Origin of the sequence: Psychrobacter luti, from assembly GCF_014192115.1 — a bacterium.
Classification (GTDB): Bacteria; Pseudomonadota; Gammaproteobacteria; order Pseudomonadales; family Moraxellaceae; genus Psychrobacter; species Psychrobacter luti.
Genome location: NZ_JACHXL010000005.1, coordinates 1 through 115,343 on the forward strand (window position 1 = coordinate 1; position 115,343 = coordinate 115,343).

General features: G+C 42.9%; 96 protein-coding genes, 3 tRNA genes and 4 pseudogenes. 48 read left to right on the plus strand and 55 right to left on the minus strand.

Going from position 1 to position 115,343, the window contains the following annotated elements:
- The 5 genes from FHS24_RS12645 to mutY all read left to right on the plus strand — a co-directional run.
- Positions 1 to 63 (plus strand): IS3 family transposase (locus FHS24_RS12645; protein WP_221185040.1); only part of this gene is annotated, 63 nt, incomplete at its 5' end.
- Between the two features lie 166 nt (positions 64 to 229).
- Positions 230 to 3,367 carry a DUF2339 domain-containing protein gene (locus tag FHS24_RS09800; protein WP_227671789.1) on the plus strand — a complete coding sequence of 1,046 codons (3,138 nt, stop codon included), beginning with the start codon at positions 230 to 232 and terminating at the stop codon, positions 3,365 to 3,367.
- A 160-nt stretch (positions 3,368 to 3,527) separates the two neighbouring features.
- Positions 3,528 to 4,484, plus strand: a complete 957-nt coding sequence (ylqF, locus tag FHS24_RS09805) for a ribosome biogenesis GTPase YlqF (RefSeq protein WP_183620976.1) — start codon at positions 3,528 to 3,530, stop codon at positions 4,482 to 4,484.
- Between the two features lie 24 nt (positions 4,485 to 4,508).
- Positions 4,509 to 5,450: a GIY-YIG nuclease family protein gene (locus FHS24_RS09810; RefSeq protein ID WP_183620977.1), complete on the plus strand. Its 942-nt coding sequence runs from the start codon at positions 4,509 to 4,511 to the stop codon at positions 5,448 to 5,450.
- A 66-nt stretch (positions 5,451 to 5,516) separates the two neighbouring features.
- Positions 5,517 to 6,752: an A/G-specific adenine glycosylase gene (mutY, locus tag FHS24_RS09815; RefSeq protein ID WP_183620978.1), complete on the plus strand. Its 1,236-nt coding sequence runs from the start codon at positions 5,517 to 5,519 to the stop codon at positions 6,750 to 6,752.
- A gap of 103 nt (positions 6,753 to 6,855) precedes the next feature.
- Here mutY and FHS24_RS09820 read toward each other — a convergent pair whose 3' ends face one another.
- Positions 6,856 to 7,758 carry an acyl-CoA thioesterase gene (locus tag FHS24_RS09820; RefSeq protein WP_183620979.1) on the minus strand — a complete coding sequence of 301 codons (903 nt, stop codon included), beginning with the start codon at positions 7,756 to 7,758 and terminating at the stop codon, positions 6,856 to 6,858.
- Positions 7,759 to 8,122: 364 nt separating this feature from the next.
- Complete coding sequence (gene rapA, locus FHS24_RS09825) at positions 8,123 to 11,011, minus strand: RNA polymerase-associated protein RapA (protein WP_183620980.1); 2,889 nt, start codon at positions 11,009 to 11,011, stop codon at positions 8,123 to 8,125.
- Between the two features lie 713 nt (positions 11,012 to 11,724).
- Here rapA and FHS24_RS09830 point away from each other — a divergent pair.
- The 3 genes from FHS24_RS09830 to FHS24_RS09840 all read left to right on the plus strand — a co-directional run bounded on the left by FHS24_RS09830 (position 11,725) and on the right by FHS24_RS09840 (position 16,229).
- A complete protein-coding gene (locus FHS24_RS09830) occupies positions 11,725 to 14,037 on the plus strand; it encodes a sensor histidine kinase (RefSeq protein WP_183620981.1) in 2,313 nt (770 codons plus the stop codon).
- Between the two features lie 72 nt (positions 14,038 to 14,109).
- A complete protein-coding gene (locus FHS24_RS09835; RefSeq protein WP_183620982.1) occupies positions 14,110 to 15,066 on the plus strand; it encodes a response regulator in 957 nt (318 codons plus the stop codon).
- Positions 15,067 to 15,290: 224 nt separating this feature from the next.
- On the plus strand, positions 15,291 to 16,229 hold the full coding sequence (locus FHS24_RS09840) for a D-2-hydroxyacid dehydrogenase (RefSeq protein ID WP_183620983.1): 939 nt from the start codon (positions 15,291 to 15,293) through the stop codon (positions 16,227 to 16,229).
- A gap of 20 nt (positions 16,230 to 16,249) precedes the next feature.
- Here FHS24_RS09840 and FHS24_RS09845 read toward each other — a convergent pair whose 3' ends face one another.
- Entirely contained in the window at positions 16,250 to 17,806 is a 1,557-nt protein-coding gene (locus FHS24_RS09845; protein ID WP_406947790.1) for a flavin-containing monooxygenase, read from the minus strand.
- A 153-nt stretch (positions 17,807 to 17,959) separates the two neighbouring features.
- Entirely contained in the window at positions 17,960 to 18,673 is a 714-nt protein-coding gene (locus tag FHS24_RS09850; RefSeq protein ID WP_183620985.1) for an RluA family pseudouridine synthase, read from the minus strand.
- Between the two features lie 424 nt (positions 18,674 to 19,097).
- Between FHS24_RS09850 and trxA the strand changes: the two genes are divergently transcribed.
- The 3 genes from trxA to FHS24_RS09865 all read left to right on the plus strand — a co-directional run bounded on the left by trxA (position 19,098) and on the right by FHS24_RS09865 (position 21,849).
- On the plus strand, positions 19,098 to 19,424 hold the full coding sequence (gene trxA / locus FHS24_RS09855; protein ID WP_183620986.1) for a thioredoxin: 327 nt from the start codon (positions 19,098 to 19,100) through the stop codon (positions 19,422 to 19,424).
- Between the two features lie 527 nt (positions 19,425 to 19,951).
- Positions 19,952 to 21,220: a transcription termination factor Rho gene (gene rho / locus FHS24_RS09860; protein WP_149490840.1), complete on the plus strand. Its 1,269-nt coding sequence runs from the start codon at positions 19,952 to 19,954 to the stop codon at positions 21,218 to 21,220.
- Between the two features lie 383 nt (positions 21,221 to 21,603).
- Positions 21,604 to 21,849 (plus strand): hypothetical protein, encoded by a 246-nt coding sequence (locus tag FHS24_RS09865; RefSeq protein WP_183620987.1) that lies wholly within the window; start codon positions 21,604 to 21,606, stop codon positions 21,847 to 21,849.
- Between the two features lie 88 nt (positions 21,850 to 21,937).
- Here FHS24_RS09865 and ypfJ read toward each other — a convergent pair whose 3' ends face one another.
- A complete protein-coding gene (gene ypfJ / locus FHS24_RS09870) occupies positions 21,938 to 22,831 on the minus strand; it encodes a KPN_02809 family neutral zinc metallopeptidase (protein WP_183620988.1) in 894 nt (297 codons plus the stop codon).
- A 559-nt stretch (positions 22,832 to 23,390) separates the two neighbouring features.
- Here ypfJ and FHS24_RS09875 point away from each other — a divergent pair.
- Positions 23,391 to 23,747, plus strand: a complete 357-nt coding sequence (locus FHS24_RS09875) for a hypothetical protein (RefSeq protein WP_183620989.1) — start codon at positions 23,391 to 23,393, stop codon at positions 23,745 to 23,747.
- Between the two features lie 251 nt (positions 23,748 to 23,998).
- Here FHS24_RS09875 and FHS24_RS09880 read toward each other — a convergent pair whose 3' ends face one another.
- The 5 genes from FHS24_RS09880 to rpmI form a co-directional block, all read right to left on the minus strand.
- A complete protein-coding gene (locus tag FHS24_RS09880) occupies positions 23,999 to 24,298 on the minus strand; it encodes an integration host factor subunit alpha (RefSeq protein WP_079692789.1) in 300 nt (99 codons plus the stop codon).
- Positions 24,299 to 24,547: 249 nt separating this feature from the next.
- Positions 24,548 to 26,953 (minus strand): phenylalanine--tRNA ligase subunit beta, encoded by a 2,406-nt coding sequence (gene pheT / locus FHS24_RS09885; protein ID WP_183620990.1) that lies wholly within the window; start codon positions 26,951 to 26,953, stop codon positions 24,548 to 24,550.
- Between the two features lie 80 nt (positions 26,954 to 27,033).
- Complete coding sequence (pheS, locus tag FHS24_RS09890) at positions 27,034 to 28,089, minus strand: phenylalanine--tRNA ligase subunit alpha (RefSeq protein ID WP_183620991.1); 1,056 nt, start codon at positions 28,087 to 28,089, stop codon at positions 27,034 to 27,036.
- A gap of 356 nt (positions 28,090 to 28,445) precedes the next feature.
- Positions 28,446 to 28,802 (minus strand): 50S ribosomal protein L20, encoded by a 357-nt coding sequence (rplT, locus tag FHS24_RS09895; protein ID WP_011281252.1) that lies wholly within the window; start codon positions 28,800 to 28,802, stop codon positions 28,446 to 28,448.
- 158 nt (positions 28,803 to 28,960) lie between these two features.
- A complete protein-coding gene (gene rpmI / locus FHS24_RS09900; RefSeq protein WP_011281253.1) occupies positions 28,961 to 29,158 on the minus strand; it encodes a 50S ribosomal protein L35 in 198 nt (65 codons plus the stop codon).
- A gap of 527 nt (positions 29,159 to 29,685) precedes the next feature.
- On the opposite strand from rpmI, the gene hisIE reads away from it, so the two are divergent.
- From hisIE to FHS24_RS09930, 6 genes are all read left to right on the plus strand, one after another.
- Entirely contained in the window at positions 29,686 to 30,534 is an 849-nt protein-coding gene (gene hisIE / locus FHS24_RS09905; RefSeq protein WP_183621096.1) for a bifunctional phosphoribosyl-AMP cyclohydrolase/phosphoribosyl-ATP diphosphatase HisIE, read from the plus strand.
- A gap of 189 nt (positions 30,535 to 30,723) precedes the next feature.
- Complete coding sequence (gene tatA, locus FHS24_RS09910; protein WP_183620992.1) at positions 30,724 to 30,966, plus strand: Sec-independent protein translocase subunit TatA; 243 nt, start codon at positions 30,724 to 30,726, stop codon at positions 30,964 to 30,966.
- Between the two features lie 35 nt (positions 30,967 to 31,001).
- Positions 31,002 to 31,709 (plus strand): Sec-independent protein translocase protein TatB, encoded by a 708-nt coding sequence (gene tatB, locus FHS24_RS09915; protein WP_183620993.1) that lies wholly within the window; start codon positions 31,002 to 31,004, stop codon positions 31,707 to 31,709.
- The gene (gene tatC, locus FHS24_RS09920) at positions 31,709 to 32,575 is read left to right on the plus strand and encodes a twin-arginine translocase subunit TatC (protein WP_183620994.1); all 867 of its coding nucleotides are present in this window, start codon (positions 31,709 to 31,711) and stop codon (positions 32,573 to 32,575) included. Before tatB ends, tatC begins: the two co-directional genes overlap by 1 nt.
- A gap of 296 nt (positions 32,576 to 32,871) precedes the next feature.
- Positions 32,872 to 34,371, plus strand: coding sequence for a UvrD-helicase domain-containing protein (locus FHS24_RS09925; protein ID WP_183620995.1), 1,500 nt, complete (start codon positions 32,872 to 32,874; stop codon positions 34,369 to 34,371).
- A gap of 66 nt (positions 34,372 to 34,437) precedes the next feature.
- A complete protein-coding gene (locus FHS24_RS09930) occupies positions 34,438 to 35,484 on the plus strand; it encodes a tRNA dihydrouridine synthase (protein ID WP_183620996.1) in 1,047 nt (348 codons plus the stop codon).
- Between the two features lie 89 nt (positions 35,485 to 35,573).
- Here FHS24_RS09930 and FHS24_RS09935 read toward each other — a convergent pair whose 3' ends face one another.
- Positions 35,574 to 35,999, minus strand: a complete 426-nt coding sequence (locus tag FHS24_RS09935) for an MAPEG family protein (RefSeq protein WP_183620997.1) — start codon at positions 35,997 to 35,999, stop codon at positions 35,574 to 35,576.
- Positions 36,000 to 36,013: 14 nt separating this feature from the next.
- Positions 36,014 to 36,427, minus strand: a complete 414-nt coding sequence (locus tag FHS24_RS09940; RefSeq protein WP_183620998.1) for an OsmC family protein — start codon at positions 36,425 to 36,427, stop codon at positions 36,014 to 36,016.
- A 531-nt stretch (positions 36,428 to 36,958) separates the two neighbouring features.
- On the opposite strand from FHS24_RS09940, the gene FHS24_RS09945 reads away from it, so the two are divergent.
- Positions 36,959 to 37,480, plus strand: a complete 522-nt coding sequence (locus tag FHS24_RS09945) for an RNA pyrophosphohydrolase (RefSeq protein WP_068403735.1) — start codon at positions 36,959 to 36,961, stop codon at positions 37,478 to 37,480.
- Positions 37,481 to 37,565: 85 nt separating this feature from the next.
- Here FHS24_RS09945 and FHS24_RS09950 read toward each other — a convergent pair whose 3' ends face one another.
- The 3 genes from FHS24_RS09950 to FHS24_RS09960 form a co-directional block, all read right to left on the minus strand.
- Entirely contained in the window at positions 37,566 to 38,660 is a 1,095-nt protein-coding gene (locus FHS24_RS09950; RefSeq protein WP_183620999.1) for an NAD(P)-dependent alcohol dehydrogenase, read from the minus strand.
- A gap of 214 nt (positions 38,661 to 38,874) precedes the next feature.
- Positions 38,875 to 39,687 carry an NRDE family protein gene (locus FHS24_RS09955; protein WP_183621000.1) on the minus strand — a complete coding sequence of 271 codons (813 nt, stop codon included), beginning with the start codon at positions 39,685 to 39,687 and terminating at the stop codon, positions 38,875 to 38,877.
- Between the two features lie 186 nt (positions 39,688 to 39,873).
- On the minus strand, positions 39,874 to 41,478 hold the full coding sequence (locus tag FHS24_RS09960) for a DUF4139 domain-containing protein (protein ID WP_183621001.1): 1,605 nt from the start codon (positions 41,476 to 41,478) through the stop codon (positions 39,874 to 39,876).
- 212 nt (positions 41,479 to 41,690) lie between these two features.
- On the opposite strand from FHS24_RS09960, the gene lgt reads away from it, so the two are divergent.
- The 3 genes from lgt to FHS24_RS09975 all read left to right on the plus strand — a co-directional run bounded on the left by lgt (position 41,691) and on the right by FHS24_RS09975 (position 44,147).
- Positions 41,691 to 42,575, plus strand: coding sequence for a prolipoprotein diacylglyceryl transferase (lgt, locus tag FHS24_RS09965; protein WP_183621002.1), 885 nt, complete (start codon positions 41,691 to 41,693; stop codon positions 42,573 to 42,575).
- An 86-nt stretch (positions 42,576 to 42,661) separates the two neighbouring features.
- Positions 42,662 to 43,534 carry a thymidylate synthase gene (locus FHS24_RS09970; protein ID WP_183621003.1) on the plus strand — a complete coding sequence of 291 codons (873 nt, stop codon included), beginning with the start codon at positions 42,662 to 42,664 and terminating at the stop codon, positions 43,532 to 43,534.
- 43 nt (positions 43,535 to 43,577) lie between these two features.
- The gene (locus tag FHS24_RS09975) at positions 43,578 to 44,147 is read left to right on the plus strand and encodes a dihydrofolate reductase (protein WP_183621004.1); all 570 of its coding nucleotides are present in this window, start codon (positions 43,578 to 43,580) and stop codon (positions 44,145 to 44,147) included.
- Positions 44,148 to 44,634: 487 nt separating this feature from the next.
- On the opposite strand, the gene uvrC is transcribed toward FHS24_RS09975, so the two are convergent.
- Both uvrC and FHS24_RS09985 read right to left on the minus strand, forming a co-directional pair.
- A complete protein-coding gene (uvrC, locus tag FHS24_RS09980; protein ID WP_183621005.1) occupies positions 44,635 to 46,479 on the minus strand; it encodes an excinuclease ABC subunit UvrC in 1,845 nt (614 codons plus the stop codon).
- 148 nt (positions 46,480 to 46,627) lie between these two features.
- Positions 46,628 to 48,148 carry a DUF3360 family protein gene (locus FHS24_RS09985; RefSeq protein WP_183621006.1) on the minus strand — a complete coding sequence of 507 codons (1,521 nt, stop codon included), beginning with the start codon at positions 48,146 to 48,148 and terminating at the stop codon, positions 46,628 to 46,630.
- A 509-nt stretch (positions 48,149 to 48,657) separates the two neighbouring features.
- On the opposite strand from FHS24_RS09985, the pseudogene FHS24_RS09990 reads away from it, so the two are divergent.
- Positions 48,658 to 49,080 (plus strand): annotated as a pseudogene (locus tag FHS24_RS09990) (DUF4442 domain-containing protein); the annotation flags it as partial.
- Here the strand turns inward: FHS24_RS09990 and FHS24_RS12650 are convergent.
- From FHS24_RS12650 to rpsP, 5 genes and pseudogenes are all read right to left on the minus strand, one after another.
- Positions 49,057 to 49,128: pseudogene (locus FHS24_RS12650) on the minus strand (hypothetical protein); the annotation flags it as partial. The pseudogenes FHS24_RS09990 and FHS24_RS12650 overlap by 24 nt on opposite strands.
- 232 nt (positions 49,129 to 49,360) lie before the next feature.
- The gene (rplS, locus tag FHS24_RS09995; RefSeq protein WP_183621008.1) at positions 49,361 to 49,789 is read right to left on the minus strand and encodes a 50S ribosomal protein L19; all 429 of its coding nucleotides are present in this window, start codon (positions 49,787 to 49,789) and stop codon (positions 49,361 to 49,363) included.
- 205 nt (positions 49,790 to 49,994) lie between these two features.
- The gene (gene trmD / locus FHS24_RS10000) at positions 49,995 to 50,759 is read right to left on the minus strand and encodes a tRNA (guanosine(37)-N1)-methyltransferase TrmD (RefSeq protein WP_183621009.1); all 765 of its coding nucleotides are present in this window, start codon (positions 50,757 to 50,759) and stop codon (positions 49,995 to 49,997) included.
- A 119-nt stretch (positions 50,760 to 50,878) separates the two neighbouring features.
- Positions 50,879 to 51,412 (minus strand): ribosome maturation factor RimM, encoded by a 534-nt coding sequence (gene rimM / locus FHS24_RS10005; RefSeq protein ID WP_183621010.1) that lies wholly within the window; start codon positions 51,410 to 51,412, stop codon positions 50,879 to 50,881.
- Between the two features lie 199 nt (positions 51,413 to 51,611).
- Positions 51,612 to 51,881, minus strand: coding sequence for a 30S ribosomal protein S16 (gene rpsP, locus FHS24_RS10010; protein ID WP_010197931.1), 270 nt, complete (start codon positions 51,879 to 51,881; stop codon positions 51,612 to 51,614).
- A gap of 430 nt (positions 51,882 to 52,311) precedes the next feature.
- On the opposite strand from rpsP, the gene FHS24_RS10015 reads away from it, so the two are divergent.
- Entirely contained in the window at positions 52,312 to 53,784 is a 1,473-nt protein-coding gene (locus FHS24_RS10015; protein WP_183621011.1) for an ATP-binding protein, read from the plus strand.
- Between the two features lie 97 nt (positions 53,785 to 53,881).
- Here the strand turns inward: FHS24_RS10015 and FHS24_RS10020 are convergent, their stop codons facing one another.
- From FHS24_RS10020 to FHS24_RS10080, 13 genes are all read right to left on the minus strand, one after another.
- A complete protein-coding gene (locus tag FHS24_RS10020) occupies positions 53,882 to 54,061 on the minus strand; it encodes a hypothetical protein (protein WP_183621012.1) in 180 nt (59 codons plus the stop codon).
- A gap of 181 nt (positions 54,062 to 54,242) precedes the next feature.
- Entirely contained in the window at positions 54,243 to 55,928 is a 1,686-nt protein-coding gene (locus FHS24_RS10025; RefSeq protein WP_183621013.1) for an ATP-binding protein, read from the minus strand.
- Between the two features lie 226 nt (positions 55,929 to 56,154).
- Positions 56,155 to 56,871: a response regulator gene (locus FHS24_RS10030; protein WP_021812806.1), complete on the minus strand. Its 717-nt coding sequence runs from the start codon at positions 56,869 to 56,871 to the stop codon at positions 56,155 to 56,157.
- Between the two features lie 678 nt (positions 56,872 to 57,549).
- A complete protein-coding gene (locus FHS24_RS10035) occupies positions 57,550 to 57,966 on the minus strand; it encodes a F0F1 ATP synthase subunit epsilon (protein ID WP_149493092.1) in 417 nt (138 codons plus the stop codon).
- Positions 57,967 to 58,081: 115 nt separating this feature from the next.
- A complete protein-coding gene (atpD, locus tag FHS24_RS10040; protein ID WP_183621014.1) occupies positions 58,082 to 59,515 on the minus strand; it encodes a F0F1 ATP synthase subunit beta in 1,434 nt (477 codons plus the stop codon).
- A 38-nt stretch (positions 59,516 to 59,553) separates the two neighbouring features.
- Positions 59,554 to 60,435 (minus strand): F0F1 ATP synthase subunit gamma, encoded by an 882-nt coding sequence (gene atpG / locus FHS24_RS10045; protein ID WP_183621015.1) that lies wholly within the window; start codon positions 60,433 to 60,435, stop codon positions 59,554 to 59,556.
- Between the two features lie 260 nt (positions 60,436 to 60,695).
- Positions 60,696 to 62,240, minus strand: coding sequence for a F0F1 ATP synthase subunit alpha (gene atpA / locus FHS24_RS10050; protein WP_149490809.1), 1,545 nt, complete (start codon positions 62,238 to 62,240; stop codon positions 60,696 to 60,698).
- A 91-nt stretch (positions 62,241 to 62,331) separates the two neighbouring features.
- Positions 62,332 to 62,955, minus strand: a complete 624-nt coding sequence (locus tag FHS24_RS10055; protein ID WP_183621016.1) for a F0F1 ATP synthase subunit delta — start codon at positions 62,953 to 62,955, stop codon at positions 62,332 to 62,334.
- Between the two features lie 13 nt (positions 62,956 to 62,968).
- Positions 62,969 to 63,439 carry a F0F1 ATP synthase subunit B gene (locus FHS24_RS10060; protein WP_149490807.1) on the minus strand — a complete coding sequence of 157 codons (471 nt, stop codon included), beginning with the start codon at positions 63,437 to 63,439 and terminating at the stop codon, positions 62,969 to 62,971.
- Between the two features lie 117 nt (positions 63,440 to 63,556).
- Complete coding sequence (gene atpE / locus FHS24_RS10065) at positions 63,557 to 63,805, minus strand: F0F1 ATP synthase subunit C (RefSeq protein ID WP_010197960.1); 249 nt, start codon at positions 63,803 to 63,805, stop codon at positions 63,557 to 63,559.
- Positions 63,806 to 63,838: 33 nt separating this feature from the next.
- A complete protein-coding gene (atpB, locus tag FHS24_RS10070; RefSeq protein WP_183621017.1) occupies positions 63,839 to 64,705 on the minus strand; it encodes a F0F1 ATP synthase subunit A in 867 nt (288 codons plus the stop codon).
- A 732-nt stretch (positions 64,706 to 65,437) separates the two neighbouring features.
- Entirely contained in the window at positions 65,438 to 65,836 is a 399-nt protein-coding gene (locus FHS24_RS10075) for an ATP synthase subunit I (protein ID WP_183621018.1), read from the minus strand.
- Positions 65,837 to 66,211: 375 nt separating this feature from the next.
- Complete coding sequence (locus FHS24_RS10080) at positions 66,212 to 67,060, minus strand: metal ABC transporter solute-binding protein, Zn/Mn family (RefSeq protein ID WP_406947791.1); 849 nt, start codon at positions 67,058 to 67,060, stop codon at positions 66,212 to 66,214.
- 276 nt (positions 67,061 to 67,336) lie between these two features.
- Here FHS24_RS10080 and FHS24_RS10085 point away from each other — a divergent pair, with 276 nt between their 5' ends.
- The 6 genes from FHS24_RS10085 (at position 67,337) to gluQRS (ending at position 72,869) form a co-directional block, all read left to right on the plus strand.
- Entirely contained in the window at positions 67,337 to 67,897 is a 561-nt protein-coding gene (locus FHS24_RS10085; RefSeq protein ID WP_183621020.1) for a transcriptional repressor, read from the plus strand.
- A 171-nt stretch (positions 67,898 to 68,068) separates the two neighbouring features.
- A complete protein-coding gene (locus tag FHS24_RS10090; RefSeq protein WP_183621097.1) occupies positions 68,069 to 68,806 on the plus strand; it encodes a metal ABC transporter ATP-binding protein in 738 nt (245 codons plus the stop codon).
- Between the two features lie 69 nt (positions 68,807 to 68,875).
- Positions 68,876 to 69,721 (plus strand): metal ABC transporter permease, encoded by an 846-nt coding sequence (locus FHS24_RS10095; RefSeq protein WP_183621021.1) that lies wholly within the window; start codon positions 68,876 to 68,878, stop codon positions 69,719 to 69,721.
- Between the two features lie 233 nt (positions 69,722 to 69,954).
- Complete coding sequence (locus FHS24_RS10100) at positions 69,955 to 70,803, plus strand: metallophosphoesterase (protein WP_227671791.1); 849 nt, start codon at positions 69,955 to 69,957, stop codon at positions 70,801 to 70,803.
- A gap of 409 nt (positions 70,804 to 71,212) precedes the next feature.
- The gene (dksA, locus tag FHS24_RS10105) at positions 71,213 to 71,650 is read left to right on the plus strand and encodes an RNA polymerase-binding protein DksA (RefSeq protein WP_149490800.1); all 438 of its coding nucleotides are present in this window, start codon (positions 71,213 to 71,215) and stop codon (positions 71,648 to 71,650) included.
- A 259-nt stretch (positions 71,651 to 71,909) separates the two neighbouring features.
- On the plus strand, positions 71,910 to 72,869 hold the full coding sequence (gluQRS, locus tag FHS24_RS10110) for a tRNA glutamyl-Q(34) synthetase GluQRS (RefSeq protein WP_183621022.1): 960 nt from the start codon (positions 71,910 to 71,912) through the stop codon (positions 72,867 to 72,869).
- A 100-nt stretch (positions 72,870 to 72,969) separates the two neighbouring features.
- On the opposite strand, the gene FHS24_RS10115 is transcribed toward gluQRS, so the two are convergent.
- Entirely contained in the window at positions 72,970 to 74,166 is a 1,197-nt protein-coding gene (locus FHS24_RS10115) for an FtsW/RodA/SpoVE family cell cycle protein (protein ID WP_227671792.1), read from the minus strand.
- A gap of 389 nt (positions 74,167 to 74,555) precedes the next feature.
- Positions 74,556 to 75,971: a UDP-N-acetylmuramoyl-L-alanine--D-glutamate ligase gene (gene murD / locus FHS24_RS10120; RefSeq protein ID WP_183621023.1), complete on the minus strand. Its 1,416-nt coding sequence runs from the start codon at positions 75,969 to 75,971 to the stop codon at positions 74,556 to 74,558.
- Positions 75,972 to 76,701: 730 nt separating this feature from the next.
- Between murD and FHS24_RS10125 the strand changes: the two genes are divergently transcribed.
- The 4 genes from FHS24_RS10125 (at position 76,702) to FHS24_RS10140 (ending at position 81,333) form a co-directional block, all read left to right on the plus strand.
- Positions 76,702 to 78,201, plus strand: a complete 1,500-nt coding sequence (locus FHS24_RS10125) for a SulP family inorganic anion transporter (protein ID WP_183621024.1) — start codon at positions 76,702 to 76,704, stop codon at positions 78,199 to 78,201.
- Positions 78,202 to 78,349: 148 nt separating this feature from the next.
- Positions 78,350 to 79,204 (plus strand): universal stress protein, encoded by an 855-nt coding sequence (locus FHS24_RS10130; RefSeq protein WP_183621025.1) that lies wholly within the window; start codon positions 78,350 to 78,352, stop codon positions 79,202 to 79,204.
- 444 nt (positions 79,205 to 79,648) lie between these two features.
- On the plus strand, positions 79,649 to 79,987 hold the full coding sequence (locus FHS24_RS10135) for a P-II family nitrogen regulator (protein ID WP_011514651.1): 339 nt from the start codon (positions 79,649 to 79,651) through the stop codon (positions 79,985 to 79,987).
- 83 nt (positions 79,988 to 80,070) lie between these two features.
- Positions 80,071 to 81,333, plus strand: coding sequence for an ammonium transporter (locus FHS24_RS10140; RefSeq protein ID WP_183621026.1), 1,263 nt, complete (start codon positions 80,071 to 80,073; stop codon positions 81,331 to 81,333).
- Between the two features lie 218 nt (positions 81,334 to 81,551).
- On the opposite strand, the gene FHS24_RS10145 is transcribed toward FHS24_RS10140, so the two are convergent.
- The 3 genes from FHS24_RS10145 to FHS24_RS10155 all read right to left on the minus strand — a co-directional run bounded on the left by FHS24_RS10145 (position 81,552) and on the right by FHS24_RS10155 (position 83,392).
- Entirely contained in the window at positions 81,552 to 81,935 is a 384-nt protein-coding gene (locus tag FHS24_RS10145; protein ID WP_183621027.1) for a DUF2147 domain-containing protein, read from the minus strand.
- A 273-nt stretch (positions 81,936 to 82,208) separates the two neighbouring features.
- Positions 82,209 to 82,472: a hypothetical protein gene (locus FHS24_RS10150; protein WP_183621028.1), complete on the minus strand. Its 264-nt coding sequence runs from the start codon at positions 82,470 to 82,472 to the stop codon at positions 82,209 to 82,211.
- Positions 82,473 to 82,546: 74 nt separating this feature from the next.
- Entirely contained in the window at positions 82,547 to 83,392 is an 846-nt protein-coding gene (locus tag FHS24_RS10155; protein ID WP_227671793.1) for a DNA/RNA non-specific endonuclease, read from the minus strand.
- Positions 83,393 to 83,586: 194 nt separating this feature from the next.
- Here FHS24_RS10155 and FHS24_RS10160 point away from each other — a divergent pair.
- Positions 83,587 to 83,677 (plus strand) — tRNA-Ser (locus tag FHS24_RS10160).
- A gap of 233 nt (positions 83,678 to 83,910) precedes the next feature.
- Here the strand turns inward: FHS24_RS10160 and FHS24_RS10165 are convergent.
- From FHS24_RS10165 to FHS24_RS10180, 4 genes and pseudogenes are all read right to left on the minus strand, one after another.
- Positions 83,911 to 84,150: pseudogene (locus tag FHS24_RS10165) on the minus strand (hypothetical protein); the annotation flags it as partial.
- Positions 84,151 to 84,344: 194 nt separating this feature from the next.
- Positions 84,345 to 85,037, minus strand: a complete 693-nt coding sequence (locus FHS24_RS10170) for a hypothetical protein (protein ID WP_183621030.1) — start codon at positions 85,035 to 85,037, stop codon at positions 84,345 to 84,347.
- A gap of 12 nt (positions 85,038 to 85,049) precedes the next feature.
- The gene (locus FHS24_RS10175; RefSeq protein ID WP_227671794.1) at positions 85,050 to 87,071 is read right to left on the minus strand and encodes a hypothetical protein; all 2,022 of its coding nucleotides are present in this window, start codon (positions 87,069 to 87,071) and stop codon (positions 85,050 to 85,052) included.
- 29 nt (positions 87,072 to 87,100) lie between these two features.
- The gene (locus FHS24_RS10180) at positions 87,101 to 88,606 is read right to left on the minus strand and encodes a hypothetical protein (RefSeq protein WP_183621032.1); all 1,506 of its coding nucleotides are present in this window, start codon (positions 88,604 to 88,606) and stop codon (positions 87,101 to 87,103) included.
- 725 nt (positions 88,607 to 89,331) lie between these two features.
- Here FHS24_RS10180 and FHS24_RS10185 point away from each other — a divergent pair.
- Positions 89,332 to 89,832 (plus strand): hypothetical protein, encoded by a 501-nt coding sequence (locus FHS24_RS10185; RefSeq protein ID WP_183621033.1) that lies wholly within the window; start codon positions 89,332 to 89,334, stop codon positions 89,830 to 89,832.
- Between the two features lie 36 nt (positions 89,833 to 89,868).
- Here the strand turns inward: FHS24_RS10185 and FHS24_RS10190 are convergent.
- Positions 89,869 to 90,603: pseudogene (locus FHS24_RS10190) on the minus strand (M48 family metallopeptidase).
- Positions 90,604 to 90,751: 148 nt separating this feature from the next.
- On the opposite strand from FHS24_RS10190, the gene FHS24_RS10195 reads away from it, so the two are divergent.
- The 6 genes from FHS24_RS10195 (at position 90,752) to FHS24_RS10220 (ending at position 97,549) form a co-directional block, all read left to right on the plus strand.
- Positions 90,752 to 91,438: a hypothetical protein gene (locus tag FHS24_RS10195; RefSeq protein ID WP_183621034.1), complete on the plus strand. Its 687-nt coding sequence runs from the start codon at positions 90,752 to 90,754 to the stop codon at positions 91,436 to 91,438.
- Positions 91,439 to 91,616: 178 nt separating this feature from the next.
- Complete coding sequence (locus tag FHS24_RS10200) at positions 91,617 to 92,024, plus strand: hypothetical protein (RefSeq protein WP_183621035.1); 408 nt, start codon at positions 91,617 to 91,619, stop codon at positions 92,022 to 92,024.
- 731 nt (positions 92,025 to 92,755) lie between these two features.
- On the plus strand, positions 92,756 to 93,292 hold the full coding sequence (locus FHS24_RS10205) for a Csu type fimbrial protein (protein ID WP_183621036.1): 537 nt from the start codon (positions 92,756 to 92,758) through the stop codon (positions 93,290 to 93,292).
- Between the two features lie 6 nt (positions 93,293 to 93,298).
- Positions 93,299 to 94,060 carry a fimbrial biogenesis chaperone gene (locus FHS24_RS10210; protein WP_183621037.1) on the plus strand — a complete coding sequence of 254 codons (762 nt, stop codon included), beginning with the start codon at positions 93,299 to 93,301 and terminating at the stop codon, positions 94,058 to 94,060.
- A 76-nt stretch (positions 94,061 to 94,136) separates the two neighbouring features.
- On the plus strand, positions 94,137 to 96,500 hold the full coding sequence (locus FHS24_RS10215) for a fimbria/pilus outer membrane usher protein (RefSeq protein WP_227671795.1): 2,364 nt from the start codon (positions 94,137 to 94,139) through the stop codon (positions 96,498 to 96,500).
- A complete protein-coding gene (locus FHS24_RS10220; protein WP_183621039.1) occupies positions 96,500 to 97,549 on the plus strand; it encodes a Csu type fimbrial protein in 1,050 nt (349 codons plus the stop codon). The genes FHS24_RS10215 and FHS24_RS10220 overlap by 1 nt, the downstream gene beginning before the upstream one ends.
- Positions 97,550 to 97,762: 213 nt before the next feature.
- Here FHS24_RS10220 and FHS24_RS10225 read toward each other — a convergent pair whose 3' ends face one another.
- The 3 genes from FHS24_RS10225 to arsC all read right to left on the minus strand — a co-directional run bounded on the left by FHS24_RS10225 (position 97,763) and on the right by arsC (position 100,331).
- Positions 97,763 to 99,073, minus strand: a complete 1,311-nt coding sequence (locus FHS24_RS10225; RefSeq protein ID WP_183621040.1) for an arsenic transporter — start codon at positions 99,071 to 99,073, stop codon at positions 97,763 to 97,765.
- A gap of 90 nt (positions 99,074 to 99,163) precedes the next feature.
- Positions 99,164 to 99,937, minus strand: a complete 774-nt coding sequence (gene arsH / locus FHS24_RS10230; protein WP_183621041.1) for an arsenical resistance protein ArsH — start codon at positions 99,935 to 99,937, stop codon at positions 99,164 to 99,166.
- Complete coding sequence (gene arsC, locus FHS24_RS10235; RefSeq protein WP_183621042.1) at positions 99,924 to 100,331, minus strand: arsenate reductase (glutaredoxin); 408 nt, start codon at positions 100,329 to 100,331, stop codon at positions 99,924 to 99,926. Before arsC ends, arsH begins: the two co-directional genes overlap by 14 nt.
- A 162-nt stretch (positions 100,332 to 100,493) precedes the next feature.
- Here arsC and FHS24_RS10240 point away from each other — a divergent pair, with 162 nt between their 5' ends.
- Positions 100,494 to 101,288: a YdcF family protein gene (locus FHS24_RS10240; RefSeq protein WP_183621043.1), complete on the plus strand. Its 795-nt coding sequence runs from the start codon at positions 100,494 to 100,496 to the stop codon at positions 101,286 to 101,288.
- Positions 101,289 to 101,378: 90 nt separating this feature from the next.
- A complete protein-coding gene (gene cls / locus FHS24_RS10245; RefSeq protein WP_183621044.1) occupies positions 101,379 to 102,830 on the plus strand; it encodes a cardiolipin synthase in 1,452 nt (483 codons plus the stop codon).
- A gap of 93 nt (positions 102,831 to 102,923) precedes the next feature.
- Here cls and FHS24_RS10250 read toward each other — a convergent pair whose 3' ends face one another.
- The 7 genes from FHS24_RS10250 to rsmH all read right to left on the minus strand — a co-directional run bounded on the left by FHS24_RS10250 (position 102,924) and on the right by rsmH (position 112,404).
- Positions 102,924 to 103,877, minus strand: a complete 954-nt coding sequence (locus tag FHS24_RS10250) for a putative RNA methyltransferase (protein WP_183621045.1) — start codon at positions 103,875 to 103,877, stop codon at positions 102,924 to 102,926.
- A 167-nt stretch (positions 103,878 to 104,044) separates the two neighbouring features.
- Entirely contained in the window at positions 104,045 to 105,163 is a 1,119-nt protein-coding gene (gene mraY, locus FHS24_RS10255; RefSeq protein ID WP_183621046.1) for a phospho-N-acetylmuramoyl-pentapeptide-transferase, read from the minus strand.
- Positions 105,164 to 105,166: 3 nt separating this feature from the next.
- Positions 105,167 to 106,639, minus strand: coding sequence for a UDP-N-acetylmuramoyl-tripeptide--D-alanyl-D-alanine ligase (locus tag FHS24_RS10260; protein ID WP_183621047.1), 1,473 nt, complete (start codon positions 106,637 to 106,639; stop codon positions 105,167 to 105,169).
- A 110-nt stretch (positions 106,640 to 106,749) separates the two neighbouring features.
- A complete protein-coding gene (locus tag FHS24_RS10265) occupies positions 106,750 to 108,465 on the minus strand; it encodes a UDP-N-acetylmuramoyl-L-alanyl-D-glutamate--2,6-diaminopimelate ligase (RefSeq protein WP_183621048.1) in 1,716 nt (571 codons plus the stop codon).
- A 54-nt stretch (positions 108,466 to 108,519) separates the two neighbouring features.
- Positions 108,520 to 110,628, minus strand: a complete 2,109-nt coding sequence (locus FHS24_RS10270) for a peptidoglycan D,D-transpeptidase FtsI family protein (RefSeq protein WP_183621049.1) — start codon at positions 110,626 to 110,628, stop codon at positions 108,520 to 108,522.
- Positions 110,625 to 111,188 carry a cell division protein FtsL gene (gene ftsL / locus FHS24_RS10275; RefSeq protein WP_183621050.1) on the minus strand — a complete coding sequence of 188 codons (564 nt, stop codon included), beginning with the start codon at positions 111,186 to 111,188 and terminating at the stop codon, positions 110,625 to 110,627. Before ftsL ends, FHS24_RS10270 begins: the two co-directional genes overlap by 4 nt.
- Before the next feature lie 226 nt (positions 111,189 to 111,414).
- Positions 111,415 to 112,404, minus strand: a complete 990-nt coding sequence (gene rsmH / locus FHS24_RS10280; RefSeq protein WP_183621100.1) for a 16S rRNA (cytosine(1402)-N(4))-methyltransferase RsmH — start codon at positions 112,402 to 112,404, stop codon at positions 111,415 to 111,417.
- Positions 112,405 to 112,880: 476 nt separating this feature from the next.
- On the opposite strand from rsmH, the gene gltX reads away from it, so the two are divergent.
- The 4 genes from gltX to FHS24_RS10300 all read left to right on the plus strand — a co-directional run bounded on the left by gltX (position 112,881) and on the right by FHS24_RS10300 (position 115,342).
- Positions 112,881 to 114,410 carry a glutamate--tRNA ligase gene (gene gltX / locus FHS24_RS10285; RefSeq protein ID WP_183621051.1) on the plus strand — a complete coding sequence of 510 codons (1,530 nt, stop codon included), beginning with the start codon at positions 112,881 to 112,883 and terminating at the stop codon, positions 114,408 to 114,410.
- A 153-nt stretch (positions 114,411 to 114,563) separates the two neighbouring features.
- A complete protein-coding gene (locus FHS24_RS10290) occupies positions 114,564 to 114,923 on the plus strand; it encodes a hypothetical protein (protein ID WP_183621052.1) in 360 nt (119 codons plus the stop codon).
- Between the two features lie 112 nt (positions 114,924 to 115,035).
- Positions 115,036 to 115,111, plus strand: a tRNA-Ala gene (locus tag FHS24_RS10295).
- Between the two features lie 155 nt (positions 115,112 to 115,266).
- Positions 115,267 to 115,342, plus strand: a tRNA-Glu gene (locus tag FHS24_RS10300).
- The last annotated feature ends 1 nt before the right edge of the window (position 115,343 follow it).

Consider the following 115,343-nt stretch of genomic DNA (forward strand, 5'->3'; position numbering starts at 1 on the left):
CGTATTCAACTTAAATTAAAAGGACTGAGTCCTGTGCAATACAGAACTCAGTCCTTGTTATAAACTAAACCGTCCAACATTTGGGGGTCAGTTCACTTATCTATTAAGCTGCCCTTTTTATTTTCGTTATCGATTTTATGTTAATGACATATCTTGTACTTATGATTAAATCGCGTCATTATCACTTCATTATCAAGTGGATTGAGTGACGAGGATGCTATATCTATTAATGAGCCCGTTAGGTTGGCTGGCTTTTATTGTTTTATTAATCGTGGTTGTGGTGCTATATACCAAGATTAATCGGCAAATTGAGCAGCTGCGTCACGATATGACGGAGCTACAAACTGAGCTTGAGCTCCATAAAGATAGCGTGAATACACCACAACCCTTGCACTCTGCGTATATAATTCCTACTCAAGAGAGCCGGTCTGAATCAGTAAATTCATTAACACAATCAGTAGAAGAACTGGCTACCTCCGCTGTTGATATTTCTGAAACTACTTTTATCCCTAATGTCGAATCTACAAAAAATCAGCATTTCGAAACGACACCTCCAGAGCTGCCGATATTATCAAAGTCACTACAATCGCCCTCACCGCCACAATCTAAAGTTCCACAAAATACCACCGCAACCATAGAGCCGGACGAACGCTCCTTGCCTATCGTCACCTCCGTTATTCACTCTATGAAAAATTGGTTTTTTGGTGGCAACTTAGTGGTGCGCGTTGGGGTGCTAGTATTACTTGTAGGTGTGGTGTTATTGCTACGTCTCTTAAGCGACTATATCGAAATTCCAATCACCGTCAAGCTTATGAGCATCGGCATCATTGGCTTAGGGCTCGCAGCGCTAGGATTAAAATTAGCAAAAAACCGTTTTGCTTATGGCATCACTCTGCAAGGCGCAGGCTTAGCGATTGCTTACTTAACGACCTTTTTCGCCTATAGCGTCTATCAAGTGCTGGCAAGTATGCCGAGCTTTATTGGACTTGGCATCTTGTCAGCCATCACCATCGGCTTAGCCGTACGCCAAAACGCTTTACCATTGGCATTGTTGGCGCTTTCTGGCGGATTTTTTGCGCCAATATTGACCAACAGCGATATCGGTAATTTAGTGACATTATTTAGCTATTATCTATTATTGAACGTAACGATTGCCGTCATTGCGCATTACCGTACTTGGAAAATGCTCAATCTGCTCGGCGTAATGGTTACTTTTGGACTGGCATACTATTGGGGGGCGACTGAAAACTTAAGCGCTGTTATTGAGGCGCAGCGCTGGTCACTGGTATTGTTGATCTCGCTGCATGTACTGCTATATCTCTTTGTCGTTATTCGCTACGCACAACAAATTATCGCTTATAACATTCTCAATGAAGCAGATTTCGCCCATACAGATATTGCAGATACTTTTAATAGTGCAAACAACGTCAACCACATGGATAAGATTCATCTAGGAAATGATAGCTATGTATTTCCCATTGATACCGGTTTACTGTTTTCAGTACCAATATTAGCCTTTGGTTTATTTGCAGCTCTTTTAGACCCTATTCCTAACGCTTTAACCATTACCAGTGCTGTTTTAGCAGTGATGTATTTGGGTATCGGCTGGGTATTTGTACAGCGTAGTCAGTGTTATGCATTAATTACTGAAGGCATGCTCGCATTAGGGTTTGGCTTTTTAGCCTTGGTTATTCCGCTCGCACTTGATGCAGAATGGATTGCCTTTGGCTGGTCGGTACAAGGGCTGGCGTTAGTGTGGTTTGGACGGCGCTCACTACGTGCATGGTCAGTACTATTTGGGTTGTTATTACAGCTACTTAGTATCGCGATGCTGATGATAAACGTGGTTTTTACTATCAAAGATTATCCAACGCTAGCATTGACGATTTCGGCTCTCAGCTATCTAGCGACGATGTTTATTTTACGCGCCAGCAACTCGCCCACTATATTAAATGGTAGCGTGGATGACGACTTAAATAGTCATTTGAAGTATTCTCAAGAGCAAGTTACCACGCTAGATTCGATAGCTTCATACGCCAGTGCATTAGGTATCAGCATCCAAGCCGCGCATCAATGGCTGACTTCAATCAATAGCCAAGGCAAAGTATTTAGCATCGTTTGGCGCAGTCCAATTTTGATACGCTTTTTAACCTTTACTGCAATAGGCTGGTTGCTGTATGTATTGGTCATCGATTTTGACCAATGGTTTGTAAGCTGGCAATTAGCAACAACAGCACTACTAGGGTTGGCGCTGTTAACCAGCCTTGTCATTTATCAGGCAATTACGCACTATCATTCGTGGCGCGAGATTAGGCAGTTTAGCCATGGGTTATTGCTGCTATTTTATGCCATGGTCGTACTACAGCTGCCGCAAAAATATGAATTTGATTATCAATGGACAACCTTTCATTGGCCGATATTTATCACGCTATTCATAGGCTGGTTGGCGGTTGGGCAATTGTGGTTAAGAACATGGCATAAAGAAGCGGAATTAAAAAGTTTTGATAGCGCGAGCTGGCTTGGGGCGGGAATTATCCTGTTGGCAGAAGCCATGCATTATGGCTTGCCCGATTCAAAAGGCGTCATGACTATTTTAGTTCCGATTGCCTTTATGCTAATAGGATTATATGTAACTTATCGACATATCCAACTTCAAAACTTTAAAGACGATAATACAGAACCAAAAACTCCTTCGTCAGCGCTTACGCCTTATTGGTTTGATTTGCATCAGGCACTGTTGGACAGTGCCAAAATCTTTGTACCTATGACTTTAGGCTGGGCTATTTTTACCAACTTTACTTACGATGGCGTGATTTGGGGACTGCCCTATTTTCCCTTATTTAACTTATATGATGTGACGTTATGGTTGGTGGTGTTTTACGGCTTGGGCGTTTATTTGCTCCGTCAGCCACATGGGATGCAATCGAGAAACCTATTAAACGCGATTCCTAAAAACGATATGCTATTAATTGTCTTAGCGCTGATTGGCCTTTGGATAGGCTCTAGTATGCTGGTCAGGACGCTGCATGCTTTTATCGGCACGCCGTTATGGATTGGGGGTTTATACGACGTTACAGGAGGCGCTTGGAATAGCGAGCAAGTACAGACGGGACTGACCATTTTATGGACGCTTATTGCTTTGGTGGCCACTATTATTGCTAGCCGCTATGGGCAGCGTACGCTATGGTTTATGGGTATTGGCTTATTGGGTATTGTGGTTTTAAAATTGGTCTTGGTTGATTTATCGCAAACCGAGGCAATTTGGCGAGTAATTTCTTTCCTTGGCGCGGGTAGCTTAATCTTAGTCATTGGTTATTTAGCACCATTACCGCCAGCACGCGAGGATTTAGCAGACGAGTCTGAATGATAGTCTGCTCTGAGCATTAAATGAAATGTTAACGTGAGCACTTTTAGCATCATTACTTTTTAGCGTCATTACTTTGCTTATGTAGTAAACTGGACGCCATTAAAAAGTAAATGACGATCGTCTTACTTTTAGCATTTTTTATAAAAGGTTATAAAAGCAGATGGATAAGAGAGCAAGTATTCAGTGGTTCCCTGGGCATATGAACAAAGCCCGTAACGAAATCAAAGAAATTATGCCGCAGATGGACGTCGTCATTGAAGTGATTGACGCGCGTATTCCTTATAGTAGCGAAAATCCCATGGTCGCGGCATTACGCGGCGAAAAACCGGTCATCAAAATTTTAAATAAAGCTGACCTCGCCGATCCTGAATTGACCAAAGCGTGGATGGAATATCTTGAGCAACAAGATGGTGTTAAAGCCATCGCTTGCGACGATAATAAAGCCGACGATGTAAAGCGTATCATTGCGCTATGTAAAAAAATGGTACCCAATAAAGTCGGTACAGGTCGTCAAATCAAAGCTATGATTATGGGTATTCCAAACGTCGGTAAATCGACCTTAATTAATACCCTAGCTGGACGCGCGGTTGCTAGAACAGGCGATGAGCCAGCTGTGACCAAGTCGCAGCAGCTAATTAAGCTTGACGATGACATCATGCTCTATGACACGCCCGGCATGCTATGGCCAAAAGTTGAAAACGAAAACTCTGGATATCGTCTAGCAGCGACTGGCGGTATTCGGGATACGGCTTTTGACTTCGCTGACGTGGCCAGTTATACCGCTGAGTATCTCATGCAAGCCTATCCTGAGCTGCTAAAAACCCGCTATAAAATTGATGAGCTACCCAAGACTGATTGGGAGTTTTTTGAAGTGGCGGGACGTAATCGCGGCTGTGTGCGCGCGGGCAATAAAGTCGATACTTACCGGATGTCTGAGATTCTCGTGAATGAATTACGTAGCGCTAAAATTGGGCGCATTACGTTAGAAACGCCAGCAATGACTGAAGCTGAAGAGCTCGTCGTCGCCGAACAACGCATCGCTGCTGAAGAGAAAAGAATCGCTAAAGAAGAAGAAAAGCGTTTGCGTCGTTTGAAAACGCGGAAGAATCGTAAATAAATCTCATAAAAAATACGGACTACTATGAATCCATTAATACCATCAGCTAAAACCATTCAAATATATCTGCCAAAAGGCAATCCTCGCGGGCTTCGTTTGGCTGAGATGACTACGCGTACAGTAAGACTGATTGAAATCCCGCGCATTCATATTGATGATTTTTTTGCCATGCCAGAAGCCAATCAAGTTGGTTTATACTTTTTGATTGGTGACACCGACAGTATTGACAAGCCGCTGCTATATATTGGACAAACTGGTGACTTAAAAAGAAGACTGAACCAGCACCATGAAAAGGATTTCTGGACGCGCGCTTTCGTCATGCTCTCGACCAACAACTCTATGACCCAAACGCACGCTCTATATATGGAACATAAAGCTATTGCCACTGCTATTGAAGTTGGACGTTATGAGATAAAGAATGGCAATACTGGCAATCGTCCTCATACACCCGACCCATTAAAAGCCGACTGTGAGGAGCTGTTTTATACGCTTGATGTTTTATTATCAACCTTAGGACAGCCTATTTTTGAGTCACTTAGTATCAACAACAAAAGTGCTAATAGTAATGAGATCTCACCTATTATAGATACAAAAAACACTATCTGTATTGGGACAAATCTTACTCAAATATCTTCCACTCAATTGGAGCCCACACTTTTTTATTGTAAAACCCACGGTACCTCTGCTAAAGGTTATTATGATGATGATGGTTTTGTAGTGTTATCAGGTTCACTAATAAATAAGAGAACAACTGCATCAGCAAGCAGTTGGGCAATCAATAAAAGAAAGGAAATGTTGTCAGCAAATGAATTAATTGAATATGACAGCGAACTCTATGAGCTAATAGAAAATTTATTGTGCAAAACACCAAGTGGTGGATCTGACTTTGTTCTTGGCTCTTCAAGTAATGGTTGGAAAATATGGAAAAATCAAGCGGGTCAAACTTTAGATAGTATCTATCGCTAACGCCTTTAATCCCAATACATAATCCTCATATAACATTCATACTTTTGAATTGCTCGCCCATTGCCTATGACAGCTATTAGTTTTATCCATACCGATACCAACCTCGACTCCTTCGCCCCCCGCCTCCTTGACTGGTTCGCTGAAAACGGTCGCCACGATTTACCTTGGCAACAGCATCAAACTGACACACCCAATCCCTATATTGTTTGGCTATCCGAAGTCATGCTACAGCAAACGCAAGTGACCACTGTGTTACCCTACTTTGCCCGTTTTATGGAATCCTTTCCGACTGTGCAAGATTTAGCCGCAGCAGAATGGGATATGGTGGCAGAGCATTGGGCGGGGCTTGGCTATTATGCGCGGGCGCGTAATTTACATAAAGGCGCGAAACAATTGGTTGCAGTAATCGATGAGACGGGCGACTTCCCGCAGACACTAGCAGGTTGGGAAGCCATCTCTGGCGTTGGCCCATCGACTGCTGGGGCGATTATGGCGATGGGGCTACATCGTTATGGTGTCATCTGTGACGGTAATGTCAAACGTGTCCTCACCCGCTGGGCGGCAATCGATGGTGATATTACTAAGTCAGCCACGACTAAAGAGCTGTGGGCATTAGCGGAGCGTTTAACTCCTAGGGAAAATTCAGGACTATTTGCACAAGCAATGATGGATATGGGCGCGACTTTATGCACCCGTAGCAAACCTGCTTGCCTATTATGTCCGCTTCAAGATGATTGTATTGCCCATGCGCAGGGTCGCGAAACCAATTATCCAGTCAAAGCAAAAAAGCAGCCCAAACCAAGCAAGTTTAGCAATGCCTTATTGATTAAAGATGTAGATAGCAATACCTTATGGCTACAACGTCCTGATAATGGTATTTGGGGCGGACTATGGAGTTTGCCATTAGAATTTATAAAGAAAATTGAGGGTAAAGGTAGTAGTAAGACGAGTGCTGAAGAATCACAAAATAAAGATGATACGAAATTAGAAGTGGCTAGTAATGAAAAAGTATACGAAACAGAATTTACTACGGCCGAGCAGATTATCAATGAGTGGTTAGATAAGAATAATTTAGCAGCAGCACCCATTAATAAAACCCTAATTGATGACGCGCCTATTAAACATTCATTAACCCATTTTCATTGGTATTTAACCCCGCAATCGGTAACTTTAAATAATGAGCAAGCTGCTGAAATATCTGAAGCCTTACAAGCAGCACAGATTAATATTAATTGGCTAAATGCTGATGATGCGCAGGCAACTCTTGGATTGCCACGAGCGATGGTTAAGATTTTAGAATAATAGGTTATTGCAACCAAATAAAACTCCTAAAAAAAGCGACTCAAAATATATTCTGAGTCGCTTTTTTTATTATCGAAGCTTTTTTATTATAGAACTGAAAAGCTTAAGACTTCGGTACCCGCAACCGCATCAAACCTTCTTGCTGTACCGTCGCTACCAATCGACCATCTTGCCAAAACTGACCGTGGTTTAGGCCTTTGGCGTTAGAAGTGGTATCGCTCCACATGTCATATAGCAGCCAATTATTTAAGTCAAACTCACGATGAAAATGCATCGAATGGTCGATACTGGCCGCTTGCAAGCCACTGGTCATAAAGCTAACACCGTGTGACATCAGCCCCGTACCTACCAAGTAGAAATCAGACGAAAACGCCAATAATGCTTGCTGAATGGCCACTGGCTGCTTGCCAAGCTCACGAATACGCAGCCAGTTTGCTTGCTTGGGCTTCATCGGTTCTGGATGAATCGGATCACGTGGTTTGATCGGCTTAATCTCGACATGACGATGACGCATAAAGCGCGCTTTCAGGGCGTCTGGGACTTTACCAACATACTCTTCTTTTAAATCTTGCTCGGCAAGCAAATCCTCTGGCGGCGGATAAACGGGCATATCTTCTTGATATTCTAACCCCTCTTCCATCGGTGAGAACGAGGCAATCATCGAAAATATCACTTGCTCGACAGGCGCTTTACCGCGCACTTCTTTATACTGAATCGCTGTTACTTCACGCGCAGACAAACTTCGACCATCACGTAAACGGCGCACTTTATAAATAACCGGCTGATTGATATCACCACCGCGCAAAAAATACCCGTGCAGTGAATGACAGGGTTTGTCTTTATCTAGTGTATGCGAAGCGGCCATAATCGCTTGGGCGAGCACTTGCCCACCAAAAATACGACTACCAACATAATCGTGGCTTTTACCTTCAAAAATATCAGGGCTGACTTCAATAAGCGCGACGGTAGCCAACAGCTCATCTATCAGTTGCGGATAATCAGACATGACGGTACGTTTCCTTATTTTTATCAATAACGCTTAATGCTAAAGCCTATCAACACGATATAGGTTAAGCCAATACAGCATTTTAATTTAAAATAATATGAAATGGCTTGCAGGAACCTACAAGATAACGCTTAGGATAAGCAATAAACAACCAATAAAAAGATTGTTAATAACTCATTATAAGGCGAAAAGCCAATCATCTTAATGAATATTAACAGCTTTGACTAAGCGGTCGCCGCTGAACGCTAAGCATCAAATAACTATTTATAAAATAACTATGTATCAAATAACTACCTAGGATAGTCATGATAAACAAAAGAACGAGATATTTGCTTATACCTCGTTCTATTTAGATTTCTTAAAACTATGGTTTCACCGCCACCAGCACACGGATAGAGTCTGGTACTAAAGACAGATTACCCAATGCTTGCTCACCTTGGGCTTTTAATTGCTCTAAGCGCTCAATCTCTTCTGGGCGGACGTTAGGATTAATCGTTTGCAGATGCTTTAGGCGTTTGATTTCACGTGACCACTGCTGGCTAAAGCGGGCGCTCGCCTGTTCGCCAATCTCTGCTAGCTGCTGACGGGCAATGTCTTCGGCTTCATAATAACGCTGCTCAATCACATCGCCCCGAACTTTAATCACTTGGCGGGCGCGGTTTTTGTCCAAACGCTCGATATGTGGCATAATCATATCAGCGCTGATACGTGCGGATAAATCGCTGCCCTGCTCACTGATAAAGACACGAATGTTTTGTGTGGTCAACGTCGCTGGCAAATTGAGCAATCTTGGCGCAATGGCTTCGACGCGGAAATTCACCTCTAACATCACCATACCTTGTGGCATAGCAGCACTTTTGAGCATCGCAACGGTGGTATTACCAAAGGTGCTGGTACTTGCCAGCTCATAAATTGCGCGCATCAATGGATGCTCATGGGTGATAAATTCGATATCTTCACGCTGCAGCGCTTGTTCACGTTCAAAGGTCAAAGTCATACCATCTTCATCACCAAGTGGCAGACCGTCGATATAATCGCTAATCTCGGTGCTATCAATTGGTGCAATCACCCACGAACCATCGCGCTGGATATTGTGGTCAATATTAGCGGAAGCAAAAAAGCGCTCGATAAATTGCGGCAATAGATTATGCCCATCGAATTCACGCATGGCATCAGCGATACGCCCTGCAACGCGTGGACGGCACGAGTTGTACTCTAAAAGACGATCGCGACCGGCTTGCAACTGCGCCTCAAGATCCAAACGCGTTTGTAGCGCCGCATCAATGATATCTTGCAATGTCGTACGATTAGCGTCGTTATCCGCACCTTCAAGCATCGGCTTTAATTCTTGGATATACTGCTCTTGCACGCTTTGCGCGGTCGGTGAAATCTGATTAAACATATTTAGCGCGTCGTTATACCACTGATACAAACGCTCTTGCGCCGTACCTTGTACATAAGGCACGTGCAGCATGATTTGCTGGGTTTGACCGATACGGTCTAGGCGGCCGATACGCTGCTCTAAAGTATCTGGATTGGCCGGTAAATCCCACAATATCAGCTGACTTGCAAACTGAAAATTACGACCTTCCGAGCCAATCTCTGAGCACAATAATATCTGCGCGCCTTCACTATCAGCGAAGAACGCCGCTGCTTGGTCACGTTCAAGCAGGGTCATCTGTTCAGTAAAGATGGCGGTCTTAATACCAGCATGTAGACGTAATACCGCCTCTAAACTTTCAACTGTCGCACCACTACGGGCAATCAGCAGCACTTTTTTATGCTTGAGCTCACCCTTTAGGATATCAATTAGCCAAGGCACACGCGGGTCATCTTCTAGCCAGCTACCATCAGGTTGGTTTTCTTCGCCCCATAGCTGCTCACGCAATTTACCATTGGTTTGATAGCTATCGACCCATGCTTCAGGTAGCGGTAATGGATACGGCTGACTGCTACGTCCATGAAAACCTTTGACACTCTCACGGGTATTACGGAATAAAATACGCCCCGTACCATGACGGTCAAGGAGTTCGTTGAGCGCATAGGTTCTTAATTTTTCATCTTCATTAATGTTTGCTAATTCATCGATACTGATAGTAAGTAAGCTACTTAAAGCCGCAATTTGACCGTCGCTTAATGGCTTATCTTCAATCAAGACGCTTGCAACCGCTGCGGTTTCGGCAAAGGCTTCTTGACCATCGATAAATTCATCCAAGTCATCAAAGCGGTCCGGGTCTAATAAACGCAGGCGGGCAAAGTGACTTTGCGCACCAAGCTGTTCAGGCGTGGCGGTTAATAGCATCACGCCCGGCGTTTCTTCGGCAAAGTCAGCGATTAAGTCATATTTATCATTGCCGCCTTGCGCCTCATCCCAATGCAGATGATGCGCTTCATCGACGACCAATAAATCAAAACCTGCTTCCATCGCTTGGTCATATAAGTCAGGATGGTCGAGCAATAAATCCATACCAGCAATAATACATTGCTCAGTAGCAAAGACGTTTTGTTCAGGGTCGTGTTCTTTAATAGCTGCCGTACGTACCAAATCAAACAAGGCAAAATTCAAATTAAAACGGCGGCGCAGCTCAATCATCCACTGATATTGCAGACTGTCTGGCACAAGGATTAATACGCGCTCAGCTTTACCTGTTAATAGCTGCTGATGAATAATCAGACCCGCTTCAATGGTTTTACCCAAACCGACTTCGTCAGCAAGCAACACGCGTGGTGCGATACGTTTGCCAACTTCATGAGCGATATAAAGCTGATGCTCAATAATATCGACGCGCGCGCCCATCAAGCCTTTAAGTGGATGACCCGCAAGCGCCGACTGCATACGTAGGATATCTTGGCGCAGCTCGTACCAATCACCGCGCTCAATACGACCAGCAAGCAGACGTTCAAGCGGCTTAGCAAGCGTGATATTGGCCGCCAAACGGGTTTCCATAATGCCGCGCTCGTGCTCATCGACACTGTATTTGAGCACGCCCATCACTTCTTCGACCGCGGTTACGGTATAGGTTTTACCGGCTTGGTCAGAAATGCTATCGCCTTCTTTGAACACCACGCGTGATAACGGCGCAGAGTTTTTTGCATAAACGCGGGTCTCTTCACTTTGTGGAAATAGGATATGCACACAGCGGTCATCGACATCGATGACCACCCCCAAGCCAAGCTCAGACTCCGTATCAGATAAATAACGTTGACCAACGGCGAATTCGGTGCTGTGCAATGAAGCGATAGAGATAGTCATAAGGCGATGTCTTTTGTACTCAGATGATAAGAAAATAGATAGTTAATGAGGCAAGCTATGTTTACTGGCCAAGCTAGCATTACTGGCTTAATAGCTCGAACTCATTAATAAGCTGCTGGTCATTGGAGATATCAGCAACGCCCAACTTAAAAGCTAGGTCGATTGATAAAACAGACCATTATATAACGTTAGCGACTAGATGAGTGCGCTAAGTTGACTTTTCAAGAGCAGATTTTGCCAAGATTGTCCTAACGCTAAGCATAAGTTGGTCTTATAAAACAATAAGATAACGACTCACAAGTAAACAAAAAATATTGCCATCATATAATTGTTGCTGTATTGTTAAAAAATGCAATAAGTTATTTCTTTATTCGCTTAATTCTACTAAATACCTCTGACTAAATATCTACAGTATTTATTTAGCTGAGCAATATTGAAATGACTGTCTGCTTTTTCTAAGTTTACCGAGTACCTATTATCTGTATCTAATCATTAATTGTATCTAATCCCCACTTTTATAGATTCATAGTCGTTATAGATGCTGTCTAAACGCTATAGAGATAGTAGTGCTGATTATAGTCCATTTAGTTATCGCTTATAAAACCACACATAATTATATTTTATAAGATTAACGATAATTTTGAGGGTCACGCCCCATTAATCCCTTTAATAATATTCTTTGTGCTTCTTATCATCCAAGGACAAATCCCATCATGAGTGCCTCCAAAAAAGTTGGCTTTTTTAATCAAGTCAGTACCCAAGTTACCACCATTTTGTTCATTGCGTTTGCGGTCGTACTTGCAGTCGTTGTTTATGTCGTTGAGAAAGAAGGTCATGATAAAATTCGCCTTGAGTCAGCAAAACTAGTCGCTGAGCGTGGTAATACTGCCGTTAATAGTATTTCAGCCGATATCAATCGCGTCATGCGTAGTGCCTTACTATTACAACAAAGCGCGCAAACGCTGCCACCACAAGAAGCGATTTTACAAGTCAGTACCGCCAATGCCTTTGATAAGCGTGATTATAACTTATTAGGTAGTGGCGGCATTTGGCCTGAAAAAGGCGCACTTGGTGCCAATACTGCAACCCATCCGTTTTTGATGGTGCGTCAAAATGGCGATTATCAAGCGGTACTCAGCGACCCAAACCCTACCAGTCCTTATTATCAAGAAGATTGGTTTAGCGTTTTAAAATTGCTAAAACCTGAAAGCTGTATCTGGAACCATGTCCGCGCCAGCCAAACCAAAGGCGAGCTGGCAATGAGCTGCGGTGTTGCAATCGAGCGTGACAATCAGTTCTGGGGTGCCAGTACCGTTAACTTTACCCTAAACCAGCTACAAGAAAACATCGTGAAGTTAAGCGAAAGCTCGGGCTCAGGTTATATTCTATTGCTGGATAACAGTGATAAAGTTATCGCCTCGTCTAACCCTGAACGCTTAAGCTATATTGATGAAAAAACCGGTACGCCGCTTGATATCAAACAAGTTATCAACTCTGACCCTGCTTGGAATCCGGTATTAAACTTCTTGGAAGCTCAGCGTAACGAGACTATCGAGCGCGTTGCTGCTAGCGTATCGCCGCAAGTTCAGCAGGTATTGAACACGATTGATAAAGCAGAAACAGGTGATTCTAAAGGTTATTATTTGGTCAACTACGCCGCTTACCTAAATAATAGTGAAAACAAGCAAAATGCCATGGATAGTCGCTTATTGCAGAGCTTTGAGCTGACTAAAGACAACTTCTATAACGGCAGTCAAGCGTACGTGTTTGAGATTCCTGAAACCTATTGGAAACTTATCGTTGTCCAGCCTGATGCTGAAATTAACGCCATCGCCGATAATCTCAGTGAAAACTTGATTAACTGGATTGCCTTGGCACTATTAATCACAGCTGGTGTGATTTACTTTATGCTGACTTTCTTAGCCTTTAAACCGCTAAAAGAAACCACTGACAAAATCTCGCAAGCGGAAAACCTGATTAACGATAAGCAATACAATAAGCTGAGCGACGTTAAATTTGCTGAAGGGCGTAACGAGATTGGACTGGTAAACGGCTCTATTAATGATCTGCTCGACCGAATCCAATCTAACGAAGGTAAGCTTGCCAATATCAATCAGCAGCTAGAAATTAAAGTCGAAGAACGTACCGCTGAGCTGCAAGATACGCTAAAAGAGCTGAAAAACTCACAGCTGCAATTGATTCGTTCAGAAAAAATGGCGACTTTGGGTCAAATGGTTGCGGGTGTTGCTCATGAAGTAAATACGCCCTTATCTTATGTGCAAAATAATCTTGAAATTATCGGACAGTTGACTGAACAATACGAAGAGCTAATTGAACTGGTACAAGGATTAAAAGGCGTTAAAACTAACGCGGCTTCTGATGGCAAAATTGATAAGTTATTGGCAAATATTGTCCGTGCTTCGGATGAAATCCAAGAAGATGATTTGTCAGCTGAGTTAAAAGAGCTGATTAAAGACTCGCTATTTGGCGTCGAGCAAATCACCGAGATGGTGCTTAATCTTCGTAACTTTGCTCGTCTTGATGAGTCAAAAGTGAAAACAATCGATGTGCGCGAATGTATCGAAGCGTCATTGAAAATCGCTGGTAACTCTATCAGACATCAAGAAATTATTACTGATTTTGCTCCGACGCCTGAGATTAAATGCTCACCGTCACAGATTAATCAGGTCTTGGTGAACTTACTCAATAACGCCTCGCAAGCCATGGGAGAAAAACCGGATGGCAAAATCGAAGTGCGTACCCGTGCCGATGACAGCAATGTCTATATCGATGTTATTGACAACGGTAAAGGCATGAGCGCAGAAGTGCTTGGTCAAATATTCGAGCCGTTCTTTACTACTAAAGGCGCAGGCGAAGGTACGGGTCTTGGTATGGCCATCAGTCAGCAGATTATGGAGCAGCATAATGGCGACATTAAAGCCGTCTCGACCGAAGGCGTTGGCACTACTTTTACCTTAACGCTACCGATTGATAATGATTTAACAGAACAAAGCCTAGCAGCGTAATCGCTGGGTTCTGTTGTTATTTTAATGATTCTATAAAGCTATATCACTATTATTCATCATAAGGATACCATCATGAATGAATTGGAAATGGAAACCCCTAGCACCGAGTTAGGGTCTGAAGCGAAACCGAAGTTGGCATTTATCGACGATGAACAGCGTATTTTACGTTCGATGAAACTGTTGTTTCGTAAAACGCATGACGTCTTTATCACCACTGACCCGACTGAATATATTGACTATATCAAAAACAACCACGTACACGTCGCGGTCAGTGACCAGCGTATGCCTGAGCGCGTAGGTGTCGATATCTTGCGTGAAGTCAAAGAAGTATCGCCATCTACTATGCGTATATTATTGACTGGTTATGCTGATTTGAACGCGATTATTGGCTCTATCAACGATGGGGAGATTTATCGTTATTTGACCAAGCCTTGCAAATCTGAAGAGCTACTTGCGGTCGTCGGACGCGCTACTGAAATTGCTTTGACCTATAACCCAGATGAAGACGCTGAGCAGTTCGACAGCTCGGGCAACAAGCAGACGCTATTGGTCATCGATGAAACCAACGATCTGATTGAGCAAATACGTAAGCAATTTTCTAACAGTTATAGAGTCCTGCATGCTAAAGGTTTAGAAGAGGCTTATGATTATTTGGCGAATGAAGATATCGGCGTTTGTATTACCGACATCAATGTCAGCGGCGAAAACATCGCGCCGATTATCTTTACCTTAAAACAAGATGCGCCGCACTTGGTGGTCTTGGTACAGACTGAGTTCCAAGATGCGGGTTTGCTAATTGATTTGATTAATAAAGGTCAGGTCTATCGCTGCTTACCAAAACCAATGCGCGCCAGCCTGCTTGAAATTAGCGTCAACCGTGCATTCCAGCATCATACAAAACTAAAAGCCAGCCCTGAACTGGTCAAACGTTATGAAGTTGAGCATGACCCTGAAAACGACGTACGTATTGATTTAAGCAGTCGCGTACGTAGTCTGATTGGTAAACTGCGTAAGCGTTTTTCTTTATAAGCATAAAAACAACATAAGTACAAAAACTATTGTCACAAAAAATAAAGCCTCTATTTCAACATTGAAGTAGAGGCTTTTTGCTGTAGGCTTTTTGACGTGCTTTTAACGGAGTTTTTGACACGCTTTTTGACTAAACCCTGCAACGTGCTACATTAAGCCAATAACTATGTAAGCCTATTTAAAATGTAATCTATTTTAAAATAACAATGAGATAAGGAATCATCATGCAAGCGGTTTTTTTAGACAAAGGTACTTTCTCTGACAATGTCGACTTGCCAGCACCCGCCGGCGTTACTGACTACATTACCTACAATGATACACCTCGGGAGCTGATTATTGAGCGCTGTCAAAATGCCGACATTATTTTTACCAATAAAGTCCAAATCAGCTCTGACATCATCGCCAATTTGCCCAAGCTTAAGCTTATCCAACTGACCGCAACAGGCATGAATAACGTCGATCAAGACGCCTGTGCTAAGCACAATATAACGCTATATAACGTCGCTGGTTACGCGGTCAAAAGCGTGCCCGAGCATACCTTTATGCTGATGCTAACTGCAATGCGCGCTGGCATTCATTATCATGAAAAAGTCGCTGATGGTACGTGGGAAAACAATGGTAATTTTTGCTTGCTCGATATACCGCTGATAGATTTGGAAGATAAAACGCTAGGTATCATTGGTGTTGGCACTATTGGTAAACGTGTCACCGACATCGCTCGCGCTTTTGGTATGAAGGTGTTATGGGCAGAGCATCAAGGGCGTACGCCGCGTAATGACGACTATGCAACGTTTGAAGACGTACTGGCGCAGTCTGATGTACTGAGTTTGCATTGTCCATTAAACGAGCAAACCCAGCATCTTATTAATGCAGATACCTTAGCAAAAATGGCTAAAAAGCCGCTGATTGTTAATGTCGCCCGTGGCGGTATCGTTGATAGCCAAGCGCTGACCGATGCCATTCATAACGAGCAAGTTATCGGTTATGCCACTGATGTATTTGAGCAAGAGCCGATTGTCAAAGATGACCCTTTATTAACCATTGCTAACCATCCGCGTGTGATATTTAGTCCGCATAACGCCTGGGGCAGTAAAAGTGCACAAGAAACCTTGTGGCAAATGCTAAGCAAGCAAGTGACAGACTTCATCCATGACCGTCAATAAAGGATTGTCGCTAACGAGAGTTAGCGACTAAAACGTAACCAATCATCTTTTATTTTACGGTATTTGAGCATCACACGGTCACTTAGATAATTATTAGTGACCCGCCAAGGATAAATATCGCCTTGTTTTGGTAGCTCGTGTTGCGCGCGCTGGACATAGCCTGCCGTTAGCGCACCCATAACCGTATCTGGCTGCTTATGCGCTTCGCTATGCACAGTTTTTGCTTGCGGTACTGCCACTTGATAATGATGCTTATGCATATGGTTGAGAAGCCGCAACACATACTGACAAGCCAAGTCGATTTTTAGCGTCCACGAAGCATTGGTATAACCGAACAGCGCCGCCAAATTAGGCACACCTTCGACCAGTACCGCTTTGTAAGTCATGCGACTACCAATGTCGACCGACTGACCATCGACATAAACCTTTGCCCCGCCCAGCATTTGTATCTTGAGTCCCGTTGCAGTAACGATAAGATCAGCATCAAGGTGTCTACCAGAATCAAACATGATGCCAGTCTTGGTAAAGTGGCTAATTTGATCGGTCATTACGGCAGCTCTGTTGCCACGTAACGCCATAAATAAATCACTGTCTGGCACGGCACAAAGCCGTTCATCCCAAGGATTATAAGCGGGCATAAAATGCGCGATATCAACACCGCTGCCTTTTAATTCCGTTTTAACGCCACGTTTTAATAATGCTTTCATCACTTTGGGCGCAAACACAGCTGCTCGATAAGTTCCTTGTTGCATCAACACATTGCGCGTGCGCAGCAGTTTATAAGCTTGCGTTTTTGACAATGGTGAAAACTTACCTGCCAGCCAATCAAGCGCATAATCATCGCCTGGCACACTTGCAACATAGGTCGGCGACCGTTGCAGCATAGTAACGTGCTGAGCGCACTGCTCGCTCTCTTCATCCACCATAGCGGGCAGTAACGTCATCGCTGTCGCACCGCTACCAATTATGACTACTTTTTTATCGTCATAATTCACATTTTGCCAATGCTGTGGATGGACGATTTCACCTTGAAAATCTGCTTCTTTATCAAAATAAGGGCGATAACCTTGCTCATAATCATAGTAGCCAGTCGCACCCACGACAAATTTCGCTGTTAAACTAAATACTTCGCCATTTATATGGTTTTTTACCGTTGCCGTCCATTGCTGACTATGGCTTGACCAAGACAGCTGCTGCACCTCATGCTGATAGCGAATATGTTCAGTGATACCAAACTCGCGCGCCGTATCAGCAATATAGTTTTTAATATCACCGCCTTTCGCCAATACTCGATGGTCCAACCACGGACGAAAACTATAACCAAAGGTCAAGGCATCGGAGTCAGAACGTACACCAGGATAAGTAAATAAATCCCACGTACCACCCAAATCTGCGCGTTTTTCTAATACTACAAATCGCTGAATGGTTTTTTGCTGCTTCCTTTTTGCTAGATTTTTTAAGCGACTTGGACTTCTATGCCTAAACAGACCTTTATGCTTTTGCTGCTGCAATCGACTGGCCATGCCGATACCGGCAATCCCAGCGCCGATGATAAGTACCTCACAATCGACGGGCATATTTGAGGATGCTAGCGATGATTTAGATCTAAAGCGCTTTTTAAGTGCCTGTTTGCCGGCAGTCATATCAAGCATAATACAATCCTTGTTTTTGCATGATAAGTTTCAATCTGAATAATTTATTTAAAAGAAATCTATTTAAAAGAGACCTATTTAAAAAGGGCTTGGACTTTCCCAGTCCATCCAAGCACCAAGTGTGGGATGCTTCAGGCGTAACTGCTGGGCATGTAAATTGAGCCTTGGGGCAATGGTTAATGCAGCGCCTTCTGCATAAATTGGGTCGCCAATCATTACATGACCGACGTGTACCATATGCACACGCAGCTGATGACTACGACCGGTCACAGGCTTTAGCAGCACGCGCGTGACGGTTTGACCGTTGCACTCTTCATGCGCCAGCACTTCATAGAGTGTTAATGCGTGCTTAGACCAATTAGGATCGACGATATGACGCGGTTTGGTTGCAGGTTCATAACGTACTGGCACCGATATCTCGCCTTTAGCACCGACGCTTTGCCATTGACCAAAGACACGCGCTTGATAGCTTTTTTGCGGCAGCCTATCAATAAACTGCTTACTGATATGGGTTTGCGCGGCGGCATTTTTGGCAAAAATCAGCAGCCCTGAGGTATCCATATCTAAGCGATGAATCAACTTAACTGCTGGGTTGGCACGCTCAAGTCGTGCCAATAAACTCACCTTTAGCGCTTTACCATCGACACTCAACAATCCGGCGGGCTTATCGACGACCCAAATATCCTCATCTTGATAGATGGTAACGTCTTGCGCAAAGCTCTGAAAAAACTCCAGTGGATACGCATTTTCTTGAGCATTCAGAGTATCTATCTTTTCATCAGTGAAAGGCATAAAATTTAGCTACTTATAGTAATGGGTTATATATATTGATAGGGTTTTGATATTCATAAACGGGCTATATAAACAAAATGCCGATACTAATTAGTTTTCAGAAAAATGGGTGGTGAGTGACCGGTTAAAAACAATAATAAATCAGCATTGGAAAAGACGACTAAGTTTGCGTTAAAAACAACCATAGAGATGACAAGTGACAGTTAAAACATAACCTGTGTCGTTATGTTTCGATTTATTGTGCTAATAGTAATTGTTAAACAATTTAACCGGCCTACGCCTGTCAACTTTGAGCAAACATGTTAATATAATGGCAGAATTTCACCCCTTCTTAACCATTCTTTAGCCAATCATCTGTTTAATATGACCCTCATATTTATATAGATGGTTGGTAATAGAAATAATAAAACAAGAGAGAAAGATTATGTCAGACCTTATTGTTAACACCACCGATGCAAACTTTGACCAAGATGTTCTACAATCAGATGTGCCAGTTCTAGTAGACTTTTGGGCAACTTGGTGTGGTCCTTGTAAAGCCATTGCGCCTATTTTAGAAGATTTAGCGACTGAGTACCAAGGTAAAGTTAAAATCGTTAAAGTCGACGTTGATAATAACCCACAAGCGGCTAGCCGTTTTGGTATTCGCAACATTCCTACCCTGTTTGTTTTTAAAGATGGCGAAAAAGTCGATTCAGTGATGGGTCTACAACCAAAAGCAGCATTGGCAGCAGTACTAGATAAGCATCTATAATCGTTTTTAGTAGTTGTTTACTAAAAGATTTTTATATAGAAATCTACACCGAAAGAGCTGTTGTCTACACCGGATAATAGCTTTTTTGTTGCTTTTCTGAGCAAAAAACGAGATTATGCGAATTTTTTGGCAAAAATTATTGACAATGCCAGCTTGAAGCCCGTATAGTCTGCTGACAAGAGAAAACTAACCATTTTCCTAAGTGTCTTGTCGCTATTCTCCTCGTGTTTATCAACAGAAACACAATCGTCATTATAAAACATCACTACTGAACGCAATGACTAAACACAATTACTGATATTGAGTTTTTGACGCAGACTCTTATGTAGACTTCTTTATCTTTACCTCTTATAACCGTGCCCGTATTTCTGGCAACACGTCCATAAGCTGGCACGTAAAATCCAACCTACATAAACCCTGATGCTGTGCATATACCCTCTATCGTCCTACACACGTTGTTTTAATCAATGTCTTGATTTGTGCTGATAATGGCATCTCTCATCTGATCAACTGCTAATGACCTATCTATGAATCTTACTGAATTAAAGAAAAAAACAATCGCTGAGCTATTGGCCATCGCCAAGGAAATGGGTCTTGATAATATGGCGCGTAGCCGTAAACAAGACATTATCTTTGCGATTTTAAAAACCCATGCCCGTAACGGTGAAGCCATCTATGGTGACGGCGTGCTTGAGGTTCTTCCTGATGGCTTTGGCTTTTTGCGCTCATCTGAAGGCTCTTATTTAGCAGGTCCTGACGATATTTATGTCAGCCCAAGTCAAATCCGTCGTTTTAGCCTCAAAACAGGTGACAGTATCGCTGGCACCATTCGTCCGCCAAAAGACTCTGAGCGTTATTTTGCGCTGTTAAAAGTCGGTGAGATTAACTTTGATACGCCAGATCGCTCGCGTCATAAGCTGATTTTTGAGAACTTAACGCCATTATTCCCAACCGAACAATTAAAGTTAGAGCTTGGTAATGGCACGACCGAAGATTTGACCGGTCGTATCATTGACCTGATTGCACCGATTGGTAAAGGTCAGCGCTCGATTATCGTTGCACCGCCAAAAGCCGGTAAAACCATGCTGCTACAGACCATCGCGCAGTCGATTACCCGTAATAACCCTGAGTGTTATTTAATCGTACTCTTGATTGATGAGCGTCCAGAAGAAGTGACCGAAATGGTACGTACAGTACGCGGCGAAGTGGTTGCCTCTACTTTTGATGAGCCGCCACAACGTCACGTCCAAGTGGCTGAAATGGTCATCGAAAAAGCCAAGCGTTTGGTTGAGCATAAACAAGACGTGGTCATTTTACTTGACTCTATTACCCGTCTTGCCCGCGCCTATAACACCGTGATTCCATCATCAGGTAAAGTATTGACAGGTGGTCTAGACGCCAATGCCCTTGAGCGTCCAAAACGCTTCTTTGGTGCGGCGCGTAACGTCGAAGAAGGCGGCAGCTTGACCATTATTGCTAGTGCGCTTATTGATACCGGTAGTAAAATGGACAGCGTTATCTTTGAAGAATTCAAAGGAACCGGTAACCAAGAGATTACTCTTGAGCGTGATTTGGCCGAAAAACGCGTCTTCCCAGCGATTAATATCAAAAAATCAGGCACACGTCGCGAAGAGCGTCTGCTTGATGAAGACAAACTGCGTAAGGTTTGGATTTTACGTAAGTTGCTACAGCCGATGGATGGCGTACAAGCGACTGAGTTCTTGCTAGACCGTCTAAAAGAAGCGAAAACCAACGACGAGTTCTTTGAGCAAATGAAACGTAAATCACAAAACTAATTGATAGTAAGTTATTTATTAACTTGATTAGATAGTTAGTGAATATAACAAACATAAAGACTGCCTTAGGGTGGTCTTTTTTGTTTTTATATGTTCATTTAAAGACCTTATCATTATAGTTTCGAAAACTACCAACTATTTTAGAAATTGCCAGGATAAGCCTTAAAAGTAGTTAGCGGACTTTTACTATTAATACAATGACTGTAAGCAAAAGCCCTACCGACGATATAGTAAAGCAACATACTTTACAGAATATTTGCAAAGATTAGCCTTTTTACTACGACTAGAAAGAGATAAACAGGCTATCATGCAAAGTAGTACAGACATATTTAGATACATCCTGTATATTGGATTTCAAACTTGACGACTTAATAGGTGACACTATGAAATTTGCTAAAACTTTTGCACTAACGGCTATCGCTAGCTCAGCTCTTATGATGGGTGGTTGTGCTAATAACGGCTATGGCTACAACACTGGTTTGAGTAACACTGCTAAAGGTGCTGCTGCTGGTGCTGCTGCTGGTGCACTTATCAGAAGTGGTGGCGATAGTAAAGACATCGCTCGTGGTGCAATTGGTGGTGCTGCAGTTGGTGGTGCTGGTGCTTATATTCTAAATCAGACTAGATAATTTTATATAGCTTTCCTTTAGATAGCTATATAAAAGCCTGCAATTTATTGCAGGCTTTTTTGTGCTTAGATGTTTTTATAACTAAAAGCTAACTTGATAAAGCACCGCTAAACGTATCGCAAGATTGGATATTGCCACTCTCTAAACCACGGGTAAACCATTGAACGCGCTGTTGGCTGGTACCATGAGTAAAATTATCAGGTACAACTGCCCCACCACTGGCCCGTGCCAAGCGATCATCACCGATTTGACCAGCAGCATTGATAGCTTCATCGATATCACCCGCTTCTAAGAACTGCACACGCTCTTGATTACGCTGTGCCCAAACGCCAGCAAAACAATCTGCCTGTAGCTCTTGTAATACCGACAACTTATTGGCCTGTGCGCGCGTGACTTGACGACTTGCTTCATTTACTTGTTGCGTAATACCGAGCAAGGTCTGTACGTGATGACCAACCTCATGAGATATCACATACGCTTGGGCAAAATCTCCAGCCTTACCTTGGTTTTCGCTATCACCTGAGCCTTGCTCATCGCCAGTAATACCTAAGTTTTGGCGCATTTCTACAAAAAACGACGTATCTAAATAAACCGTTTGATCACCTGGGCAATAAAAAGGTCCGGTAGCTGCACTAGCGCTGCCACATGCTGAGCTGACTTGTCCATTAAATAAAATCAGTGACGGCTCTTTATAGGTACTGCCTGCCTCATTAAATATCTGATGCCAAACTTCCTCAGTATCTGCCAAGACTACTTTAACAAACCGTGTATCACGATCATCGCTGGTCGCAGGCTCGGTAGAGGTATTACTACCACCACCTGCAACCACTTGACCAGTTTGTAGCGCGGTCATAGGATTGACCCCAAATACTAGCCATAAAATACCGGCGATGATAATACCGCCGATACCGCCACCGAGCATCTTGCCGCCACCACTGCTTGTGCGCACATTAGAGCTGCCACGTCTGCCTTGCCATTTCATAACCTTCCTCCTCAAACATAATATTTACATGACTATTTGTATTATAAGACTTCAACGTATTAAGATATCAATCCTTTGATTCTATGTTTTGTAAAGCTGTCTTATATAGTAGTGCTATCAATAACAACCCCATGAATAAAGCCATCAAGTATAGCTTTTAACTTCTGTATAAGATTAGCTATTTATTAGGGTGTGCCCTAGGGTATTGACTCCCAGTTTGTGCAACCTTTATTGAATTTAATAAAAATAAGTCACACGATTTCAACAGATAACAAACATCAAAATAGCTCCTAACCTCTTAAAATGGCTCCGTTTTATCGATTATACGTATATAAATATGGGTTGTTGTATTAATAGTTATAATAAATGTCAAATGTAAAATTAATTTTACATTTTTTATTGTTACTTAATTGTACAAGCTCTTTCCATGCGGAAAGAAATCATATAGAATGCGTGGAAGCTGAGTAGCTGCGATTAATACTAGTTGAATTCTGAGACATCTCGGACATTCAACCTTTTTTGCTGCTACTGATCATTTCATTTTCCCGGAGAAAACCTTATGAACTTAAAATTACTTGCTCTAGCTGGTATCATGACTGCAACTATGGGCTTAACTGCTTGTGATAGCAATAAAGAAAACGCTGCTGAAGATTTATCTGACGCGCAAGAAGAAGTAACTGACGCGCAAGAAGAGCTAAACGAAGCTGCTGCTGAAGGCGAAGTTGTTCCTGCTGACGCTGTTGAAGCTGTTGACGCTGCTGAAGCTGACATCGCTGATGCACAAGCTGCTACTGCTACTGACGAAATCGATGCTGAAGTACCTGTAGACGGTACTACTACTAGCGTTGACGTAGCTAGCGAAACTCCTGCAGTAGACGCAGCTGACGAAGTTGTAGTTGAGCAACCAGCTCAGTAATTTTTATTTTTCATAATAAAAATACTGTAGTAAAAAAAAGAGAGCTTACGCTCTCTTTTTTTATGTCTGTTATTTAGGATTTTATCAGCTTTTAAAAATCTAAGTAGAAAATGCGCTAGGCTATGCTGCTAAAATAACCAGATAGCATTGACTATCCTATCTTTTAAATCATTTGCTTTATAAATCTAAAAAGCCAATAGAATGACTTTCATCATCGCTATTGGCTCAACAGAGTAACTTATTACCAAGTCTTACTCATCAAATAAACGTTCATCAACCTGCTGACGAAATTTTTGACCAGTTTTAAAGGTAACCACACGGCGCGCAGACACCGCAACAGGCTCGCCTGTCTTTGGGTTACGACCGGGACGGCTGTTTTTATCTTTCAGCTCGAAGTTGCCAAAGCCTGAAAGCTTGACCTCTTTGCCATCAATCAAACTCTCTGACAATTCATCGAAAAAGTTCTCCACCAAACAGCGGCCTTCTTGGCGTGTCAGGTTAAGATGACTCATCAAATGCTCAATCATGTCAGATTTGGTTAAGGTGCTCACAGTACGACTCCTATGCTATGTCGTGATGTCGAATATCATGGTTTAGCGGTATGAGGATTAATGTTAGCTATTATAAAGGTTTTTTGCCGTCATTTTAATAAAGTCTGCAATAAAATCCTTTATTAATAACCACTTAACTTAATTTATGCCTAAAAATTTCTATCAGGTAATCTTTTTTATCAATAGCAAAGCGCCATAGCCTCGCTTATGAGGAGGCTATGGAAGATTTTATATTTTTAGGATTAGATATTAGCTGTCACGCAACTGAGCAGCGTGCTTTTCGGTTAGGGCTTGCACTACCTTATCGGTCGCTATTTTTACTGCTTCATCAGATAGTGTCTGTGTTCTGTCTTGCCATATCAGCGCAAAAGCCAATGAGCGTTGACCAGTTGGCACTTTATCACCTTGATACACATCAAATAGCCACATATCAGTCAATAGTTCACCAGCTGCCGTGCGTATCGTCGTCTCTAACGTCTGTAAGCTGATATCGCTATCGACTAAGATGGCAATATCACGGCGTACCTGCGGGAATTTGCTTGGAGTGGTGATGGCATGCTGTTCACGTACAAGGGTTAATAATGGTGCCAGTGATAACTGAGCCACCCATGTAGCTGGCAGATCTAACTGCTTGGCTGTATTAGGATGCAATTGACCCAACCAACCGACATACTGATCATCGATATAGAGCTTAGCACTTTGACCCGGATGTAAGAAAGCTAGCTCACTACGCTCATAGCGGATACGCGCACTATCTACTTGCGCAGGTAATAACTGCTCAATATCATGCTTAAGATCATAAAAGTCTAAGGCACGGTTTTGATACGCTTGCTCATCCCAAACATCGCCGACTGCTACTAACGCAATACTTGGCGTTTGTACCAACTCGCTAATACTTTGACCGACAAAGCTAAGACCAGTCTCAAAGAAACGGACACGTGGCTGCTGACGATTTAAGTTATATTGTACACAAGGCAATAAGCTTGACAGCAAAGTACGGCGCATCACCGCTAAGTCACTAGAGATAGGATTTGCCAGTGCCAACACTTCTCCGAGCGCTTTATCATCGAGCAAGGCTTCTAACTTTGCATCACTAAAGCTAAAGCTAATCGCTTCCATATAGCCATTATCGACTAGCGCTAGCTTCATCTCATGCGTCAAATCCGCCGTATCGTCATAATCCATGCTGACTTGCAAATGCGGCAAGACGCTTGGAATATTGTCATAGCCATAAATACGCGCAATCTCTTCGATGAGGTCTTCTTTGATACTCATATCAAAGCGATATGATGGTGGCGTGCAAATCAGGCTATCCGCTTGCTGCTCTACTTCAAACCCTAATTGGGTCAAAATACGCACCATCACTGCTGGCGCAATCTCAATACCGATAACATCACGGACTTTAGTAATTGGCAAGGTAATAGGCGAACGAGCTGGTAGCTGCTCGCTACTTTCAACTTTTACGATTTGTCCCGCTTGGCTACCTGTGACGCTGGTAATCAAATCAACAGCACGCGCTAATGCTAGCTCTGGCAATTCAAAATCGACTCCACGCTCAAAACGTTGTGAGGCATCAGTATGCAGACCAAAACGGCGCGCGCGCGCAGCAATAGCTAATTGGCTAAAGAAGGCGCTCTCTAAAACGATATTGGTCGTGCTATCAGTCACACTACTACGTTGACCGCCCATGATACCAGCAAGTGCAAGCGCGCCTTTATCATCAGCAATGACCAATTCATCACCGGTTAAGGTAATGGTTTGCTCATTGAGTAAGGTAATGGTTTCTTCAGGCTGTGCCAAACGTACAACGATATCACCAACAATGGTATCAGCATCAAACGCATGTAATGGTTGACCCAATTCCATCAAGACGTAGTTAGTCACATCAACCAAAAAGTTGTGCGAACGTAGTCCTGACTGCACTAGTGCATCTTGCATCCATTTTGGTGTATCGATGCTACGATCAATATTGCTAATTGACTGTAAGAGATAGCGTGGGCACGCCTCGACTGCACTAACGGTGACAGCAGGGGTTGCGCCATTATCTGTCACCGCTACATCAGTAGGAATCTCTGGCTGCTGCATCGGCAAGTCGTTAATAACTGAAATCTCACGCGCAATACCGCGTACGCTAAAACAGTCTCCGCGATTTGGAGTGATAGATATATCTAAGATTTGATTGTCTAAGCCTAAGTATTCACGGATATCCATGCCAATCGGCGCATCAGCTGGTAGCTCAAGCAGACCATCGATATCGTCAACCAAATCAATCTCTGACGCACCGCAAAGCATACCGTTAGAGTCGACACCGCGTAGATTGCCGTTTTTAATTTTAAAACCTTTACCGTCATCAGAAGGTAAAACGGCACCGACGGTCGCAACCGGCGCTTTCATACCAACAGTCACATTGGGCGCACCGCAAACAATTTGTAGCGGCTCAACTGCACCAATATTGACCTGCGTAACGTGCAGTTTATCTGCATCTGGATGCTGCTCGACGCTTATAACTTCACCGACGACCACACCACTAAAGGTACGGGCAACCGCAAAGCGATCATCAATCTCTAGCCCTGCCATAGTGAGTTGTTCAGCCAATTGCTCACTGGTATTGTTGGGGTTTACCCATTGACGTAGCCACTGTTCGCTAATTTTCATAAGTATCTCGGATCAGAATTTTATAATAAATATTTTAGAATAAAGGGTGACGTATTACCTGTCATATTAACAATGAAAATCTAGCCAAACTGTTTTAAGAAGCGTACGTCGTTTTGGAAAAACAGGCGCAAATCATCGATACCATAGTACAGCATCGCAAAACGCTCAATACCCATACCAAAAGCAAAGCCCGTATATCTTTCGGCATCGATACCGCAGTTGGTCAGCACTTGTGGATGTACCATACCGCAGCCCATAACCTCAAGCCATTTACCATTGTCATCTAAGATGTCGACTTCGGCAGAAGGCTCGGTGAATGGGAAAAATGACGGACGGAAACGAACAGTCAATTCTTTGGCAAAGAACGCTTCTAAAAACTCACTAATCAAGCCTTTTAGCTCAGCAAAGGTGCTCGACTCAGTAACCATAAGCCCTTCTAACTGATGGAACATTGGTGAGTGGGTTTGGTCAGAATCGTTGCGATACACGCGACCGGGGCAAATAATACGAATCGGTGGTTCGTTCTTTTCCATAGTGCGAATTTGCACTGGGCTGGTATGCGTACGTAATAGATAGTGCGCATCAAAATAGAATGTATCGTGCATCGCACGCGCAGGATGGTGTGAAGGAATATTAAGCGCTTCAAAATTATAATAGTCGCTCTCAACTTCTGGGCCAGTTGCGACATTAAAACCCGCTTGTATGAAATATTGCTGCATACGCTGGGTAATCATAGTCACTGGATGCAGATGACCTTTTTGACCACCACGAGCTGGTAAAGTGATATCAATACTCTCACTTGCAAGCTTAGCATTTAATGCCGCTACTTCTAGCTGTTGCTGCTGCGCCGTTAACGTGTCTTGAATACGGCTGCGCACTTGATGTAACCAGCCGCCGTAGGTTTTTTTATCGTCGCTGCTCAGTTTGCCCATCTGCTTTGACCAGCCAGTTAAGGGACTCTTTTTACCCGTCAGCTGCACACGCAAATCTTGTAGTAAACGTACATCATTGACTTGTAGGATTAAGGCTTCAGCAGCATTGGCAAACTCGGTTAACTTGACTTCATTAAGCTCGCTTAGCTCTGTGGACAAGGTCGGTAGCGCCGACAAATCGGTGGTAGCAGCAGAGGTAGTCATAAGACGCATTCTTCCTGATTTAAACGGACTATTAATTATAGTGATTTGTAATTGTAGGGATTTGACCAAATATTGCAAACCATTTACCTATTCATTTTAATGTAAGGGCACGTTATATGAATGGCTTGAATATTTAGACAATGAGAAGCGCAACTTTAGAAAAAATGCTGCATCTTAACAGTAATAAAACTGGCAATAAAATAATTTAATATAAAAAAAGCCACCGACCAGCGGTAGCTTTTATTAATATCGTACTATTAATCAATATTATCCCTATCCATATAGATAACCACTTAGAAAAAAATTACTTATAAATAAGCACTTAACAAGCAGCATACCTACAGAATGGCTAATATTTATGCTAGTTCCGCTTTTGCTTTTTCAACCAATGCTGTGAAAGTCGCTGCATCATGCATAGCAATGTCAGCAAGTACGCGACGATCGATTGCAATGTTAGCTTTTTTCATGCCATTGATAAAGCGGCTATAGCTTAAGCCGTTTAAGCGTGCACCAGCATTGATACGTGCAATCCAAAGACGACGGAAAGTACGTTTTTTGTTGCGACGGTCACGATAAGCATATTGACCAGCTTTGGTCACTGCTTGTACCGCTACGCGGTAAACACGTGAACGGGCACCGTAGTAGCCTTTTGCGCGTTTTAGGATTTTTTTGTGACGACGATTCGCCTGTACACCACGTTTTACACGGGCCATAAATTACTCCAAGATTTCTTTAATTACTGTTAAACGAGTCACGATGTCATTAAATAGTTGAATAACAGACATCGTTATCAGATTGCAAAGTCAGGTATTTTTAATTCAGTAGCTATTAATTAAACAGCGCTTAATTAAAGATAAATGACGATAGCCTATTAGATGTATGGGCACATACGACGAACTGCTGCTTCGTCAGACTTGTCCACCATCTTCAGACCGCGCAACTGGCGAATACGCTTAGCTGATTTCTTGGTCAAGATATGGCTTTTGAATGCTTGCTTACGCTTAAAGCCGTTAGCTGTTTTTTTGAAGCGTTTAGCTGCACCGCTTCTGGTTTTCATCTTAACTTTCATGATGATTTGCCTCTTTGTCTTTGATAGAACCTGGTCGTCAAATAGTCAATAACGAAATAGTAGCTGTAAAAACAGGCACTAAACCTCTATTTGCCTCGAGGTGGGAGGCGCTATTTTAACAGATCGTGCGCAGTTTTGCCAAGGAAAGTTTTGGCCTCCTTTATCGTATGTTGTTCTTTCTAATCACAAATACTATGGCGCTTATTTTAAACAGCTAAACCTTGGTAATTCGCCATTTAAAACACAAGCTTTAAAATGAAAACTAAGCTATATAGACTTAATAAAACTAAGGTTAGCTGAGTCTAATTTACAATTATTATTTTATCAAAATTCCGCTCAAATATAATTGTGCTTTATTTACTGCTTTAACATATTGAATGTCAGCCTAAGCTGTGTTTAAGTAGAGAGTGGACACTGATAAAGTGCTTTCATAAACGATAGATAGACTAAATGGCGCTTAATGAGCTTCCTTTTATTAAAACCTACTTTTTATTAATATTTACTTTCTACTTATAAGACGATAGATGATGACTTTACCTGCTTGGCTAGCTGCCGTAAATTTTAATGCTGATGGTTTGATTCCTGCAATTGCACAAGATTATGTTTCAGGACGTATTTTGATGATGGCGTGGATGAACGCTGAATCCCTACAATTAACCGCGCAAACGCAGACGGCGGTATATTTTTCGCGTTCACGTGGCAAGTTATGGCATAAGGGCGAATCCTCAGGACATACCCAGCGCGTGCATGATATTCGTCTAGATTGCGACGCTGATGTGATTGTCCTTAGCGTCACTCAAGCCGGTGGTATTGCTTGTCATACTGGCCGCGAGTCTTGTTTTTATCAGCGTTTGGATTTGTCAGGGCAAACACCTGAATGGCAAACGGTCGATAAAGTATTAAAAGATCCTGCAGAGATTTATCATACAAATGCTGGTGCAAAAGCCACGCCTGAAATTATTGAAGCACCGTCTCAAAATATAGACCATTCACACACCCATCAAAATAACAGCCTTGCGACCACTCATTCTATTTTGCAGCAGCTTGATAATGTATTGGCAGAGCGTAAGCATGCAGATGCTGATAGCTCGTATGTGGCAAGCTTATACGCTAAAGGTCTCAACAAAATATTAGAAAAAGTTGGCGAAGAAAGTACAGAGAGCATTATCGCTGCTAAAGACTTTGCCAATTGCAATGAAAGCACTGATAAAACCCAATATGACGAAGCGCGTCGTGAACTGATTTATGAAGTCGCTGATGTGTGGTTTCATACCTTAGTAGGTTTGGCTTGGTTCGATATCGAATCAGATGCGGTATTAAATGAGCTAGGTCGACGCTTTGGTCTCTCAGGTATTGATGAAAAAGCCGCGCGATAACTTTTTATAAGATGAGCCATTACCCTGTTTGATTATTGTTGCTTTCACCTTTTTGTCATAACAGCAGGTTATAATAGTGTGACGTGTTACTTCGCATAAGCTGTCGATAGTTTTTGTGTACGACAGCAATATTCTATACACTCAACATATTCCTATAAAGACTGAAAACAAAGACATAAGGATAGCATTATGGGCAGTTTTTCCATTACGCATTGGCTGATTTTATTGGTGGTGGTGGTTGTCGTATTTGGCACCTCCAAACTAAGAAATGCCGGTAAAGATTTGGGCGGTGCGGTCAAAGGTTTTAAAGAAGCCGTCAAAGACGAAAATACTGAACATGCCAAAAAGCAGGTGGTGCTCGACCATGATGGCACTGCACACCCTGAAGAGCGCCCAACAACCACTAAGGTTGATGACAAGCATAATGTATAGTATTTAGACAGTGACAACTGTGACATTGGAACATTATGTTTGATATCGGGTTTTCTGAATTATTGCTTTTCGGCGTTATTGCCTTAATCGTCTTGGGGCCAGAAAAACTGCCCCAAGCGGCGCGTACCGCTGGGCAATGGTATGCCAAAATTCGCCGTGCGGTTTCTACCTTGCAATCTGAAATCGAAGCGGAACTTGACTTGGCTGAAACACGCCAACTGATGCAAAAAGAGCTGGCCAAAATTCGCCAAACTGAAGCAGAAATGCGTCGTGAGATGGCAGAGATGCGCGGCAGTATGCAAGAGTTTGAATCCTCGCAAAACCAGCATCTAAAAGCAGCGCATCAGCCTACAACCAATAAAGTGGATAACATAAACAATAAGAACGATGGTGAAAAAGGCGATAATTCGTCCGCGGCGCCAAAAGAGTTTGATTATGCCTATGACAGTGATGGGTCAGATAAAAAGTTAATAGAGTCTGAACTTTCAGATAGTCAAGGTAATGATGATAGCGACACTCAACACATCACTACACAAACAACTCAAAGCAACATTCAAAATATCAGCACCAAACCATGGGAAAATATGTGGTTCCGTCTGGGCGCTTATGATAAAGCAAGGCGTCTGCCGCAAGCGCCCTATTTACCCAATTATAAAGCCGATATTTTATTAAACAGCCCTGCCATCCATTTGGACAGCCCTTTACCCAAACAGGCTTCTGTTAATAAGCAGGAGAATAATTAGTGGGCTTATTTAAACGTAAAAAAAGCCGCCAAGAAAAAGTAGTGGATACAGAGAGCAAGTCTGCACCAGAGATGCTTGATAATGAGGATTCTGGTGATATCCTAAGTTCACTTGGCGATATGCCGATTACCGAGCATTTGATTGAGCTACGTCGGCATCTGATTAAAATATGCGTCGCGGTATTAGTGATATTTTTAGCCTTGGTCGGATTTTCACGCGAGCTTTATGATTTTTTATCCGACCCATTAGTCGCCCAGTTGCCCGCCAACTCAACAATGATTGCGACCGATATTACGTCTAACTTTATGGCACCGATACGCTTGACTATATTTGTCGCAGCCTTTTTTGCCATGCCGTATATCTTGTATCAAATCTGGTCGTTTGTCGCTCCCGGTTTATACAAAAAAGAGAAAAAAATCGCCATTCCTGTATTAATGTCCTCTATATTTCTATTTTATGCGGGCGTGGCTTTTTCTTATTTCATTGTACTTAAAGGCGTTCTAAAGTTCTTTATCATGTTTGCGCCGCAGAACGTCTTACCAATGACAGATATCGACAGTTATTTAAGTTTTGCCCTCAAGCTCTTTATGGTATTTGGACTGACATTTGAGATTCCGGTGGTTACTTTACTATTGATATTGGCGGGTGTCGTCTCCATTCAGGGCTTAGAAGATAAACGCCGTTATATTATCGTCGGCTGCTTTGCCGTTGCGGCGGTCGTTACACCGCCAGATGGGGTGTCGATGTTGATGCTCGCGATTCCGATGTGGCTTCTATTTGAGCTAGGGTTGTTCTTAGCAAAAATCTTAATCAAAGAAGAGCGCAGCCTTGATTTGGCAAACGATATAGGATTAGAGAAAGAATAACTCTACTTATCAGACACTTATTGTAAAAACAGCCAATGTGCTAATCTGTTAATCTGTTAATCTGTTAATCTGTTAATCTGTTAATCTGTTAATCTGTTAATCTGTTAATCTGTTAATCTGTTAATATAACCTGCTTATTTCTACCTTTATTCTCTATTAGAATTTTTATTTTGTCCTGTGCGCTTGCAAGTATTTTGTAATTAGCGCCATTGTGACCAGTCAGCCATTGTCTATGCAGTGGCTTTTTTTACCCCCGTGATTTTTGTCCCCACTCTAGTTTTTTAGGTAGCTTTACTATGTCCGCATCTATGCCAGCTTATATGAGCGATCCCACCGATGAGCAGCTGAACGCGCTAAATATGGCGATGGATCATAAGTCATTTAAAGTGGTCGCTTATGCAGGTGCAGGGAAAACGACGACGCTCAAATTAATCGGTGAGCGTCTACGTGGTCGCGGCTTATATTTAGCCTTTAATAAAGCAATTGCCAACGATGCGCGGCAGAAATTCCCCGGTCACGTCGATTGCCGGACATTTCACTCACTCGCTTATCGTCACGTACCGCGTGATATCACCGCCAAATTATCGTTACCAAGATTTTCACCCAAACGTCTGGGTGACGATTTGGGCTTGCAACCCGTACAAGTCCGTCGACAAATGGATGGGATTAATAAATATATTACCCTCACGCCAGCCCGCTTGTCGCGGTTGGTCAGTGATGCAGTGAGCAATTTTTGTAGTACGCACGCCAGTTATCCTGCGCCACGGCATATTGAATTTCCAAGTTGGCTTGATGATTCTGATGCCGAGCAGTTGCGTGAAATGCTTTACCCTGCCGTTGAGCAGCGCTGGTTACAGTCAATTGATGCGCGCCATCCTGCTGGTATCGGGCATGATATTTATCTTAAATTATGGGCATTATCGAAGCCAAGTATTCCCGCAGATTTTATCTTATTTGATGAAGCGCAAGATGCCGATCCCTTGATGATGGGTATTCTGACCCAGCAACCACGGCAAGTTATTTATGTGGGTGACGCCCATCAGCAGATTTATGAATGGCGCGGGGCGGTCAATGCGATGAAAAAACTGCCATTGCCGCAAACCTTGTTGACCCAGTCATTTCGTTTTGGCGAACCGATTGCTGAGATTGCCAATACCTTGCTCAAAGCATTACAAGAAGATGTACCGTTAAAAGGCAATCCTAATAAGCAGTCTTCTACTGATAAGGGCATGGTTCATAGTAAAAAAGACGCCATTCTTTGCCGTACCAATGCTGCTGCTATGTCGCAATTGCTAACGGGCTTAAAACTCGGTCATAGAGTTGCTCTGCAAGCGGATACCGATCGTATGCTTAAATTCTGTCAGGCAGCCGAAAACTTAAAAAATGGCAAATCGGCGTATGGTGTGCCCGAACTGGCGTATTTTTATAATTGGGGTGATGTACAAGAATATTCTGAAACCAATGAAGGCAGTGACCTTAAAACCTTGGTTAAATTGGTCGACGATCATGGGACTAATGTGCTCAGCCAAGCTGTGAATAGTTTATCTAGTATTGAAAACGCTGATTACGTTATCTCGACCGCACATAAAGCCAAAGGGCTTGAATGGGGTAAAGTACAGCTCGATGATGACTTTTATTATGATGTGACGACCAATGCGGTCAAAATCAGCCCAGAAGAGCTGCGTCTACTCTACGTCGCTTGTACGCGCGCGCAAAGCAATTTGGACATTCATAATATTAAGGATTTGATATCAGGATTACAAACAGGTAAAAAGGTGGTTTTTGGTAATTCTTAGTTTTCTTTTTCATCTCACACTTCATAGTCTTTGCCGACCTCAATTTATAATAATGACTTACCAATCATGAATAACGCTTCATCTTTATCTCAAGCTCTACAAGAGCGCCAAAACACCATCCAGCGATTGTTTGCCAATCCCGTTCGCTTGCTTGCACCTATGGAAGGTTTGACCGATCCATTAATGCGGCAAATCCTAACCCAAATTGCAACAGATTTAGGCCGCCCTTATGATTGGTCGGTCAGTGAGTTTATTCGCGTGACTCAGCATGTATTGCCAGCACACGTTTTTTATAAATACGTGCCAGAACTACATCATGATGCCAAAACCGCATCCGGCACACCGATTCATATTCAGCTTCTTGGTAGCGAAGCGCAATTAATGGCAGAAAACGCAGCCTACGCTTGTGAGCTTGGTGCGCCGGCGATTGATATCAACTTTGGTTGTCCGGCAAAAACGGTCAACAGCCATCGTGGTGGTTCAGTATTATTAGATGAGCCTGAAGTGATGTATGAGATTATCAGCGCCGTACGCCAAGCGGTTCCTGCTCATATTCCCATATCAGCGAAGATTCGCTTGGGTTATACCGATACCAGTCGCATGGATGATATCAAAGCTGCAATTGCTGCGAGTGGCGCCGATTGGCTAACCATTCACGCACGTACCAAGACTCAAGGCTATAAGCCGCCAGCTTATTGGGATAAAATTCAGAATTTTAATACCTTAGACATTCCAGTGATTGCCAATGGCGAGATTTGGAATAGTGAGCAGGCGCAAAACTGTATTGTGCAATCAGGTACGACGCATCTGATGCTAGGACGTGGTGCAGTTACCCGACCTGATTTAGTTGCCCAGCTTAATACTGACAGTAGTCAAAACCAAAAGAACCTAGAAAATACGGCGACATTATTGTGGCAGGATTTAATCATACATCAGATTAAATTTTTAGAGGGTGCGGCGAAAAGCGATGTGGTTTTAGTCGGTCGTTATAAGCAGTGGCTAGCGATGCTGACCAAAGGCTATAACGAGGCGAAAATAGTATGGGACGATATCAAACGAGAAAAAAATAAAGCAGTGATTATTAAGGCGCTACAAGCAAGCGTTGCCTCATAAATCACTACCTTATTGATGACATACTCTATTGCTAAAAGAGCGCATTTTAAAATAGTGCGTTCTACAATAGCGCTCTTAGGCTAATCGGCTTACATACTGACCCGAATCGCTAAATAAAATAACATCAATGAGCAAGCCATCGATAGCGTCCAAAGAATAGAGCGAAAGGTAGCTAAATTGGTGATATAGGCCACGCAAAACCCAATACGAATCAGCACATAAAGCCAAGCGATGGTATTAATAATTAATTGCGGTACAAAAAACAGCATCGCAACCAACACTGCCGCCAAAAATATGGGCAAGGTCTCATAGCTGTTTTGCTGGGCGGCATTAGCCCGCGCGGCAGCTCCTGTTGTCCCTTGTAAAAAATCACGCGGATGGGCATTGTCAGCTAAATTAAAGCCGCCAATTGCTTTTGCCGTTAGCGCCATCGCCAGTGGCAGCAAACTTGCCACCACCATTGCCCAAATACCTGACGCTGCGCTATCGGGAATCAACCCAAAGAATAGACTCATTAGTATAATCTTCCCTATCCTGCTATGACTTCAAAATCGTGAGTCACATTGACGCCGCCCTGTACTAGCATGCGACTTGCTGAGCAGTATTTTTCTGCAGACAGTTTGATTGCCTTTTCCACTTGGCTTTCTTTGACATCTTGTCCTGTCACCACGAAATGCATATGAATGTCAGTATAAACGGCTGGCACGGTTTCGGCGCGCTGCGCGGTCAGCTCACAGCGTACGTCTGTCAATTCTTGGCGCGACTTTTGTAAAATTGCTACCACATCATAGCTTGCACAGCCACCAAGCCCTAATAAAATCAGCTCCATGGGGCTGGCGCCTTTTTCTTTATCGGCATCGATTTGGACGTTATGTCCTGATGGTGACACACCCATAAAGGCTTTATTTTCTTGCCACGTAACGCTTGCTTTTGACTCTGACATCTTAAATATTCCTTGTTTTAATTGGTACGATTTTGAATGCGCATGCTTCTTTATTCACATGGTTTTTAATTTGAATAGTAACGGTTTCTTGTTTTTTGAAGAACTATGTCTTTTGGAAAAATAATGTCTTTTGCTAGTGTAGCATAAGCGAAAACGAGATTTATAAAGCCATCTCCTTGTTTGAGTTTTATAAACCGCTATAACGTCTATCTTTTAAAAATACCATTTACACTGAATCTGATTGTTAAGTATTTATCACGATAATATTATTCAAACTTATTACCCTTATAAAATCCATCATAAGAAAACTTACAAAAGTTTGCTTATAAATTACTGATTTTAAAGTATTAATCTTGTGAAACATTTTATAGCAAAATACTGTTACACATTTGGGTTGTTTCTTGGTTTAATAACGGTAATGAATCTTATTTTGCCATGGTATCGATAACAGTCACCCTATAATAATTATGATTGCTGTCACTGTACCTTGTTGAAATAAGCTATTTTTAAACAATTTAAAAGGGTTTAGTCATGATAGATGCAGACGGCTTTCGCGCCAATGTCGGCATCATCTTGGCAAATACACAAGGGCAAGTTCTGTGGGCAAAACGTATTGGTCACAACGCTTGGCAGTTCCCTCAAGGCGGCATCGACCGCGGGGAGACGCCGATGGATGCGATGTATCGCGAGCTCTGGGAGGAGGTCGGCTTACATCCGCGTCATGTGGATCTACTGGCGGTCACGCAAGATTGGTTGCGCTACCGCCTGCCGAAACGCTATGTGCGTCATGGGCAGTATCCTTTGTGTATTGGGCAAAAACAAAAATGGTTTTTGCTGCGCTTAGATGAGCCGAATACTCAACATATCCGCTTTGATGAGGGTAAACCAGAATTTGACCATTGGCAATGGGTCAGCTACTGGTATCCACTCGGACAAGTGATTCATTTTAAACGTGGGGTATATCGTCGCGCCTTGCAAGAATTGGTGCGCGAACTACCGCTTAAACAAGAACTGATTATTCCAGAACAAAACAACCATTTGTTGGTGGAGTAAATAGTTAGACTTATTGTTTTAGTAGTAAATACGAAAAAGCCTGTATCGAGTGATACAGGCTTTTTCGTATTTATAATTGCTAAAATTATGGTTTGATAGCAACTTTTAAGACCCCATCACGCTGATGCATAAATAAATCATATGCTTCTACAATATCGTCTAGCGCATAAGTATGAGTCACCATCTCTGATAGATCTACACGACCTGACTCAATGACATTCAGCAAACGACGCATGCGTTCCTTACCACCTGGACAAAGTGCCGTACGAATCGTATGATCGCCAAGGCCAGCAGCGAAATTCGCTATTGGAATGACTAAATCCTCAGAATAAACGCCGAGGCTTGAAAAAGTTCCACCCGGTTTTAATATCTTTATGCATTGATTAAAGGTAGCTTGCAAACCTAACGCCTCGATACTGCTATCGACGCCACGCCCACCAGTGATTTTCATGATTTCATCGACCACATCAACTTCTGTAAAATTAAGTGTAATGTCCGCTCCTAATTTCTTCGCCATCTCTAGACGCTGATTGTTACCATCAACAGCGATAATTAGTGACGCACCTTTGAGCCTTGCCCCAGCAGTAGCACATAAGCCAATAGGCCCCTGTGCAAAGATAGCGACGACATCACCGATCTGAATATTAGCGTTTTCTGCCCCCTTGAAGCCTGTTGACATAATGTCAGGACACATCAGCACTTGCTCATCCGTCAGTCCATCTGGCACTGGACATAGATTGGCCTGTGCATCAGGCACTAGCACATACTCTGCTTGCGTACCATCAATATGATTACCAAAGCGCCAACCGCCAGTAGCCTTATAACCATGACAAGAGCATTTGCCATCGGCATCAAGATAGCCTCCATCTTGTGAGGGGAAGCCATCTTGGCTAGCATAAGAGGTAAAGGTTGGACAAATCGCGCCAGCGATGACTCGTTGACCTTCTTTATAGCCCATTACGGCACTACCTAACTTTTCAATAATACCTACTGGTTCATGCCCAATCGTCAACCCTTTTGCAACAGGATACTCACCTTTAAAAATATGAATATCGGTACCGCAAATCGTGGTGGTGGTAATTTTTAATAAAGCATCGTTCGGGCCGACATCAGGAATTTTCTTTTCAACAATTTCAATTTTACCTGGCTCAACGAATATTAATGATTTCATCATAGTCATATCGTACTCCTTGTTAAACTGACCTCTGATTAGAGGATAGTAGGCATTATTAATGGCGCTTAAATGACCTATATATCCAGTGTATGCCATCAGAGTCACTATTAACAGATAAATCCCTATCTATATTAGGGATTTATAGTTGCCTCTGTAATGAGTCTTAAATAATGAATAGAACAGCTTAGCCATAAGTCAGAGTAAAATGACAATAGATAAATTACTGATATTCTCGACTCTGTAGTTGAGCACGGAAGATAGGTTCGGCATGGATAGGACTTGGAGATTGATTTAAAGTCAGAATACTTTGCGTGCGAGTCCCATAAGTTGGTACATTTTTTTCTGTATCACCAAAAGCAATAGGCTTGATATAAACAGAAGATAGCGTCTGCTCAATCTCAACAGCCATACCAGTATCGGGTAGTTTATCTGCTGGCGCTGGAGTGTTGTCTGACAACACATTAAAAGCAGCATCTCGCCAGTACTCAAGCGAGTTATCTTCTGCAATTAGCGGCAGTACTTCTTGACGTAGCCGACTCCTCAAGCGTTCGGTCTTAAACCAGCTATCTTCTGGCTGACCGTTAGAGAGTACATGCAAGCCTGCATATAATGGTGTTGGGGCATGACCACGATTATTGACGATTAATGCTTGCTTGGCATCGCCGATAATAAGATTAAAGCCAGCATAGCCTTGCAAATCGATTTGTCGAGCGAAAGCCATCGGTGATAAATCACTGCTCAGAAACTCAGCTACTAACTCGCCACGAGAGCGCTCATCATTACTTGCTTGCACCCCATCACGAAAATTCAATACGGCTGCCCAACGTCCGTTTTGCTCATAAAAATCGCCATATGGCTCTTGATGAATGCCGAGCCACGTGCCGCCACTTTGCTTATCACGCCCTGCATAAATAGGCTTATCCGCCCACTGGTGTAGCGGCGCTGTCGGACGCTGCAAAAACTCATCACGGTTAGATAATAAAACCAAAGGCAGTTCATCAAATAACTGCCAAGCAATGGCGACAATACACATAGTTTTCCTTTTATATGATTGGTATTCTTTTCAATACAAAATAGAGTCGTTCAAAATAGCATTCTACTAGGATAAATTTTACTCGCTTGCTGTGCGCTTCGCACTCTAAAGGCTTCACAAAATCTATCCTAGCAGCACTGCATTATTCGTTTTAAGTTAAATGGATTGCATAGTTTTGCTTTAACATTAATTGGTGCTTAACTTTTTATCCGCAGGGTAGCTAATTTGATACGTCGATTGCACGACTTTTGATTGCTTACTTGGCAAATCAAACTCCCAAGCGACCATGCCTTTATTGTCATTCCAGTCTTTTTGGCTAATAGCCGGCGTGTGCGCCGCAGTAACCTTAATGCTGTCATCACTGCTAACTGGCTCAGCGCTCAACACTTGCAAGCGCACGCTACGATTGTGCTGATTGGTAAATTGATAAGCCTGAGTGATGGTTTTGGTTTGTTGACGGTTAAATACGCCTTTATCGCCCTGTTTATTCTCATCGGTCAATTGCTTCACCAGCAAACTTGGGTCAATACCAAAACCTATGCCCTGCTCTTTCAGGTTTTGATAATTATAGCGCGACTGTCCAACATAGTTATCATCACGATACAGTTGCAATGAGCCATCCGCCCAAGCTGGTGTCAAAAATGGCGCAGACGCATACCAATAAGCAGCGGTCTCGGCACTTGGCGTGCTACGTAGCCAAAGCTTACTGGTGCCAGATTGCTCATCAATGACCGTGCGTACGCGCCTGCCATCACTTGGAATACTCACACGCTGCGGCAGTCTATATTCGGTGATGCCATTTTTATTTTGACTGCTGACGCTAAAGCTCGGTAGCGGTGGCATATCATCTGCACCGCCGCCATAATTGTCTCTTTCAGACACGACCACTGGCGCCGCTTCCATCATTGGTTGTGCATAACGGCTTAACTTAGCCTGCTCTTCCTCATATAACGATAAGCGCTCCACTCTTGGCAGCTGACTGGTCGTCGTTTGATTGGGATTAACGGTACTTAAGATAACCGGCACATTGTTCCAATTTTCGCCTGTTTGTTGGGCGATGACAGCAGAGGCGGTAATATTAAGCTGTTTATTATCGGTATTTAAGCGAGCTTGATAGGTTGGCTCCCAACTAGCACCGCGCACCTGATAGTGCAGTTTAACGGTACTTGGCGTACGACTGGCGGTACGTACACTGACTTGGGTCACACTATTCTGTTTTGAGGTAGTACTGCCCGCCAGAAGCTGATTCAGCGCATCTTTCGCTTGCGCCTCTCGCTGCTGTAGCTCGACAATTCTTTTATTAATACTGGCCGCTTGCGTCTCTAAATCGCGTGCATTATTGGCAAGGGTGGCAGTCGTATTGATTTGCGTGACCTTGGTTAAATTTTGCAAATAAGCTTTGGTTAAACGTGCCGCTTCTAATTCAGCGCTGATATCGGTGAGATTTTTTTTTTGGCTCTGTACTTTGGCGTCACCTTGATATTGGACATATTGACATTGTGCCGCTTGTTCAGCGCTTAAGGTTTCGATACTGACTTCGCCAACATTGACATTGCCCAATGCTTGAACGCTGATACTATCTGGTTCGATGGTTGGCGATAAGCAAGAAAAAACCAGTGTCTGCTCGCCGCTACCGCTAATTGGCAAAGTACGCGTTACACTGGCTAAGCCTTGGTAAATAGTGATGTTCTCAATATTGCTCATCGCCGCTTGGGCATTTATAGGAACCCACAGCGTTAAGCCTGAAGCTACTACACCTAGCACGGATAATGTCGATAAATATGGCTGCATAAGGGTTCCTTAGGAAGTGAAGCGCTTTTTTTCATCTTATCGGTTTTTGCAAGGCTTTGCTATTTATTCAACAATGCAACCATCAATTCATTTATCGAGTTATCTGTACATACACTCAACCATTTATTTGTCGATAAACTTATCATAGTATTCCCAAGGGATGAATTTTGCTATTATGAGCTACATTCCATTATCAATAATATGATGCTCTTATGATGATTCACCCTCAGTATGATCCCGTAGCGCTATCTTTGGGACCAGTAGAAGTGCACTGGTATGGCTTAATGTATCTGTTGGCCTTTGCCGCCGCTTATGGCCTTGCTTGGTATCGCAGCACCAAACGCGACAATTGGACCACCGATATGGTCTCTGATTTGGTCTTTTATGGGGCGCTTGGTGTCATTTTAGGCGGTCGCATTGGTTATGTACTGTTTTATCAGTTCGGCGAGCTTTTGCAAAACCCTGCGTATCTGTTGCGAGTTTGGGAAGGCGGTATGTCTTTTCACGGTGGCTTTATCGGCGTCATGCTGGGCATGTGGTTCTTTGCGCGTAAATATAAAAAGACCACTTTTCAAGTGTTCGATTTTATCGTGCCTTGCGTGCCGACTGGCTTATTATTTGGTCGTATCGGTAACTATATCAATGGTGAGCTATGGGGACGTGTCTCAGACGGTGGCTACAACTGGCTGACTTATTTCCCGCAAGCCGCTGCCTTTGATATGGAGCAATTACAGACCAATCCTGAGCTACAAGAGTTAATGCTTGAGGTAAATGGACAGTATTTATTGCCGCGTCACCCCTCACAGCTATACGAAGCCTTTGCCGAAGGTCTGCTGCTATTTATCTTTTTATGGTGGTATTCATCAAAACCGCGCCCACGTATGGCAGCATCTGCGGTGTTCTTATTAGGCTACGGTATCAGCCGCTTTATCATCGAGTTCTTCCGTCAGCCAGATGCCGACCAAGGATTCATCTTGTTAGGCTGGATGACCAAAGGGCAACTCTTAAGCGCACCGATGATTATCGCCGGCTTAATCATGCTGATCTATGCTTATAAGCGCGGTATTTATGATTGGGGTAAGCAGTCAGCTTATTAATACTTACTTAGCATTAATGTCTTTATTAACAGCTATATAAAGAATTATATTAAAGATACGTTCTAACAGCGTAAAAGAGCAATTTTATGAGCAGTTATTATCACAACAGTAAAAATGAGCAAGCCTATTTAGATTTGTTACAACACGTCCTTACTCATGGCAGCGAAAAAGGCGATCGTACTGGCACCGGTACACTGAGCCACTTTGGTGCGCAGCTACGTTTTGACTTGGCAGATGGGTTTCCCCTATTAACCACTAAAAAAGTCCATTTTAAATCTATCGTCTATGAACTATTTTGGTTTTTAAGTGGTAGCACCCACGTTGATTATTTACAAGAAAATGGTGTGCGCATCTGGAACGAGTGGTCGACTGCTGAGCAAACGGCGCGCTTTAACCGTCCTGCTGGTGATTTAGGGCCAGTTTATGGTCATCAATGGCGCAATTATGGTGCTACTAAAGATGAAAACGGTATCTACAATAACGATGGTATCGATCAAATTACCCAAGTCATTGAGCAAATAAAGAATAATCCCAATTCACGACGCTTAATCGTTTCTGGTTGGAATCCTGGTGAAGCGGAACAAGTTGCCTTGCCTCCTTGTCATACTTTATTTCAATTTTTCGTTGCAGATAATAAGCTGTCATGCCAGCTCTATCAACGCTCAGCGGATTTATTCCTAGGCGTGCCTTTTAATATTGCCAGCTACGCTTTGCTTACTCATATGGTGGCGCAAGTATGTGGATTAGAGGTTGGTGAATTTATCTGGACAGGCGGTGATTGTCATATTTACCAAAACCATCGCGAGCAAGTTGAGCTGCAATTGACGCGTGAGCTTTATACGCTGCCAACCTTGACCCTTAACCCTGATGTAACAGATATTTTTGCCTTTAACTATAACGATATCAGCGTCGATGGTTATGAGTCGCATCCTGCCATTAAGGCCAAGGTTGCAGTCTAAATTTTATCGCTTGAATATTAAAAGACAATAAAAAGGATACCTTATGAGTTATGCCAATACCGAAGTTGCCCAGATTGCGGCTATCAGTAGCAATCGCTGTATCGGCAAAGGAAACGAGCTACCGTGGTATATCTCAGCTGACTTGCAGCATTTTAAAAGCATGACGACCAAGCAAAATGATAGCGCGATACAAGGTATCGTCATCATGGGTCGTAAGACTTTTGAGTCGATGGGTAGCAAACCACTGCCAAAACGTATCAGCTTTATCATCACCAGCCAATTAGACTATGCTGAGCAAAGTGGCTTAGTTGATAGTGTAAAAGCTTATGTGATGCATAATTTAGACGATGCGCTGACGCAAGCGGCTAGCCTTGCCCATGGTGCTCATCTTGACACCATTTGGGTCATCGGTGGCGAGCGCGTGTTTAAAGAAGCGATGATGTATACCGACCGTGTCGAGCTGACGCATGTCGATACTGACATTATGGATGGCGATGCGTTTTATCCAGAGCTGCCAAATGAGTTTGTAGTCGCGGAAGAATCCCAGCAGATGCACGATGAAAAAAGTGGCTTAGATTTTAAGTTTGTGACTTATAGAAGAAAAGAAGACTAATGTCATTTGATATGACATTTCATGAACTATCAATAAAGAGGAGAAAGCAAATATGGAAAATTAAAAAAGCCCAGCAAAATTAATTGCTGAGCTTAAAAACTTTTACATTAGACAGCTATGGAGACTAACTCCAGTGTTAGCTTACTAATAAAGTTTATTCACCTTGGACGGTTTATATATTTTATAGTAAATGCCATTAATAGCAAATGCTAATATTTGTCTACGTCTCCATAGTTGTGAAATTAAAATCATAATTATGGAGGTCATAATGACCATTCAATGCGGTTATCCTAAAGCTGTGCATGTTCGTTGGTATTTGTGCTATCGATTTAATCGTTGGGAGCGCGTTTGCGAGCACTGTCGCAGCTACCCAAACCAACAGTTAACTTTTGATTTCTAATGATTAGAAAGTCTTAACTGTTCAATATTATTAATTTTAGAATGACAACAGTCTTAGGGCTGTTGTCATTTTTTTATGAAAATCCACTTATTCATGCAGCACTTTATAAACGGTTTTCGCTAATATCGGACCAATCCCCTGCACGCCAGCCAGTTCTTGCTGTGACGCCCCAAGCAATTGCTGCATGCCACCAAAGTGATTGAGCAAGTCACGACGACGCTTTTCACCCAGCCCTGGAATCACTTCTAGCACTGATGACGAACGGCGCTTATCACGCTTCTTACGGTGCGCGGTGATTGCAAAACGATGTGCCTCATCGCGAATATGCATTAATAAATGCAGCGCCTTACTATCCATAGGCAAATCAAGCGGCTCATGGTCAAGGAAATGCAATACTTCAAGTCCTGCTTTGCGCCCCTCGCCTTTGGCTACGCCGATAAGCAAGGTATCGCCTAAAATGCCCAATTCTACTAGCACCTCTTTTGCCATACTGAGCTGACCTTTACCACCATCAATCAGCAATAAATCAGGCAATGGCTGCTTTTTATAACGCCGTGTCAGCACTTGCTTCATCGCCGCATAGTCATCACCACCGACAATATCATGAATCGCATATTGGCGATAATCACGGCGACGCGAACCACCTTGGTCAAACACCACACAGCTACCAATGGTCGCCTCACCCATGGTATGCGAGATATCAAAACACTCGATACGGTCGATGGTTCGATCAGTAACCTCTGCTAGCACCTCTTTAAGCGCGCCAAAGCGGGCATGCAATTCTAAATAGTCACCAAGTTTGGTTTTTAGTGCATTATTGGTATTAAGTTTTGCCAAATCTAACCACTCAGCGCGGTGCTCACGGACATTGGTTTTAATGACGACTTTGCTACCAAAATGCGTGGCCAGCGCTTCACTCACCGCTATCTGATCGGGTAGCTCATGACTGAGTATAATCTCTGCTGGCAAGTCATCGGTCACCTGAAAATAAAATGAGGTAATAAAGGCGGACAAGTTATCAGCAAGCGGCTCACTGCTATCAACATCAGGGAAATAATTCTTACCGCCGAGCACGCGCCCGCCACGCACCGTCAATACATTGACACAGGTCATGCCTGCTTGGCTGGCAATAGCTATTACATCTGCCTCACCTTGTACGGTATAAACGGCTTGCTTTGCTTGTACTTCACGCAGCATAGACAGCTGATCACGATAAAAGACCGCCTTTTCAAAATCTAACACTTCAGCCGCGCCTTCCATTTTTTCAATCAGCGTACTATGGATATCGCTAGAATCGCCTTTTAGGAAACGAATGGTATTATTGACGTCCTCGCTATATTCTTCTGGCGACACCAAACCAACACAGGGCGCACGGCAACGCTTAATCTGATACTCAAGGCATGGGCGCTTACGCTGTTTAAAAAAGGTATTGGTACATTGGCGCATTTGAAACATTTTTTGCATGAGCACCAGCGTCTCTTTTGCCGCATGCGCAGAAGGGAAAGGACCAAAAAACCGTCCTTTTTGGTGATTGCCCTTACCGCGCCCATAAGCCAATCTTGGATAAGGCTTATCTGCTGAGATAAACACATAAAGGTAGGATTTATCATCACGCAGTAGCACGTTATAAGGCGGACGATGTTCTTTAATCAGATTTTGCTCGAGTAGCAGCGCTTCAGTTTCACTACGGGTAATAATGGTTTCGATGTTATGAATCCGCGCGACTAACGCTCGCGTCTTTGGATGGTCAATGGTTTTCGCAAAGTAACTATTGACGCGACTTTTAAGCGATTTGGCTTTACCGACATAAAGAATATCGCCATTTTTACCCAGCATTTTATACACCCCTGGCAAATTTGGCAGGCGCTGAATCAAATGCTTAAGACGGGCTTTTTTATCGTCGACGGGAATCGATGCTGAGACATTAACCATAGAATTTACTGCTCTCAAGATACTGATATATAGCTATTTATGGGGCGATAGTAAGCGTTTTACAAGAACCTTTATCAGCTTAGCAACAACCATAAAAGAAGCCAGCACCAAGGCTGACTTTTTGCAGAAAAACAACCCTACAGTGCGACTAGTGACGGAAATTTGGTAATAGCGCTGGGATACCTGGCAACATACCAACGATTGCCATAACCCCTGTTAATATCACAAAAGTGACCACAGGAATAATCCAACGGCTCATTTTGGTCAGATTGGCACTACGCTCTTTCGAGCCAATTAAGCCTAAATTATCCAGTACTAAGGTGATTGACCAACCAAAGGCTGGATTGACCAAGGCAGACGCAAAGACAACAATAGCAGCAGACTGAGTGGTTTTACCCTCGCGTGTCATCTCCATCCCTGCTTCAAGTAACGGTATAAAAACACCGACAATCAGCGCCACACACATCACCGGCTCCCAAATGGCCAAATCCATTGGATAACCCCAAATACCCGCAATAAGACAGAACACGCCCGTTAATACTGCACCGGCTGGAATAGGACGCTTGGCGATTGCCGCGGGTACAATATACGTACCCCATGATGACGCAAAGTTTGCACCGCCCAGTAAAGAGCCTGCCACCTGACGAATAGAAGCGCTGGTCATCGTATCATCGATATCCATGAGCACGCGCTCAGTACGTTTTGGATAACTGATTTTTTGAAACACTTGATGACCTAAGAAGTCTGGCGACCACATGGCAACGGCCAACACCGCAAAAGGCAACACGACAACGAAGCTTTCAATCGTTGGCAATCCGAGCATCCAACCGGTATCTTCACCCCACCAATACATAGGATTCATATTTGGTAAGCCAGGTGCTGTTTCAAAGGCAAAGGGCGCACCCATGGCAAAGGCAACGCCGCCACCTAATAGACAACTTAGCGGCACGGCAAGCCAGCGCTTTTGAAAGTTCTCTAACACGGCGTACAATATAATCGTCAGTAGAATGACCACAAAGGCAATATGCGCCATGCCGATGCCTTCAGCCCAAGCAAACAAGTTTTTGACTTGCGAGATGGTACCAATAAAGCCCAGATACAGCAGCAAACCACCGCACACGCCTTTACTGGTCAAGTTTGCCAGCAGACTGCCCCCTTTACTGATGGCCAGTAACAAGCCAAAAGCACCGATAAGCAGACCAAAAGCCATTGGGTGACCACCAGCGGCAACGACGATAGGAATCAGCGGAATTAGTGGACCATGCGTACCAGCAAGGTTGGCAGTCGGTAGCAAAAATCCTGAGAACAAAATGACAAAGAACGCGACGATTAATAGCTCATAACGGACGTTTTCTAGGACGAAGGCATCGCTCAAACCCAGTGGCCCTGCAAACGTTGCCGCGATAGCGCCCACCATCACTACTTTACCGATTGTCGCTGCCATCGCCGGAATCGTATCTTCATACTCAAAACGATAATCACGGAACGGCAGATTAGGCCGCCAGCGTTTCGGCTGCATGATTTGCAGTTCATGATTGAGATAGGCGTTACGGTTTTTAAAACTAGAATTGGGCTTATGTAAGTCTACATAGCTGTCTTGCAAATCATTATCAGAAGTGATTGGCTGCTGTGGATTGCCATCTAAAGGGGGAAGCTGCGTGTTACTCATCACATTTCCTTGTGTCGACCGACGTTTTAGCGACTGCTTATTCACTTACTATTCTTGCGATAAACGTTAAGCCACTAGAGAAAAATGCAGTCATTGTATGTCATGAGGCTTTGGAACGCGAACCTATAACAATTCGAATATACTATATATATACCTGTTATTAATAACGTAAAGTTTTCTTTTAAAATAAGTCCAAACTTATTAAGTACTTAGTTGCTAAAAAATAGCAGATTGGAGTCATTAATTACTATTCTTCTCATAAGCCATAATGCATTATCGTTATATGGGTGATAGATAATCGCATATGGACAAAAACGAAGTGCTAAGATTTAAATGAAGTTACGCTTTAGCTCTAGCACCTTTATGAGTTTTTCACTATGATAAATACCTTTTTACCCATAACGATTGAATAATAACAGTCTAAAAATCAAGAAGTACCCTAGGATAAGTTTATGAGTTTACTGCCTAAAAATCTTGAAACCCTGAAACGTAATGCCAAAAAAAATATCATGCCATTACTTACCCCTTATTTGCTTAAATTGCGTATCAATACTTATGCGCCTTACATCGGTGCCGGTATTAAGATTGAGCATATCAACCTAGACCAAGGCTTATGCATTGTCAGTATGGGGCTAAATAGCTTAAATAAGAATATCGTCGGTACTCAGTTTGGTGGCAGTCTATATTCGATGGTCGATCCATTTTATATGCTGATGCTGATGCACCAATTAGGTAGCAGTTATGTGGTTTGGGATAAAAGCTCACACATTGAGTTTATCTCCCCTGGTGATAGCAAAGTCACCGCGCGCATGAAAATCCCTAGCGCTGAGATTATTACTATTCAAGAATTGGCAAAAGAGGGTGAGCCTGTATTTCGTGAATATAAGGTCGATATCGTCGATGAGCAACAAAAAGTTATTGCGACTGTGACTAAGATCCTTTACATTCGACTGCGTAAATACAGTAAATCTAAAGACCAATCCAACCGTATAGATAACCTCGAGAGCTAACGTTAAGCTTACGGCTTTTAATTAAAACAAAGCCCCACATACAAAAACCCCAATCTGGCATACGCACAGATTGGGGTTTTGTCTTTTTTGGTACTACCCGCTTATTTATATGATAAACCTATGAATAAGGGTTTGTATCTACTATTGCTTTACCCTAGTCGACTGTACATCATACAGCTAACTAAAGGTGGCAAACTTTTGCTTAAATGCCAGGTGCAGTTTCAACTGCATCAGGAACGCGAGCGTCAGTTTTTACCTTAACAACTTTAGGTGCACGCGGAGCAAGCTTCTCGCGGATACGTGCTGATTTACCAGAGCGCTCACGTAAGTAGTATAGTTTCGCACGGCGAACAGCGCCACGGCGTTTCACTTCAATGCTATCGATGATTGGTGAATGCAATTGGAATGCACGCTCAACGCCAACACCGCTTGAGATTTTACGTACGGTAAACGCTGAGTTTAAACCGCGGTTACGCTTAGCAATTACAACGCCTTCAAAAGCCTGTAAACGCTCACGCTCACCTTCACGTACTTTTACTTGAACCACAACGGTATCGCCGGGTGCAAAGCTTGGGCGCTCAATCAATTGAGCATTTTCGATGACCTGAACCAATGGATGCTTGTTGCTCATGAGAGTTATCTCCTCACATTAGATAATAGAGGCTTGACGCATATCACCTGTTTGTAATAATTAATCATACCTATTATTAATATCTTAGATTAATAACAGCTACAACGTAAATGGGTTATGACAAACGGCCATTATGCTATGACTCGTTTTATTACTGCTCAAAATTTTATTTCTTAACTGTTTATGTTTTTAACCGCTATTAACGCTATTTTTTATCTGCTTTAGCCAATGCTTTGAGCCACTTTGCTTGCTCTACCGTTGGGGTAAACGCTTGCCATAAATCTGGACGCCGCGTTTGCGTACGTTCAACTTGTTGGCTAAAGCGCCACTTAGCGATATTAGCATGATGACCTGAAAGTAATACTTCAGGGACCGCCATACCAGCAAACTCATGCGGCTTAGTATAATGTGGACAATCAAGCAAGCCATCGACGAACGAGTCTTGCTCAGCTGACTTATCATCACCCATAATATCAGGCAGACGACGTATCACACTATCCATCAGTACCATGGCTGGTAGCTCACCACCCGTTAAGACGTAATCACCGAGTGATATCTCAATGTCGACATACTGCGACAGTAAGCGCTCATCAATACCTTCGTAACGACCACATAATAAAATCATGCCGTCATACTCAGTCATACTGACCACACTACTTTCGCTGAGCGTCTTGCCTTGTGGTGACATATATATCACCGGACAATGCTCACTATCGACACGGCAGCCATGTTGACTGGCTCGCAGGCGGGCATCCTCAATCGCTTGGGATAATGGCTCAGCCATCATCACCATGCCAGGACCGCCACCATACGGGCGCTCATCAATACGGCGATAATTATCAGTGGTATAATCGCGCGGGTTGATGCATTCAATCGTGACTTGCTCCTGAGTGACTGCCCGTCCCGTGATTCCAAACTCACGAATCGTGGCAAACATTTCAGGGAAAATACTAATCACGGCAAAATACATCGAATGTCTACTTGCACAATGGATAACAGTGGCTAAATAAATCGGTGTGACTATCAACAACCTTTAACGATAAAGCCGAAACTTATATCACCAAAGCTTGTGTTAATAATTGCTTATTATTAATAATCACTTGGCCATGCCACAAGCACGGTTTTCTCAGTCATATTGACTTCAATCACTGTTTGCTTATGCCAAGGTATCAGGCGCTCTTCTTTATCCAAACTGTCTGAATTTGCCGTTACACGCATGATGTCATGGGCACCAGTTTCAAACATTTCAGTAATATTGCCTAAATACTCATCTTGCTCGTTCATCACGCGCAAGCTGACCAAATCCGACCAATAATATTCGTCTTCCGCTGTTTCTGGCAAAACGTTTTGTTCGACCCAAAGGGTTACCCCATTCATGGTCTCAGCAAGGTTACGGTCAGGTATTTGCTCAAATTGAGCGACAATACCTGTCCCTTGCTCACGCCAAGCCTTTACGGTCAAAGGCTTCATACCAGTAGCAGTTTTCATCCACCAAGGCTGCATGTCAAATATTGCCGTACGATCATCCGTATCACTAAATACCCACAGCCAGCCTTTAATGCCATAAGGCTTTTTTAGCTGACCGATTTTCATAAGTGCACTAGCGTTTGGAACAGATGACATAACGGCTAACCTAACGATGATTAAAACAGCAATGCTGAATACAGTTCAATCAAAAGCGATAAACGCAATCAAAAGCGATAAACGCAATCAAAAGTAATAAACAGTTAATGGCGCACCCTGGTCAGACCAGTTACGCTATGTTTTATAAAGTCGACTAATAAACGTAAACATCACGCTATTAGTACTTAGTAACCAAAACTTAAGCAGTTGCTTCAGTTTGAGCTACAGACTTGTTATAAGCTTTTGCTAATGAAGCAACGCGATCTGAAGGTTGTGCACCTTTAGCGATCCACGCATTGTACGCTTCCATGTTTAGGCGTACTGCTTCTTCAGACTCTTTAGCGAGTGGGTTAAAAAAGCCGATGTTTTCAATGTAGCGACCGTCACGCGCGCGGCGTTGATCAGCAACAACTACTTGATAAAATGGGCGTTTCTTGGCACCGCCCCGTGCTAAACGAATAACAACCATGTGAATTCTCTCTTTCGCAGGTATACCAAAAAGGGCATAATTATATCACAGTCTTGTTTTATTGAAAACATAAACTGTGCTTATTTAATTATTTATTAACAATAGCTTAAATAGCAATGCATGTAAAACATAATTTATATTTCGTGGTTAATTTGTTGGGCTTAACCCTGTTAAATTGGCTACTCATTCTATCGGTAAAGCCCACAATCGCATTATTTGATTATGCTATCCTACAAGCAAACCTATAACCAAACCCTACGGTCAAACCGCACAACAAAAGAGCGGCTTAATAAAGCTTTAAATCGTAGGCTTGTCATACCGAATGAAGTTATATTTTTTATATGTAAAAACTCAATAAAAAACGCTATGTTTATAGATAGTTTTAGAAAAACTACTTTTATAAATGTCTTGCTCAACCTTTTGGATTCTTATGACCACACCAAAATCGCAACCACGACGTAAAGGTCGGCTTGCCCGCTCCTACTCTAACACTTGGCTGACCACCTTAATGGTGGCTTTTATTGTCATTATCAGTGTAGGGGTATCGATTTTGTTTTTTTGGCGTAGCCTGTATTTACCCGAGCTTAAAAACCATGCGCGTTATCTGACCAGCGAATTACGCTTAATGAACAGCGTCAATCAAGACTGGAAACATAACCCTGCCGTGCGGCAATGGATTTATCAGCACTCGCATGTGGTTGTGGTCAATAATCCTAGCGACTTTCCGACCATAGAAGATAAAGCCTTTGTTGGTGTGTTTACTGATGTGCTACAACGCGAAATTGGCGCGCAATTAGGGCGTCCAGTAGAAGTGTATTTTAAGTTTAAACCGACGCCGCAGCTGTGGGTGCAAGACAGCCGCGATACCAGCTTTTGGATCCGCGAACCGGTGGTATATTATTCGCAATATAGCCCTGCGCTATTATGGTTATTCTTAGTAGGCCTACCTATTTTGACCTTGCTAACCATTATTTTGTTAGCACGCCAATTAAATCGTCCGCTACGGTATTTGCAGCGGGCAGCCACCAACTATATTCGCTTGGGTCATGCTACTACGTTACCGACCCATAATGGACCGACTGAAATACGCCAAGTTAATATGGCCTTTAACCGCTTATTTACCACTCTGAATCAAGCACAAAAAGAGCGTACGATTATGCTGGCAGGTATCTCGCATGATTTACGTACACCGCTAACCCGTATGCGTTTGACCGCTGAGATGCTGCCTGATGATTTTTTTCGTGAAGGATTGATTTATGATGTTGAGGATATGGATGCTATCTTAGAGCAGTTTATCTCCTTTATGAAAGACGGTTCCGATGAGCCGGTACGCCTGACCAATTTAGATACCATCTTTAATGAAATCATGGTGCAATTTGCGCCACTAGAATTTATTTACCAGTCTGAATGTCACAAAGTGGTTCCTATCCGGCCGATGTCTATTAAGCGTCTGGTTATCAATCTGGTTAATAACGCCAAGCGTTACGGCAAAGCACCGATTTATTTATCAGCGACCATAGTACCGACCTTTATAGAGAAGGCTGAGATAGAAGACAGTGAAATGGTGACTGAAAACGAGGTCAATAAAGAAGCAAAAGAGCAATTAGTGATATGTGTGCGTGACTGTGGTGATGGGGTCGCAGAAGACCAGTTAGAGCGTGTCATGCAGCCGTTTGAGCGCGGCGAATCAGCGCGTACCACTCAAGGTAGTGGGCTTGGTCTGGCGATTGTCGACCGTATTGCGCGCTTGCATCATGGGACGGTCGAGGCGATTAATCATCCAGATGGCGGGCTACAAGTTTGTGTACGTATCCCACTCATCTCGAAAGTGGCAGGTGAGCCGCCATTAGATGTTGAAAACGACAAATCATCTATCCCTGATGATAATGTAAATAATTTGTAGATAAATGATCTGTAGTTAAACAATAATCACATCACGGCCAATATTTGGTTAATAGCTATTCATTGTGAATTATTAGTTATTAGCCAAACGAGCAATACTACTCTCTAGTACCAATGATAGGCGGAATATACTCCGCACTATTGGTAAAAGCTAAAGGCTGAGTTATTTCATTCTGCGCAGCCTTTAGCGTCTCTGTGCTGGTTGGCTGTTGCAGGAATAAATAATAACCGAGCGCTGCTGCGTTCAACACGACCAAACCACCAAATAAATACGGCATCCTTTGCCCTCCTCTATTTTTAATCTGCTTTAAAAGCTGTCATAAACCATCAGTTGTTAATTAACCATTAATCAATACTATTTTAGCCAATGATTTATCAGCTTCTACCATCATAATGACAATAACAAACTTAAGCATTATTTAGCGCCGAATAGCGCCATTGTAATTCAAACAATCCTAATTAAGCATCAAAATCACGTTCGCTTTTTTCTTGGGTAAGCTCATCAGCAGCAAGCACTTGGGTCAGCGGTTTGATAGGCCAGGTCATGACAAATCGAGCGCCGCCAAGCTCACGGCTCTCGCCGACTTTCATATTGCCATTAAACCAAAAGGCGATACGCGACACAATAGACAGGCCTAGACCATAGCCACCTGACGCTCGCGTACGGCTGTCGTCCAAGCGTGAAAACGGAATAAAGACTTTTTCACGATCTTCTTCTGCAATACCGTGACCGTCATCTTCTACACTGACAAAAGCATTGCCTTTTTTGACCCCAGCACTAATGATAATAGTCGTCTCTGCATAACGTAGCGCGTTACCGGCTAGATTCTGAATCACCCGATGTAAATAACGTCTATCGGCAACCGCCGTTACTTTAGCATTGGGTAGGTTGGTCACTATCTTAATAGGCTTACCTAAAGCATTGGTCTCACGCTCTATTTGCTCGAGCAATTCTCGCAAGTTGACCGGCTCCAAATCTAGTTTCGGTGAGCCCTCTTCAAGCTTAGCATAAGTTAAAATTTCATCAATCAAACCGTTAAGCGCTTCGATATCCTCATCAATAAAATCACGCTGCATAAAGCGCGAGTCTTCATCGTCGGTATCTGCCAGCATATCAACCGCAAAACGAATACGAGCAACAGGGGTACGCAGTTCATGCGATACCGCTCGCGTCAGCTCACGCTGTGACTCAATCAAACGCTTGATATGTGCCGTCATCGCATTAAAGGTAGCGGATAAGCGTGCAATTTCATCTTGGCCGATAACCTGTACTTTGATATCAAGATTGCCTTTACTGACTTCATTAACACCGACTTGAATCAATTGCAATTTGCGCTCGAGCGGAAAGATAAGCGCATATACGCCCAAGCTGATTAAAAACATACTGATCAAAATCATACTAATAATGAGATTCAGCGGGAACCAGTTAAATAACGGGACCGGACCAATTAAGATAGCCATATCATTGATTTCAGAAGGTACAACGACTTTGATTGCTGAGTTACTTTTACTGGTATTGGTATCTTGTAATAAGATGACCACCTCATCGCGGCGCAAGCGTGCCATCTGATCAGGATCTAAATTGAGCGTAGTAACCGCTTTAAATTCTAATGGAAAAGCAAACTTCTCCTCTAACTCAGCCAAACGCGACCGCTTATCGGATAAGGTAGCATGGTATGATAAATCATCGAGCAAAAACACAGCGATGGCACGTACTTGCTGTTCGGTGACCTGCGATATGCGCGCTGTTAAGACACTCTTATTATCCGGTAAGCGGTAATAAACATCGGCATAAACAGGTTGGCTAACATAGCGAACCACAGTATTACCTTTCTCAAAGCGCCGCAGCTCACTGGCATTGAAATCCACCTCATTAATCGGCACAATACTGAATTCTGTGCCAAATAAGCTACTAGCATCAGACAACCAATATTCACGCTGAGAGTCACTCTCTTGATGCGCAATCCCTTCACTGACAATATGAAAGGCACCCGTCGCCATGTTTTCACGATAAGACTGGACACGTTCCTTATTAATGGTATCCATCAATAATTGGGCGAACAATGCCACGCACAAGCAGACTATCAATAGTCCGGCATATATACGAACAAAAATACTGTGTTTAAGAGAAGAAACTAATGACATACGGGCCGTGACCAACCTAATTGAAAAAATTATTAATAGATAATAAATGATTATGGCATTTCTTACCTGATACTAGATATCTAGCATCGATAATTATCGCTCAATTAAACCACATAACACAGCATTTAAGTTTAAAAATTAAAATTTAAGCCATAAAAAACCAGCATGATGCTGGTTTTTTATCAGAAGGTAATATAGACCAAATACTTGTATCAAAGATAACGTATTAATTGCCTTCTTTAACGAACAAATACCCTTTACTACGTACGGTTTTGATACGTTTAGGATTTTCTGGATCATCGCCAATTTTTGGACGGATACGTGAGATACGTACGTCAATTGAGCGATCTTGACCGTCATACTCGATACCGCGTAGACGTTCAAAAATATCTTCACGTGACAAGATACGACCAGCATTAGAAGCCAATAACCATAATAGGTCATATTCTGCACTGGTGAAATCAACCAGTTCATCACCTAGATTTACTGAACGACCACCGTTATCGATGACCAATTCACCAAACTCTAAACGCTGTGGCACATCTTCTGATGGCGCGTTTTCTGAGCGACGTAATAACGCACGAATACGCGCGAGCAATACACGTGGCTGTGCAGGTTTGGCGACGTAGTCATCAGCACCCATCTCAAGACCCAATACCTGATCCATATCTTCTGTGCGTGCGGTCAGCATCAAAATTGGGTTCTGATAATGTGGACGTACTTCACGGCATACGGTCAAGCCATCACTACCAGGAAGCATGACATCAAGCACGACCAAATCTGGTTGTTCGTTGACAATACGACGAATGGCGCGATTACCATCCGTTTCAATTGCCACTTCTAAACCGTTTTTGACCAAATAATCTTGGGTCAACATGGCCAGACGCTCGTCATCCTCAACAATCAAGATTCGGGGGGTGTTGTCTTCTTCATTCGTTGTCATTGTTATATCCTCTAATACATCTAATTTAAAAGCAGTAAAAGTAAGAGCGGTAAATTAATAGCACCGTAACTTAATCGATCCGTAACCTGTTGCAATCGATGCCGTTATAGCGGTTACAAACTTGGTAGCACAGTATACTATTAAACACACAGCTTCCTATACTATAGCTTATAGTTGTTAACAAAACCTATAAACTACACCTATTAAAACTTTAGTTTGCGTCCAAAAATTATACCCTTTATCCTGATAAAAAGGCATCAGGCATTATTTATATGAAATAAGCGTTTGCTACTAATCATTAAGACATCTTGCCTTATCGAGCTTCTTAATCATATTTATACAACTAGGACATTCCAATTATAAGAATGTATTGAACAAGAATCTGTGTAAGCTACTTTTATCGTGACCAACTTTTTGTCTAATCCCTAATATAACCATATATTGTCATTGTCGCTAGTGACTTCTCATTCATTTATTAAAAATTGGTTGGTTATTGAGAACTCTTTAGTGATATAGCGATCTTCTATGTATAGCCAGTTTAACTAAAATTGATATATACATAGGCAGCAATGTCAGCTATCAGAAAAACAGGCATAAAAAAACAGCCCATGATGGACTGTTTTTTTATTATTGTAGAAAATTAAAGAAAAACTCTAACCTTTGCTACAAAGTATAAGACTAAGCGCGGTTTTTGTATTTACGGATAGTCTGTAGCTGGGCAACTGATTCCGCCAATGAAGCCAATGCTGCATTGGTTTGTACCGTATCAGACTGGTTAACCAGCATCTGCTCAGCTTTTTTACGTGCTTCAACGATTTTACTTTCGTCAAGATTATGCGCACGCATGGCGGTATCAGCAAGTACGGTGACCATTTTTGGCTGTACTTCTAACACGCCACCTGAGACGTAAATTACTTCTTCTTCACCGTTTGGTGTTTGTACGCGCATTGCACCTGGCTTTAGCAAAGTAATAAGCGGAGTGTGACCTGGCAATATACCAATCTCGCCTTCGGTACCACTAGCTATTAACATGCTAATTTCGCCTGAATACAACTCTTCACGAGCACTTACGACGCGACATTGTAACGTTGCCATACTTAATTCCTTACCATCAAAGCGCGATCAAAAAACAGTAAAAACTGCGATGCGTTACTGAAGAGTAGATATAAGGTTTATGTTATACCTACTCGTTAGCGAATACTAATACAACTTACGCTGCAGAAGACTTCATTTTTTCAGCTTTAGCTACTACTTCGTCGATGCCGCCAGCCATATAGAAAGCTTGCTCTGGTAGGCTATCATATTCACCAGCGATGATTGCTTTAAAGCTTGCAATAGTATCGCGTAGTGGAACATATTTACCAGGTGCACCAGTGAAGACTTCAGCAACGTGGAATGGCTGTGATAAGAAGCGCTGAATCTTACGAGCACGATAAACGACTAGTTTATCTTCTTCTGATAACTCATCCATACCCAAAATCGCGATGATATCTTTAAGCTCTTTATAGCGTTGTAGAACTTCCTGAACACCACGAGCAACGTTGTAATGCTCTTCACCGATAACCAATGGATCAAGCTGACGTGACGTTGAATCTAGTGGATCAACCGCAGGATAGATACCTTGTGACGCGATATCACGGCTTAGTACCACTGTCGCATCCAAGTGAGCAAACGTCGTTGCTGGTGATGGATCCGTTAAGTCATCCGCAGGTACATATACGGCTTGTACAGAAGTAATAGAGCCTGATTGCGTAGAAGTAATACGCTCTTGTAGCATACCCATCTCTTCAGCTAGTGTTGGCTGATAACCAACCGCTGATGGCATACGACCTAGTAGTGCTGATACTTCAGTACCGGCTAGTGTATAACGATAGATATTATCAACGAATAGCAATACGTCACGACCTTTGCCAGTGGCAGGATCTTTAGTATCACGGAAGTATTCAGCCATGGTCAAACCAGACAGTGCAACACGTAGACGGTTACCTGGTGGCTCATTCATCTGACCGTATACCATCGCAACTTTAGATTTGCTAAAGTCTTCAGTATTTACAACGCCAGCTTCTTGCATTTCGTGATAGAAGTCATTACCTTCACGAGTACGTTCACCGACGCCCGCAAATACTGACAGACCTTCGTGTTTCAGGGCGATGTTGTTGATCAATTCCATCATGTTGACGGTTTTACCAACACCAGCACCACCAAACAAACCAACTTTACCACCTTTTGCAAACGGGCAAAGTAGATCGATAACTTTAATACCAGTCTCTAGTAGTTCAGTACTATTTGACTGATCCGCGTAGCTTGGCGCTTCACGGTGAATAGACCAACGCTCATCTGCAGCTACAGGACCTTCTTCATCGATAGGACGACCAAGAACATCCATGATACGACCTAGCGTACCCATACCTACTGGTACAGAAATTGGGCCGCCGGTATTAGTAACTGGTAGGTTACGCTTTAGACCTTCGGTTGAACCCATTGCAATAGTACGTACGATACCATCACCTAGCTGTTGCTGTACTTCTAGGGTGGTTTCAGTGCCGTCTACTTGCAAGGCATCATAAATCTGAGGAACTTCGCTACGGTCAAACTCAACGTCAAGAACCGCGCCAATAATCTGTACAATACGACCGCTACTCATTGCGTTCTCCTTGAACTTCTATATATAGGTGTAGTCAATTATGAAACAGCAGCAGCACCGCCAACGATTTCCGAGATTTCTCGGGTAATCGCCGCTTGACGCAGCTTGTTATAAACCAACTGTAAATCGTTAATTAGGTCACCAGCATTATCTGTCGCCGCTTTCATCGCAACCATACGTGAAGACTGTTCAGAGGCAATGTTTTCCATCACCGCTTGATAGACAATCGACTCAATATAGCGACCAAGCAATTCATCAATCAATGTTTTGATGTCAGGCTCGTAGATATAATCCCAGCTAAGTTCTGTCTGAATGCCGCTTTCTTCTTCGCCAAATGAATCTTCTGGTAAAGGTACCAGCTGATTGACTGTTGGCTTTTGCGTCATCGCATTGACAAACTTATTATAAACCACGTAAATGCGATCTATTTTACCGTTAGTATAATCGTCAAGCATCGCTTGGACCGGCGCGTTTATCTGCTCAAAAGTTGGTTTATCACCATAATCAGTCACAGCTGAGGTGACTTTACCACCAAAGTTTTTGAAGAAGCTGACGCCTTTAGCGCCAATCACTGCAAACTCGGCTTGTACAGACTGGTCTTGATATTGCTGAATACTTTTAGATAGAGCTTTGAATAGGTTAATATTCAAACCACCCGCCAAACCGCGGTCAGATGTGATGACAATATAGCCAACTCTATCAACTGAACGGGTTACCATGTACGGATGTTTGTAATCTGATGAGGCATGCACCAAATGCGAAATAACCCGGCGCATACTATCAGCATACGGGCGACCCACTTCCATGCGCTCTTGGGCACGGCGCATTTTACTGGCAGCTACCATTTGCATAGCACGAGTAATTTTCTGGGTACTTTTAATACTGGTGACTTTGGCACGTATCTCTTTTAAGCTTGCCATAATGATTCCAATATAAGAGGGTTAAAAAGCATGGGCGTATGCAACAATCATTTAATATAAAACACTGAACTTACAGAATAATGTCTTTACATTTTGTGGCATGACGCAATCTTAGACCATTGCTGGTTAAAACAGTGGCGCTCCTATCTTAAAAGAGGGCTTCTTAAAAGAGAGTCTCTTAAAAGAAATCTTATCAGATAATGCGCCACCGTATACGCTCTAAACTAAAGTGCTAACCAACTAAGGCTTAACCCGTTAAATTAATAACTGTGATTTTGTTTAAAGGTCTCTAAAGATGACTTTAAACGACCTGCGATATCGTCATTGTAATTCGCAGTGTCATCAATCTCACGCATCAATTCACTCTGCTCATCATGCATATAGCGTAAGTAAGCTTCTTCAAAAGAACCGATTTTTTCAACAGGAACGTCCGCTAAGAACCCTTCGTTTGACGCATAAATAACCGCGGCTTGCTCAGAGATAGACATTGGCTGATATTGTTTCTGTTTCATCAATTCAGTCACGCGCTCACCATGATCAAGCTGTTCACGCGTTGCATCATCAAGGTCTGATGCGAACTGAGCAAATGCAGCCAATTCACGATATTGCGCTAGAGCGGTACGGATACCACCAGACAGTTTCTTAATAATCTTAGTCTGAGCAGCACCACCAACACGTGATACCGAGATACCAGCGTTCACTGCTGGACGGATACCTGAGTTGAATAGGCTAGATTCTAAGAAGATCTGACCATCAGTGATTGAAATCACGTTGGTTGGTACGAATGCAGATACGTCACCAGCTTGGGTTTCAATGATAGGTAGTGCGGTTAAAGAACCAGTTTTACCGACCACTTCACCATTGGTGAATTTTTCTACGTACGCTGCGTTTACGCGTGATGCACGCTCAAGTAAACGTGAGTGTAAATAGAATACGTCACCAGGATACGCTTCACGACCTGGTGGACGACGTAATAGTAGTGAGATTTGACGATAAGCAACGGCTTGTTTTGATAAGTCATCAAAAACAATCAGTGCATCTTCGCCGCGGTCACGGAAGTATTCGCCCATCGTACAACCTGAATACGGTGCGATATACTGGAGTGCTGCTGGCTCTGACGCTGAAGCTACGACTACAGTCGTATATTCAAGGGCACCAGTTTGCTCAAGCTTACGTACCACGTTGGCAATGGTAGAACGTTTCTGACCGATTGCTACGTATACACACTTAATACCAGATGATTTCTGAGCAATAATCGCATCGATAGCCATCGCGGTTTTACCCGTCTGACGGTCACCAATGATAAGCTCACGCTGACCACGACCGATTGGAATCATGGTATCAACGGCTTTATAACCAGTCATTACTGGTTGATCTACTGATTGACGGTCGATAACGCCTGGAGCGATTTTTTCGACTTTATCAGTCATCTTGGCATCGATAGGACCTTTGCCATCAATAGGGTTACCTAAAGCATCAACAACACGGCCTAGCAACTCAGGACCTACGGGTACTTCCAAAATGCGACCAGTACAATAGGCTTTTTGACCTTCTTGTAGTTTTAGGAAGTCGCCTAATACTACCGCACCAACAGAATCACGCTCTAAGTTAAGCGCCATTCCGTAGATTTCACCTTCAAACTCAATCATTTCGCCGTACATGGCATCTTCAAGACCATGAATCTGCACGATACCGTCAGATACTTTGACAATCGTGCCTTCATTCTTTGCAGTTGCACCCGCATCAAGGTCTTGAATACGCTGCTTAATCAGATTACTGATTTCCGCTGGATTCAATTGTTGCATTGCCTTGTTTCCTTTAATTTATGATAACCCGCCACTGACGTAAATGCTCTTATATCACGCAAGCTTTATTAAGCTGCACTGATGATTGGCATTAGGCCGTTAGCTGTGTTTTTAACTGTTGTAACTTGCCACGCATCGAATCATCGATAATTTTATCACCGACTTTAATCGTAGCGCCCGCCAAAAGACTAGGATCAACCGACTCATGAATCACCACGCTCGCATTTAGCGAAGCAGCAAGACGCGTTTGCAGCGTATCACGCTGGGCATCGGTTAATGGATAAGCAGAGGTCACATAAGCGTCAAGCTGCTTTAAGCTTATTGCCTTGTGACGGCGATAATGCTCATAAACTTCAGGAAGCAGCGCCAGACGCTCTTGTTCTGATAACTGTTTAACGAAGTTACTAAGTGCTACTGATACTTTTGGATAGCTGGCGTTGCTGTCATGACGAGCCCCTTGGGTCTCGACTAATAACTGCTTAAAAGCAGAATCATTCGCGCTAGCTACTTCTGTATCATAAAGATCGACCAAAGCAGCTGACTTATGCTCAGCAGAAACAGCTGGATTGTCTAGCCAAGTACTGAACGACTTGTCATTGACAACGGTGCCGGCAATAAATAAGAAGTTTTCCCACTCATTTACTACCCCGTTTTCATTGGCATAGTCAAACGCGGCTTTAGCGTACGGTCGTGCTAAGGTTGATAAGTCAGCCATGATATCCTCACAATTACAGCTTCGCCGCCAGTTGGTCTAACATACTGGCATGTTTTTGCACATCGACTTTGTCTTGCAAAATCTTTTCGGCACCAAGTACAGCCAGTTCAGCAACTTGGGCACGCAATGATTCGCGTGCTTGATTGATTTCTTGGTCGATAGAGGCTTGCGCTTGTTGACGAATGCGCTCGCCTTCCGCTTGGGCTTGCGATTTTGCATCTTCAACAAGCTGATTGGCGCTCTTGTTCGCTTGCTCAATTAGAGCAGCAGCTTTGGTCTTTGCAAGATTAAGCTCCTGCTGTACATCTTGCTCCGCGGTCGCTAAATCTGCTTTTGCTTTTTCTGCGGCGTTTAAGCCTTCAGCAATCTTACGCTGACGTTCATTAATGGCACCGATAAGTGGTGGCCACACGAATTTCATGCAAAAAATCACAAATATTGCAAAAGCAATGGCTTGACCGATGAGGGTAGAATTGATATTCACGTGATCACCTCTTTGTTAATGAAAAATCAGTTTCATTGATCATATTTGATAGCCAAACTTTGGCTATATTTAATATACAAACTTTGACCACCAAACATTTACAACTGAGCTTTCTGATTAACCTGCTAGAGGGTTAGCGAACAACAATAGCATAGCAATACCAACACCGATCATCGGAATAGCATCAAGAAGACCTGCTACGATGAACATACGAGTTTGCAACTGTGAACCAAGTTCTGGCTGACGTGCAACACCTTCTAGGAATTTACCACCTAGAATAGCAAAACCAATACCTGTACCTAGTGCACCTAAACCGATAAGTAGTGCTACTGCGATAACTGTGTAACCACCTAATACTGGATCCATGGATGTATCCTCATTTACCTATTGAATGTCTAATTAATGTTCAGTTGATGATGCAAGTGACATATAAACTATCGTCAGCATCATAAATACGAACGCTTGAAGTGTAATAATTAAGATGTGGAAAATAGCCCACGGTACTGATAACGCCCATTGAATCCAAAACGGCATTAGGGCGATCAGTATGAAAATCAACTCACCAGCATACATGTTACCGAATAGTCGTAAACCTAAAGAGATAGGCTTGGCTATTAAAGTAACAAACTCTAAGATAAAGTTGATGGGTATTAAAATAATTTGTACGATAGGATTTTTGGCACTAAACGGATGCAGTGTCAGCTCGCCAACAAAGCCGCCCAAACCTTTTTCTTTGATGCTATAGAACAGAATCAATATAAAGACAGAAAAAGACATGCCAAGCGTGATATTAGGATCCGTGGTTGGAACGATCTTAAAGAACACATGATGTGGATCATGTCCCATCATTGCGCCGATTTGGCCAGCAAGCATAGGGATAAAGTCGACGGGTAGTAAATCCATCAAGTTCATTAAGAATATCCAAACAAAGATAGTCAACGCCAAAGGCGCAATCAGCTTTGAGGTACCACTATACGAATCACGAACGTTGTTATCCACGAACTCAACGATCATTTCAACCGCGGCTTGGAGTTTACCCGGCACGCCTGAAGTGACTTTTCTAGCGACCATCCAGAAGATGGCGCAGAAAACAATGCCTAAACCAATTGACCAAAGCATAGAATCAAGGTGGATTGCTTTAAAGCCCATTGCACTAGCTTCTTCAGCAGTATAGGCAACTTTCCAACCTTCGCCCGGCAGATAGCCGTACGTCCAGTTCGTTAAGTGGTGAGAGATATAGTCTGTTGTTGTTTGCTCGCCTGCCATAATGTCAGCTTCTTATTAATCAACGATTTAATCAACTACCAAAAATATGGTTGTCATCTGATGAGGTTTAGCATGTCTATCTGCCTTGCGATAAAACAGGTAAATGAATCACGCTAACACGCTCATGTAACCAATAACATCCAACCCATAACTGTCTATTTAATCTGTTATTACTCATTAACCAAACTGAATAATCAATGTACGACTACTGCTCAATTTGATAGCGCACGATAAATTTTAGCTATCAAAAAAGGGCTTATGATGATTCAGTAATAGCCCTTGCATGTATACGCAAAAATGTCATATGTGTGTTTGCTTATATCGTTTTATCACGATAAACGCTCAATACAGCGCTTGTCAGCAAGATATTTAGCTGCCTATATTAATGCAGCGTGGTATTCGTGTAAAGTCAATTATGACTTTTTTATTTCCTGTATGAATACGTTAATCGCTGTTAACGTTAGCTTACATAGCTTTGCGTCTATAATACAATATGGATAATTTAATTATATCTGATAACCCTGTTTAGATAAGGGGTTAACAATCGCAATTATTTGACGCTTTACGCTGATATAAGCGCTACATTCATACTTTTATTGTAAAAACAGTTCTGAGTCATTTTATAATGTATCAATGACGTTATAACAGTAATCGTAGAGAAGTTGGACCGCAGGATGACAAACTAACGTTGTTTATAATATTGACCATTAAAATTATAGTGGTCAATAAATACTAGCGTATATGCCACAACATCCAACTGTGACTAATTTGCATTACCATAAAACCGATAAACACCGCAGGCGCGGATAAGGGTTGTACGGTAATAAAAATTAGTGCGAAACCAAACACAGTCAATAGCCATTTGACCATCTGACCCCGATAAAGCTGGCTAACAATATGTTGGCGCGCGCGATAACCGGTATACCAAAAGAAAAAAAAAGCAAATACCGCTTGCGTGGCAAAACTCAGCAAGGCACCAATAGCGGTACTTTTTGCGACAGTCAGTGCACTGTGCAGCCACATCGAATCTACTATCCAAGCAACAATAATTAGGATAAACAATATCCATGCCTGGCGTTTGATATAGATGCCGATTTTATCTTTCTGTGTGCGTTTGGCAGGCTTGGTCATCGATATTTCTATAGCTCTATAACGTGGGCATAATGTAGCACAGTTGCGACAAAGTTATCCGTGAATGGCTCACTCTACAGACGTTATCTTTTAACCAAATTAAAACGCCACTTATTATAGGGAGCAAGGCGATTTTAAGCAAGTAAAATATGCTTTTTATCAAGTATTTACTCATCTGGTAATAAAGAATGCTTGATAGCGTGAATAAAGTCTCGCTAATACGTTAATAACAAGGCGTTTATATCGGCGCATTTGCTGATGATTCAGCAAATGCGCCTGATGCCATTTCCAATTGATTGTTTAAGAGACGTTTTTAATCGCTTTTTCAAATAGCCTTATAAAGCCTTAGCTTGCAAACCATTTATAGAAAAGTATTTATGCGATACATTGGCGAATTTGCTGCGCCATCGTTTGCCAACCACTGATGAAATCTTTACTATTGCTCATATCTTCCGCTTGTACCGTACTTTTAACCGGTTGGAGCTTGGCGAGCAAGCCTTTGGCAGGATTGCTTGGACTGACCAAACACATTTGCTTGGCTGGGCGCTGCTCATTCAACCAACGTAGTTGACTGGCTTTTGGTGCCAAATGATGATCGGTACTTAAGCTGCCAATCAGCTGTAGCTTGGCGCTGTCTTCCATATATTGATAAGCATCGTGATACGCCCAATACGGCAAAGGTTTTTGCGCGTGGTTTTTATTGGCTGCGACCACTGCACTATTCATGCGTTGGGCAAATTTTTGTGCATTGGCATGATAGAGCGCTTTATATTGCGGATTGGCATGACTATGAATAACGGCAAGCGCACGAGTAATGGCTTTCGCGTTTTCAGGATCGAGCCAGATATGCGGGTCAAGCGTGCCAGCAATGGCTTTACCCTCAATATCACGTAGCGGATGGCGTTTAAACGCATCAAACTTAAATAAAGCAATTGAGTTGGGCGCGCTATTTAGAGTGCTGGCCAAGTTGTTCTCTAAGGATTCACCAAACCAGACCACAAACTTACTGTCCTGAATCGCTTTGATATCGCCAGGGCTGATACTACCATGATGCCCAACCTCCCCTGCTTGCAATAATTGCTTGGCAGATGGCGCACCTTCTGTAACCGCTTGGCTTAATAAAAACAGTGGATAATTACTCACACTGACCGTTGCTGCTTGCGCGCTCATCATTAACGACCCAAATATAATGACACCTGTCGCTAATAATCGCTGTAAGCTCATCGGTAAACGTATAAATTTTTTAAAAAATGAAATCATAATGGCTGCTTTTGAGGGTCAATGAATAATAATAGTACGAATAATCGTTTTGAGACGTTATTTTGATTAAAATAGAGGTATGTACCGATACGTTCAAACCCGATATCCGCCTTTACATATTATTATGTTATACTATAACAATATAAAAAACCATCATAAATTGTGCCTTATATAAAAGTGCCTTATACATATAAAGGTGTTAAATATAAAAGCACTGGGTTATTTTTAGGAGCTTGCTTCATGTCTAGTCATTCATCCGTTTGCGATCATGTACACGATGTGCAAGATTTTACGCCGTCCGATGTGAATGAGCGCCTTATGGCCGCAAAAGAGCAATGTCGCTCAAACGGTTCACGCTTTACGCCGTTGCGCCAACAAATCTACCAACTGGTATTAGAAGCCAATAAACCTGTTGGTGCTTATGATTTAATCACGCAGTTGCAACAAATGCGCCTGACCGAGCCTGAAGCCAAAAACCCTGCTTCAAATAATGAGACAACCAATCAAACAAATAGTCAGACGCCAAAAAATATCGCACCGCCGACTGTTTATCGTAGTTTGGAATTTTTATTGAGCGAGGGTTTGATTCATCAGCTAACCTCTATCAATGCTTATGTACCTTGCTGTCATCCACGCGCACAGCATACGGCAGCATTTTTAATCTGTGCGCAGTGCCAGCGTGTGCAAGAATGCAGCAGTTTACCCGTGCAAGAAATCATGAGCTTTGCGCAACAAGACGTCGGCTTTATAGTAGAGCGCAGTGTCATTGAACTCAGTGGTCGTTGCCAAGCGTGTCAATAAAATAGTTAATTGGCAATGTTTTAGGTTTACGCTTTGACTCTTAGCGATGCTTTTATATTTAGCTAAGATAGTTTCATTACTCATTTCTCATTAACGTAGCAGTACTGCCCTATGAGCCTATTTACTTCACCAACCAAGCCATCCTCTGCCATTAATGTGAGTGATAAGACGATGAACAATGCCGCCAAGCTGCTAAGCTTAAGCGATATCAGCTATCATATCGGGCAACAACGTATCCTCTCGCATATCGATATCAATATCGCTGTCAATGAAACGGTTAGCCTCATCGGTCCTAATGGCGCGGGCAAATCAACGCTGGTTAAGCTGGTTTTGGGTTTGATCGAGCCCACGAATGGACAGATAACGCCGCATCAAAAGTTACAGCTGGGTTATGTACCGCAGCGCTTTACGGTACCGCCCATTTTGCCATTACGTGTTTGCGATTTATTGGCACAAGCAGATAAAAATCGCTTAACCGCTGAGCAGCGTCAATTTATATTTGAAAACTTATCTTTGACACATCTGCTATCGCGGCAAATGCTGCACCTATCAGGTGGAGAAACCCAGCGAGTATTATTGGCACGCGCTCTATTAGATAAACCTAATTTATTGATTTTAGATGAGCCAATGCAAGGGCTTGACCCCGATACGGAAGTTTGGCTGTATCAATTTATTGATGAGCTACCAGAATTTTTACGCTGCGCTATGCTTGTGGTCTCGCATGATTTGCATTGGGTGATGAAAGGCAGCCGACGGGTGATTTGTCTTAATAAGCATATTTGCTGTGAGGGACAGCCAAGCGAGCTTGCCATTAGTTCAGAATTTCAAAAGCTCTTTGGGCATCATTACGAGCAGCCGTATGTCCATCAGCCGCATGCTTGCGAGCATCATGCCCCAAGCGAGATATAATCAACAACCAAGCTTATTCAAGCAACAACCGCCTTGTTCATTTTTCTAAAAACGTTACGGATATCTATTATGACCGCTTGGTTAGCCATCATTGCCCCTGCCTGGATTGCTGGCAGCATTTTAGCCTTACTTTCTGCGCCTTTAGGTTGCTTGGTATTATGGCGGCGCATGGCATTTTTTGCCGATGCATTGGCGCATGGCACTTTGCTAGGGGTAGCGTTAGCAGTATTGTGGCAATTACCCATGGGCATGGGTATTGGCATTGTCAGTGTAATGGTGGTGCTAGGACTGGTGTTAATTGATGATGAGCGCCTGCCCGTCGATGCGGTGTTGTCCGTGGTTGCGGTATCGCTATTGTGCTTAGGCTTATTGACGTTAACCCAGCTTACCGATCAGCAAGCCAATGTTTTGGGCTTCCTATTTGGCAATTTGCTTGAGCTCGATTGGGCTGATTTACCCTTAATTGCAACTAGTGTTTTGGTTGGATTGGGTTTACTTATTTATATATGGCCGGCGCAAATAAAACTGGCTACTCATGAGGCACTAGCACGGATTCAGGGTATCAATCCGACTCGTCAACGTTTGTTTTTTATGGGTGTATTGGCAGGGTTTTGTGCCATTGCCTTGCAAGCGGTTGGTAGCTTATTAATCAGTGGTTTATTGGTATTGCCCGCGCTGACCGCCCGTCTCTGGTCAGCCTCGCCAAAACAAATGGTCATTATCGCCTTAATTACCGCCCAGCTTGGCGTCACGCTCGGCGTTTGGGGCAGTATCTGGTTTGATATCCAGACCGGACTTGCTATTGTTTTAGTGCTCGCTATTTTATTCTTTATTGCGCTGATTATCTCAAAGCTAATAGGTGCCAAATCAGGCACAAAATCTCTGATGGCAAAATTTTGGTCGCCACGCCCCTAGTCACCACGCCCCTAAACATCCAAATAATTGGCAGCGCTTATGGCGGTCACAGCAACTATCATCACCATCATAAGACAGCCACTTACTTCTCCTTTATCGAACTTTATTTCATCAATATTGCTAGAGCTTTACTCGTTATAATGTTATAAACTTTCTCTAATATTATCAAGAATATAGTTAACGACTTTTATAATAAAATAAATGCTTTATACAGTGTTTTGATTGATAAGGGAATGAATCCAATGCTTAGCTATCCTGCCAGTGCCATCAGCACGCCAGACGGACAGGTAAATATTTTGCAAATTACTGATTTGCACTTATCATCTCATGTACCTGCGGCAGTCGACAAAACCAGTAGTGAAGTGGCGATTTGCCAGTACAGCTTTGAGGCGGTTATCAAACAAGCGTTAAGCGAAGATCGGCGCTGTGATTTAATCCTTGTAACAGGCGATTTGGTCAATAAAGTACAGTCAGAGATTTACGACCATATTTTTGAGGTGTTGCAGGCAACGGGGATTCCTTTTGCTTGTATTGCGGGTAACCATGATGTCACCGATGAAAATGACAGTGAATTGCCATTTTTTCAGCGTGAACTGATCGCCAGACCGGCGGACAGGCGCCTACTAAGCCGACATATGATTGAAACGGACCATTGGCAGCTGCTGTTATTAGACTCATCAATCACTGGCAAGGTAGCAGGAGAAGTAACGGCAACCGACATTGATTGGCTATGCGAGCAGCTAGAGACTTGTAAAAAGCCTGCGCTCATCGCCTTACATCATCACGTGATACCGGTCGATTCTGACTGGATTGATCAGCATATGGTAAAAAATGCCGATACTTTTTGGCAACGGATGGCAGCTTTTGAGCAGCTGCAAGTTATTATCAGCGGGCATACTCATCAAGAGCAAGTCCGTCAGCGGCAAGGAGTCACGGTGTATAGCACGCCGTCTACTTGCTATCAGTTTCAGCCTTTTGAAGACGATTTTGCTTATGATAAAAACGCCCTACCCGGATATCGCTGGTTGCAATTAGCCAACAATGGAGAGGTTGCAAGCTGGGTCGAAAGACTAGATACTTGACAACCAGTTTTATTGGCAAAAATTTGGCTAGAATAATATCGCCAGAGCCTGTATCTTATACTGTTAGCCAATGTAAGAAAAATAAGTGCGGTCTAAGTTTTTTTTAGACGAAATTATAATAGCTAGGATGGCTAAATTGACCACAAGCTAAGTTTTCACAGTCAGTAATTTGTCCAATTATTTAACAGTCAGCATTTAAATAAATAAATTCATGACAATATACCTGACCATTGATAGGTCGCTAGCGTCCTATCGCGATAACCATATTATTAGATCAGCTGTGTTACTTGTGTTACTAAGTGGTAAAACGTTTTATAAAGGGACAATTTATAGCGTTTGATAAACTTATAACGTCTTGTCTTTTGATATGTCGTTTTATTGAATTAATTTGAAAAAGTAGGATACCCATATGAGCACCCTGACCACGAATCCGAGTGATGTAAAGTTCACCCCTTATGTACCTGCCAAAGACGAAGAGTATATGTCTGATGAGCAATTGGCGCATTTTAAGGCTATTTTATTAGATTGGAAGCACCAACTGATTGGCGAAGCAGATCGTACCAAGACTTATATTCAAGATGAGTCCAGCGCCATGCCAGATATCAATGACCGCGCTACTCAAGAAGAAGAGTTTGCCCTGACCTTGCGTACGCGTGACCGTGAACGCAAGCTGATTCGCAAAATTGATAAATCTATCGCCGAAATTGAAAACGATGATTACGGTTTTTGTGAAACTTGCGGTGTAGAGATCGGTCTGCGTCGCCTTGAAGCCCGTCCAACCGCGACCCAGTGCATTGACTGCAAAACTTTATCTGAGATTAAAGAGCGTCAAAACCAAGGTGCTTAAATCCAGATAATTAAAGACAGACAATCTTAACGTCAAGATAAACACGAGCGACCATTTATTGGTCGCTCGTTGCGTTTTATCTTCTTGTTTTTTATTTTCCTGCGTTTTATATTCTTGCCATTCATAGATAAACTTGATGCTTATTGACACGCCACCAACAAAATAGGCATATTTGATAAATATCTTTTTGACGATATATTTATTATTCTATGCTTTTATTCTACTGATACTCCCTACTTTGAAAACCATCCATACTCATATGCCAACTTCAATTCCAGCCGCATCGTCATCACAGCCTATCGGGCGCTTTGCCCCGTCACCCACTGGTGAGCTGCATCTTGGTTCATTAACCACAGCTCTTGCCAGCTTTTGTCACATCAAATCCATTAGTGGTAAGTGGCTCTTACGTATCGAAGATACTGATACTGAACGCTGCGACAGCCAGTTTACTGAGCAGATTTTAATCGATTTAGAGGTGCTCGGGCTACACTGGGATGGCGATGTCATCTACCAATCTGAGCGCATTGATATTTATAATGATTACTTATCTTCAAATCTCTATCCGCTGACCTACGGCTGTCAGTGCTCACGCAAAAGTCTTGAGCGTTACTGGGAGCTAAAGGCAATAGGAGAAAGCATTGACCCGCAGCAGGCAAACCAAAAACTTTTGAATAGACAACGCTATCCGCGCTGCTGTTTAGATGCAGGGTTTAATAAAGAGCAAAATAAGCTACGTATACAGCTGCCAAACTATCGCATCGGCTTTAAAGATGGCATTCAAGGCGTGCAATGGGATAACCCACAGAAAACCTTGGGCGATATGGTGGTGCGTCGTCAAGATGGTATGATTAACTATATCTTGGCCGCCAGTCTCGATGATGGCCTACAAGGCGTCACGCATATTATGCGCGGTTTAGATATTCTACCGATGACCGCAGCACAAATCAGCATCATGCATGCCGCACGCTTGCCGGCTATCGATCATTGGTATCATTTGCCATTGATATGCAGTCCTGATGGTCAAAAGCTATCCAAACAAAACCTTGCCCAGCCGATTGATACCCGCAATCCAAGCAAGCTCCTTAATCATGCTTTACAGTTATTGCAGCAGCCTGCCGTCGATAGAGACACCCCAACAAATATGCTTAAGCAAGCGATTGCACAATGGGATAACTCACCGCTACAAAATATGCAGTCTTTAAATATGCCTAGCATCTAATAAAATAGGTCTAACTACCAATAGAAAAAACGCCGCTATTAGCGACGATTTTTTATATTTAATGATTAAAGTATATTGAACAACCCAATCATTAAATGACTCAATAATAACGACACTGGCTCTTTTCGATCTCAGGGCTTTCTTTATAAATCTTTAGCAGCACCGCCACCATCACCAAGCTAATCAACATCGATGAGCCGCCATAACTAAAGAATGGCATGGTCAAACCTTTGGTCGGAATCGCGCCCATATTCATTGCCGCATTAATAATAGTCTGCGCAATAAACACCACTGCGATACCAAAAGCGGTATAGCTCATGCGCATTTGGCGACGTTTAAGTGCATTATAACTGATGCGCATGGCACTACCGATAATCAGCGCCTCAAGTATCAAGATCATCGTGACGCCAACAAAGCCCAACTCTTCACCGGTAATCGCTAATAAGAAATCCGTATGCGCCTCTGGTAAATGCGACAGTTTTTGTACACTTTCACCATAACCAACACCGGTAAACTGCCCACGACCAAAGGCGATTAAGCTGCGTGCTAACTGATAATCGGTATCTTGCACATCGTCAAAGGGATCCAAAAACGACATCACTCGTACGAGGCGATATTGTACGGTCGCAACCATTAATACCGCACCACCAACGGCGACGGCACCGAGCGCGATAAACTGCTTATAAGGCGCGCCAGCAATATAAAATATCGCAAACACAGTACCGATAATAACCACAAACGAGCCAAAATCTGGCTGCGCTAGTAATAAAAAGGTGATTAGCCCAACCACTATCGCAATGCGCAAAAAGCCATCCCAGCCGTTACGTACCTCAAATGAGCGCCGTACTACAAAGTCTGAGACAAATATAATCATCACAAGCTTGGCAAGCTCTGCGACCTGAAAGTTAAAGCCGCCGAGACTTAGCCAACGCTTTGAGCCGTTAATAGGCGTACTAAACAAGGTGGCAAATAACAAGAGCCCGGTAATTGCCAACAGCATAAACTGGGTTTCAGTTCTGTAGAGCCTTTTTAGCGATACCAGTTTATAAGAAAAACCAGCGATAAACAGACCAATACCCATGTAGAGGAGCTGATTATAGAAAAAATTCAGCTCGCTCATGCCGCGACTGAGCGCAAAAGGAATAGAAGCAGAAGCCACCATCAATAAGCTAAGCACCAACATACAGCCGACGCTCGATAATAAAATTGCGCGCGCTGATGGCATAGACAGGATACCATCTGAGCCGGTGGCTTGTAGCGATTGAGATTTCGAACGAAAAAGAGAAGAAAGCGCCATAATTTTATATACACTAGCAAACGAAAAAACACGGCGTTTATAAAACGCCACCGTTTAAAAAATATGAAATAGATTCTATTTAAAAAGATAATAACAGACAGCTAGTCAGTGACAAACCACGCTTTTTGGCAGTCTACCTTGTCAATATTAAGTACTGACATGGTAACGTGCCTCGGTTGCTGCTTGGATCGTTAATTGATTCGCCGCTTGGTTTTCGCAAGCCTCACTGCTTATATTTGACAGTAGCAGCAATTTATAAGCAAAACAATCATTTATAGAAAAACGCCTGCCATTTTTACAACGATAAACGAAACAGTATAAAAGCTGATGGTCTTGCTATCTAGCGACAAACTATTTGCTTATACAATATCTTAAAAAACACGCTCTTATTAAACATTGTCTAACTGCTTAACAAGCTGACTAAAATGCTCGCCACGGGCAGCAAAGCCACTAAACTGATCAAAGCTGGCGCAAGCAGGTGATAAGAGCACCGCTTGTACTTGGGATAGGCTGCTTTCTGTGACTTGTTTAATCATCGCAAAAGCGCCTTCTAACGTCTGGCATTGATGTAATGAAACGTCATCATCACGGATGCCTGCTGCTCGTAAATGCTGCTCAATCTGTTGGCTGTCTTCGCCAATAAACAGCACTTGGCTGACGTACTGATTGATAAACGGCGTCAATTCTCCAAATTGCTGACCTTTACCTTGACCACCTAATATTAATAAGAGCTTACCGTCTTTAGGTGCATATACCGCTCCCAAGCCCTCAACAGCTGCCATGGTTGAGCCAATATTGGTACCTTTAGAATCATTAAAATAATCAATCCCATCGACCGTAGCGACATATTCGCAGCGATGTTCAAGTCCTGTAAATGCTTGCAAAGTGTTAAGCATGCTATCAAGCGGTAAACCGGCAAGCTCGCCAAGTGCCAAAGCTGCTTGCGCATTGAGTAAATTATGACGACCTTTAATGCGCAGTTTATCCGCCGATAGCAAACGCTCTGTCCCGCGAGCTAAATATGTCTGCCCTTCTGAGTCGGTAATAAGACCATATTGACCTTTATCAGGGGCGTGAATGCCCGTGCTCAAACGTGGCAAATTATCCGCCACCAGCGGGCGTGTCAAGGCATCTTCACGGTTGATAACAACCGATTTGGCACCTTGAAAAATACGATGTTTGGCTTGATGATAACCAAGCATATCGCCATGACGGTCTAAGTGGTCAGGCGACATATTCAGTACCGTTGCCACCTGCGCGCCTAAATTGGTCACGGTCTCTAACTGGAAACTTGATAGTTCGATAACTGCCAACTCCATCTCGCTATTAGACAGCAAAGTCAATGCTGGCACGCCAATATTGCCGCCCACTCCAACATTCACCCCTGCATCCGCCGCCATTTTTCCAACCAATGTCGTTACGGTACTTTTAGCGTTAGAGCCAGTAATGGCAATAATCGGTACACGGCACGCTTCACAAAATAATTGAATGTCGCTGACGACCGGAATATTCGCATCTTTTGCCGCGGCAACTGCTGCTGTTTTTAATGAGATACCTGGGCTAATAATAATTCGAGCCGCTTGTTGCAATAACTCTGCATCTATCGCCCCGAATTGGCGGATCTCAACAGCAGCAGGTAATTGGTCTGCTAAAGTAGGGCTCACCTGATTATCAGTCACAGCGACTTGGTAGCCTTGCGCGGTCAAATAATGCGCCACAGACAGTCCCGACTGCCCCAAACCGACCACGACTTGTAAACCACTGCCTTTATGAAGTAAGGCTTCTTTTGCGGTGCTGGCGGTCATATCTATTCCTTCTATCTATTGGACGAACAAAATTGTGTCAAACAGCTCTATATATAGCCTGAGTAAGATACTTTAAATGAAAAACATCATAAAGGTATCACTCGGATTTCGGTACTGGTTTTTTGAGGCTTTGTGTTATTATGCGCCTGTTTTTATATTGAGTCGCTAATGCTATAATAGCTGCCTTAATAGTAACTGCTATCGCAAATGGCTATTTTGACCAAGTATATAATCTAGCATTTTAGTTTAGCATGTTGTCACACGTATCGGGATATTGTCATCTTCCTTCAGCAGCGATTCGTCTGGTGATAATGGTATGACAGACAATTACTGCCCTAGATTATGGCATTTTGTCTGACAGATTTATTATCTTCTTCTACCGCAATAGACCATCGCGGACACTTATTCATCATTTTAAAGACTGTCATCATATTGATTATGGGTGATGGCATTTGCGATACCGTTATAAAGGTCGATAGCTAAGTAGTTAGCTAATATTCAAGCAGGCAATTACTCAAGCAAATAATCGTGCAACAGCCATATGACTGCATGAGTACCTGTTTAAAGAACGATTATCAGCATCTATCACAATGACTTGTTTTTTATAACGTAATTATGGTCGATATCATCCTCGACATAGTTAATCACGATGCAATCCTTTTATCGCTAAGCGTTATTGCTAAATGATGAACGATTGCTTTTTTTGCCTCTAACCCTATGCAGTTTACTTATGACATCTTTTTTTGGCAGTTTACGTGAAGAGTGGTTTTCCAATATTCGCGGTGATACGTTATCAGGTTTGGTCGTCGCACTGGCCTTGATTCCAGAAGCGATTGCCTTTTCTATTATCGCCGGTGTTGACCCAAAAGTCGGTCTGTATGCGTCGTTTTGTATCGCCGTGGTGATCAGTTTTGTTGGTGGTCGTCCGGGTATGATTTCAGCGGCAACCGGTGCGATGGCGCTAGTCATGGTTGATTTGGTCGCCGAGCACGGTCTGCAATATTTGCTGGCGGCAACCTTATTGTGTGGCGTTATCCAAATAATCATGGGTATCTTTAAGCTTGGTAACTTAATGCGCTTTGTGTCACGCTCGGTGGTCATTGGTTTTGTCAATGCGCTGGCGATTTTGATCTTTGCTGCTCAGTTGCCCGAGCTTAACCCAATGACTGAGCGCGTCGGCATGACGGTTTATATCATGACCGCAGCGGGTTTAGCCATTATCTACTTGTTTCCGCTGATTCCTAAAATCGGGCGCGTGATTCCATCGCCGCTGATTTGCATCGTTGGTTTGACCGCGGTCGCCATGTATATGAATCTTGATATTCGTAATGTCGGTAGCATGGGCGATTTGCCAGATTCTTTACCGGTGTTTTTGTTGCCTGATATTCCGCTCAATTTGAATACCTTATTGATTATCGCACCTTATTCTATCGCGCTTGCTATTGTCGGTTTGTTAGAATCAATGATGACCGCGACCATCGTCGATGAATTAACCGATACGCCAAGTGATAAAAACAAAGAATGCCGTGGTCAAGGTATGGCCAACGTAGTGTCAGGATTCTTTGGTGGTATGGCAGGTTGTGCGATGATTGGGCAGTCGATGATTAACGTCAAATCTGGCGGTCGTACGCGTTTATCAACGCTTATCGCTGGTGTAGTGCTACTTATCATGGTGGTGTTTTTAAGCGACTGGGTCAGCCTGATACCGATGGCCGCACTGGTTGCGGTGATGATTATGGTCTCTATCGGCACCTTTAACTGGCAGTCTATTCGTGAATTTAAAACCCATCCGATGTCCTTCAATATCGTTATGCTGGCGACAGTTTTGACCACCGTCTTTACTCATAACCTAGCGTATGGCGTTGGCGTTGGGGTGTTGTTATCTGCCTTAGCATTTGCCAATAAAATCGGGCAATTCTTAACCATCTTTAGTGAATATGACGACAGCAGTAATACCCGTTATTACTACGTGCAAGGGCAGGTTTTCTTTGCTTCAACGACGCAGTTTTTGCAGAGTTTTGATACCAAAGAAGCGTTAGATAGCGTACATATTGACGTCAGCCAAGCTCACTTTTGGGATGTTAGTGCCGTTGATACCTTGGACAAGCTGGTCATGCGCTTGCAACGCGAAGGCATTGATGTCAAAGTGGTTGGACTCAACAGCGCCAGCCGCACCCTTATCGATCGTTTTTCGATTCATGATCGCCGAGATATTGGGCTCTTGGATTAAGAAAAACTGCATTGGTGTTATCAAGCTGATATAAACGTTTGGTTTATTCATCAGCAATTATATTGGTATATAAAATCAGGCTCGTTGGTTAAAGGATGACTTTAACCAACGAGCCTGTGTTTTCATTATTGAGATATGTGGTGCATTTATGAGTAATTTGAAGCCAGATAGCGTGATTGCTTGCTTGGATTGTCCCGATCATGTACAAGCCGTATTGGATGCCAGTATGTGGGCATCTATTCGTCTGCAAGCGCCCATTGGCCTGCTTCATTCCGTACCAAGTTTACAACAAAAAGCCGCCGTTGATTATTCAGGCTGCCTAAATATTGATGATGAAAATGCCCTACTCGATCAATTTACGGCAAAAGAACATCTCAGTAATAGCGAGTTAAAAGCCCAAGGTAAGCTCCTGCTACACCAAGCAACCACTTACTGCGAGCAGCAACCTCATAAGTTTAAAACCTATACGTTACATCGGCATGAAAACTTGAGTGACAGCATTGATTATGTTGATGACAAAGCACAATTAATCGTCATTGGTCATCATGTCACCTGCAAATCAACCTTAAGCCAGCTTATCCGCTTAAGCCACTGCCCCATTTTGGTGACGCATGCACCATTTTTGCCCCCGACCACGGCATTATTTGCTTTTGATAATAGCCCAACCTCGCATAAACTACTCAATTGGCTCTGTAAAACAGCTCTAGTTCGGGCGTTGACGGTGCATATTGTCATGGTTGCCAAAGAAAACTCAGAAAACTGCGATGCCTTACGCGAAGCCTATGCGCGCCTCAAGCAAGCAGGCATCAAATGCAAAAAAACCTTGCTTGACTGCCGCGATGTGACTGCCGCGTTGAATTACTACCAAAGCAAAAACGATATTGGTCTGTTGATGACCGGTGCTTTTGGGCAACCACGTTTGCTTGAATTGTTAAAAGGTAGCGAGACCAAAAAACTGCTTGGTAGCACCAAAACCCCGTACTTACTATTCCCCAAGGCTTAAGGCTGCTCGTTTATTTGAATACAGAGGCTGAATGTTAAGCGTGATTCATCGCGCTTTAATATTGTATCTAGCATAAGTCTCTGTAATCTCTTCCTGTTACGCATCTTCTTTTCTTTGTCCTCAGCTTTTGTCAAATCATCACATGAAATAAAGTGATAGCCTCCCCAAGTGCTTAAAAAGTTGGTTATAATAAAGTTTTCGTTTATTCAACGTTAAAGGTTGATTTCTCTAACTTATACCAATAACTGTGCTATTTATTGTTATGGTATAAGCGCTATTCTTTGTCATACTCATGAGTGTTTTTGAGACTATGTGCGCAAACCTACCTACCCCCTTGAGTAGGTTTGGCACAGTTCTTGAAGCATTAACCATAAGCATGACAATAATATGCGGCAGCAAACTGCCTCTATTAACCTGCGACATCACCCATATAAGGATTTTTTTATGAAGCTAATCACTGCGATCTTAAAACCGTTTAAGCTCGATGATGTGCGTGAAGCGCTTTCTGACATCGGTGTGAAAGGAGTCACCGTCACCGAGGTTAAAGGTTTCGGTCGTCAAAAAGGTCATACCGAGCTCTATCGCGGCGCCGAGTACGTGGTGGACTTTTTGCCTAAAGTAAAAGTCGAAGTGGCGGTGATGGATGAGATGGTTGAGCCTGCTATCGAAGCCATTACGCGTATCGCCAGTACTGGAAAAATCGGTGACGGCAAGATATTCGTGACCAACCTTGAGCAAGTCATTCGTATTCGTACGGGTGAGACAGGTCCTGACGCTATTTAATATTTAAGCGCCAGACCACCTATAAACACTGATTTATAGGTCATCTCGATAGCTATATTGCATATATTCAAGGGGGAATTAACATGCAAAACCAAATCTTTGAGCTCCAGTACGCGCTAGATACGTTTTACTTCTTAATGTGTGGGGCGCTGGTAATGTGGATGGCAGCCGGCTTTACCATGTTAGAAGCAGGATTGGTACGCTCAAAAAATACCGTCGAAATCCTCACCAAAAATATCGCCCTCTTTGCCACCGCCTGTACTATGTATATGATATGCGGTTATGCCATTATGTATGATGGTAATCTGTTTTTGAGCGGTATTGCAGGCACTGAAGCCTTAGTAGCAGACGCATTAGCGACCTCAGCTGAAAATGGCTTTGATGGCGATGCCGTATATTCGGCCGCCTCTGACTTCTTCTTCCAAGTGGTTTTTGTCGCCACCTGTATGTCAATCGTTTCAGGTGCCGTAGCTGAACGCATGAAGTTATGGTCTTTTTTGCTATTTGCCGTTGTCATGACCGGAGTTATTTACCCATTAGAAGGTAGCTGGACTTGGGGCGGTAAAGCCGTGTTTGGCCTATTCAGCCTTGGCGATTTGGGATTTTCTGATTTTGCTGGCTCAGGTATCGTCCATATGGCAGGAGCCGCTGCCGCGCTATCGGGCGTATTGCTCTTAGGGGCGCGTAAAGGTAAATATGGCCCTAATGGTGAGATACGCGCTATCCCTGGGGCTAATTTACCATTAGCAGCGCTTGGTACGCTTATCTTATGGATGGGCTGGTTTGGGTTTAACGGTGGTTCCGTACTCAAGCTTGGCGATATCGCCAGCGCCAATGCGGTTGCGGTGGTGTTTTTGAATACCAATGCCGCTGCTGCGGGTGGTGCCATCGGGGCGCTTATTATCGCGCGCATTATCTTCGGTAAGGCAGATTTAACCATGCTCTTAAATGGTGCATTGGCAGGTCTTGTCGCTATTACTGCTGAACCCTCTACCCCGTCGGCGCTTCAGGCAACGCTATTTGGAATGGTGGCAGGCGTCATCGTTGTACTATCTATTTTAGTATTAGATAAAATAAAGATTGATGATCCAGTTGGTGCTATCTCGGTGCATGGCGTGGCAGGCTTATTCGGTCTACTCATTGTCCCTCTGACCAATCCTGCCGCTACTTTACTAGGGCAAATTGCCGGTGCTGCAACCATCTTTACTTGGGTATTCATCAGCAGTCTGACGGTATGGAGCATCATTAAATTTGTTATAGGTCTGCGTATCTCTGAAGAGGAAGAATACCAAGGAGCAGACATTGCTGAATGTGGTATGGAAGCCTATCCTGAGTTTATAAGGTAAATGCTATTCAAGACGGTTTTATTGAGGCTCATTTTATCTATAATAAAACCATCATTAATAAAATACGTAGTAATAAAATCATTATTACTAAAAACGCCACCATTAAAAATCCCGCGTAACCTTTCGGTTATGCGGGATTCTTAATTCTCTACTAATTTTTTTCTATCAAGTCTAGTTTAAATTAACAACCAAATTTGATAAGGCGAAATTATGTCAGTTTATTTCTTTTTCCACGTTTGGCTACGTGAGAATGGACCGATATAACCTTTTAGCTTTAAAGTGCTGCCACTTAGGTTAGCAGTCATGCGATAGTCTTTATTCTTTTCAGGGTCAGTAATCGTACCGCCACTGTATTTACCACCACCGTCAGCTTTTAAACCAGAGATAATCGTCATACCAACGTGCTTTTTACCTTTTTCTGAATTCGTGCTGATAAGCTTACCAGTTAGTACGCCATTAGACTCAGTAATTTTAACCACGCCTTTTGGCTGGCCTTCATCAAAAGTCTGCCAAGTAGTATTGTGTAATGGGTCAGCGGCAAATGCCATGCTTGCTAAACTGATACCAGCAACTGCTAAAGTGGTTTTTGCGAATAATTTCATAAATTGACTCCCTTCATTCAATGATTACTAGAAACGTTGTGTTTCTGATGTCCTACGCTTATCCTTTTATCAACAATCTTTTATTACAAGCTTGCAGCTCTATACTAAGTTTCAGTTAAAAGCCGATATTAATATCTCATTAATGCTTAGCTTTTCATAAAAGGTTTGATCGACATAAGCGATGTCTTGACCCATTATAAGCACTTTTTAGATTTTGCCTAGTAATTTTTTTATAGTTTATTATTTCTATAAAATCAAAAGCATATCAAACAGTTACAGGAACGGATTGTCTATAATTTTATCCGCTTGGTCATCTTTTTGTTTTGACTTATCCTGAGTATTACTATATTTACTACGATTTTCAAATGCCAGCATAATTTTACTAGTAAGCTCGTGTAGCTGCTGTGCTTGCTCATGTCCCGCTTCGTCAAAGAGCAGATTAATGTCGCCATAAATAATGATTTTATCTTCTTGGTTTTCGATTATCAAATCACCAATCTGCATACTCTGGTGATTATTTGTAAATGGATCAATCATCTCGTCCTCCTTTACCTTAACAGCGCATTACCTAATCTTTCAATGCTGTGGGGATTTAGTTACATTTAAACCGGTTATGCCTGTAATTGTGCCATGAGCCAGTCAATGATTGCTAGGACAAATAGCATCCAAACTGGTTCTTCTTGGGGAGTTTCGGGCAAATCTGAGCTGTCACCTGCCTTTAGTGGCAAATCAAATGCTTGCGCTTTGGCTTGGGCATCCAATACCGGTAAAACGTCGATACCAATCTTGGCGGTTAGTTCATCAAGACTAATCACGTCTATGCGCTCTGATTCATCATTGGGCGCATAGTACACGCCTGCTTGATTGCTCGCAGGTATATAAACGGCTTTGAAAAAGTGACTGGGCACCAGCACATTATCCGCCAGTTGTTTGGTTTTTTTACTGGTAAACGCTACTCCCGTAATGGTGTAGACCTCACCGTATTGCTGGGTTAAATAGCGCGTGGCAGACTCAATATTACGCCAAATATAGCGATTATTACGTGGTGATTGCGGCGCGATGTTGGCAAGGCTAAAGCTATCATACTGCTGGCTACGATTGGCCATATTACCATTGGGCGCTAAATGTCCACGATCATAACCGGAGCCTGAATAATCGGATAGTTTGGCACGCATGGATTTTGGCAGGCGGCTTTCTTCATGAAAGCTGTCTTCACGGTCAATCTCTTTGGCTTGCTGCAAGCGCTTACGGTCAAGATATTCTGCTGACCATAGCGGTGTACGTGATACGCCTGAGTACATAACGGCAAAACCGTCCATACATAGCGCTTGGGTATTATTACTGAGCTTAGAATTGGTAAATTCAGGATAAACGCCGCCATAAAAAGACTGGCTACACTGGCTCAGATCATCTGCTTGGGCAGACGACATCCCTATTAAGACAGTGAATACTGTCATTATGATATTATTTTTAACCCGTACTTTATCTTTAAAAAAACTTATCATGCAACTTTCAACCATCTATGCCTGCCATTACGTATGCGCTATCCTAGCAGGCAGTTACCAATAAAGAAAGATGCGGCGTAAGTGGTGACATTTTAAATGCTATCCGCTATACTTAGGCAGCCAAAAATCTTGGTCTTGCAAAAAACGGTGAAGTGGGTGAGTGGCTGAAACCGCACGCCTGGAAAGTGTGTATACGTTCATAGCGTATCGAGGGTTCGAATCCCTCCTTCACCGCCAACCTTATTAAATACTAGTTTTCCCACCTATTCCCACACACTCCCATATAAATCTGTAACCCTTTATAAAAAACGCTTCTAGCGTTTTTTTTATGTCTGCTGTTTCCCTAATCTATCCGAATATAACCCACCTATCCCATAGCTTGTGTTGGTCTATGATTTCATTAAACCTCAATTAGACCAACATTCTATCTCGGTTTATATGCCTTAGACCAACATAATCGTCTTAACGCTTTAAACATATAGCTCGTAGGTATAGGAATAGACCAACATATCAAAAATCAAATGACCAAAAACATGAGCTTTAGATGGATAGGAAAGCAATTGCATCATCTGCTCTCTATGCGCTTCATGACTACCTAGAATGGCATCATCAATGGCTCGAGGGAAATCATCTAGCATCGCTTGCTCACACGTGTTCTTGGCAATTTGCGACATCACACCATTATTCTCATAAAATTTATCAGCAGTGGTATTGATATGATTCCATCTCTTGATTGGTCAGCTTAAGGGAAAGTCCCGAGACGTTGACAATATTTTAGTGCTTTAAATTCCGTAAAATACTAAAACACAAGAGAGCCCTCTAGAGAGCTCTCTTATTTATGTAAATGATTTAATCGTCATTTGCAATTTTGATCGTATTTAAGGTTTAACCTAAATTAATATTTTTAAATATCATTCAGTACTTTTGGTTTATCTGATGAACTCGTTGGCATTTTGAATTCAATACCAGCCTTTTTAAATAGTTTTGGATATTCTACCAAAGCCATCGTTGAATTTTTAGCAATACCAGTGATATCTCCGACCACACCTTTAGCCTCAACTAAAGACATGCCTGTATTGGTCAAACTTCTTGGATTTGCTATTAAACTCATACCTACTTGTTTAGCGCCTACCGCCAATTCACGAGCGGTTAAACTTGCGATTACAAAGTTTGTTGCAGAGTCCAACAAATGCTGCTTCTGCTCCACATTCAATGCTGATAGCTTAGCTACTGTTCCTGCTTCATCTTTTTTAGAGGCTTCTAAAACAGTATTAGACAACACGACAATTTGTTTTTGAATGGCTTCTTGTTCTTTCGGATCAGAGGTCGTTTTCAGACTTTTCTGTTTTGCTTTTAACTCATCTGAGTCTTGTTTACTTGCGAGTAATGAAGCTAAAGCAGTACGACTCTGAGTAAACATTGCATTGGTTGCTTTAGCTTGCGTGAAGAAACCGTTAATATCCATATTTGAAGAAGATACGCCAGTAACAGATTCGGATAATGACGATGCAATACTACTCAGTGACCCAAAACCTGCATAGACGCTTGATGTTCCCATTGAAGCTGCTATTGCTAAAACAATTGCAATTTTTTTCATACTTTGTTATCCCTATTTTGAAGAGTCGGCTTTTTGCACGATTTGATTTAAAATTTTTGGTAAAGCCTCAAACATCTGAATGTTATACATCTCATTACGATGCTGATGATCTATACCCTTTAATTCGATTTCTTGTTGCAAACCATAAGCCCCTATTTTTTCAGACTTTTGGTTGAATATGCGTGCACCACTGGCCATAACCAATGTGGCATCACAATTACTTTTATCTGCATTACATTTAATACTGTCTTGTTTCACTTCAATCTTAAGTACTGGCTGTAAACATTCATTTGTAGGAATATAAAAGTTAGCTTTCATATCTTTTTTAAACCCAGCATTTTCAGTCATAGCAACGACTGAATCTTTCAACAGAGTCTGTCCTTTAAAGCCTGAACCTGTCGCATAAAATGGTCGTTTCGACTGACTGCTAAAAGCGTGGTAAATCAAAGGACCAAAACCATGAAATGGAATTTCACCAACTTGCTCAGTATGTAAGCTTGGACATAAAACGCGCGATTGCTTCGAGTCACCCACTGGAGCAGAACTATCAAGCAGAATACTGTCTCCAGAACGCACGGGTAAACGATCACTGCTGTTGACAGGGAAATCTAATTGCGCGGTAACTTTCGCACCTTGACGTTCCAAAACAGTCGCTTCCCATGTTGGAATCAGAATATTACGTCCTGCTGCCTTATCTGAATGATAAACATGGACTTTCATTCCGGTACTTAAGCGTTTCCCCGCATCATCGATGGTAATGCGTTGACCACTTGAACTTGAGACTTTTAAATCAGAACGAGTAAATTGAATCCCTTTTTGAAATTGTTTACCTAATTTCAAAAGTGCGTTTTTCAATACAACTTCTTTACGTGCCTCTAGAGAAAATCCCATTCCTTCTGAAATCACATCTTTAATATCATCTGTTGCCTGTGCTGAGTAGATCACGCGACCAGAACGATCAATCATTTCAGCAAAAACTTCACTATGGAGAACCTGTTGCTGAGTTATTTTTCCAATTTGCTGTTGATAAGCAATGACAGGAAGGACGTTAATCCGAATAAAAAATTCAGGTAACTCACGTTGGTTAATGTCTTCACTTTGCGCTAATGCAGTCTGTTCACTAACACTTTGCGCCATAGCACTATAACGTCGATTGACTGGAGTCAAAGTAAATGAAGCTTGCTCACCTACTGCATCTGAAAAGATTTGCTCAATTAAATCTTTTGATTCGCCTTGATAAGTCAGTACATCAACCACTAATGCTTTAGGCTTATTCATAGCCTGACGTGTATTGGTTGATACTTTACTAAAGCGCTTACTACGACCCTGCATCAATATTGGCACTGCCACAGCATAATCACTGTCCGCATGTACCACACGAATCAAATCACCATCTATTGAACTCAGCTCATCTTGTGCTGCGATCCCTTGCTTAAAGCCTTTATCTAAAACCAAATATGATTTCCAGCGATCAATCACTTGGGTCTCAGTTTCAGAAATTTTAAGTTTCGATTTTAATTCTTCAGTCACTTGCTTAGTCAATGTCAACAAAGTACTTTGAAATTTCTGTTTAATTACTGTTTTTGTTATAGGAGAATCAATTTCAGTAGTAAGTACCTGAATCGGTTGCGACAACGTCGCGCTGTCACTATAAATGACCTCGCCCGACAACACGTTAGTGAGTTTTAGACTTAAGGTGACTGGTAGAAAAATTTCTGCTGTCGAATCCTTCTTTACAATGTATTCACTCGCGCGTAAAACTTCTAGAGAGGCTATATAAGTACGATTTTTAGTTTTTTGCGAAATAGTATCGACAACTTGTTCACCGAAATTTTGTTTTAAACCTTGTACAAAAAGTTGCTCGGCTTGTTTACGAATGATTTCATTGTCAATCGCTTGACTGAAATCACATACAATAGAAGAACCATTCGGTTCATATTTGCTAGGATCGGTACGACAACCTTGCTCCAATCCAAAAATACCTTTCGATGGGTAGATTTGAATATTCGCATTTGCCCATGCTGAAACAAGCATCGGCATAGCCAGACATAAGACTTTGAATTTTATGTGCACTGTGTACCACCGATGCAGAGTGTGATCGTATTTCCAGCTAGTAATCGCTCGGCGCTCGATAGCGTTGGGCTTACTTTACGTAGCGCTTTAGCCAATTCTGCACTAATCGGTTTTTCACTCTTATAGGTCATGGTCATTTCAACCAATTTGCCGTCTTGAGTGCGAATATCGATATTTTCTGCGCCATCCATTTCATCTAAGGCAATATACAAATCATCCCCTAGACGTGAAGTTACAATGCCAGAAGCACTTTTCACAAAAATGGTAATTTCTTTACCATACATAGAGCGATTTTTCGCATAACCTAAAATCTGTGGTCCAATTTGGCTAACTGCTAATTCACCTAGTTTCTTTGCTACATTGGTACGGCATGAATCTGTGGTCGCACCTGTCGATGACTCTGTACGAGTTTCCCCACCCATTAAAGTCGAATCATCTACTGAATAAATTTTAAAGCTTACAGCACCATCGCAGACAAATTGACCTGTGGCACTCGAACGACCACGATCATAAATATAAGAGCTACCAGCCATAAACCAGTCCGCTTTTTCTTTACGCGCCGCGATTACTAGCTTATTAAGCTCTACATCACTCATTAGTTGTTGAATCGTCATACTGCGACCATTTAAATACTGACTTCTGAAACGGTCAGAATCGAGCAACCGCAAATCATAACGAGATGCAGCACCTGCAATTGAATTTAATGTTTGATTATTACGCTCAGCTTTAGTACTTGGTGTTTGATATTCCACATATTTCACAAAACTTTGAATATCCTTTTGACTTTCAGATTGGCTATATTTTCCCGACTCACTGGCATTGTAGCTACTTGAGGATGCTGATTTACCTGAATTATTATGGCTTGATGAGCGGGCAGCAACACCTACACCAGCCCCATAATAATTATCATAGGCATAACCTGCGGCGGCAGATGAACGTCCTTTTGAAGAATAAGAATCTGACGCACTGGCTTTAGCACTTTCACTAGCTTTGTAACTTGCATCTTCATCATAGCTATAGCTACGATCTGAAAAATAAGAAGTAAATTCTTTAACTGGCTTAGAGTTATCTTTTGGTACACCGAAGTATTCATCCATCACAATCATAATCGGACTGGTTCGACTATTTTTCTTTGCCAATCCTAAATCATTAAGAATTGAACGAAATTCTTGGTCATCTATTTCCAGACTAACTTGAGTGACTAATTCATTGTTGCTGTTGGTACTACTGCCTCGGTTTAGCACATAATTACTGTCAACTTGTTTTACAATTTCATTTAAATATTGACTCGCTTCATTCATCGCCTGCGGACCATTAATACGCTTAATGAGAGCAATGACAGCATCAGTTTTTGCATTGTTGTATGCTTGATTACGTGTGCCATTCAGATCTTTTTTGATAATAGGTGTAGCACCTTCCCCATTCACTTTAATAATTTCAGCATTACTAACTTGGACAGTCAACAAACACAAAAGTGTCAATATAGCCTTTTTCATAACTCACTCTCTTAATTAAAATTTCTAGCTACCTTTATAATTTCTTTACTAGATTTTAAATTCAGGGCTCACTCGATAATCATTTCTATCAGCAATTAAGGTCGCCTTCTTTAAAGTTTACGTAATCCTAGAATTAACCCATTAGACGTTAAACATTAGATTTGCATCAATATAACTACCCATTGCCAGCCTCTTAAGTTTACTGTAAGTTACTTTAATAGCGTGACTATAACCGATTAGAAATATTCTAGCAATAAATATGTATCTAGAAAATGAACTAAGGTTCAATTTAGAATTAGGCTTACAATTACAGCACTGCTTATAATGATCTTGGAAAGATGTACGCAGAAGGTAGTGGTGTATTAGGTAAGTCCTAGGCTGAAAAGAGCTGTAGATAGATAATTAAATAAAGCCAACTGAAATAGCAGTTTAAGTCATAGATCCGTCTGACAATATAACTGAGCACAATAATGATAATGGCGGGTATATTGATCAACCCGTAAATGACGATTATATTGCTAGCCTATCACTAGAGAACCTTTAGTACGATGCCCTCACAGGAGAACCACTCTTCCTAGGTAGGGGTGGTTCTGATTGGGAGCTATTTCTAGAAAATATAGACGAACTTAATGAAAACGCTGTTAACTGAAGAAAAAATGTTGTTGTAGGCGATATGAAACACGGATTAAATTAAAATTAGCATTCACTGTATAAGAGCAAAAAATATGAAAAAATTAGCTATAGTTTTGAGTATGGTGTTTTTAGGACATACAGCAATCGCTAATGCCGCAACGGATTGGACGCCCTACTTGAAACCAATGATGTCAGGATGTGATTTTCCTAATCCAACGGATAAGCTACCGGCACGTTACGAAACTTCTATAGCTAGCAAAAAGTTTAGAGTTGATAAAACCAATGAAATTGATGGATACGGTGAACAAATTACTACCTACACTCTAAAAAATGCGACTGCTTTTGGACAACCTTTATTGAAGCTTGAGTATTTGGTAGGATACGAGTGGGGGCACTTAAAGCTCTATTTTAAAGATACTAAATTCACCGCACTACGTATGCAATTTAAACTACCGGAAGTTGACAATTACCCAGACGATCCTCTGCAAGTAATGAAAAACAATGCTAGTGGTTACGAAGTGGAGGAAATGGGTTATACAAACTTAATATTTGATAGGAAGGAAAAAAGTATTACTTGTTTCTCGGGTCTCTAAATACTATTTGACCCTAATGAATGTGAGTAATCCACCTTATTCATTCAAATACAGCTCAGCCATCCCATCAATCTTAGCTTTAACCTCTTTCCAGTTGAGCATTACTTGGGTGAGCAGACGCCAAAAGCGCTCGCGATGATTGTGTTCAGTGATATAACACAGCTCATGCAATATCACGTAATCAATGCACTCCTTCGGAGCTTTTACTAAATGCGGATTTAATATTAAATTGCCTTTAGTTGAGCAGCTTCCCCACTACTTTTCCATGGTCATTAATTTTATTAAAGGGCTATTTTCAACCCATGAAACCTTATAAATTAATGCTTCAAGCCTCTCTCTAGAAATCGACCTAAATTTATTTTTATACCATTTATCAATAAGACTTTTTATGAGAGCAGCTCGCTCTTCAGCGTCCAACTCAGAATTACTTTGAGACAATTCTACATTTAGTTTACCGCGGCTAAGCTTCACAGTGCTGTTTATCATATTGTTAGCTTCTGCATCGGTTATCACTTTTAACACATAATGAAGACCCAGATAAAACTGGGTCTCACCGCTGACATAACGCTTGGGCAATACATAATCTTTTTGCTTGGCAAAGTCTTGCAAGCTTTGCCATATCCAGCGAGCACGTTTCATCATAGCGTAATATATCATCTTATCACTGGCATCGTTAGGCGCTGTGGCGACCACACGCTGATCAGGATGTGCCTTGATAACAACTTTGCGGGGTTTGGTCTTTTCGGTAACAAACTTAAAGTCGTTAATTATTTTATTAGTGAAAGTTAATCACAGAAGTGAGCTAATGATAGCAGGGTCTAAGATACTTGGCAGATGTCATTGCTTAAAAATTCGATTATAGTAGACAGTGATATAGGCCAATTAAATAAGCCAGCTAAATAACGCGAGGGGTTAAGCCATGAAAACACTAGGATTATGTATATTAGCCGCACTTAGCTTAAGCGCTTGTACAACGGGCATGAATAATAGTGTAGTAATGAGTACGCCTAATAAAATCGTCACCCACTACCCGGTTGAGATTGCCATGCTCAATGTCTATACCCGAGCGTATAGTGATCAATTATATACGCTGATTGATGAGCAATTGGTTGTGATCAATACCAAAGTCACGCCAAAAGGCGCCATGGTGTTTAATAACCAGCAAGTACAAGGCGCTGAGATGGTTGCTATCACGACCATAAATGATCAGGTAGTAGATAAGTCAGTAGGTATCAATTACTTTACCTTGGAGCCACTGGTATTTCATGGCTTTACCAGCAACGTAGGTGAGTATTCAATTGCAACCCAAACCAAGCCTATACCAAAAATAGCCAGCATAGATGACTCAAGTACCTATCTCACTGAGCAAGTTTATAGCGATAGCAGCAAACGTCAAAAGCTAAAAACGTATACGCAAACATGGTCATTAAAACGAGAGAGTCATAATACCGCGTGGCTATGTATAGAAAGCTCAGAAAACCTATTGCTCAGCTATGACCCTGACGGTACTTCGACAGAATGCTACAAGATAAATGCTAGAGGCGATATCTTAGATAGCAATGTGACTATGAATGGTGATGAGACGATTCTTTTTAACAGTATGTAGTTATCGCATCTAGCTATAAAAGCAAAGCAAAAAAATGGCGCATTAAATGGGTGCCATTTTTAAGTAATTAGATATTCCTATCGAGAACCGTACTCATGATTGTTATTGCCTTGTTATATACTTTTGTTTAATACAATATACGCAATATATTTCATTACCCTTCATCTTTGAGTTATCTATGAACATCAAACTATCAATTTCACTTTTATTATTTTTTGGCGTTATATCAGGTTGTTCAAACAATACTAATAATGTTGAGAATGCCGATACATCAGTAGAAAATGTCGCAGAAGAGCAAATATCTGTAGAGGAAGAAGCGGAAACAGAGCTAAAGGTAGTGCAGGTAGGTAAAAGTAAAGTTGACCAAACACCTGAAGATGATGGTGTAGTTGAGGGTATGGGACACGATTATAGCGATCCTTACTATACAAAGATAATTAACGATTCTGGCAATGAAGTCCAAGATGATTTAGCTTTTGAAGAAAGGGGCGATATCATTTCCGATGAGTTCGCCGCAGACCACGATGATGGCGTAGTTGAAGGTATGGGTCATGACTACAATGACCCTTACTATACAGATAGGTAATATTATCTAAAATTGCTCTATGAGCATATACAATTTAATTCTCTTCAAATATATTTTAGTATTATCAGACGGTTTAAGCGATAAGGGTTATATAATGCGAATAGGAGTTTTTCAGTAGATTATATAACCACATATATAATCAAACAAAAGTTTGCTAATTAATATTCTGTTACACAATAGAGTTTTGCCTATAATAGTGCCCAGCACTTATGTTCTGTTGGTATTAGGAATAATTATTTATAATTAGATCAATAAAATCAAATACTTATATCTAATGTTTGACTTCCTCCTTCACCGCCAATTTTATATAATACCTCTTTTCCCAATCTGTTCCATCCTATCCTAAGCAACCCTTCTTAAAACCTCTAATAGCCAGACTTCCAGTCTATGCTTATTATCTATTGCTGTCCCAATCATTCCAGTTCAATCCTACGTATCCCACGTATTATATTGATCTATTATTCATATACACCATAAATACAACGATATTAGAATAATAAAAATCTTAAAAGGCTAAATATGAACTAATAATTAGCAGTCTTTTCACCTTTTATATTTCAATGACTCTCCCATATATGAGAATAGTTTCTTCTCAAGTTCCACTCCAAATTTGGTAACTTACCGTTCATCCTACTAAAACCGTCATTCATCTGTTCTTGATGGATTCGCTAATACCCTTATGTAAAAATGTGTCTATTAACAAATATAATTTTGATACTTAGAGGTATGACATGAAATTTCAAAAATCTTTATTAACCGCTACTTTACTTGCCGCTGCTAGCTTGACTACCATTTCTGCTAATGCTGCAACTGTTAGTGATACATTTAATGTCAAGATTCAAATCACGTCTGTTTGTAGTGTAAATGCTAAAATAGGCACCAACGATGTTAATTTTGGCCAAGTTGTTGCAGGTACTGCGGCGACAGCTCAGGCAGCCACCCCTCTTACCGTAAGCTGCTCTAAAAATACTCCTTATATTGTTAATCTAACCCCGTCAAGTACTAATACAGATGGTTCAGGTGAAATGAAAGGTCCAGGAACTGGAAATATAGGTATTCCTTATCAACTTAGAAAGGCTTCAGGTGCAACCGCTGCAGTGTGGGGTAATCAGGGAACTCTCACTACAGTAGGTAATGGCATAGCTGGCACTGGGAGAGGTGTAACTACTCCTGTTACTCACATTGTATATGCCTCAGCTACTGCTATTGCAACAGATGTTGAACCCGGCGTGTATACTGATACTGTTACCGTTGCTGTAACTTACTAACTGCTCATGCTAAATTTTTGGTTACGCCGTGTTGCGATACACGGTATTTTATCTGGTTTATTGTTGTCTAGCAGTGTGGCAATGGCGAGCGGTCTGCAGGTCTCTCCTATTTCCCTTAGCCTGCAAGCCAAAGAAAATGCTAGTGGACTGACGCTAAGTAATACCGGTGACGATGTAGTACACGCGCAAGTACGTGTGTACCACTGGTCTCAGGATGGCAAAGGCGATCAGCTCACCGCATCACGAGGATTATTGGCCAGTCCGCCAATGATAAAACTGCAACCGGGTGAAAAGCAACTCATTCGGGTCATTCGTGCAGCCGCTCCTCCAAGTGGCATAGGCGCTGTAGAAGACGCTTATCGACTATCTATTAATGAAATACCAGTGAAATCTGCCGAGCAAAAGACTGGCTTACAGTTTGCGCTAAGCTACTCACTACCCGTGTTTATACAGCCTGTAGGCATTAAAGAGACTTCTCCAAAACTACAATGGAATTACACCGTGCAACCAGATGGTAATCAGGTTGCTATGCGTGTTAGCAATAGCGGTAATGGGCGCGCTCAATTGGCCAAACTCAGCATAGAAGATACTACTGGCAAGAATATTGAAATAAATCCGGGCTTACTTGGCTATGTTTTACCGGGTGCCACTATGCAATGGACACTCAAAGTACCGCCAAACGTATTAAAAAATAGCGGTAAAATTAAGGTGATGATTAATGGAACTGACACGATTCAAGACGTTACGTTGGACAGTCCCACTCGCTAAAGCACTCTTTCTGCAGAGTGTTGTCATTTCAGTTAGCCATGCCATAGAACCTAATGAAGTTGCATCTAAGGAAAATGTGTCCGTAGAATCTCTTTCTGCCGACACTCCTGATGTTCGGCTGACTCAGCTCGGTCTGGACAGCTATAATACTGCTGATGCTGGTGGCCTCGATCTATATTTAGACGTCACTATTAATGGCGCTAGTGCAGGTTTAGCCCACTTCGACTTTCGTGAAGGTGAGCTTTGGGCAAATACTGCTATCCTGCAACAGCTCGGCTTTATTTTGCCACCCGCCACAATCAACCCAATACGTTTAAACAGCCTGCCTGGTATAAAGGTTGATTATGATGCCCGCCAGCAGACGGTCAATATTATTGCACCGTTAAGTATGCTCAGTCTAGCTACCACCGTCGTTAACACTCGTAATAGCAAACGCACATCTCCTACTGCATCTCCCGGTATATTATTAAATTATAATCTCTATGGCTCACAGTCAGAGAATAGCTCGACGAACCTAAGCGCTTTTACCGAAGTGCGCGCCTTTAATTCTAAAGGCGTATTAAGCTCGACTGCATTAACCACTGGCAACCGCTTTTCTAATAGCAATGTTAATGACGATAGTAATCGAAACTGGGAAGGTCGCACAGTACGTCTTGATAGCAGTTGGAGCCGGTCATTCCCAGATAAGCTAATTACCGTCCGTGCTGGCGATATTCTCACTGGCGCGCTGTCATGGACGCGTTCTACGCGTTTGGGTGGTCTACAGATTGGTAGCAATTTTGACTTGCAACCTTATATAACCACTACTCCACTTCCTTCATTCTTTGGTTCTGCAACTCTGCCTTCAGCGGTGGAGCTCTATGTAAACGGTCTAAAGCAGTACAGCGGTGATGTACCGGCTGGTCCGTTTGAGCTCAATACCGCGCCTAGTATTAGTGGGGCAGGTAATGCTCAACTGGTGTTGACCGATGCATTAGGTCAAAGCTCTACCGTTAACTTCTCTCTATATGATACTCATAGATTGCTACAGCCTGGTCTGGCTGACTGGTCTATAGAGCTTGGTACCGTACGTGAAAACTATGGTACAAAATCCTTCGATTACGGCAGCGATATCGCTATCAATGGCACTTTACGTTATGGGGTGAACAATCGCTTTACTGCAGAAACCCATGCCGAAGCGACCAAAGATCTCGCTAATGCAGGTATTGGCGGGACGTGGGTATTGGGTGGACCAGGCGGCGTCTTATTTGCCTCATTAGCAGGCAGTGAAAGCCAAGGAGAAAGCGGCACACAGTATAGTGGCAGCTATTCATGGAATAACAATCGCTTTAATATCGGCCTGAACACACTAGGTACCAGTGGTAATTACCGTGATGTCGCTACTCAATACGGATCAACCCCCATACGTCAAAGCAATCAAGTGTCAACAGGTTATAGTACCCAGTCTTTAGGTAGTTTTGGATTAAGTTATAATCAGGTGGACTATGCGGAGGAAGACACTGCACAATTTGCCAGTGCCTATTGGAGTAAATCTTTTGGTCGACGCCTGAGTATAAATGCTAATTATAACCATGACCTCAATAACTCTGACAACAATAGCGCTTCGATTGGTGCCTCTTTTTCACTGGATCGTAATATCTCACTCAATAGTATTCTCCAGCATACTGACGATCGCAATGATTACGTGGTTGATGTCTCACAATCAGCTCCGAGTGCAGGTGGATTAGGATGGCGCGCGCAGGCACGTCATAGTATCGATAATAGTACAGACAATAACAACAGTGGCGGACTAGCAGAACTCAATTATCTCGGGCGTTACGGTCAAGTGCAAGCGGGGGTCAGCAGTTATGATGGCAATCACTCTACCTTTGCCAGTGGCACAGGCTCGCTAGTCATGATGGGCGGGGGCTTATTTGCCACACGTCAGATCAACGATGGCTTTGCCGTGGTATCTACTGATGGCGTCGCCGATGTTCCAGTACTATTACAAAACAATGTCATCGGTACCACTAATAGCCGTGGTCTATTGTTAATATCGCCGCTCAACGCTTATCAAGATAACAAGATTGCTATCGACCCTATGGACTTACCTGCTGACCTGCGTATTGATCAAGTCAGCATGAGCGCCACACCAACTGACCGCGCTGGTACATTGGTGGCATTTGGTATTACACAAGCGCGCTCTGCCTCTGTTATTTTAAAAGACAGTAACGATGAGTTTATACCATTAGGCAGTCAAGCACGTCTAGTTAGTAGAAAAAGCGCCACAGCAGCAGTGGTTGGGTTTGATGGTGAAGTATATTTAGATACACTCGATGAGCATAATGTACTAGAAGTCACTACTCCATCTGGTGATATTTGCAACGTCAATTTTGATTATCAAAAGCAAGGTGACGGCATACCACTACTAGGGCCATTCATCTGTCAGAAGGTACAATAATGAAAATAAATATCTTTCAATGGCGATATAGCCCTTTTTTAATCTTACTGCCTTTGTTGTTACCAACAGGTAATGCGCAGGCTGCACTATCTGTGACGTGCCAAGCGGGTATGAATACGGCACCAGGAAGTGCTGGTATTGTGAATTTTGGTACTATCACCAGTACGAATGCCAATAACGCCAGTACTACAGGTACTCTCACCTATAGCTGCACTAACACTGGTGACACTGCTGGTTATGTATCGGTCTGTTTAGCGGCTGACGGCGGTGAATACAATAATACTGCCGTAAACGGACGTTACATGCAGAGACCTGGGAGTGGGACCGATCCCGAAAGGCGCCTTAATTTTACTATGACGTTGCCTGGCGGGACTGTTTGGAGCACCCGTGGTAAGAGTGGTTTAGAGTTTAATTCAGGCTTACTTAGTATTGGTGCAAACTCAACTGTAAAAGGTAGTGAAGTTATTAGTTTGTCTATGAATGGTGGGAACACTAGAGCTACACAAGGAGTCTATACCAATAACTTTGGCAATGGCAACCATACTGCTTTAACGTTTAGAGCCAGCGAAAACTCATCCGGTCTAAACTGTGCAACGGGTAATCAAGGGTTAGATAGGTTTCCATTCACAGTTCAAGCTGCTATTGAACCTAGCTGTATAATCACTGCTACTTCCGACGTTAACTTAGGTCCTCGCTCAGCAAGTGAGACCAATATTACAGGCAGTAATAGTAGTGCAATTACAGTCAATTGTACTAATGGTGGCTCTTACTATGTTGGTTTAAAACCTTCTAATAACTCCACAACTGGGGCTGGTGTGATGAGTGGAACTGGCGGTAATTTAGACAAAGTGCCATATCAGCTCCGCTCTACCGCGGGTATTAACGGAACTATATGGGGCAACACTGCTACCTCTACTACTATAGGAAATGGCGTGGCAGATTTTGGTACTGGAGCAAATAAAACACATGAGGTGTTTGTGACTGTCCCTAGCGCTGATTTTAAACCCGATAATTACTCAGATACTGTAACTATAAATGTTAATTACTAATAAAAGCCTAAAACAGCCTTTATTCATAAATAAAAACTTAAATACTATTATTCGATAGCTTGACTATAGAGTATATATTTCTATTACCTAACAAAGTTAATTTTTATGATTTAGCTCACATCATCTACTCTTTAATAAAATCGAGTGCAAATTTGTCTTTATTATAATGTTTTAGATAATACAACTATTAGAAATAACCTCTAAAACCCTCCCTTAAACGCTAGGCAACAGAGGCAACCAAAACACCAATGCCAATAGCGTGGCTAATAATACGGGCGGCGTTATCAGCAGACCGACCTTCATATATTGTCCCCAGCTTATCTTATAATCCTTTTCTGCCAATACGTGTAACCACAATAACGTCGCCAAACTACCAATAGGCGTGAATTTTGGTCCCAAGTCATTACCAATGACGTTGGCATAAATTATCAACTCTCGAGTGGCCGCTGGAACTTGGGCGCTATCAATCGCCAACGCGCCTATCAGCGTCGACGGCATATTGTTCATCACAGACGCTACGATGGCGGATAAGAATCCTGTGCCGACCGTCGCAACGAGCGCGCCTTGTTGACCTAACCAATTAAGTATTTGCGCACCATAAGCGGTAAGCCCCGCATTCCCCAAACCATAAACTACCAAATACATGCCGATTGAAAATAGTACGATTTGCCACGGGGCTTTCTTAAGAATATTAGTCATAGAAAACTTGGCATCACGTCCGCCTTGCCACCAGCGTCCAGCAATCGCCATTAGTATAAGCGCCGCGGCACTCGTCACTACGGAGATAACCAACCCGAGCGATTCAGTCGCGAAATAAGCAATTAATAATAATGCCAGCAGTGGAAAAGCGGCTCGAAAAACCAGCGGGTCTTTGATAGCGGATTGTGGTGAGCTAAGATTTGCCATTGAGTAGCGCTTAGGAATATGACGCGCATAAGCAATCCATAATACCAATAGCGTCGCTAGGACAGAGACGATATTTACCGGTACCATCACTGCTGCGTAGCGACCAAAACCAATATCAAAATAATTGGCGCTGACGATATTGACCAGATTAGATGTCACCAACGGCAAACTTGCAGTATCGGCAATAAAACCGGTTGCAATAATAAAGGCTAAGGCTGATTTGGGGGCAAAATCAAGGCGCAGCAGGATAGCAATCACAATCGGTGTCAGCAGTAAGGCCGCGCCGTCATTGGCAAAGAAAGCAGAAATAAACGCCCCTAATAGTACTATCATCGGAAATAGCAAACGCCCGCGCCCATTGCCAAGCCGAGCGACGTGTAATGCCGCCCAGCCAAAAAATCCTGCTTCATCTAAAATAAGGGAGATAATAATCAGTGCCACAAAGGTAAAAGTGGCGTCCCAAACGATGTCCCAGACAATACCAACGTCAGACCATTGCACCACGCCAAATACTAATGCGACCAAAGCGCCGCCTATCGCACTCCAACCAATGCCAAGCCCTTTAGGCTGCCAGATGACTAAAATCAAAGTCACGATAAAAATAGCGAACGCGAGCATGGAGTAACCTTAATGTGGCAATTGAAACAATGAAACATTAATAAGTGCAATAATGAAGCCAATAATAAAACCAATAATAAAGCAACAACGTTAGAGAGATTTTTGATTGACGCGTTTTGATACTTCCGCAGCACTTTCGACCCGTTCTGAATAGCGATCGGTCAGATACGCCGAGCGTCCACGGGTAAGCCACGTAAATTTGACCAACTCTTCGCAGACATCGACGACGCGCAAATAGAGTGGTGACATTTTCATGCGATCATTATCGTCGAATTCTAAAAATGCTTTTGGGATAGAAGATTGATTGGGGATAGTAATCATACGCATCCAGCGCCCAAGAATACGCAATTGATTGACGGTATTAAAACTTTGGCTGCCGCCACTGACTTGCATGATAGCGAGTGTTTTACCTTGGGTCGGGCGTACGCCGCCTAACGCCAACGGAATCCAGTCAATTTGTGCTTTCATAATACTGGTGATGCTGCCATGGCGTTCTGGACTGACCCATAGCATGCCCTCTGACCACTGTGCCAACTCGCGTAACTCTTGTACTTTCGGGTGGTCGCTATCGGCGTCATCTGGCAATGGTAAGCCTGATGGATTAAACATTCGTACCTCACAGCCGTACCAACGCAATAGACGGCTTGCTTCCTCAGCCGCCAATCTAGAAAATGAGCGCGCGCGTAAAGAGCCATATAACACCAATATTCTTGGTGCATGGCGTGGGTCGTTTACCCCTATCAAAGACTCAATATCAATGGCTTGTATTTGACTGACATCAATATTGGGTAAATCATTGCTATCACACTCACTAATGAGCTTATCTTCTACTGCTAGAGTTGCGGTATCTTTAACCTTTGACATGTTTGACGATTTCCCCATCTTCTTTGGTAAAGCTACTGACCGCATTTTCCAGTAATTCGAACACTCGCTCTGACGGTCGGCACAGCGCCGCGCCTCTATTGGTAACAACAATAGGACGATTGATTAAAATAGGGTGCGTTATCATGGCATCAATCAGTTGCCCATCGCTCAATGTTGGATTGTCTAAACCAAGCTCAGCATGGACATTTTCTTTACTGCGTACTAGCTCGCGCGGCGTTATATTCATCAGTCCCAATAGCTCAACTAAGTACTCACGAGACGGCGGTGTTTTTAAGTACTCGACCACTTCTGGTGTTTCACCTGAGGCCTGCATAATAGCAAGTGTATTACGAGACGTACCGCATTTGGGGTTATGAAAAATTATTGGCGTCATAAGGTTTTCCTCTTAACGTTAAAGGGATTAGATTTGATATATATATGAATATTACCAAACAGCCTTGCTATTAAAACAATATTGAATTGAATAGATAAATAACGTTTTATTAAATTAACAGTAAACTAAAGAGAAGTATCTTTACTTAATAAAAGCAAAATTATGGCAAAAAAATTACTCATTATAGCGCGTGTTGGATTAGTCGTTATCGGCGCCGGCATCATGGTGGATTGCGCCGTTTTAATGGCCGTTGGCAAAATTAACTTTGGCACTGTTGTACCGTTTTTATTGGGCAGTATCTTTGTCACCCATGGGATATTTTGGCATGCCATCCGCAAATTTACTAGGCAAAACCTTTTCCGCAATCGTATTTGGTATGCGCTATGGCTGCTGTTTTTTATCTGGCTTATTAGCTTCGGGTTATTTATTTTCTCGTTGCAGCAGCAAATTAAACGCAGCGCGCAGCCTATACCTGAGGTCGCCGCGATTATTGTATTAGGTTCAGGTACGGTCGCAGGAAAGCCAACACCGACGCTTACTCAGCGTTTAGATACAGCAGCGCCGTTGATTAAATCACAGCCAGAGGCATTGACGCTGACCAGTGGTGGCATTGGTATGGGGCAGACGCGCAGTGAAGCCAGTATTATGGCGACCTACCTACATGAAACGCATGGCATTGCCTTTAAGCACATTTTACAAGAGGGCAAAAGCACCAGTACTGCCGAGAACTTAATCTATAGCCAAGTAATTTTGGCGGCGCAAGGTGTCTCTATTACAGCGCCTATTGCCATTGTGACCAGTGACTTCCATACCATTCGCGCCGCCGCTATTGCCAAGCATCAAGGCTACCAGCAGCCTATTCTACTCGCCAGCCCGACGCCGCTATCCATTCGCTACAATGCGTGGTTTCGCGAATACTTCGCCTTTATCAGTGGTTGGCTATTTGGCGAATACTAATAGAAGTTAGTAAAGCGGTTAATAAATTAGCACGATAAATAACACAGATTTTTAATAAAGATAATAACGACAATAATGGACGGCAGCTCTATGCTCATCGACATCTTATTAACCATTCATTTCATCCTATTGATACTGATATCCTTGCGCGTCCTATCGCGCGATGATTTAACCGCGCCAGCACGATTGGCTTGGATTGTCATTTTATTCGTCTTACCTTATTTTGGCGTATTGGTTTATTGGATGTTCGGTGAGGTACATTTAGGACGCAACTTCGCGCGCGAACGTGAAGAAATTATTAATAAATTACGTCAACACCGTCCTGCAGTCCTTGGTAGCGATGTAGCCTTAACACTGGCTGTCAAACCTGAATATCAAGCATCCTTTGCTTATTCAGCAAAATCCACTGGTTTTCAGACCACGGTAGGCAATCGCGCCGAGTTGATGGCCGATGCCGCCGAGACCCGCAGACGAATGATTGCCGATTTTGATGCGGCAACCGATCATATCCATGTGCTGTATTACATTTGGTTGGTAGATGGCATGGGAACCGATACCGCTCAAGCACTGATTCGTGCCGCAAAGCGCGGTGTTACCTGCCGAGCGATGGTCGATGGTATGGGCTCGCGCAAGATGGTCGGCTCAAAGCTATGGCAAGAAATGAAGGCCGCGGGTGTACATCTCAGTGTCGCCCTACCCTTGACCAATATACTCAAAGTGCTGCTATTAAGCCGTATCGACTTGCGTAACCACCGTAAAATCACCGTGATTGATGGCAAAATTGGCTATGCTGGCAGCCGAAATTGTGCCGACCCTGAATTTATGGTAAAGCCCAAATATGCCCCTTGGGTCGATATTATGCTACGCATCGAAGGGCCAATTGTTGCGCAAAATCAGATGCTATTTGCCAGTGATTGGCTGACTGAAAATCCTGATACGCCGCTCGATAGCTTTCCGTATGTGACGGATTTGCAGCCAAATCTGCCGACCAATGATTTTGCCGCACAAGTTTTCTATGATGGACCGACTCAGCGTCACGGCACCACGCCACAGTTTTTAGGCGCTTTGATTAGCCAAGCTCAGCACACACTAATGATTTCTACACCTTATTTTGTACCCGATTATTCACTGGTGAGCACTCTATGTGCGACCGCCTATCGCGGGGTTGAGGTGACGATGATTTTCCCTAAGAAAAACGACTCCTTTATCGTTGCCGCAACCAGTCATAGTTACTATTGGCAATTGCTTGAGGCAGGCGTGAAAATCTACGAATATAAACCCGGATTGCTACACGCCAAAACTCTGACTGTTGATAGTGAAATCAGCTTGATTGGCTCAACAAATTTAGATTTGCGTAGCTTTGATTTGAACTATGAAAACAATATTCTCTTTAGTGATAATAAATTGACTGCAGATATTATGGAGCGCCAATATCAGTATATCGCTGACTCCGATGAAGTGACGCTCGAAGAAGTCAAGAACTGGCCGCTGTCTTATCGTATTTGGAATAACATTGTTGCCACCATGGGCCCTGTTTTATAAATGAACCCTTGTTCATGAGTGTTTGCTAATAAGTACTTGTTAAAGAAAAATGATTAACACGAAATAATTTTCATTAAATACGCTTTATTAATTCTATCGAGTAGCTGTTTTTTGCAAAATATAGATAACAAACTTGGCTTCTGTCGCAAAAGGTTGTGCTGCCACTTCTGCTAGCAGCGCCTGTCTTTTTTCGTTACGCGCACGATACGCATAAGGGGTCATGGTCATTAAATCTGTCAAATCCTCTGCCGATAAATTTAAACTACTGCTGATATGATGAGTCTCTAACAGCTGAAAATAAGGCGCCAATTCCTGTAAAAACTTATCAGAATCATGCTCACGGACGTCATCAAATAACGCCTCACGCATCGTCGCTAAATGCCCCATATCGGGCTTGGCAATGATTAGATAGCCTTCATCACTTAATACTTCATTAAACGCTTCTGGCAAGATGGGGCTAAAAATACTGCTAATTCCATTGATGCTATGCGCGCGTAATGGTAAATGCGCCGCGCTGGTGACCAGCGGATAAATAGCTGCAGCTTTAACTGTTTCCTTACTAGCACTGTCTTTAGCTTGCTGAGACCAAAGACCACCTAAAGCCTTACTGGTTTTTGCCAGCTCTACGACGGCAGGTTTACTGATATCCGCTGCAATAAGCATATCCATTCCCGTTTGCGCCATTGCCTGCGTGTAATAGCCTTCACCGCAGCCAATATCTAGCCAGTTGATGGGCCTATCTTTTTGGCTAAGACTGACTTTCTGTGCTGTTAGTAACGCCGTCATCTTTTGGCAAATTAAGTCATTTAATGGCTGATAATGTCCGGCATTTAAAAACCGTTTGCGCGCATCAATTGATTGCTGGCTGTCGCCCGGTGCTTTGGATTTTTTTTGTTGTACGGGTAATAGATTGACATAACCCTGACGCGCCACATCAAATGGATGAGCCGTTTGCTTTGGGTGCAAGCTGCCATCACAGCGCCACGTATCTGTGGCAGTTTGCAGAGGTGATTGGCAAAGGGGACAAATAAATAAGCTCACAAACATCTCAAAGTCATCGCAATATGGCTGCCATTTTAACAAAGTTCAGGCTGAGTAAGGGATAAAAGGTGGGGTAAAAACGCGATAACAAGCTGAAAAGATAAATTATGAACGAGCATAAAAAAGCCATCTCAAATTTTAAGATGGCTTTTCATTTATATTTTATTGACGACTTAACGTAGTTTTAAAGTCATAAGCCCAAGAATGACTAAAATAATGGCAATGATCCAAAACCTTGCCACCACTTGCGTCTCTTTCCAGCCAATCTCTTCAAAGTGATGGTGAAGTGGCGCCATACGAAAGACGCGCTTTTTACGCAGTTTATACGAGCCAACCTGTAGCATCACTGATAACGCCTCGGCAACAAATAAGCCACCCATAATGGCAAAGGCAATCTCTTGACGGGTCATAACCGCAATCGTACCGAGCATCGCGCCGAGAGCAAGCGCCCCAACATCACCCATAAATACTTGCGCTGGATGAGCATTAAACCATAAGAAACCAAGCCCGGCGCCAATCATAGAACCACAGACAATAATCACTTCCGAGTTATAAGCGATATAAGGTACATGCAAGTAATCCGCAAAGCGCACGTCACCTGACACATAAGCCATGGCGCCTAAACCGGCTGCTACCAAGACCACGGGCAAAATAGCCAAACCATCCAAGCCATCGGTTAAGTTGACAGAGTTAGAAGCACCATTAATCACAAAGTAGGTAAAGATAATAAAACCAATACCAAACGGCACTGCTGAGAAGGGAATAATCCAATCTTTAAAAATCGGTAGCAGCAAATCCTGCATCTCACGCGTGGTCGCCATATCTGGCTGTAAGGTAGCAATATAATATAAAGAAATACCGACGAATAACGCGCCCATCGATAGCCAAAAGTATTTTTTGCGGGCGATTAAACCTTTAGGGTCTTTATACTTAATTTTAAGCCAATCATCTGCCCAACCGACCGCGCCAAAGATAATCATCACAATGAGCAAAATCCACACATAGGGATTGTTTAATCGCGCCCACAATAAGGTTGAAACCCCAATCGCGCTCAAAATCAGCACCCCACCCATGGTCGGGGTTCCAGTCTTGGCCAAATGCGACTGCGGACCATCATTGCGAATCGCCTGACCGTACTTCAGCGCGCGCAGACGTCGAATGACGCGCCCACCAAAAATCATACTAAATGCAAGCGCGGTAATGACCGCTAGTAACGCACGTAGCGTCAACGAAGAAACCGCAGAAAACGGCGTATAATACTGACCAAGCCAGCCAAACAACCAAACTAACACCGCCTACTCCTCGACTAGCGCATTGATAAGGGTTTCCATTTCCATGGAACGTGAGCCTTTAAACAGCACCGTACAAGGCTGCGCTTGTTGTGCTTGTAAATAAGGCTGTAAATATGCCAACAAACTATCTTTATCAGCAAATGCATGGGCGTTGATAGCAGAAATCTCTTGCGCACCTGCCACCGTATAAGGGGCATATTCACCAACACACAGCAGCACATTGATGCCGGTGGTCGCAATCGTACGACCCAAGCTTTGATGCTCGCTAACCGCCGCCTCTCCAAGCTCGGCAATATCACCTAGTACCATCACTTGCGTACCCGTTTGCGCCGCCAATACTTTAGCTGCCGCTCGAACCGAATGCGGATTGGCGTTATAAGTATCATCAATCAAACGATGCATACCGAGTAGCTGGCTGTTTAAGCGCCCCTTAGCAGGACGGGCGTTTTCAAGTCCGACGACGATATCACTGATATCGATATTTAGCGCATGGGCACAAGCAGCAGCGGCCAAGGCATTATTGACATTGTGCTCGCCTGCTAATGGCAGGTTGATATCATGCACTTGGCTGCCAATATGCAGCTTAAATTCACTGCGCTCAGGCTCAACATCTAAATGGCTGGCACTGACATCGGTATTGCCAAAGCCAATCACGTGTGACGTATGCTTTTCAGCAATACGGCGTAGCTTATTGGTAAAATCATCTTTATCAGGAACGATCGCGTACTGCGTGTCATTCAAAGTATGGTAAATCTCAGCCTTGGTTTGGCAAATGCCTTCACGGCTACCAAATTCCCCTAAATGCGCGGTACCAATATTAAGAACACAAGCGACATCCGGCTTTACAATCTCAGTAGTATAAGCAATCTCACCAATATGGTTAGCGCCTAGCTCCAAAATTGCATAGCGATGATGATCGGATAATTCGAGCAACATCATCGGCACACCCAAGTCATTATTTAGATTGCCACGGGTAATCAGCGTCGGCGCCAAGCGTCCAAAGATACTACCGAGCATCTCTTTGCAAGTGGTCTTACCGCTCGAGCCAGTAATGGCAATCACAGTCAAATTTTTATGCTGCTGACGACGATAAGCTGCTAATTGCCCTAACGCTAAACGCGTGTCATTAATAACTAATTGTGCAATATCAGCAGAAATGGGACGTGAAACGATGGCTGCAACCGCACCTTGTTCTATGGCAGTAGCGATGTAATCGTGACCATCAAAATTATCACCGGTTAAGGCTAAAAAGATATCACCGGTTTTAATAGTACGGGTATCGGTAGCGATACGAGTGCTGCTAATGGGTTTGCTTGCGTTTGTGCTGTTTGTGTCCGTGCTGTTATTGCTTGATGTTGCTTGCGCTTCAGCAAATTGCCAATGTCCACCCAGCGTTGCGGTTGCCACAAGCAGATTTTCTACCTGCCAAACATACAGCCCTTGCGACTGAATGATGTTATCGTTGTCGGCTGTCATAATGATTACCTTATATATGATGACTACTTATCTTTGATATTTAATGATATCTGTTGTTTAAAAAAGCTCAAAAAAAATGAGCGGCAAGTGCTATTATTTATCTATAAAGGCTATACGCGCCCTACTTGCTCTAAAGCATTTTGCAAAATAACGCTATCGTCAAAATCATAACGCACATGGTTAATTTCTTGATAGGTTTCATGACCCTTGCCCGCGATAACAACGATATCATCAGCTGAAGCTTGATTAACCGCATATTCAATGGCGGTTTGGCGCGCCGGTTCGATATGGGCACGTTGATATTGCTCGCTCGTCATGCCTGCTTGCATATCTTGCAAGATCATATTTGGGTCTTCGGTACGTGGATTATCCGCCGTCAATACGACTTTATCGGCGCCCGCCAATCCCGCTTGCGCCATCAATGGGCGCTTGCCCGCATCACGGTCGCCGCCACAACCAAACACTGCCCACAGCTGACCTTTACAATGGGTTTTTAGACTGGCAAGCACTTGGCTTAAAGCATCAGGCGTATGGGCATAATCAACAATAAAACAACCATCATTGGATGGCACACGCTGCATACGTCCAACCGCACCTTGCAGCTGAGGGATAACAGTCGCAATGCGCTCCAGACTAATCCCTAAAGCTACGGCAGCGGCAATAGCAGCAAGTAAGTTGGCAACGTTAAAGCGCCCGAGTAACGGGCTGACAATGTTTATGCTATTGATTTCTTTGTTTTCAAAATCCGTACGCAGCACAATCTCAACACCTTGCAAACTTGGCTTAATTTCAGCGGCAACAAAAGTCGCAGATTTTGCTGGGTCTAAGCTATAGGTCCAAACTGTTAATTGGCTGGCATGCGCCGTGTCGAGCATAATCTGTGCATGCTCGTCATCGATATTGACAATGGCGTGGGTTAACTCAGGAAAGTGTGCTTTATCGAAAAGCTTGGCTTTTGCTGCGGCATACTCTGCCATATCAGCATGATAATCTAGATGATCACGGCTCAAATTGGTATAAATCGCTACCGACACCGGCATACCTTGTAAACGCTGCTGATCCAAACCGTGCGAGCTGGCTTCCAATGCCAATAATTCAGCTTTCTCTATACCCATTTGATATAAGAATTGCTGTACTGCTAAGGAATCACCAGTGGTATGGCTGGCTTGCACTAAAGCGCCCAGTCTGCCGTTACCCGCTGTACCCATTACTGCGCTACTCATACCAGTTAACTGCGTCAATTGTGCCACCAATTGGCTGATGGTTGTTTTGCCATTGGTGCCCGTTACTGCGACGACCGTTGGCAAATTCACAGCCTGCTGATACTGCAAACGTGCTTGAATCAACTCGCCTAAAAAATCACGGATATTGGGCACATACAATACGGGGCAAGGTAGGCCGTCCAATTGCTGCTGTGTGATAGCTTGGGCATTATCATCTGTCAAAGCAAGATTGGCATGCGGCGGGACATTAGCTTTAGCAAGCAAAGCAAGAGGGTCGATTTCAGATAGGATAAAAGCCGCATTTTGCGCGGCTTGATAAAGGTAGTCACGACTTCTTTGACAGTTTGGCGTATGGCTTTTTAATAAGACAAAAACATCGTTAGCTACCAACTGACGGCTGTCTAAGAGAAACTGCTCAAATGGGATATTGGCAACCGAAGTTTTTAGATTGGGCAACTGACTGCTAGCTGCTACCATCATGGCTGTCAATGCCTGAGCTAGACTTTGACTGTCTTTAGGGTTCTGCCTATGTCTGCCGCTGGCTTCAATCAGCTGTTGCAAGGTGACTGTGTTGTTGCTTGGCGACGAGATAGACGGAGTCATTGGCAAATCCTAAACGGTTAAAAGCGGAATATTTAAAAAAATTTACTTTTTTATCTATTGTTCTTCGGTTTTTAATGGCTTATCTAATGGCACGTTGTACAAACGCAGCGCCTCTTTCATGACGTTATGGAACACAGGAGCGACTGTTAAGCCCGCATAAATCTGACCACGCGGGTCTTCGATAAGCATCACACCGACCAGCTTAGGATTGGACGCTGGCGCCATACCTGCAAAGACGTTACGATACTGGTCAGTATAGTAGCCACCTTTAGGATTGATACGGCGCGACGTTCCTGTTTTACCAGCGACGCGATAACCATCAATAGCAGCACCTTTAGCCGTACCACCCGGTTCAGTGACACTTTCCATCATTTGTACGATAGACATAGCTTGCTCATGTGCCATGATACGCTTACTGGGCTGCGTCGGACCATTTTTAGTCAGCGTTAATGGATGCATAACCCCGCCTGCGGCCAGCGCCGAATACGCCTGTGCCACCTGAGCTAATGTCACTTGCAGACCATAACCATAACTGACCGTCGCCCGCCTTGAGGTTTCTTTCTCTTTTGGCGTCACCACAAGACCACTGCCCTCACCGGGGAATTGCAGCGGTGTTTTAGACCCAAAGCCAAACTGCTTTTGCATATTGGTTATGGCATCAGGCGGTAGTGATAACGCAATCTTGGTCGAAGCCACGTTACTGGATTTTTGTAGTAGCGTGCCCATAGTAATCCGACCCAGATTATTATGATCGCGAATCGTATAACCACGTACGCGGATAGAACCAGGATTGGTATCAATCAAGGATGTCGCCGTATACTTACCTGAATCTAACGCGGCGGCAACGGTAAATGGTTTCATGACCGAACCGGGCTCAAAGACATCAAGCAGCGCACGGTTACGTTGGTTTTCACCGGTCATCTCATTAAGATTGTTGGAGTTAAATGATGGCCATGTCGATAATGCAAGCACTTCTCCAGTTTGCACATCTACAATCATACCCGTTGACCAGCGCGCTTTTTGCAAGCGACCAGCTTTTTCCAGCTCTTTATAAAGCAAATACTGTAAGCGCGAATCAATCGTTAATGCCACATCCTTACCAGGTATCTCTGGTTCAATCTGCTTGATTTCTTTCAGGCTATTTTGCTTGGCATCTTTAAGAACTAATACCTTACCATCATCGCCCGCCAGCTCTTTTTCATACTGACGTTCGATACCAGCGCGCCCTTCATAACCGCCTTCAGGATCATTGGCGTTTTGTCCCATGAAACCTAACAGCTGCGAGTTCGGTTGCGGCTGTGGATAATAGCGCTGAAAGAAGTTTTTCTCATAGACACCTGGAAAATCAAGCGAGCTAACACTTTGAGCAATCTCAGGCGTGACTTTATTAAGTAGTGGCAGATAATGTGAGCCTGCGCCCGATGGCAACGCCGCTTTAACCGCCTCTTCATCGGTTACATCGATACTGTCATCGATAGCAGTGACTTTTTTTAGCTCAGTGACGGAGATATTGGCCGCCGCTGCAAGGGTGGTTAAATCCATATTATCCAAGCGCTTTTGCATACGCGCGACCAGCTTTGGACTATCGGGATTGGTCAAAATAATGCGTTTAAGCTCGTAATATTCGCGCGCATAATCATGCGGGCTAAAAGAGACGGTCGCTAGTGGCGCACTGACCGCTAAAGGCAAATCATTGCGATCAGTAATCATGCCGCGATAGGATTTTTGCGTACGGACGCTGGTGATAAGCTCATTACCTTTGTCTTGGTAAAATTGAGCGTTGGCAATTTGAATATAGTAAGCACGACCGATAAGCCCTACTAGAATCAGCAGTGCCAATGCCCAAATCATACGGAAGCGGTTTTTATCTTGCTCGACACCGCCACGCGAAGAAGCACCAGACGCTTTACCCAAAAATGCTCTTTTACTTTTTAGGTTTTTAACACTGGTATATGCGCCTTGCTCTTCGTTCTTTTTAAGGCGACCAAACAGTTTGCCTTTACGGCCATCGCTCGATTTATTATCAGATTTACTGCTTGTTTGCCCAGATTTGGCGGCACTAGCACGGCGTAACGGCTTGGTAACTTTACCGCTGGCTGGCTTTTTGTTGCTATTCTTAGCCGCAGCTTTATCACTATTGGCATTAGGCTTTTTATCACTCATCGTCCAGCCTCCGCTGCATCAGCATCGTTTGTCGCACTGTCAGGCGTTACCGTTGGCGATAAGTCGGTGCTGGCGACGTTATTAACAGTATCTGAATTAGCTGCATCTGAATTAGCTGCATCTGAACTAACAACATCTGAGTCGTTGGTTACCACCGTATCTGAATCATCAGACTCGATTGGCGCTAGTGCAACTGCCGCGCCCGGTTGGATAATCAACTTGTCTTTGAGGGTGGGTGAAAACATACCCAGCTCGGCAACGGCACGACTAGCAATTTGCGGGGTCGCACTAAAGGTTTGCTGCTCGATGAGTAAACGCTGATGCTCTACTTGCAGCTTGCGCTCTTGTTTTTTCATGTCTTGCAAGGTTTTATAATCCTGATGATATTGCTGAACGCCTTCGGCCGTTTTGATACCGCTCCAGATAATTGCTGCCGCCAATAGCAATAATATGGCCACGTAAATACTAACCACATTAAATCGACGCACGAATAATTCGCCAACATCGGTATTAGGAGGCGTTGCGGTGCGACGGTTTACAGGTTTGTCAGATATTGCCATGACGATCTCAAAAAGTGAACTACAAAATATAAAAAGCGCTAACCATTTGCGAGTGATCACACCCTCATGAGCCATCAGCACCATCAATAAAAACAAAAAAAATTATAAAAAAACCCAAGCAAAAATTAATTGCTGAGCCTAGCAGAGAATGTTTACAGCTTTTTAACAGCCGCGTAATCATTAAAACATTCAGTCATATTCTAACCACATAATTTAATAGGAATCTTTATGGTTGCACATCTACTACATAATCAGTATCGGTACGGGTAGCCATACGTAACCATGCGCTACGTGAGCGCGGATTTTGGCTAATTTCTGCCTTGCTAGGACCGACGCGTTTTGGCTTACTAAAGTAGCGTGGACGCTTAGGCGGCATCGGTAGATTCTCATCCTCTGGATACTGACCCTTACTATGACGTTGCAAAAACTGCTTGATACGGCGATCTTCTAAGGAGTGAAAACTGATCACTGCCAACTGCCCACCCGACTTTAGAATCGGAATGCTTTGTTCTAAAAAGTCGTCGACATCGCCAAGCTCGTTGTTAATGAAGATACGCATCGCCTGAAAACTTTGGGTTGCTGGATGCTTACCGCGTTGCCAATTGGGATGAGCAACTTTTATCACCTCTGCCAGCTCAAGCGTGGAGGTATAACTGTCCATCTGCTTGATAGCACGAGCAATACGGCGACTGTGACGCTCTTCGCCGAACTCATAAAGCACATTAGCCAGAGTTTCATCATCAACTTTTTCTAACCATTCAGCGACAGACTGCCCACGACTGGTATCCATGCGCATATCGACTGCACCATCACGCATAAAGCTAAAACCGCGACTGCCGTCATCAATCTGTGGCGACGAGATGCCCAAATCTGCCATTAATCCGTCAACTTGCACGATACCCATCGCCGCTAAGCTGTCCGTCAAGGTCGCAAAGCTGTCATGCACCACTTTTACGCGACTGTCGGTAGTTGCCAATTCACGAGCAACGCTAATGGCTGTTGGGTCCTTATCAAACACAATCAATGTTGCATCATCGGCAAGCTGACTTAATAGCAAACGACTGTGACCACCACGGCCAAAGGTTGCATCGACATAGATGCCACTCATTTGTAAGCTATTCTGTCCTGCGTCATCCGTTTGCTTGGGCAATGATTTGACACCCAATACCGCCGCGACCGCTTCTTGCAGTAGCACCGCATCATGGACAAAGCTCAATTCATCAGAAGTGGTTTGCTCTGTTGCAGCAGCTACAGACTCTTGAGCGGATGAATTAGCAGAGTCACTCTCTACAACAAAGTCATTTTCCACTGCAGACAAGTCGCGCGCTGACTTAGCGTTATCAGTGGCTGACGAAGAAGTTGTTTTAAGATATTGCTTACTTTTTGGCTTATTATTCGATATGGACACAAACGACTCAGTAGATGACGACCATTTTGGTCAGTAATAGTAAAAAATCAGATGAAAATAAACAAGTTATGACTTGTCTAACATTATTATCGCAAGGATACACTGGTAGTCAAGCGCTAGAGGGGCTTTTCGTTAAAAATATCCCATCTCTCTGTTATACTAGCGCTATATTTTACGCTATTTTTCTACCTTGACGGCTACTGTTTCATCCGTATTTTTTGTTCAAAGCTTTGATTAGCATTTTTCACTACCCTATTCATTAACCACCCTATTCTGAGATTTTTATGATGCAACCATCGACTTCTACTAGCAGCACGCGCCCTGTCCGCACTCGTATCGCGCCCTCACCGACTGGATTTCCTCATGTCGGCACTGCTTATATCGCGCTATTTAATTTAGCCTTTGCTAAAGCACATGGTGGCGAATTTATTTTACGTATCGAAGACACCGACCAAACACGCTCAACGGAGCAATCTGAAAAAATGATTTTGGATGCGCTGCGTTGGGTCGGCCTTGACTGGGCGGAAGGTCCAGACATTGGCGGTCCACACGCCCCTTATCGTCAGAGCGAGCGTAGCGATATTTATACCAAACACGCCGAGATGCTCATAGAAAAAGATCATGCGTTCCGCTGCTTTTGTACCAGCGAAGAGCTAGATACCATGCGTGCTGAGCAAATGGCCAATGGCGAGACACAACGCTATGATGGTCGCTGTGCTCATTTAGCCCCTGAAAAAACTGCGCAATTGGTTGCTGAGGGTAAGCCGAACGTTATCCGTATGCGTGTGCCAACCGAAGGCATCTGTCAGGTACAAGACATGCTACGCGGGACGGTTGAGATTCCTTGGACGCAAGTCGACATGCAAGTGCTGCTAAAAACCGACGGCATGCCAACGTATCATTTAGCCAACGTCGTCGATGACCATTTAATGGACATCAGCCATGTACTACGTGGTGAGGAATGGCTCAACTCTGCGCCTAAGCATCAGTTGCTTTATGAGTATTTTGGGTGGGAGATGCCAGTACTTTGCCACATGCCGCTCCTGCGTAACCCAGATAAATCAAAACTGTCAAAACGCAAAAATCCAACCTCCATCACTTACTATCGTGATGCCGGCGTGCTACCTGAAGCGCTACTAAATTACCTCGGTCGTATGGGCTACTCAATGCCTGACGAAGCTGAGCAGTTTACCTTAGAAGAAATGATTGCCAGCTTTGATATTCAGCGTGTGTCGCTTGGCGGCCCTATTTTTGACATTGAGAAACTTAACTGGCTCAATGCTGAGTGGCTGCGCGCACTTACTCCTGAAGAGTTAAAAAATAAAATCCTCGACTGGGCAAGTAACAGCGATAAATTAACGGCTATTGCAGCGGCGATTCAGCCTCGTATCGAGCTATTGTCTGATGCAGTTAATTGGGGCGGCTTTTATTTTCAAAACCTCCCGGATATCAACGCGGAAAGCTTTACTCATAAGTCGCTCACGCCTGAGCAAATCATGGATATGTTACAACTGTCATTATGGCAGCTAGAAGTCTTGCCTACTTGGTCAGAAGAAAATATCTACGCCACCCTAAAAGGGCTTGCGGCTCATCTTGATATTAAGATGCGTGACTTTATGGCACCGTTCTTCATCGCTATCGCTGGTAGCACCTCATCGACACCAGTCATGAACTCTATGGCGATTATTGGCGCTGATATGACGCTGACGCGCTTGCGTCATGCGGTTGATGTACTAGGTGGCCTCGGTAAAAAGAAACTCAAAAAACTAGAGAAACAAGCGGCTGAGTTGCCAGACTTTTTGGCAGCTGAATAGTTTTTTAGTTGTTTCTTAATAACACTATTGATTCATAATATTATTAGTGAATAAAAAAGAGGGGTCAGGCTATTACTGACCCCTCTTTACGTTACTCTCAGTACTTGCATACGAATACTGATTATTTATTTAACATTTAAATTGGAAATAGAAATGGTAGCCAAGACCGTCACGATAGAAAGCAAAGATTATGTCTTTAATACGTTAAAAGAAGCACAAAGATACTATGATGCAATCGTAAAAGAGCTATACGATGCCAAGCTAAACCTCACGACTGGGCAAGATTTTGAAGACCTAAAGTGGATATATAAGACTTACTCTGATTATAGTAAATCAGCGCGATTAAATGAGTCTGAGATTATAGGCTTTAAAGGAATCAGCACAGTACAACAAAAAGGGGGACAATATATCCCCACAGAATGTGCTGCCATTATTTTTTCAGATGGTACAGAAGAAGAATTCTTTACAGATAAAGCCATTAAAGTGATAGCCAGTCAGCAAAATCCGCGCTAATTGAAGGCTATTAAATAACTAAATCGCTTTTTTTCACATATTTATGCATTATTTTTCAAATAGCGGTTGACAAGACTGCTGGTCTTACATAAAATACGCACACTCTTAGCGAGGGGCTATAGCTCAGTTGGTAGAGCACTTGCATGGCATGCAAGGGGTCAACGGTTCGACTCCGTTTAGCTCCACCATACTATTTATCGCAACGCTCAGTACTACTGAAAATTGATATAAATACTCGCTAGTAGGACGATATCAGCACCTAGGCACAGCTTTCTCTATTCAATAGATAAGCTCTCTGATATTGTGAAGTACCGTTGTAACCACTGGTTATAACACTCTATGCGTCCCCATCGTCTAGAGGCCTAGGACACCGCCCTTTCACGGCGGTAACGGGGGTTCGAATCCCCCTGGGGACGCCAC

Bases quoted from the DNA above. Each gene is read 5' to 3' on its own strand.
- FHS24_RS09800 (WP_227671789.1), top strand. From the start codon at position 230: ATGAGCCCGTTAGGTTGGCTGGCTTTTATTGTTTTATTAATCGTGGTT.
- ylqF (WP_183620976.1), top strand. From the start codon at position 3,528: ATGGATAAGAGAGCAAGTATTCAGTGGTTCCCTGGGCATATGAACAAA.
- FHS24_RS09810 (WP_183620977.1), top strand. From the start codon at position 4,509: ATGAATCCATTAATACCATCAGCTAAAACCATTCAAATATATCTGCCA.
- mutY (WP_183620978.1), top strand. From the start codon at position 5,517: ATGACAGCTATTAGTTTTATCCATACCGATACCAACCTCGACTCCTTC.
- FHS24_RS09820 (WP_183620979.1), bottom strand. From the start codon at position 7,758: ATGTCTGATTATCCGCAACTGATAGATGAGCTGTTGGCTACCGTCGCG.
- rapA (WP_183620980.1), bottom strand. From the start codon at position 11,011: ATGACTATCTCTATCGCTTCATTGCACAGCACCGAATTCGCCGTTGGT.
- FHS24_RS09830 (WP_183620981.1), top strand. From the start codon at position 11,725: ATGAGTGCCTCCAAAAAAGTTGGCTTTTTTAATCAAGTCAGTACCCAA.
- FHS24_RS09835 (WP_183620982.1), top strand. From the start codon at position 14,110: ATGAATGAATTGGAAATGGAAACCCCTAGCACCGAGTTAGGGTCTGAA.
- FHS24_RS09840 (WP_183620983.1), top strand. From the start codon at position 15,291: ATGCAAGCGGTTTTTTTAGACAAAGGTACTTTCTCTGACAATGTCGAC.
- FHS24_RS09845 (WP_406947790.1), bottom strand. From the start codon at position 17,806: ATGCCCGTCGATTGTGAGGTACTTATCATCGGCGCTGGGATTGCCGGT.
- FHS24_RS09850 (WP_183620985.1), bottom strand. From the start codon at position 18,673: ATGCCTTTCACTGATGAAAAGATAGATACTCTGAATGCTCAAGAAAAT.
- trxA (WP_183620986.1), top strand. From the start codon at position 19,098: ATGTCAGACCTTATTGTTAACACCACCGATGCAAACTTTGACCAAGAT.
- rho (WP_149490840.1), top strand. From the start codon at position 19,952: ATGAATCTTACTGAATTAAAGAAAAAAACAATCGCTGAGCTATTGGCC.
- FHS24_RS09865 (WP_183620987.1), top strand. From the start codon at position 21,604: ATGAAATTTGCTAAAACTTTTGCACTAACGGCTATCGCTAGCTCAGCT.
- ypfJ (WP_183620988.1), bottom strand. From the start codon at position 22,831: ATGAAATGGCAAGGCAGACGTGGCAGCTCTAATGTGCGCACAAGCAGT.
- FHS24_RS09875 (WP_183620989.1), top strand. From the start codon at position 23,391: ATGAACTTAAAATTACTTGCTCTAGCTGGTATCATGACTGCAACTATG.
- pheT (WP_183620990.1), bottom strand. From the start codon at position 26,953: ATGAAAATTAGCGAACAGTGGCTACGTCAATGGGTAAACCCCAACAAT.
- pheS (WP_183620991.1), bottom strand. From the start codon at position 28,089: ATGACTACCTCTGCTGCTACCACCGATTTGTCGGCGCTACCGACCTTG.
- rplT (WP_011281252.1), bottom strand. From the start codon at position 28,802: ATGGCCCGTGTAAAACGTGGTGTACAGGCGAATCGTCGTCACAAAAAA.
- rpmI (WP_011281253.1), bottom strand. From the start codon at position 29,158: ATGAAAGTTAAGATGAAAACCAGAAGCGGTGCAGCTAAACGCTTCAAA.
- hisIE (WP_183621096.1), top strand. From the start codon at position 29,686: ATGACTTTACCTGCTTGGCTAGCTGCCGTAAATTTTAATGCTGATGGT.
- tatA (WP_183620992.1), top strand. From the start codon at position 30,724: ATGGGCAGTTTTTCCATTACGCATTGGCTGATTTTATTGGTGGTGGTG.
- tatB (WP_183620993.1), top strand. From the start codon at position 31,002: ATGTTTGATATCGGGTTTTCTGAATTATTGCTTTTCGGCGTTATTGCC.
- FHS24_RS09925 (WP_183620995.1), top strand. From the start codon at position 32,872: ATGTCCGCATCTATGCCAGCTTATATGAGCGATCCCACCGATGAGCAG.
- FHS24_RS09930 (WP_183620996.1), top strand. From the start codon at position 34,438: ATGAATAACGCTTCATCTTTATCTCAAGCTCTACAAGAGCGCCAAAAC.
- FHS24_RS09935 (WP_183620997.1), bottom strand. From the start codon at position 35,999: ATGAGTCTATTCTTTGGGTTGATTCCCGATAGCGCAGCGTCAGGTATT.
- FHS24_RS09940 (WP_183620998.1), bottom strand. From the start codon at position 36,427: ATGTCAGAGTCAAAAGCAAGCGTTACGTGGCAAGAAAATAAAGCCTTT.
- FHS24_RS09945 (WP_068403735.1), top strand. From the start codon at position 36,959: ATGATAGATGCAGACGGCTTTCGCGCCAATGTCGGCATCATCTTGGCA.
- FHS24_RS09950 (WP_183620999.1), bottom strand. From the start codon at position 38,660: ATGACTATGATGAAATCATTAATATTCGTTGAGCCAGGTAAAATTGAA.
- FHS24_RS09955 (WP_183621000.1), bottom strand. From the start codon at position 39,687: ATGTGTATTGTCGCCATTGCTTGGCAGTTATTTGATGAACTGCCTTTG.
- FHS24_RS09960 (WP_183621001.1), bottom strand. From the start codon at position 41,478: ATGCAGCCATATTTATCGACATTATCCGTGCTAGGTGTAGTAGCTTCA.
- lgt (WP_183621002.1), top strand. From the start codon at position 41,691: ATGATGATTCACCCTCAGTATGATCCCGTAGCGCTATCTTTGGGACCA.
- FHS24_RS09970 (WP_183621003.1), top strand. From the start codon at position 42,662: ATGAGCAGTTATTATCACAACAGTAAAAATGAGCAAGCCTATTTAGAT.
- FHS24_RS09975 (WP_183621004.1), top strand. From the start codon at position 43,578: ATGAGTTATGCCAATACCGAAGTTGCCCAGATTGCGGCTATCAGTAGC.
- uvrC (WP_183621005.1), bottom strand. From the start codon at position 46,479: ATGGTTAATGTCTCAGCATCGATTCCCGTCGACGATAAAAAAGCCCGT.
- FHS24_RS09985 (WP_183621006.1), bottom strand. From the start codon at position 48,148: ATGAGTAACACGCAGCTTCCCCCTTTAGATGGCAATCCACAGCAGCCA.
- rplS (WP_183621008.1), bottom strand. From the start codon at position 49,789: ATGAGCAACAAGCATCCATTGGTTCAGGTCATCGAAAATGCTCAATTG.
- trmD (WP_183621009.1), bottom strand. From the start codon at position 50,759: ATGTATTTTGCCGTGATTAGTATTTTCCCTGAAATGTTTGCCACGATT.
- rimM (WP_183621010.1), bottom strand. From the start codon at position 51,412: ATGTCATCTGTTCCAAACGCTAGTGCACTTATGAAAATCGGTCAGCTA.
- rpsP (WP_010197931.1), bottom strand. From the start codon at position 51,881: ATGGTTGTTATTCGTTTAGCACGGGGCGGTGCCAAGAAACGCCCATTT.
- FHS24_RS10015 (WP_183621011.1), top strand. From the start codon at position 52,312: ATGACCACACCAAAATCGCAACCACGACGTAAAGGTCGGCTTGCCCGC.
- FHS24_RS10020 (WP_183621012.1), bottom strand. From the start codon at position 54,061: ATGCCGTATTTATTTGGTGGTTTGGTCGTGTTGAACGCAGCAGCGCTC.
- FHS24_RS10025 (WP_183621013.1), bottom strand. From the start codon at position 55,928: ATGTCATTAGTTTCTTCTCTTAAACACAGTATTTTTGTTCGTATATAT.
- FHS24_RS10030 (WP_021812806.1), bottom strand. From the start codon at position 56,871: ATGACAACGAATGAAGAAGACAACACCCCCCGAATCTTGATTGTTGAG.
- FHS24_RS10035 (WP_149493092.1), bottom strand. From the start codon at position 57,966: ATGGCAACGTTACAATGTCGCGTCGTAAGTGCTCGTGAAGAGTTGTAT.
- atpD (WP_183621014.1), bottom strand. From the start codon at position 59,515: ATGAGTAGCGGTCGTATTGTACAGATTATTGGCGCGGTTCTTGACGTT.
- atpG (WP_183621015.1), bottom strand. From the start codon at position 60,435: ATGGCAAGCTTAAAAGAGATACGTGCCAAAGTCACCAGTATTAAAAGT.
- atpA (WP_149490809.1), bottom strand. From the start codon at position 62,240: ATGCAACAATTGAATCCAGCGGAAATCAGTAATCTGATTAAGCAGCGT.
- FHS24_RS10055 (WP_183621016.1), bottom strand. From the start codon at position 62,955: ATGGCTGACTTATCAACCTTAGCACGACCGTACGCTAAAGCCGCGTTT.
- atpE (WP_010197960.1), bottom strand. From the start codon at position 63,805: ATGGATCCAGTATTAGGTGGTTACACAGTTATCGCAGTAGCACTACTT.
- atpB (WP_183621017.1), bottom strand. From the start codon at position 64,705: ATGGCAGGCGAGCAAACAACAACAGACTATATCTCTCACCACTTAACG.
- FHS24_RS10075 (WP_183621018.1), bottom strand. From the start codon at position 65,836: ATGACCAAGCCTGCCAAACGCACACAGAAAGATAAAATCGGCATCTAT.
- FHS24_RS10080 (WP_406947791.1), bottom strand. From the start codon at position 67,060: ATGAGCTTACAGCGATTATTAGCGACAGGTGTCATTATATTTGGGTCG.
- FHS24_RS10085 (WP_183621020.1), top strand. From the start codon at position 67,337: ATGTCTAGTCATTCATCCGTTTGCGATCATGTACACGATGTGCAAGAT.
- FHS24_RS10090 (WP_183621097.1), top strand. From the start codon at position 68,069: ATGAACAATGCCGCCAAGCTGCTAAGCTTAAGCGATATCAGCTATCAT.
- FHS24_RS10095 (WP_183621021.1), top strand. From the start codon at position 68,876: ATGACCGCTTGGTTAGCCATCATTGCCCCTGCCTGGATTGCTGGCAGC.
- FHS24_RS10100 (WP_227671791.1), top strand. From the start codon at position 69,955: ATGAATCCAATGCTTAGCTATCCTGCCAGTGCCATCAGCACGCCAGAC.
- dksA (WP_149490800.1), top strand. From the start codon at position 71,213: ATGAGCACCCTGACCACGAATCCGAGTGATGTAAAGTTCACCCCTTAT.
- gluQRS (WP_183621022.1), top strand. From the start codon at position 71,910: ATGCCAACTTCAATTCCAGCCGCATCGTCATCACAGCCTATCGGGCGC.
- FHS24_RS10115 (WP_227671792.1), bottom strand. From the start codon at position 74,166: ATGGCGCTTTCTTCTCTTTTTCGTTCGAAATCTCAATCGCTACAAGCC.
- murD (WP_183621023.1), bottom strand. From the start codon at position 75,971: ATGACCGCCAGCACCGCAAAAGAAGCCTTACTTCATAAAGGCAGTGGT.
- FHS24_RS10125 (WP_183621024.1), top strand. From the start codon at position 76,702: ATGACATCTTTTTTTGGCAGTTTACGTGAAGAGTGGTTTTCCAATATT.
- FHS24_RS10130 (WP_183621025.1), top strand. From the start codon at position 78,350: ATGAGTAATTTGAAGCCAGATAGCGTGATTGCTTGCTTGGATTGTCCC.
- FHS24_RS10135 (WP_011514651.1), top strand. From the start codon at position 79,649: ATGAAGCTAATCACTGCGATCTTAAAACCGTTTAAGCTCGATGATGTG.
- FHS24_RS10140 (WP_183621026.1), top strand. From the start codon at position 80,071: ATGCAAAACCAAATCTTTGAGCTCCAGTACGCGCTAGATACGTTTTAC.
- FHS24_RS10145 (WP_183621027.1), bottom strand. From the start codon at position 81,935: ATGAAATTATTCGCAAAAACCACTTTAGCAGTTGCTGGTATCAGTTTA.
- FHS24_RS10150 (WP_183621028.1), bottom strand. From the start codon at position 82,472: ATGATTGATCCATTTACAAATAATCACCAGAGTATGCAGATTGGTGAT.
- FHS24_RS10155 (WP_227671793.1), bottom strand. From the start codon at position 83,392: ATGACAGTATTCACTGTCTTAATAGGGATGTCGTCTGCCCAAGCAGAT.
- FHS24_RS10170 (WP_183621030.1), bottom strand. From the start codon at position 85,037: ATGAAAAAAATTGCAATTGTTTTAGCAATAGCAGCTTCAATGGGAACA.
- FHS24_RS10175 (WP_227671794.1), bottom strand. From the start codon at position 87,071: ATGCTTGTTTCAGCATGGGCAAATGCGAATATTCAAATCTACCCATCG.
- FHS24_RS10180 (WP_183621032.1), bottom strand. From the start codon at position 88,606: ATGAAAAAGGCTATATTGACACTTTTGTGTTTGTTGACTGTCCAAGTT.
- FHS24_RS10185 (WP_183621033.1), top strand. From the start codon at position 89,332: ATGAAAAAATTAGCTATAGTTTTGAGTATGGTGTTTTTAGGACATACA.
- FHS24_RS10195 (WP_183621034.1), top strand. From the start codon at position 90,752: ATGAAAACACTAGGATTATGTATATTAGCCGCACTTAGCTTAAGCGCT.
- FHS24_RS10200 (WP_183621035.1), top strand. From the start codon at position 91,617: ATGAACATCAAACTATCAATTTCACTTTTATTATTTTTTGGCGTTATA.
- FHS24_RS10205 (WP_183621036.1), top strand. From the start codon at position 92,756: ATGAAATTTCAAAAATCTTTATTAACCGCTACTTTACTTGCCGCTGCT.
- FHS24_RS10210 (WP_183621037.1), top strand. From the start codon at position 93,299: ATGCTAAATTTTTGGTTACGCCGTGTTGCGATACACGGTATTTTATCT.
- FHS24_RS10220 (WP_183621039.1), top strand. From the start codon at position 96,500: ATGAAAATAAATATCTTTCAATGGCGATATAGCCCTTTTTTAATCTTA.
- FHS24_RS10225 (WP_183621040.1), bottom strand. From the start codon at position 99,073: ATGCTCGCGTTCGCTATTTTTATCGTGACTTTGATTTTAGTCATCTGG.
- arsH (WP_183621041.1), bottom strand. From the start codon at position 99,937: ATGTCAAAGGTTAAAGATACCGCAACTCTAGCAGTAGAAGATAAGCTC.
- arsC (WP_183621042.1), bottom strand. From the start codon at position 100,331: ATGACGCCAATAATTTTTCATAACCCCAAATGCGGTACGTCTCGTAAT.
- FHS24_RS10240 (WP_183621043.1), top strand. From the start codon at position 100,494: ATGGCAAAAAAATTACTCATTATAGCGCGTGTTGGATTAGTCGTTATC.
- cls (WP_183621044.1), top strand. From the start codon at position 101,379: ATGCTCATCGACATCTTATTAACCATTCATTTCATCCTATTGATACTG.
- FHS24_RS10250 (WP_183621045.1), bottom strand. From the start codon at position 103,877: ATGTTTGTGAGCTTATTTATTTGTCCCCTTTGCCAATCACCTCTGCAA.
- FHS24_RS10260 (WP_183621047.1), bottom strand. From the start codon at position 106,639: ATGACAGCCGACAACGATAACATCATTCAGTCGCAAGGGCTGTATGTT.
- FHS24_RS10265 (WP_183621048.1), bottom strand. From the start codon at position 108,465: ATGACTCCGTCTATCTCGTCGCCAAGCAACAACACAGTCACCTTGCAA.
- FHS24_RS10270 (WP_183621049.1), bottom strand. From the start codon at position 110,628: ATGAGTGATAAAAAGCCTAATGCCAATAGTGATAAAGCTGCGGCTAAG.
- ftsL (WP_183621050.1), bottom strand. From the start codon at position 111,188: ATGGCAATATCTGACAAACCTGTAAACCGTCGCACCGCAACGCCTCCT.
- gltX (WP_183621051.1), top strand. From the start codon at position 112,881: ATGATGCAACCATCGACTTCTACTAGCAGCACGCGCCCTGTCCGCACT.
- FHS24_RS10290 (WP_183621052.1), top strand. From the start codon at position 114,564: ATGGTAGCCAAGACCGTCACGATAGAAAGCAAAGATTATGTCTTTAAT.